Source organism: Flagellimonas pacifica (assembly GCF_900215465.1).
Lineage (GTDB): Bacteria > Bacteroidota > Bacteroidia > Flavobacteriales > Flavobacteriaceae > Flagellimonas > Flagellimonas pacifica.
In genome coordinates this window covers 106,844-203,091 of sequence record NZ_OBEH01000007.1, presented here as the reverse complement: position 1 = coordinate 203,091, position 96,248 = coordinate 106,844, and the positions used below count along the sequence as shown (strand labels likewise).

The following is a 96,248-nucleotide window of genomic DNA, read 5'->3' as shown; positions in this document are numbered from 1 at the left end:
GACAATTTTGTTTTGGAACTGTTGGGGGTCATGGAAGGACAGCATTAATGAAATGTCGTCATGCAATATCAAAAGCTGCTATCGGAATTTGAAGGCCAATTGGATGCATTGGAGAACGGCAGCGGTGATGTCCTTTTCAAGGCTGAAAAAGGGATTGTGCTGGTGGAAAAGAACATTAGGAAACTGCAAAGGCAAATAGCAAGGAAGACATTTACAACCCAAACCGATGAAATCTATTTCTTCAAACATGTAAAGCCCCAGATCTTTAGTAAGCTTATTTATTATGTCAAACTGTTCAATATCGAGAGCAAACGTCCCAGAGGGAACAATGCTGCCCAGATCAAATACCTCAAGCACCAAATCGATAAACTTCAGACCTTCTTTAACGACAATCTGGAATTTTACAATTATTACCGTCGCGGTGCCATGTCTTTGGACGACCAGTACTTTGTCCGGGGCAACCGTGATTTGAGATTGCCTCTGGAATCGTTCCACTTTTTGATCGACGACCAATTTTCCACCTGTCAGGATGGGACAGTAGCCACCATCATGGCCTACGATATGTTGATCGTGTATTTGAGGAAGGAAGTGGATAATCTTAACAATACTATGGAACCCCCAAAAAACAATACTATGGAAAAACCTTCAAAATTATTCTGGACTGGAAGCAAGACCGATCTGATCGAATTGTTATATGCCCTTCATGCCACTAGTTCCATCAACAGCGGAACGGTGGATATCAAGGAACTGGCCTCTCATTTCGAACATTTTTACAACATTGACCTTGGTAATTATTACCATACCTTTATCGATATACGGTCAAGGAAGACCAGTAAGACCCGCTTCTTGGACAAGTTGATCGAAATGCTCAACCGACGCATGGAATCCTTGGATGAATGAATTTTGATCTTTGCCCAAGTAGGTACCCACTTGGGAATTTTTGGACATTGGGGTACTGAGGGCCTATTTCCCACTTTATCTAGGGGTTTTTGTAAGTCTCGATATGTCATAATGCCCCAATCGAAATCAAAATATATGGCCAAAAAAAATCACCCACCTAAGTACCAACTGTGGAATTTGTTCCGGTTTCCTTTTTGAGTTTTGTGGCACGAAAGTCAAATTACGACAAAGCCGCCCCTAAAAAAACAAACCATGGCGGCTTTGTTTTTAAAGCAAAGAAAATGGGTGCAACAATTATCACAACGGAAGATTTGAGGGAGTTCAAGATGGAACTGCTCGACGATATCAAACAATTGCTACAGGACCAAAATGGGCAGGCCAATAAAAAATGGCTCAAATCCAATGAGGTGAGGGCACTCTTGGGCATTTCCCCAGGAACGCTCCAGAACCTACGGATTAATGGCACACTTCCCTATACCAAAGTGGGCGGGGTGCTTTACTATGAATACCATGAGATCATGCAGGTATTGGAAAAGAACAAGATTCACAACAGACTTTAGGGCATTTTGGAAAACACCAATTATATTAAACATCTCAATGGAGTGTTCGAACAGTTTTCAAAGGATAACCGTTTGAACCCCACCCATATCAGTCTGTATGTGGCCCTGTTCCAGTTGTGGAACAACAATTTCTTTAAGGAAGAATTTTATATCAATCGCGAAGAAGTGATGGCCTTTTCCAAAATAGGTTCCAAATCTACCTATCATCGCTGTGTCAAGGAGCTTGACCATTGGAAATATATTTTGTACATACCTTCCCATAATCCATTCAAGGGGAGCCGTATCAAGATGTTCGATTTTGGGACAAGCTCTGGACAAGTACTGTACCCAAGCTGTCCCAAAAATGGGACAAGCGATGGACAAGCAATGGTACCTATAATAAAACATATACAAACTAGGGAAAACCCTAAAAACAATAACAAACTGCAAAATTTTGAAAATTTGGGTTTTCAGGATTTGGAAAACGGAAACAAACAAAGTTCAAGAATCCCATATCGGGACAACCTGAAAACAACCAAAGAGAAAGATTATAGTGAGCCTTTATGAAGTATGGGGCACCACATATCATTGATGAAGGGGCCGTCCAGTACCAATTGGGAGTGTTAAAGGGCAACCAAGTTCTGTACGATTTTGGAAAGATGCTGACCTATTTGGATGCCAAGGGTAAACTATTATTCGGCAAAAAATTCAAGATTTATAGAGAGGACAGGGAAATCATCTACAAGCTGTGCCTTTATTTTATCTGTGATAGGGAACGTTGCTCCCAACATGGTATCGACATAGACAAAGGGATTCTGCTTTCCGGTCCAGTAGGTTGCGGTAAGACCAGTTTGATGAAACTCATGAAACATTTGGTTCCGCATCAACGACCTTATGAAGTTGTTCCCTGTAGGAACATTGTGTTTTCTTTTAATCATATCGGTTATAAGACCATCGAAGACTATGGAAACACCCAATTCTTTTGTTTTGATGATCTGGGCGTGGAACCTACTGGGAGACATTTTGGAAAGGATTGCAATGTGATGGGAGAAATTTTGTTATCCAGATATGATTTGTTTATGAATCACAAACGAAAAACCCATGTCTCTACTAATCTCAATGCTCAAGAATTGGAAGAACGGTATGGCGAACGTGTCCGTTCTCGTATGCGGCAATTGTTTAATTTGGTGGCTTTTGACAAGGGGAGTAGGGATAAGAGGAAGTGAATATATTATCAAATGTTCGACTTCATTTGCCAACCATGGATTTTCCATAGTTCCTAGATTCCAAGCCATTCAGAAATCCATGGAAGCCTTTTCATTATTTACGTTTATTATACTTATTTTTGTTAATGACTGGGCTAAAATATGTGCCCTGTCTAAAGTCCCCTCTTGAGCTTATAGTATAAGACTAACCCCAAACCCTTTTTGGTTTTATGATTTCTGTTTTTAAAATGTCCGTTCGCTACAAAGAAGTGTTTGTGTCAATATTTCTTATGGGATGTACCCTTACATTGAAAGGACAAACTAGCGCGGCTTCCCCAACAAAGACTCAACTTATCGCGAATGCCAAGTTAGGCGATGTGGAGGCCTTGGAGTACCTACTGCGTGACCATAAAATTGGTGATTTCGACACAACTGAGGATAAAGCTTTTATGTCCAACATGCTTCTTTTAAAACTAAGGAGCCATTATGTGATTTATGGACAATATTTTGATTTGTTGAATGGGGAATGGGGAGGTCAAAATCCAGGAAGGGTAGAGAAAGTACGAGAGGTCGCTCTATGTAAAAAGAAGTTCGATTTGCTGGCTGCCATACCCTATAATTTTACGTCATATGCGAGTCCGGTCCTTGTAGATTACTTGGTGCTTGAACAAGAATATGCAAAAAAGATGCAGGGTTTGCGCAAAACTGCAGTAGAGGCCTTGCCCAATACGATAGCCGGTTACGTTTCTACTCCAGATTGGATTGATTTAAACCGTACCGAGTCAGACGAAGAATACCAACGCGCAAGTAAAAATAATGAGATCGTTCAAGAAAAACGCCTTAGCGTCCTTGGGCATTTTTCCAACCTAGTGGGCAATGCCTTGGTAGCTCAAGAACTCAATGCATATTACGATACGGCCCAACAACAATTTTTGGCAGATCTTAAAAAAAAATTTCCGGCGCAGTTGGCGAAGGTATATACCCAAGAATACCAACGGCACTGTAATAAGCTGTATGCCACAAAACAATACGATACTTGGTTCGAAAAGGAATATTTGAGCATTAGCGACCCCTATTTCAGCAGTTATAGGTTCGCCGAATATTTTGACAACAATAGACCGATGGACGGCTACCGCCTATGGATAGACTCAGAGTACAAAGACCGAGGCAATATGATGTCACAGATTATTTATTCCGGTCGACTTTATGCGCTTAAATTGGCACTAAAAAGAGGTGTTTCACCAGATGTTTTAAATTCAAAGGGGCAAAGTGCCCGTCAAGTTTTACAAAGGCAGGGATATGGTTATATTCAAACCCAAATGAAAAAGCTGGTTGCCGAATACGATAAAGACCCCGAGGCCTTTGTAATGGAAATGCCCGAGCGTACGGTATACCAAACCTTTGAAAAGAAGGAAGGAGCGCCAAATTTTGATGACCCTAATATACCTGTTGTGGGATATAAAATTGTTAAGTTGACTGATGGGCCAAGTGTCACCAAAGACTCTGTAACCCATATTAGGGCCAATGGCAGGGTCTTTCTGGGTACATTTGCCGGAAATGCAACAGTCTTTGGCATTGACGGCCTTGAAAACTACAGTGTAGACCGTAGGTTTAAACACGGGGCACTGCTGTACCGAATAGGAAACGACGATAGTTGGAAGCCCTTGGGTTCTGGACTTTCACTTATACCTCAAAAGTCAGGAACCCTTCAGTTCACCGTGAACGATCGAGACCTTAAAAACAATTCAAGGGGATTTAATGTTGAGGTTTTGGGACGCAAGCGAGACAAAGGGCCAGTTCTGTTAAAGGATAGGCCCGAACACCTCCGTAGCGAAAAAGAGGTTCTTAAGGATGCAAAAAAGAGGGCGGATTACTTACGTTCCTTAAGCAAAAAATACAACTATAAACCACCCGAAGCCCCAAAAACTGAATCACATAAGACCAGTGATAAAGCTTGGAATATTTTTTCAGATGGGTTCGTGACCGAAGTGAAGATAAAAAAAGGACAAGACGTACATATGAAGTGTCAGGGTTCCTTATCGTTAGGGGAAAAAGAAGGACGTACGGCCTCACATGGAATCCCTGGGCACGAAACCCAAAGGGTCCTTAAAGACGTTAGGCTTGGCGCCTTATGCGTTCGTATAAAACCAGACGGAAAATGGAGAACATTCTCTGACAGAAATAGTTTGTATTTTATATCAGAGGCAACAGGTGTTTTAGAGTTTATCATCAACGATAAAAATGGCGCTGACAATGAAGGATATTATAGCGTTTATGTAAAAAGCATTAACCGATTTACCCATGTTGACTAGGAAAGACCTATTCAGTTTTCTTTTTATTTAAATATAGGAGCGACAACTTCGAAAGATTTTTTTATCAAAACCTCCTTTTAAACTGAGTTGGATTAACGGGAAAAGGTTTGCATGTCGAAAATGAGGCAATTGTTCGTTGTCCGGTCGAGCGTAGTTACGACCTATCAGGAATTTTGCTGTTTAACAAAGGAATTTCCGCCACGGTGCCACCGGGGGATGGTCACCACGATTTTTTCTCGGCCACCGGTTACCTCCAAACAGGCGAACCTGTCCCGGTCCCAGACAAGACAGTATTGGCCAAGGCACATTTTAGGTGATAGATCAAGGTGGCTAAGGAAATGCGCCTGCAATATGGTATAATCCTTTCTCGACAGGCCCGAGGCCACATAGCGTTCATTAATCTCCCGTTCAATTCAGTACTCATGACAATTTTAATCACAAGATATCACATTATCATGTTCATAGGCAATGACCACGACTTTTTCTGACCAAAAATCAAACATATTTTCAGTAGTAAAATCACAAAACTGACGTTTTTGAGCATCGAGAGATTCAAAAGTTTTAGGGTTATCAACATAGGAGCTTCAATTTTTCATACAAATTGATGTCAATTCACATCATTGAAAATCAATTAGATATAAATAATGTTTTATTCACAAAACACTGATTATTAGTATTTTGATATTCAATATAGTGTATTTTTCAAACAACAAAATCCAACAAATTTTAAATCAATTTCGACATGAAAAAATCACTGTTCCTGACCGCTTTTCTACTCCTTATTTCTAATACCATCTTTGCACAGATTGGAGGTATTGAAGATTCTGTTAATGATGTTTCCGATACCATAAGAGCCATCTTCCCCATTATTTTGGGAGTAATTTTCCTGATAGGTTTTCTCTTCAATGCGGGACACTTTTTTGGTGAGAATGCAGACCTCAAAAAAGGAATTACCCGTGTATTGGTCTTTGTACTAATTGCGGGTGCAGTCGTGGGCATATTTACCTATCTCATAGGCATCGTAGTATAACGTGAAACGCTACGAAATCTATAAGGATATCCGAAAGCGAGCCGTGATTATGGGATTACCCATTTCATTGTTCGCTTTGATGATGACATCGGTCATCGGGTCATTGCTGCTGATCATCTTTTCGTTCAGCTTTTTGGTCATCATATCGGTGTTCCTTTTCAATGGAGGCCTCTATGTGGTATTGACACAGCTTACCAGACACCCAGCCTTATTGCATTTTAAAAAAGTATTCCCAACCACCATCAGTAACAAACGAGAAAGTCAACTCCAATATGAAGAAAATTAACCTGTCTGCATATCACCCTATCCTGAGCATAGAAAAGCATATCGTTTTTGCCAGTAATGGCAATGTGGTATTGTGTTATAAAACAGACCTACCAGAAATCTATTCCCTATCCTCAACCGATTTTGAAGACATACACGGCTCTTGGTTTCAGGCCTTCAAATCCTTGCCAACAAGTACTGTCATCCATAAACAGGATGTATACCAAAAAACTGCTTTTGAAGCTAGTTATATTCCAAATAGAAGTTTTTTGGAACAGGCGACCTATCGACATTTTAAAGGGCGGGAGTGCCTAACCCATCAATCATATTTGTATTTCACCTTGCCATTTGATAAGGCTTTGAACGTCTCCAAGTTTACCAACCCTTTTCGAAAGGTTGAAAAGGGTATTTATAAACAATTGGACCATAATGTCCAGGAGTTTATTGCTTCGGTAAATGACGCGGTTTCCTTTATCAATAACAGCCGTAAAGTGTCTTTGAAACCACTGAGCCAAGATGAAATTTTTGAACTAACCAATGCCTATTTCAATGGGTTTAATGAAGGTTTTGACACGGATATTCAACTGGAAAAGTCAGCAATTGAAATTGGAGAGAACCATTTTGATGTACTGGCTGTAAATAGCGAACTCTGTTTTGGGGATTCGGTACAGTGCAGTAAGTCCAATGATAAATTCACTTCAGATGATTTTGTATTTCACCAAGGCTTTATTGACGGATTGGGGTTGAATCTAAATGAAAACCATATTATCAACCAAATCATTTACCTAGATGACAAACACAAATGGAGAAAACTTCTGGATAAGAAAATTGAAGAGCTCTGCAAGAGTTCCAACTTTGGAACACAGAACAGAGTCATTCAGAAGAAAATTGAAGCCATTGTTGCTAAAATTAATGAAGACGACAGTTCAAGAATTATACGTGGGCATCTCAACATTGTTTTCTGGTGTCCGGAAGCCGGACGGCTGAAAAATATTGCTTCCAAGATTAAGACCGAATTCAAGGAAATGGACGTTGTACCCTATTATCCAAAAGGCGAAGAAAGAAAGCATTACTTCCTTAACTCCCATTGTTGTTTTAGTTCCAACTTTTCCAATGAGGATTTGTATGTTACTGATTTAAAACATGCACTGTGCCTGTATATCAACAATAGCAATTATAAATCGGATGAACAGGGTATCATTTTCAATGATAGACAATGCAATATTCCAGTTTTAAAGGATGTATGGGACGAGCAAAAGAAACGTATCAAGGCCAGAAACTTTGCCATTTTCGCTCCAACGGGAGAAGGTAAATCCTTTTTAGCCAATAATATACTTCGACAGTATTTTGAGCAACAAGTTCGGCTGGTCATTATCGATTTGGGAGGTTCTTATTCCAAGTTTGCCAAGCTCTATCCCAATGACCATATCATTCTGCGATATGAGCAGGGAAAGAATTTAGGAATCAATCCCTTTTACATTTCCAATGAAGCGGACTTGACCCCTGAACGATTGGAAGACCTCGCCATTTTCCTTTTGGAACTATTGGCTGAAGGTAACCAGGTTTCAAAAGCTAAAGAAGTAGCCATTAAAAAGGTGCTACTCCACTATTACAAATACGTCCGATTAAATCATTCACTGGCTTCTTTGTATCAGTTTATAGATGATGAAAAAGATAGCCTCACAGAGGCTCTTAATATAAGAGAAGAACATTTCAGTGTCTACAACTTCCTGCATATCCTTTCGGAATATGTGGATGATGGGCTGTATAGCTTTCTTTTCAATGTGAGCGAAGACCAGACCTATAAGATTGAGGATAAGCGAATGATTGTCTTTGAACTGGATGAAGTGAAGGACAATAAGGAAATCCTTTCCGTAATGTTGAAGCTTATCAAATCGGCTATCCAACGAACCATTTGGCGTTATCGTTCAGAAAGAGGAATTATCCTTTTTGATGAGTTTGCCAAACAGCTCAAATTCGATAATGTTTTGGAAAGTGTGGAATTCTATTATCAGGCTATCCGAAAGCAAAATGGGGCTATTGGTATCATTCTACAATCTATCAATCAATTGCCGAACAATTCCACATCGGCCAGTATTCTGGAGAATACACAGGTCATTTATAGCCTTCGGAATGAAAAAGGCTACGACGAGCTACAAAAGCGATTGAACCTATCGAGCCACGATATGAACCAATTAAAGTCCATTCGCAACAATCTTACGGGAGATAGAAAGTACACGGAAATGTTCATCAAGATTGGAAAAGAGAGCAACATTTTTCGCCTCGAAGTGCCCAAAGAAGTTTATGCCGCTTACCTCACGGATGGTAAGGAAAGTGAGTCCATAATAGCCATTTATAATGACACTAATAATATGGAAGAAGCCATAAAAACATTCATTAAACAATTATAAATCTAAAAACGAAAACCATGAAATCAAAAATTAAACTTTTAGGAATAGCCCTAACCTTAGCCCTTTTAATGCCAGCAGGCGCTGCCTGCCAGGGGATGCCTGTTTATGACAATACCAACTTTATCAGCTTTACCAAATCCCTGATAGAATCAGCAAAACAGACCTCGCAATTGTTGAAAACGGTACAGTTTCTAAAATCCCAAAAGGAGAACATCGAGAAGGTCAACAATGTCATTCGACAGTTAAAGGCAGTTCGAGAAATGGCAAGGAACAACCAACGCTTGTTCAACATCGTTCAGAATGATTTAAGGGAGATTCTCAATTCCCCCTATATCAAATCCGATGAAGTCAATAAGGTGTCAGAATCCTTCAATTCTATTATTGAAAACTCTCTGCATGGATTGGAATATATTGACCAGATATTGTCCAGCAACACCCTTAAAATGACCGATGCTGAACGTGCCGAAGTCCTTAAAGACATGGAACTAAAATCCAAAGAAATGGTGGTTGAGATTGAGGCCAAGACCAAACGCTATCGTGAGATTATCGCTTTTCGTGAAATGCAGGACAAAATCAGCAACAGGGAAACCAATTACTAATGGCGGGTGTCTTTTTGGGCATAGGACTGGAATATGTTGATGCGGTGTTTACCACCATCAAAAACAGTGACTTTTCCCAGTACACCATTACTGGAATGAAAACACTGGCCATCCTGTTCTTTCTCATCAATATCCTCAAAAAGTACAATGAAGGCGTTGCCAACAATGAGGGCTATACCTGGGGACTGACCCCTGCAGAACTGGCAAAGAATTTTGCAGTGGTCATTCTGGTCATTTTCTCAACACAGGTATTGGATGCTTTTGATACGATCCTGGTGGCCATCGAAACTCAGTACCGGGACACGGCTCCTGCGCTCCTCCCGTTACAGATACAGGACATCGATTTGGAACAGGATGTGGGCGCATTGGAAGCCGCCAAAAAAGCAATGGCCATGTTGTACGAAGCTTTGGTAACACCTTTATACGGGTTGAAGATGCTGGCTTTTATCATTGGGATATTTCTTTGGTTGTTGGATTTGTTCATCTACCCCTTATTCCTTGCAGAACGTTTCTTTCTATTAGGTATCATGCAGGCCTTTTTCCCTTTGGTGATTAGTCTTGCTGTATTTGAAAAGTTCCGTTCATTGGCGTACAACTTCTTTAAGCTCTATGCAGGAGTTTATATGTTGGTGCCTGCATTTTTTCTGGTCAATGTTTTTGTGAATAATCTGTACACAGAAATCAATACCAACTTTTGGAACAGCCTTTTTGGAACGGATTGGGGTAGCAACTTCTTTGCACCATTGATACAGTTTGCTTCTATAGGATTTATCGTATTGCTGAAATTCAAACTCTATCGTAGGGCAACATCATTTGTCTTTAAACTTTTTTCCTCCTAATCACATGAAAACACCTTATCAAAATATTTACAAAGTCCTTCGCCTAAACCGGTTCATTGTTCTATCTGTAGTAATTGGGGCGGTTTTGACATGTATTGTTTCTATTCTAATGGTTATCAAACTCCATAAAGAATCGGTCAACAATGCCTTTGTGGTCAATTCGGATGGAAGCGTCATTCCACTTAAAATGGTACAACAGCAAGAAAACTTTGAGGTAGAAGCATTATCTCATTTGGAACTGTTCCATACCTATTTCTACCACATCGATGCGAGCAATTATGAAAAGAACCTTGAGAAAGCTTTGTGGCTGGGGAATAGTTCAGTGGATGCTTTGTACCGACAGAAAAAAGCAGATGGGGTTTACAATCGATTATTACAATATTCTTTAACACAAAGAGTGTTGAAAATTGAATCCAAAATTAATGTCCAACAAGAACCTTATCGCTTTGAGACTGTAATCATCTTTGAAATCAATCGAGGGTCGATAATCGACATTTACGAGCTGACCACATCAGGAAACATTATACATGTGGACAGGAACTTTCCCAACAATACCCACGGGTTATTGATAACCAACTTTTTTGAAAACAAACTAAGAAAACTTGAAAACTATGAAGATAGAGAAGAATAAAATCGTGTTCGCTTCGGTAATCTTGTGCGTGGTTCTGTTCATTGGAACTTATGCTATAATCGTATTGGGAGATGAAGAAGAACCCACCATTGAAAATAAACAGATTCCAGTTCCAGAATTGGAAGATGGACAAGAGGAATATAATTCCAAACTGGAAGCTCTGGAAGACTTGAAAGAAGAAAGGGGAACAACCGCCCCATCTGTTTATCCAGAACATATGATCGACGATAAGGGCTATTTCAATCCGGATTATATGGAATATGAAAAACAGCGCATTATTGATAGTATCTTTAATCAGGGTAATATTGATTTCAAATCGGCGACCTATCGCAGGCCCATTGGAAATATTGAGCGAGGGACATCTGAAATTCCGGAAGAGCCCCAAACTGTGTTGGAAACAACCATCGAACCTGAAACCAATGACATGGAGCTGGGATTGGAGCACCAACTGTTTTTTGCTTCCAATCCGTCGGGAAGTGAAAATCTAACAGTTCAAGATACTGATGCTTTCATTTATGTGAGAGCGGATGGTACACAAACGGTTCGGAACAATCATCGCCTGCAAATGCGTTTGGCCAAAGATGCACTCATCAATGGTATTACTGTCCGAAGAAATACACCCATTTATGGTTTCGTGAGTTTCAGACCCAATCGTACCATCATAGAAATTGAAAGTATTGATCACAAACCAGTTAAGTTAAATGCTTATGACCTTCAAGATGGAAACGAAGGTATTTACATTGAAAATGGTTTTAGAGCCGAAGCCAGACAAGAAGTGGTCGGAGATATTGTGGATGACATCAATATCATAGGTGTTCCGCAAGTGAGTGGTATCAAAAGGATATTCCAACGGAACAACCGCACCGTAAAAGTTACTGTAACCGATAATTACCAACTCATATTAAAACCAGTAAAATGAAAAATTTAATCCTAATTACTGTAATTCTATCCACAAGTCATCTATTTGCCCAAAAAGCATTAGATACTATCTATGCTAACGATAAAAAGAATGTGGCCCTGTTTTTTCCAGAGCCGATACGACAAGGAATAACAGGGGCATCCAATTTTGTGTTTACCTATAATAGAGAGAAAGAACAATATTTTGGGTTGTTACAGGCCACCCCGGGAACCGAAAGTAACCTATTGACCTTGACCGAAAATGGTAGGGTATATTCCTATATTTTGATATACAAGGAACAGTTACCAAAGCTCAACTATTTTATTTCCGAAAATGAGAGCATTGGGAATGAGCGATCTGTGGTTGTAAAACAAAAACCAATTGTCAAGCCAATGGACAAAACTGCCTATTTCAAGAAATTTTGTGCTTATTTATTGAAATCAAAATATGGATCCATTGCTACCAAACGAAAAAGAGGTATCAAATTACAGCTGCAAGAAATGGTTTATAATGCTTCCGAGGTTTATCTGGTTTTGGAAATCAAGAATAAAACTGAAATCGATTTTGAGGTAGATTACGTAAATGTCTCCAGAGTGAACGGCAATAAAAAGCGTAAAGCCTCCTATCAAAAATTATTGATGCAAGCCGAATATAAGCACGAAATGCCCAACACCATCAAAGTAGGGCAATCACACAGGTTTGTTTATGTGTTGCCTAAGTTTGTATCGGGGGATGATGAAAAGTTGATGCTTGAGTTAAGAGAAAAGAAGGGGAGTAGAAAAGTCGTTTTATCAACCAGATTATAGGTTGTTGGCCAACTTTTCTTTCAAAACAGCCATATCCTCACTTACTTTTTTATTGATAATTTGGGCATAGTGCTGCGTAGTCCTTAGATTTTTATGCCCCAGCATTTTTCCAACCGTTTCAATGGGCACACCATTAGTCAATGTTACCGTGGTTGCAAATGTATGTCGCGCTAAATGAGTGGTCAGATTCTTTTTAATATCACAAAGATCCGCAATCTCCTTAAGATAGGCATTGGCCTTTTGATTGCTCAGCACGGGAAGTACGCATTCACCATTTATCACCTTGGGGTGGTCTTTATACTTTTCAAGAATAGCAAGAGCAGTAGGGAGTAAGGGTATACTAAATTTGGCATCAGTTTTAGTTCGTTTGGCTTCAATCCATAATTCTCCGTCAATATTTCGAACAAGGTTGTCCTGATTTAATTTCTTTACATCTATATAGGCCAGACCTGTATAGCAGCAGAAAACAAACATATCCCGGACCATATCGATGCGCGTCCATCTAATTTCAAGATCTACCAATCGCTGCAATTCCTCAGTAGATAGAAACTCACGGTCGACCCATTTAAATTTCACTTTATAATTGTAAAAAGGGTCTCGGGAAATCCATCCATTGGCCACTGCCAAACGAATAATCTTTTTGAAATTATTGATGTACTTCAATGCACTGTTGTGGTTACAATCCTTGATCGACTTCATGAAATATTCAAATCGGGTAATAAACTTTAAATCGACGTCTTCAACTGGTATATCTTCCCTCTTGTATTCATGTTGTACAAATTCTGAGATATGGTTTCTAGTGGTGAAATAACGTTTCCAGGTACCAAGCGCAAATTCCTTATCTACTAGTTTTTTCATTTGGCGGTTATGTTCATCAAAAACAACCAGTAACATTTTTACCTCTTTGTCCTTGCCTAAATAAATATTTTTGACATCAATAGCCGTAAATGGTTTTCCTTCTTCGACCAATTGAAACTGAATCTTATTTACCTTGGCCCGAATCATATCGAGGTATTGGTTCAATTGAACAGCTTCTGTTCCAGCACCGCGCATCCTACCCCTCTTCGCGTTCCATTTTTCAGGATCAACCTTACGGGAAATGCTTAACTCACTTCGTTGGCCATTTACCGTCAAACGCAAGTATATCGGTACTTTCACATGTTTTTCAAAGTGTTTGCCTTTTAGGTAAAATAGTTGTGAGAAAGAGGATTTCATTTTTCGTTCTTATTTGGACGTGAACCAAGGTACAAAAAATAAAAACAAATTATTTTGTAATTAACATAAAATCAATAAATTGCATGAAAATCGGTGAGTTGATTTACTCACTTTGTTACTCACCGAATAGGTATCATAAAGCATAGTATTATTTAACATTAAACGATACCAATTAAAATGAAAAAATCCTGTAAATCAACGATTTACAGGATTTTACTTAAATTTGACACTCTAAAAGTGGAGCCGGAGGGATTCGAACCCTCGTCCAAACAAGCAATCGCATTGCTTTCTACATGCTTAGTCTCTGTTCAATTTTCGATGCACAACCGACCAAAGACCGCCTATTGTACACTTAGCTTCTTAAGATTTTGGTGATACCATCAAAGCCATGGTACCCTTATGTTGACTTTTTTGGTGCTCCAAAACGGATCGCCGTCAACAAGGGCTATCCAGGAACATCTCGCTTCCCTACCTAGTAGGGACGAGGCTAATCTTACTATAATTCAGATTAAGCGGCAAGAGCGTAATTATTATCGCCAATTAAAAGTTTGGAAAATGATATTAACGAGCTATATCCCAGCGCTCGGCATGCTTACAATCCAATTGGTCTCGCTGTCAAAACCAGTCGGCCCCATAATGAGATAGCGAATCTTTGATTCGCGTAATCGAATTATGCCCTGAACTTGCCCGCACTGAGCGCAGTCGAAGTGTCGAAGGGCCTCATAATCCATATCCCATTTTTTTATCAAAGAACAATGTTATTTTTGTGGGCGTTTGCTCCTTCACCGGTCTTTTTCACCAAATGGTTTCAAAGACCTTGGGTTTCGGAGCACCGGGCTATCGGCTATACACGCTTGCCCTGCCAAAGCAGAGCAAAAGCTGGGTATTTGCCTCTATCCCTAACGCGGCCTACCTACAATTATTTTCGGTAGGCAAGCTTGCAAAGGTATTCCAAAAACTATTCCAAAAAAAAGTTTTGAAGACCAAACCTTAAAAGTTATGTTTGTAACAATAACTAACCAAAAAGTTATATAATTAATGAAATTCGGAATCATAAGAGAACGAAAGAACCCACCAGATCGCAGGGTGGTACTGTCCCCAACAGAGTGTCAAAATGTCCTTTCCAACTTTCCAGAGGCACAAATAGTCGTAGAATCATCACCTATTAGGGTATTCACAGACCAAGAATATGGGGATATGGGAATTCCCGTGGCACAAAATGTAGAAGACTGCGATGTTATGTTGGGTGTTAAAGAGGTACCTATTGATGCTCTGATTCCAAACAAAAAATACTTTTTCTTTTCCCATACCATAAAAAAACAACCCTATAACCGTAAACTACTCAAGGCTATTCTGGAGAAGAATATTGAGCTGTACGATCATGAGGTCATTACCAATACCAAGGGGCAACGTTTGGTGGCCTTCGGGCGTTATGCCGGAATTGTTGGGGCTTATAATGGTGTTCGAGCATACGGGTTAAAATTTGATCTTTTCAATCTTCCCAAGGCTGAAACACTCAGAGATCAACAAGAACTGATTTCAGAACTGCGAAAAGTAAAATTGCCCAATATTAAAATCTTGCTTACCGGTAGGGGAAGGGTAGGTAATGGTTCCAGAGAAATGTTGGATGCCATGGACCTCAAAAAAGTAACTGTGGCCGAATTTCTGAATGAATCGTTCAACGAACCGGTGTATTGTCAGATTGATGCATCGGAGTATAACAAACGAAAAGACGGAGTCCGTGGCAATAAAGCAGACTTCTTTGCAAATCCAGAAGAGTATAGATCCAATTTCTTCCGTTTTGCCCAAGTAACGGATTTCTACATTGCCGGACATTTTTATGGAGATGGAGCACCCTTTTTGTACACCCGTGAAGATGCAAAACATCCTGATTTCAATATAAAAGTTGTGGCTGATGTTAGTTGTGATATTGATGGCCCTGTGGCCACAACCATTAAACCTAGCACTATTGCCGACCCCATTTACGGGTATGATCCAGTAACCGAAAAAGAGGTAGATTTCAAAAACCCAGATGCTGTTGCGGTAATGGCAGTTGATAATTTACCTTGTGAATTGCCAAGAGATGCCAGTAATGGCTTTGGAGGAGCGTTTTCAAAATATGTGATTCCCGCATTTTTCAATAACGATGCGGATGGTATTTTGGAACGCGCCCGAATGACGCATAACGGGAAACTCACAGAGCGATACAACTACCTTCAAGATTATGTGGATGGACTAGAATAATGGTCCTTGGTCGGATTGGAAGAGCCAAATTTGTCGGCTGAGCATTATTTTTTTTGCTATATTGGATGCCCTTACTGCTAATAATTTGACATTCAATTGGATAATATCTGACGATGACAATCCTTCCTTAAAGAAGGTTCGTATCGATTTAGAATATCGACTAAGGCCACGAATCACCAAATTTCTGCTGTCCCAGTTCGATGGAGACCACCCCATTGACTTTTCCAGTTTTTATTTCGATGTTGATATCAAAAATCAGTGGATCTGGATTTCTGAAAATACACCTTATGACATTATTGAAAAGATTAAGGGCGATTTTGATAGGGAAATCAACGGATCACACCTCTTTTCTGTTGCTTAGGAGAAAAATCTTGTATAATTAAACCTGTCAATTCCAGTTTTTCCCTGTCAGATTGAGCGCAGTCGAAATCAAAGGAAAAAGTATCGAGAATCATGGATTTCGTCAATATTTTTTCAGTTTGCAAACTGAAAAAATCACTCAAACTGACAAATTTTGGGCAAAATAAACAATAGGTTTATTATTCCACCACAGCAATTTTTCTGCTCAATACTGCATGCTCTTTTGGGGCAATGTAAGTCCGAATTGCGCTTAATTTCAATTCAATCTTATCCAATCGTTCCAAGGTTTTTATTTGCAGGGTTTTGGTGCCTTTTGCTGGCACTGTAAAAACCGCTGGATTCGAATAAAACGTATAGGGCATTAAATTTTCGAACAACAGATCTGTACTTGATACATTTTCAAGAGTAACCCTCAAAACTGAAGTTTTACCAATATACTTTGCTTCATTTACCTTAATGCAGGCATTCAATAGAGGTGAAAGATTCTCTTGCCTTCCTACCATCAAGTCATCAAAAACGGCAACGGTTCTACCTGCAAAAAGAGCTTCTTTCAAACTTTCTTTAGTTCGTTCTTTAGCAAAAACCAAGGTAATGGGCCTGGAATGTCCTTTTTCCTTAAAATGCCAATCAATAAGCCCGTGAATGTCACTGGTTCCCATAATGGTCAAGTTTTGTTCCAAGGCCAGTGCAAGTGATTCCTCTGCATAATCCCCATCATTAATGACTTCAATTCCGTGCAGTTCCCCATTTTTTATCCGTGACTTCTGAAAATTGCTCAAATTCGGATTTCCAGTTGGGTTTTGTGGATGCCAGGCTGGGTGGTTCCAAAAAACAAAGGCATTTTGTTTTTTTGCTGCAGCAAAGGCATCTTCGGCTTTATCTTCCAACAGTTCATTGGCATCAGTGATAAAAATGGCATTGCTATGTCCAACAGGTGCGCCTCTTGTTATTTCTGAGCCAGCAATGACCAAAAGATCATGATTTTTTGCTTCGTTCATGGCAATTTCATAGGCTCGGTTTCGGTCTGGGTGTGGAATATCTTTAGAGTGTGGTTGATATTCCAAATGCTCCGTTAGCGAAACGGCATCCAAATTATCACGTAAAGCTTCCATTATTCTAATATTCGGCCAAACACTGCCATCGGAAAAAACGGTATGCTGGTGAAAGTCGGTTTTCAAGGTTTTATAGCCCGGCACATCTGGAAATGAAAGGGCTTTGGTGCTAGAATGGGTATGCTCTTGAGCATAAATACTGATTGTAAAAAGAAGAGTGAAAAGGATGGTTTGGATTTTCATGATTGTGATTTTATCAAAAGTATAAAACTGTTGGGTTCATACAAGCCGCTGAAGATTTTCTTTTGGTTAAAAGTGAATTTTCTTTTGTGATTTCCAATCCGGATTTTATGTCATGTCGAGCGCAGTCGAGACATTTTTCTTTGAAATCTGACCGTAAAGACTTCTCGACTACGCTCGAAGTGACAATGGCATTATTTGATATGAAACTTCATACTTAATGGACTACTGCCCACCTGACCAATCAATCCTTCGTGAAGTGAACATAATAATGCTTAAAATAATGAACAATCCGATGCTGCCCACCAATAACGCATAATCTTCCAATTGAATAATTACAAAAATGAAAGTGTACAAACTGAACATGGATCCCAGAATTAAAAGAGTGAACTTTGGATTTTTTAAAATGGAACGTGAATAGATCGTAATCAAGGTAACTACGGAGATTCCTGATATTAAGTATGCAATCAAATAGTTTTGGTGTTCAGAAATGGAAATCAACAATGTGTAGAACATTACCAAGGCCAAGCCTATCATAAGATATTGGAAAGGATGGATCGCAATTTTACTGCTTATTTGAATCAATAGGAATACCAAAAGGGTAAGCCCAATGATCATTAAACCATATTTGCTGGTACGCTCAGTTTTTTGATAATCATCAATGGGAACCATAAATTCAGTTCCAAAGGAAAAACCTGATAGATCAGGGAGGTTGTCAAAAAAGTACTGGCCAAACCTTCTATTGGTTTCCAGCACCTTCCATTTGGCCTCAAAACCTTTATCGGAAATCTTTTTGCCCTCTGTGTCTGGTAGAAAATTGCCATTAAAACTTGGAGAATGCCAGTTGGACTTCATGGCAACATTGGTTTCCTTCCCAATGGGGATAAATTGTAACGTACTGCTTCCATTTATGGCAATTTTGGATTCAAATGCCAGGGGATGTTCCTGAATTGTATGTAAATCTGTGAGATACCCAGATTCAAGGGTGTTCATATAGGTATTGTCAAATTTGGGTTTGAGCGAATATTCCTGTTCTCCCAATGCAACTTTTACAGTATTTCGTATCCCTTTCAAGTTGCTGGTTTTGAACAACAGGGTAGCTTTGTTCCAAAGAATGTTTTTATCCTCGATTTCTTTTGTGGAGAAGTCGAGCTGATCAAAAATTCCCCTGATTTGATTCTCGGAAGAAAAGACCACGGATTCATAAATGCCACGCTCCAAGGGTTTGGTCTGTACTTGGGAGCTTATGTCAAGTTCCCATGGGAAGAAGTATGCATAATGTCTTTCTGGTTTTTGAGAGGTTAAAAAAGTCTTTGTTTTTTCATCAAAAACCTTTTCTTCAACATAAACATTGTAGGGAACTTTAAGAATTGGGCCATTGAGCACTACTTGGTTTCCCCATTTGGTGTTTATTTCCTCAATGACCTCAGTTTGCCTAAAACCTCTTTCCCTGATCAGGTCTTTTACAAATCCAAGAGGGATGAGCAGAATGAGTATCAAGAATCCCACGGTGAGCATTTTTGCGGAGATTGAATTTCTAAACCAGTTTCCGATTTTTTGTTTTTGTGATGTCATATAATATAATTTAAAGTACTTTGTATTTCAAAGTGAATTGATAAAAAAATTTATGTTTGATTTTTAATGATGTGTTCCAATGCCTCTATGTGTTTTTTAAAGGATAATTTTCCCAATTTGGTAGCTGAGTATCTGGTATTGGGTTTTTTTCCAATGAATGATTTTTCAATCTTTATATATTCGGCCTTTTCAAGGGTTTTGGTATGGCTGGCCAAATTACCATCAGTAACGTTGAGCAGTTCCTTCAATCTATTGAAGTCCACCTCTTCATTTACCATAAGAATGGACATTATCCCCAACCGAATGCGATGGTCAAATAGTTTGTTGATGTTGTCTATGAGCCCCATGTTACCCTTTTTGCTCCTTAAAGTACATCAGACTACCGTAGATAATATGTAATAAACCAAAGCCTAAGATCCAAAACCAGAAACCATAGCCAGGGAAAGCTGCGCAAATCAATCCAATGATAATCTCAGCATAACCCAAATATTTGATATTTCCGATGGTATATTTTGATGCGTTGACGAGTGCTAAGCCATAAAAAATGAGCATTAATGAACCGGTAAGCCCGTAATGTTGGCTATTTAGTTTGATAAGGATATAGATTCCCCCGGTGACCAGAGGAATCAAGAAATTGATGAGCAGTCGTTTGGTGGTATCGTCCCAAATTTTTTCATTGTTCTTTTTGGCTTTTCGTGAGGTTAGTAAATAGGCAGTGACAAAGCTGAGAATAGCAACCGCAATCAAGATTGCAACGATCATTCTAAAGTTCCAGCTGTGCAAGATGACATCACTATTGATATCCGGTAACAAGAAGATATAGGCAATAACAGCTCCGGTGATGGCGTAAATGCCCGCAAGAATCCCGGAAAGTCCGCTTAAAGATATAAAACGAGACGAACGACTCATCATATCTTTGATTTGTATGATATCGTTCAAGTATTTTTTTGATTCCATTTTAAAGTACTTTGAATTTCAAAGTTAATATTATTTTCTTATGACATACCATTTTTACATAAAATTATGAATTGACCGATTATTTTTGAATCATGAACCCAGCTGAAGAATATATCCTTTCCCAAAAAGAACCCTTTAAAAGTATATTATTACAGTTACAGGTAATTATTGAGGCAACTATACCTGATCTTGAACTAAAGTTCAAATACCGTATTCCTTTTTATTATTTGGATGGAAAACCTTTCTGTTATTTAAATGTCCCCAAAAAGAAACCTTATGTGGATGTAGGCTTTTGGAGCTCTGTCCATTTAACCGTTCATTCGGATAAAATGGTAACTGAAGGACGTAAGATAATGAAATCTTTAAGGCACCATACATTAGGAGATATTGACGGTAATGTATTGGTAGAAGTACTGCAAGACGCCTACAAGGTAAATCACAAAGGATTTTGGAAATGATTAATCCTACTGTTTTTAGTATTTAGACAGTACTCTTTCAAACTTGGAAATTACAGGTTTGACTGAATCGGGAATCTGGGTTTCATCCAAAGGATGTTTCTCAAGAATATCATTTTCCAAATTGTAATATTCACCATTTTCATACAACTTCCATTTTTTGTTTTGCACATATCTTTTTGGAGTAAAGTTTCCCCAGTTAGGGTCATAATGGCAAAAAATCCATTCTCGTGCTGAATCATTGTTTCCAAAAAATTGAGGATAAAAACTGACACCGTCAGTCAAAGAAGGTTCAAGTTTTTTTTGAGTGGCGGCTTCAATCATGGTTGGTAAAAAATCTGTAAAATCAATCAGGTTCTCATTAATGCTCCCTTTTTGGATTTTCCCGTTCCAATAAGCAATTAGTGGCACATGAGTCCCAGCACTTGTTGTAAAACCTTTATGTCCTTTCAAAGCTGTCCCATCTACCATTGAAGTAATATCGCGGTCGGTTCCGTTATCGCCTACAAAAAGTATCAAGGTATTATTTTGAATTTTTAGTTCTTCTGTTTTTTTTACAATCTGCCCGACAAGCCTATCCATATAGCTCACCATTTCACCAAAATATAAGGTGTCGTTAACTTTTGATTTAGTATCGAAATCCTTGAAATTGGAATTGGAGGGCGTGGGAACAAATGGGTCATGAGTTAATACCATGGGATAGTATATGAACATTGGAGCGTCCTTGTTTTGGTCCATAAATGACTCAATACGTTCTACAAAAATGTCCGATCCAAAACGATTTGGGTATTCCTTGGAACCCTTTTTGTCCGTTAAAAGAGGGCTTTTGTATCGCGAACCTTTTTCATCAATTTGCCAAAGGCAGTAATCATCAAAACCTGCTTTTTCCGGAGTTGTACCTTTTCTGCCTCCAGCCAATTGTTGTTGGTGTTTGTTGCCAAGAAGCTGCCATTTTCCAGTAATAAAAGTAGAATAGCCCGCCTCTTTCATATAATGGGCAAAGGTTTTTTCAGAAGAATCCAATAGCCCAAAACCAATATAATTTCTAGAATTATATTTTCCGGTCATAATCTGTACACGGGAAGGTGTACAAAGTGGAGTGGAATAACAATGCTTAAAGAGCATTCCATTTTTGGCAAGTTGGTTTAAGTGCGGTGTTTTATAGCTGGCACCTCCATATGCTTCTATGGTTTCATATCCCAAATCATCGGCCATTATTAGGATGATGTTGGGTTTTTGGTTATCAATCTTTATAGTTTTTATGGGTTGCTTGCATGAAAAAAAACATAAAAATGGGAGTATGAAAAAAAGTCGCATCCAATACATTACTCAATATTTAAAGCCATTAATTTAGCCATTTAAACATTGGAGAATCAATATTCTAAAAGAAAAGAGACCTAGTTCAAGCTATTCAGTGTTTTTCGAATGGCCGTCAAATTGGTAAGTAACTTTTCCAATAAACTCAAATCAAGCATATTGGCTCCATCGCTTTTTGCATTTTTTGGGTCAAAATGGGTTTCCGTGGGTAGAATATTTTATTTTTTCTCTATTTTAATAATCGAGTTTTTCTCAATATTCACGGCAATTTGAAAAAACTTCTTTAAATAGGGATAAGATTCCGAATCAAAATGGGAATGATTAATATTTAAAAAGTATCGGGAAGTCACAAATTTACCTTGTGCAGCGCAAGAAAATTTTATTGAGCCGGTCCCATTTGGTAAAGTAATGATTTTTTTTTCTGGTAGTGATTGCACTTCATAGTCGTTCGGTATGGAGTATGTAATATTATATTCGTATTTCCTTGGATAACCAAAATCAACCGGGAAATAACGTACATCTTTTAAAAAAGGGTTCCGTTCAAAGAATCTCACAAGAAAGGGATTAAAATAAATAACATCATTTTTATTAATGCCCTCGGTAGTGAATTCATAAATTTCCGTTGTCAATTTTTCATTGCTCTTATCCGTTTGAAAGGTATAATCATCAATATAAAAATCAAGGGATGATTTTTCCTCTATTCCCTTTAGATAGTCTTCTTTTGAGTTGGAATTGATTTGGTTGTACTTTAAAATGGCATTGTAGCCTTGATTAGTTTCCCTCAATTTTCCTTTGATAGTGCCTTCTTGAAGATTAAAGGTAGCAGTGCCCATAATTCGAACCCTGTTTGTCTTTTCCGGTTCAATATAGAACCAGTAGCTTTCTTTATCAAAATCCATTACCCTGCCATAAAGATTTAGGCATCGATACGGAAGCATTCCAAAAGGATTGAGTTTGGAGGTTGCGTCCAAAAGATAATCCTTGCCATTGATATTGGTTTTGGCAACAACATAGTTAAAATCGGTGATTACCGGATATATCTTTTTTGGAAGTCCATTATCTCTTGTGGAGAGTAGCATAAGATCGGTATCTATTCCGCCAGCATTAAGTAAATTAATCAATGAAATATTAATCTCAGCTATATTTCCCAATTTGTTTTGATAGGCTTCTTTGACTCTTACATCCCTATAGATTCCATATTTTTCATTCCAAGTAAAGTGATTTTTGACAAAGTCATAGATTTTTTTTGCGCGTAGAAAAGAATCCTTTTCCATAAAAATTTCCGAAGGAACATTTTTCTCAAAAAAATCCTTCTTTCTGAGCTGTCTCCCTATATCACGATCTGATTTAAATTCACGGTCAACATCTTTCCAAGTTTTTGAAAACCTTTTTTTAGAGCCATCCAACCTCTGCATTTCAGAGAGTTCAAACTCAATACGGGAAGTATAATTTGATTCTGCAAGCATGAATTGTTCGTCTTTTTCTATAGCTGGGATATCTTTCATTGCATAGGTAATGACTTCACAGGCAGCAGCTTGGGAATAACCTGGTACATGAAAACAATTCTTTTCCACTTCAGCTTCTTCCAATGTAAGTTTTAAAGAACCATGTAGAGAGCGATTGTATACATAATTCCCGGGAATCTTGGCCTTGAATTCACTGAATATCTTTGGTATGTCTGATTGAAATGTCCATCCGTCAAGGTTGAATAGAAAAGGAGAAACTAGTTTGTATTTATATTCAATTATGGAACATTCTTTGACATTCGAAAATGTAAAACGCTTTTCTGACCACCGTTCGTTAACATCCACATCGTACATCTTTCCCTTTGGTATTACAGTTTTGACATGACCATTATGATTTATGGCGTCAATTTTTTGGATATATTCTTTTGACTTTTCATTTCGATAATAGGGAATGGAAATATTGGCTTTATCCATTCCTTTTTCATTTAGAATTTTGATGCGAACATGGTATTCTTTTACCAATTGAATCTTCTTTTGGATTACATCAAAATAATAGTTTCCCTTTTCAAAAAGAACAACGGCATTGGCTGTGGTATCTTTTTCGTAAGTTTTTAATTCAAAATCTGATTGTCTTATTCTTCCAAATTCAACCTGGGCCGTTGCATAGAAAGAACTCACAATCAGCCAAAGGCAGATATAATGTTTCATTCAAATGAATTTTGACGATTATAGTTGGGTAATAACCTTTCTGATGGCCGTCAAATTGGTAAGTAACTTTTCCAATAAACTCAAATCAAGCATATTGGCTCCATCGCTTTTTGCATTTTTTGGATCAAAATGGGTTTCCATAAAAAGCCCATCCACACCCGCCGCTATTCCAGCGCGTGCCATGGTTTCTATCAAGGCCGGTCTTCCACCAGTAACTCCAGAGGATTGATTGGGCTGTTGCAAGGAATGCGTCACATCCAAAACCACAGGGGCATATTGCTTCATGGTGGGAATCCCACGAAAATCAACAATCATATCTTGATAACCAAACATGGTACCGCGATCCGTGATCCAGGCCTGATCATTGCTGGATTCTTTTACTTTTTTTACCGCATGTTGCATACTTTCCGGACTCATAAATTGCCCTTTTTTCAGATTTACGACTTTGCCTGTTTTGGCAGCAGCCACTACCAAATCGGTCTGGCGAACCAAAAAAGCAGGTATTTGCAACACATCAACATATTCCGCGGCTTTTTCTGCATCAGAAACTTCATGAATATCGGTTACTGTTGGAACTTCAAAAGTTTCTGAAACCTTTCTTAGTATTTTTAGGGCTTTTTCATCTCCAATTCCAGTGAACGAATCAATCCTGCTCCGATTGGCCTTTTTAAAACTTCCTTTGAATACGAAAGGAATCTGAAGCTGAGTTGTAATGGAAACTATCCTTTCGGCTATTTTGAGTGCCATGTCCTCTCCTTCAATGGCACATGGTCCTGCCAATAGAAAGAAATTGTCACTGTTGAGATGTTTTATTTGAGGAATATAAGAAAGATCCATTTTGGTAAAAGTTTTTGCAAAGATACTCTATCTACCAAACTTTAAAATGGTGCAAATGAAGCGATGTTGGAATGATTTTTGGCTTGATAATTGTGAAAGCTGTCCATCTAAACCAAACATCAATATCTATGTCAAAAGTACTAATGATTTCCGCTTTTCTGATTTTATCACTTCAAAGTTCAATTGCACAAAATTCCTCAAATGTTGAAAAGCAACAATTTACCCTTAATTTTTTGCTTCCAGGGGCGATTTATGAACAAGGAATTTCGGCCAATTCAACTTTAACTGCAGAAGCAACTATGGGTTTTGCATTCCGTGGATGTACGGGTTGTGAGACTGCTTTTGGCGTTTATCCCATTGGAAGGTTACAATACCGCTACTACTATAATATGCAACGTAGGTTGGAAAAAGGAAAACATATTTCGGGAAATACGGGTAACTATATTGCGCCTATGATTGCAGCACAAAGTGGAAAAGCAATTATTGGGGATTTGGACTATGCATCTGACTTCTTTGCAGGTGCTGGAGTTGTATATGGGATACAGCGTACAGGGCATAAAGGACTAAGTTTTAGGTTTGAGGCAGGTCCCGCTTATTTTTTTGATGAATTTGATGATAATGTTGGGCTATTTCTTGCCCTAAAGTTGGGCTGGGTTTTACGTAAAAATCCATAATGTTAGAACTCTCTCAAAATCAGTAAGATAAAAATAACCTTTGATTGTGTTGACAAGTAGAAAATAGCAGTATCTTTGCGGCCTTAAAAAATAGGTTATGTCCAAAATTAAGAATATTGCCATCATTGCCCACGTTGATCACGGTAAGACTACTTTGGTTGATAAGATTATGTTTCACTGCCAATTGTTCCGCGACAATGAAAACAAGGGTGATCTTATTTTGGACAATAACGATTTGGAACGTGAACGTGGAATAACCATTGTTTCCAAAAATGTTTCTGTTGTTTATAAAGACACTAAAATAAATATTATTGATACCCCTGGTCACGCCGATTTTGGTGGCGAAGTGGAACGTGTTCTTAATATGGCCGATGGTGTTTTGTTGTTGGTGGATGCTTTTGAAGGACCAATGCCCCAGACCCGTTTTGTATTGCAAAAAGCTATTGACTTAGGATTGAAGCCTTGCGTGGTCATTAACAAAGTTGATAAAGAAAATTGTACCCCAGAAGAAGTGCATGAGAAAGTGTTCGATTTGATGTTCGAACTTGGGGCAGAAGAATGGCAACTTGATTTTCCAACCGTTTATGGATCTGCCAAACACAATTGGATGAGTGAGGATTGGCAAAACCAAACAGAAAATATAGAACCTTTGTTGGATATGGTCATTGATCATGTTCCTGAGTTCAAACCAGAAGAAGGCTCTACACAAATGCTGATTACTTCCTTGGATTTTTCGTCCTTTACCGGCCGTATTGCTATTGGTAGATTGCAACGTGGCACTTTAAGGGAAGGACAACAGATTTCTTTGGTGAAAAGAGATGGTTCAATTGTAAAGACCAGGGTTAAAGAGCTTTTTACCTTTGAAGGATTAGGACGCAAGAAAGTAGAAGAAGTAGAAGCAGGAGATATTTGTGCCATAGTTGGAGTAGAAGGTTTTGAAATTGGCGATACCGTTGCTGATTTTGAAAATCCAGAAAAATTAAAAACCATTGCCATTGATGAACCTACAATGAGCATGCTCTTTACCATCAACGATAGTCCATTTTTTGGCAAGGATGGAAAATTTGTTACCTCTAGGCACATCAAAGAGCGTTTGGAAAAAGAATTGGAGAAGAATTTGGCCCTTCGCGTTGAAGAAACAGATAGTGCCGATAAGTTTATGGTGTTCGGTCGGGGAGTTTTGCACCTTTCAGTATTGATTGAGACTATGCGCAGGGAAGGTTACGAGCTTCAGATTGGGCAGCCACAGGTTATTATCAAAGAAATTGAAGGTGTAAAATGTGAACCTGTTGAGCATTTGACCATCGATTTACCAGAAGAGGTTTCAGGAAAAGCTGTGGAAATGGTATCCATCCGAAAAGGAGAGATGACCAGTATGGAAGCCAAAGGTTCTAGAATGTTATGTGAATTTGTGATTCCATCCAGGGGAATTATCGGCTTGCGAAACCAATTATTGACGGCTACCGCCGGTGAGGCCATTATGGCGCATCGATTTTTGGAATACCAACCCTTAAAAGGAGACATTGCACAACGTATAAATGGTTCATTGGTTTCCATGGAGAATGGAACTGCAATTCCTTATTCTATTGACAAGCTGCAAGAAAGAGGAAAGTTTTTTATTGATCCAGGAGAAGATATTTATGAAGGACAGGTTATTGGTGAAAATTCACGCGGGGATGATATGACCATCAACGTGACCAAGACCAAAAAACTGTCCAATGTAAGATCTGCTGGTGCTGATGATAAGGCAAAAATTGTACCTGCCATCAAATTTTCATTGGAAGAAGCTTTGGAATACATCCAAAAGGATGAATACGTTGAGGTAACTCCAAATCATCTTCGTCTTCGTAAAATCTTCCTAAAGGAAGTGGATAGAAAACGAAACAAAATAGCTTAACGCTTCTGGGTCAAATGTCCGTGATGTTGTTCGCGTAAACAGGCCACGGCGGGGCCTATTATTCCTGCATTGTTCATTAATTCTGCTTTTACGACCTCTGTTTCAATGGTGATTAAATGACTGAATTCCTTCCATTTTTTTGAGGTGCCTCCACCAACAATGATGAGGTCGGGGGAGATGATTAGCTCAACGTACTTTAGAAATTTGTTAAAGCGTTTGCCCCATTTTTCATAAGAAAGATTCTCTCGTTCCTTAGCTGAAGCTGCTGCCCATTGTTCAATTTTATCGAATTTCTTATAGGGAATTTGACCAAGTTCAAAGTTGGGCAATAATATACCGTTGTAGAATGCACCGCTTCCTAATCCGGTGCCTATAGTAATCATAATGACTAATCCTGACTTTCCTTTTCCAATGCCGTAGTTCATGGAAGCGTAGCCAGCCGCATCGGCATCGTTCAATACAGTAAATTCATGACCAGTGGCAGCCGTAAAAAGTTCATCGATATTTACATTGACCCAACTAGGGTGAAGATTTCCTGCTGATTGGCAAACCCCATTTTTTACTATAGTGGGGAAACCGCAACCTACTGGTCCCTCATAATTAAAATGGTCAACAATCTGTTTCACCACTTCCGCCATATCATTGGGCTTTCTAGAATTTGGTGTGGGAATACGATGTCTCTTGGTCAACATCTCTCCGGTTTCGGCGTTTACCAAGGCACCTTTTATGCCTGACCCACCGATATCAATACCGAGAATTTCCATAAATGGATGGTTATTTATTTTGACAAATAAACGAAAAACTTTTGGTGGTCAAAAAATAGGCTGCACTACGATATCCAATAGTTTTCAACGAGTTTTGAGAGTAGGCTCTATAAAATAGTCTATGGAATTAAGGGTATGATCGGGGTCAATGGTATCCAGAACTTTGTCAATTGCCTTTCCAAAAGGGGTTAATGTGCCCAACTGCTTATTTTTCCCCAAGGCACTTGAAATGGTCTCGTCTCTATTTCCAAATTCATATCCATCCTTAGTAATCCACAATGCATTAAAAAGGTGACGCATAATTACATTTCCCAATTGATCTATGGAAACTGCAATTTTAAGGGCGAATTCCCCAATACCTTTAAAACCCTTAGTGAAAAGTTGATGAAAAAACCCGAAAACCAGACCTATTGGGCCGGTAAGTATCATTAAAACAATAGAAATAAGAAAGAGTAAAATGCCAATAATTGGGTTGGATTTCTTTTTCTTTCCGCAATCTTGTTTTTTGAGTATCATGGTTACATGGCTTTTTGTATGACTTCAAAGACTTTGCTGCCATCACATTTTAAGGTCTTGTGAGGATATTTCAATATTAGGGCATAGTCGTGTGTGGCCATAATGATTGTACGTCCATTTTGATTGATGTCCTGAAGCACTTTCATAACCTCTACGCTGGTTTGTGGGTCTAAATTTCCAGTGGGCTCATCAGCAAGAATTAATTCAGGGTCATTTAACAGGGCACGGGCAATGGCAATGCGCTGTTGCTCCCCTCCTGAAAGTTCATGTGGAAATTTAAAACCTTTGGTTTTCATGCCAACTTTATCCAATACTTCTTCAATCTTGCTGTCCATTTTGGAAGCATCCGTCCACCCTGTGGCTTTTAACACAAACTTGAGGTTGTTGTTCACATTTCTATCTGGAAGTAGCTTAAAATCTTGGAATACAATGCCCAATTTTCTTCGCAAAAAAGGAATGTCTTTTTCTTGAAGTTTTTTTAGATCAAAATCGACCACACTGCCAGTCCCTTGTTTTAGTGGGATATCCGCATACAAGGTTTTCATAAAACTACTTTTCCCACTTCCAGTTTTTCCAATCACATAGACAAACTCTCCTTTTTTTACTTCTAGGGTAATGTCCTTTAAAATGAGATTCTCATTTTGGAAAACAGCTACATCTTGTAATTTTAATATGGTTTCTGGCATATTTTTGTATTGAAAAACTAAAGGTACTAAGTTCTAAAATTATAGCAGGTTAAGCATTTGCAAATTCTGCTTCTTAACTTTTAAATATACTTTGGCCTAAATTTTGACGTTATGGTAACAGTCAATCGAGAACAGCGTAGAACACTATGAATCGAAGTAACCTCATTTTAACCCTAATTTGTTTAGGGTCGTTTTTTATTCTTTCCGCACAGAAAACTGAAATTTATTCCCACGAAAAAAAGGCGTATCAAGATGCCCTTGCTTTGTACAATAATCAGCAATACCAAGCAGCTCAGGCAATTTTTGATAAAATAAAAACCAACACCAAAGATTACGAAACGGAGGCCAACAGTGCTTACTACTCGGCAAATGCTGCCATACGGTTGAATCAGCGTGGTGCCGATAAATTGATGGAGGATTTTGTGGACAGATATCCCACTTCTACCAAACGGAATTCTGCTTTTTTGGATGTAGCTGATTATTATTTTGAAACTGGAAAATACCCGTATTCCCTTAAATGGTATAAAAAAGTGGATCAATCCGCTATGTCCAATAACGATAAAGAACGTTTCAACTTCAATAACGGCTATGCACTTTATGCTTCAAAAAGACCAAAACAGGCAGAACGCTATTTGAGTAAGGTGAGCAATTCTCCAAAATATGGGTCGCAGGCCAAATATTATTTAGGGTATATAGCTTATGAGCAGGATGATTATGATGAGGCCAGTGCCCGGTTTGACCAAATAACAGACCCTGAATTGCTCAATGAAAAATTATCTTATTATCAAGCCGACCTGAATTTTAAACTGGGCAATTTTGAAGAGGCCATTGCCATGGCAAAAAAGCAATTGCCAAAATCTGACCGCAAGGAAATTTCCGAACTGAACAAGATCATTGGGGAGAGTTACTTCAACCTAAAACAATACGATGAAGCCATACCTTATCTAAAAAAATATAGAGGTAGACGGGGAAAATTGAGCAATACGGATTATTATCTAACTGGATATAGCCATTACAAGCAGGGAGACTATGAAGGAGCCATTCAACAATTCAATAAAATAATTGGAGGAACCAACAGTGTTTCACAAAATGCATATTACCATTTGGCCGAATGCTATTTAAAACTGGACAAAAAACCGGAAGCGTTGAATGCGTTCAGAAATGCTTCCCAGATGGATTTTAGTGCAGAAATCCAAAAAGATGCTTTGTTGAACTATGCGCGTTTGAGCTACGAGATTGGAAATGCATACGAACCTGTTCCGCAAGTAATGGCAACTTACTTGGAAAAATACCCGAAGGATGAACACCAACAAGAGATTCAGGAGTTGTTGGTAGATTCCTATATTACTTCCAAGAATTTTGAGGGTGCCATGGAGCTTTTGGAGAAAAACAAGGGTTATGCCAGCAAGGAGACCTATCAAAAAGTGGCATTTTACAGAGGAGTGGAATTGTTTATTGACGGAGATTATGAACCAGCGTTGGAGCGATTTTCCAAATCTTTAAAAAGCGCAGGGAATAAAGATTTTGAAGCTCGGGCGTTGTACTGGAAAGCCGAATCAGCATATAGATTGAATAGATTTGATGAGGCGCTTACTGATTTTTCAGAATTTAAAAGGCTTCCTGCTTCCAATAAATTACCGGAGTATGCCAATTTAGACTACAATTTGGGGTATTGCCATTTTAAACTAAAGGAGTATGGCAACGCCATTTCCTATTTTAAAAATGTGACCAACTCTGGAACTGAGGAAAATGAACGATTGGCCGATAGCTATTTGCGATTGGGAGATAGCTATTTTGTGACAAGCAAATACAAATCTGCGCAATCCGCTTACAATGAATCTTCCAAAATGAATGGACCTGAACGCGATTATGCAGCGTTCCAAAAGGCATTATGTAGTGGGTTTTTGGGAAACAGTTCGGCAAAGATTGATGGATTGAACCAATTTCTTACACGATACCCTAAATCTTCACTTCGTGATGATGCATTCTTTGAACTTGGTAATTCCTACATAAAGGGAGGCAATGAAAATATGGGACTCCAAACCTATGATCGTTTGATTGAAGAATATGGAAGGAGCAAATTTGCTCCTCGGGCCATGTTAAGGCAAGGATTGGTGCATTACAATGCCAATAGGAATGATCAAGCGCTAACAAAACTAAAAGGTGTGGTCCAAAAATACCCTAACACCCAAGAAGCCAAACAGGCCGTGGCAACCGCCAAATTGGTATATGTTGATGAAGGAAGAGTAAGCGAGTATGCGGCTTGGGCCAGAAACTTGGATTTTGTTGAAGTTACCGATGCTGAATTAGATAACGCTAGTTTTGAAGCAGCCGATAGAAAACGGGCAGAAGGAAAATCAGAAGCAGCCATTAAGGGTTATGAGGATTATTTAAAGGAGTTTCCAAATGGGCTCCATGCATTGCAGGTCAATTTTAATTTGGCACAACTATACTTTTACAAAGGAAACAAAGAAGCTGCATTACCTAAATACAAAACGGTAGCGGATAGTGGTAGTGGCGAATATACAGAGCAGGCCCTTACCAGGGTATGTGAGGTTTATGTTGGAAAACAAGATTATCAGAGTGCCATTCCATATTTACAGCAATTGGAAAATACGGCGGAGATTTCTCAAAACAGGACTTTTGCTCAGTCCAACTTAATGAAAGGGTACTACGGGCAAGAAAATTATGCGCAGACCATTGCCTATGCCGAAAAAGTATTGAAAGCACCAAAAATTGATAACCGGATTAAAAGTGATGCACAAATTATGATTGCACGCTCTGCCATTGCAACCAATGATGAACGCTTGGCGGAAACTGCATACCAAGAGGTAAAGAAGATTGCCACAGGTGAATTAGCTGCGGAGGCCTGGTACTATGATGGTTATTTTAAGAACAAAAACCAGAATTTTGAAGCTTCCAATACATCGGTTCAAAAATTGGCTAAGGATTATTCCGCATATAAAGAATGGGGAGGAAAGGGATTGATAATAATGGCCAAGAATTTTTACGCACTGGGCGATGCTTTTCAGGCCACCTATATATTGGAGAGCGTGATTACCAATTTTGCAGAATACAATGATATAGTTGCTGAGGCCAAAGGAGAGTTATCCATTATAAAATCAAGGGAAGCGCAGAGCAATTCTTCAGTTGATCCTAACGGCAATTAAAAAACGAGACACATCATGCAAAAGAACATCCATATATTTTCAGTACTATTTTTGGGCCTTTGGGGAGCTGTTTCAGCTCAGGAAACCGATGATATTGGCACTGAAACGGTTACTGTTGTAAAACCGTATTCCCCCACCGTTTCAGATGCCTTTAAAGTGAAATCCGTTCCCAATCTTAACGATTCCATCGTGCTACAGAAAAAGGAAATCAACTACAGTATTTTTTCGGTACCGGTCGCATCTACCTTTACCCCTGCAAAAGGAAAGGCATCTCGAGTAAAAAAGACACCTCCTCCAACCTTGTATAATTCCTATGCATCAGTTGGTTTGGGAAATTTCAACAACGCATTAGTAGATTTATATACCAGCAGAGAATTTAATAGGGGAGAGGATTTGTTGGATTTTGGGTTGAGCCATCATTCCTCTCGGGGAGATATTGAAAGCACACCTCTTGAAACAGATTTTTACAATACCAAGTTTGATGCTTCCTACGCCAAAAAGGATAGGGATATGGATTGGGGGGCCAGTATTGGACTTCAACACCAATCATATAATTGGTACGGGATTGAAAACAATGCATTTGATGAGGTCACCGTTGCTTCAATTGATGAAAAGCAGAATTATTTTAATGTGCAGGGCAAGGCTCACTTAAATTTGGAAGATTCTTTCTTTAAGAAAGGAAATGTATTGGTGCGAAGGTTTTGGGATACTTCCGAATCCGGAGAGAACCGCGTTGTCATTAATCCGACCATTGAGTTACCTATCACCGAGGAGTTGGTGACCATAAATACAAAACTGGATTATGTAAACGGGAATTTTAAAAATGCATCATTGAACAGTACCACCAATACTGGTGAAATCAACTATAGCCAGTTTCAGGCCAGTTTAAATCCAAGTTTGCTTGTGCTTAGGGATGACCTTACCCTAAATTTAGGCGCTAATATTGTTTACGGAATGGATACCGAAAACGATGATATTGATTTTTATATTTATCCAGCGGTAACTGCATCCTATCGTTTGTTGGATGAATCTGTAATTGCCTATGGTGGAGTTGAGGGAGAGCTCAAGCAAAACTCCTATTATGATTTTGTTTCAGAAAACCCATACGTTTCTCCTACTTTGGATGTTAGGCCTACGGATAAACAATATGAGGGTTATATTGGACTGAAAGGACAGTTGTTATCCAATGTTGGCTACAATATTAAAGGATCTTACACTGCAGAAAATAGAAAGCCATTGTTCTTTTTAAATCCTCAGAATCTTTTTAGAACTGATGAAAAGGGGTATTTCTACGGAAATTCGTTCCAGGTGTTTTATGATGACGTAAAAACTCTAGGGATTTTTGGAGAGTTAAATGTTGACGTGAATCGGAATTTCACATTAGGAATCAATGCGGAGTTTTATGATTATGATACCGAAACGGATAATCCGGCATGGAACTTACCTTCTATAAAGGGATCATTGTTTATGGATTATCAAGTTAACAAACAGTGGTATTTTGGTGCCAACCTGTTTTATATTGGGGAGCGGGATGATTTAGTGTCTCAGGCTGTTCAGAATGTAGTGCCTTCAGAATTTCCAGCGACCATTGTTACTTTAGACGGATTTTTTGATGCCAATGCACACGTAGGATATCGCTTTAACGAACAGCTTTCGGTCTTTCTAAAAGCTTCCAATATTGCTAACAATGATTATCAAAGATGGGCCAACTTTAGAGTTCAAGGTTTTCAGGCATTAGCTGGAGTATCCTATAAGTTTGACTTCTAGTTTGTAGGTAAATACACAATAAATAACTAAGAAAATCGTTATGATTTGAATCCCATCCCATCTATTTAATATGGAATGGGTGCTCCATTTGAATTGGAAGTCATGCGATTACGATTCATCAACATACCGACCTACACCGTTTTACTCTTGACTTTACAGTCAGGGATAGCTCAAAATTTTGTCCGCAATGGCGGATTTGAAGATTTTGTGGAATGTCCTGTTAAAATGAGCAATCTAAATCGAGATACTGAATTTTGGAATGCTCCAACTTTGGGTACTACGGATTATTTTAATGAGTGCAGCAAGACTAAGTTGGGTATCCCAATGAATTTTAAGGGAAAACAGGAGGCATATGAAGGGAATGGTTACGCCGGATTATACCTTTTTGCTCCTAAAGATTATAGGGAATACATACAGGTAGAGTTATCCGAAACCCTGAAGAAAGGACATCGATACAGATTGAGTCTTTCTTTGAGTCTTTCTGAAAAATCAGATGGTGCCGTTATGGATATCGGTGCAGTTTTCTCCGAAAAGCCATTATCCATACATACCAAACGTCAGCTATCTAATGCCGTTTTATCATCAGAATCAATCAAAACTACCCATGCAAAGCAATTTTCTGCAACGGGTTTTTATGATGATAAGAAGGAATGGATGCAGGTGAGTTTGGATATAGTTGCAAAAGGATTTGAAAACAATCTTGTTCTTGGAAACTTCAAAAGCAATGGAGGAACCTTGTATTTAGATTTTAAAAACAATCCTGCCAAAACGGAGGGATACTCCTACTACTATTTGGACGACGTTTCCCTGATATACCTTGGACCTGACTATAAAACTAACCAGAGCTATGTGCTTAATCATGTTAATTTTGATTTTGACCGTTTTGAGTTGGAACCCAAGGCTAAGCAAAGCTTAAAAGATGTCTTCGAATACCTTCAAAAGAACCCCAACTTAAAAGTTTCAATTAGTGGACACACAGATGATTTGGGCTCAGAAGAGTACAACGAGGTGTTGTCTGACCAAAGGGCGAAAACCGTTGCTAGGTATTTAATACGCTTGGGATTAGAAAAAGGTCGTATTACTTCTACAGGTTACGGAGATAAGATTCCCTTAGATAGCACATTAACGGATAAAGCAAGACGGAAAAACCGAAGAGTGGAATTTGTTATGACCGAGTTTGTTGATGAATGACAACTAACCCCAAAAAAGGGATTAATTAAAAAACACTGACTAAAAGGCCTTCCGATTTTGGAAACAAGATTTCATTGTTCCACGAGTCCCAGTAAAACTTTTGATATAGGCCTGAACTGCCATCCAATAACTTATTGATATCTACATCATATTTTAATATGATGTTACCTGTATTGCCACCATTCAAAACAAAAAACGATTCAGGTTTATAACCTTTGGATTTGATATTAATTTTCCAATGAAAATCTTTTTCACTGATCAGTGTAAAGGATCCGTCGTAGTCCGTATAAGTGATACTGTCCGTTGCATTTATTTCAACCGAAGCTCTATAAACGGGAAATCCCAGTTCATCAACTATTTTACCACTAATCTTGTTTTGGCAAAGTCCAAAGTAGGGAACAAAAGATAAAACCAGCATATAGGTCACTATCCGCATTGAAATAAGATTTGGACTATAAGTAACGTATTTTATTGAAAGTTAGTATGATAAGAATAATGAAATTTCATGCCTCAAAAACCTAGAGTTAAACAATATGAACGAGAAAACCACGTTTGTATAGGCACTACGAGAACCCAAATCAACACAACTATGCTTTATAAGGTTACTCGTATTTTTTTATTCTTCAGTTTTTGTTTTTTAGTGAGGACCCCACTTTTTGGGCAAAATTTGATTCTAAACCCTGGCTTTGAAAATTATAAATCCTGTCCGTTGAACATCACCAGTTTTGATGCTCTTCTTGAGGATGTTTCATTGCCATCCTCAAGTTCAGGAGACTATTTCAATGAATGTGGGTCAAATGATTTTAGTGTACCTGCCAATTTTAAAGGTTCACAAGAAGCAATTGATGGCACAGGTTATGCAGGGCTTTACTTCTATGCATTGAACGACTATCGTGAATATGTGCAACTAAATACCAGCAAAACGCTCAGAGAAAAGCATCCCTACAAAATATCATTGCAATTAAGTCTTGCCGAGACTTCTAGTCTTGCCTTAAAGGATATGTCAATTATACTGATCAATAAAAAAGTAAAATTTCCCAATGGTTCTGCTTTGACCAGTTCCCGTCTGGATTTACAAGAGGGCGTGTTGTTTCATGAAGTAAGACTGAAACCGAACAAATCGTTGGCAAGTACGGACGATTGGGTTACATTGACAGCTGAATTTGAAGCTAAAGGTTTTGAAAATCATATCATTGTGGGGAATTTTAAAAACAATACAAATACAGTATTGTTGCAGCAAGAAAGCCCCATAGTATCAAGTGACTACTCGTATTATTATGTTGATAATTTAGTATTGGAAGAATTACCAAGGGTAAATTACGAAAAAGACAAGATATATGTTTTGGAACGCAACCCATTTGAGCCCAAAGGGTACGAATTGGATAATGAGGCAATAGCAAGCGTCAAAAAGATATTCAAATACCTCAAAGAAAATACAGAGGTACAGATGAAGATTACCGGTCATTCGGATAATGTTGGACAGCCCGGGTACAACAAGTTTATATCTTCATTAAGAGCTAGGGCAGTTGCTATTTATCTCAAAAAACTCGGTGTTGATGATGATCGTATTGTATGGGAAGGTGTTGGGGACACAAGGCCACTAGGAAACGGAAGAATCAAAGAAGATCATCTTTCCAATCGTAGGGTTGAGTTTGTGATGACGGATTTTAATGATAATTAGCACAACTCCATAGCGTTACATTTTCTATTTTTGAGGAAATCCTCAAAACATGAAAAAAATTCTTTTCAGCTTTTCCATTCTTCTCCTTTTTGCCGCCTGCAATTCTAAAGAAGAAGTGGATTTAATTGTACTCAATGCAAATATCTATACGGTTGATGCTGAATTTTCCATAGCCAATGGTATAGCAATCAAAGATGGAAAGTTTGCGGCGGTGGGAGACAAAGAACAGCTACTGCAAAATTACCATGCGAAAAAAGAACTGGATGTTCAAGGAAAAACCATTGTTCCGGGATTGATTGATGCCCATTGCCATTTTTATGGATTGGGGCTGAATCAACTAGTTGTGGACTTGGTAGGAACGACCAGTTTTGAGGAAATACTGGAAAAAGTGGTCGCATTCCAAAAAAGTAACCCTTCCAACTTTGTGAGAGGAAGGGGATGGGACCAAAATGACTGGGAGGTCAAGGAATTCCCGACAAAGGAAAAATTGGATGAACTCTTTCCAGATATCCCTGTTGCTTTACGACGTGTAGATGGACATGCCTATTTGGTCAACCAAAAAGCTTTGGATTTAGCTGGAATAACTATGGAAACGGAAGTTGAAGGAGGGGCTATAGTAAAGAAAGATGGAAAACTGACTGGAGTTTTAGTGGACAATCCCATGGGGATGATAAACGCGATAATACCCAAACCTAGCAGAAAAATGCAAGTTCAAGCTCTTAGAGATGCTGAAAAACTGTGCTTGGATTACGGACTAACCACCGTAAACGATGCAGGACTGAACAAAAGCACCATCGAACTTATAGATAGCCTTCAAAAAGCAGATGATCTATCCATTAGAGTATATGCCATGATCAGCAACAATCCGGATAACCTGGATTACTATTTGGATAAAGGAATTATCAAAACGGATGGGCTTCATGTGCGTTCTGTAAAAGTTTACGGTGATGGAGCTTTGGGTTCTAGGGGAGCGGCTCTGAAAAAACCATATTCGGATCAAGATGGGCATTTTGGAGCTATGGTAACCCCAGTGGATCAAATTGAAGGTTTGGCAGAGCGTATTGCAGCTTCGGAATACCAAATGAATACCCATGCCATTGGAGATTCCGCTAATGTTGTGGTGCTAAGGGCCTATCAAAAAGCACTTGAAGGAAAACAAGATAGACGTTGGAAAGTGGAACATGCGCAAGTAGTTTCTGAGCAAGATTTTGATTACTTTGAGAACGGAATTATTCCCTCCATTCAACCCACCCATGCCACTAGTGATATGTATTGGGCCGAAGACCGCTTAGGTCCCGAACGTGTAAAAGGAGCCTACGCGTATAAAAAACTATTGGATAAAGCAGGATTGATTGCTTTAGGAACTGATTTTCCTGTAGAACGTGTGAGTCCGTTTTTAACATTTTATGCAGCGGTAGCTCGACAAGATTTGGAAAAGTACCCAGAAGAAGGCTTTCAAATGAAAGATGCGCTGTCACGCGAAGAGACTTTAAGGGGAATGACCATTTGGGCGGCATATTCCAATTTTGAAGAGAGTGAAAAAGGAAGCATTGAAGTAGGCAAATTGGCAGACTTTGTGGTCTTGAGCAATGATATTATGGATATGCCAGTGGATGACATACCCAACCTGAAAGCTGAACAGGTTTTTATCAGTGGAAAACAGATGAAATAAAAAAGCGGGCCATCTGGCCCGCTTTTTCAACTTTAAAATTGTTGTTTTATTGGCTTATGGCTAAAGAAGCACGTGTGGTTCCCCACCCCATGACCAAATCGCCATCGTCAGTAAAAGCAATTGAGAATGCCTCCAAAGACTCCCCATCGGTACTGGCTTTGGCCGTAACTCTTACCACATCGGCAGCACTGTCATAAGAATATGCTCCCCATTGGTTCAAATTACTGTTCAATATTACCGTCCATTCGTCATCACCTGGAATGGTGAACAAAGAATAGGTTCCCGCTTTTACGGATTTTCCACCTACGGTGGCATCCTTGTAAAAAGTGATTTCTGCGGCTTCATTGGCTCCGGTTCTCCAAACCTTACCGGCAGGAGCAAGTTCAGAAAGGCTTCGTCCCTTTAACTGGGGTCTACTATAAATCACCCGAACCGCTTTATCAGAAACTCTGTAGCTAGTAGGGTAAGAAGCAATATCAGCAGGGCTTTTGTCCAATCCGCTAAACTTTTGAGCGGTTGCTTCAGTAGAAAAAACCAAGGCTAAGGTTAAAAAAGTAAGTAAGAATACATTTTTCATGATTATGATTTTAGTTGTCTTCAAAACTAGGATGTAATTAAATGATGTTTTTATAAAGAGACGTTAAAATTTAACAGACCTTTCAAAGTGTTCGATAAACTGCTGTTTTCGATATTAATCATATCACTTTATTCATATTTTGACCAATAAAGTTTCATATTGTAGTTTAATATGATAAAACTATTTATTAATTGAAATATTAAAATAATATTTGCAGTATAAATTGTTATAAAGATAAAGATATGTGCGGAATAGTATGTGCATTTGATATAAAGGAAAGTGCGGAAAAATTAAGACCTCAACTTTTGGAGATGTCCAAAAAAGTAAGGCATAGAGGTCCAGATTGGAGCGGGATATATTCAGATGAAAAAGCCATTTTGGCTCATGAGCGATTAGCTATTGTTGACCCGGCTTCTGGGAAACAACCTTTACTCAGCGAGGATGGTAAATTGATATTGGCCGCCAATGGTGAAATTTACAACCATAGAGAGCTTAGAAAGCAATTTGAGGGTAAATATGAATTTAAGACACAATCCGATTGTGAAGTTATTTTGGCACTATACCAAGAAAAAGGAGTTGATTTTGTTGACGACTTGAACGGTATTTTTGGTTTTGCCATTTATGATAGTGAAAAGGATGAGTATTTTATTGCAAGAGATCATATGGGAATTATTCCATTATATATAGGATGGGATAAAAACGGAACCTTTTATGTGGCTTCTGAACTTAAAGCTTTGGAAGGAACATGCTCAAAAATAGAATTGTTTCCTCCGGGACACTATTTACATAGTTCTGATGGAGAATTCAAAAAATGGTACAAAAGGGATTGGATGGATTATGAGGCAGTTAAAGAGAACGAGACCAGTATCCAAGAAATAAAAGATGCCTTGGAGGCTGCGGTGCACCGCCAATTGATGTCTGATGTGCCCTATGGAGTACTGCTATCTGGGGGATTGGATTCTTCGGTAACTTCGGCCGTAGCCAAGAAATATTCCCAAATGCGAATTGAATCTGGGGACACCAAAGAAGCTTGGTGGCCACAATTGCATTCATTTTCGGTTGGACTTGAAGGCTCGCCCGATTTGGCTGCCGCTCAAAAAGTGGCCGATCATATCGGTACCATTCACCATGAGATAAAATTTACCATCCAAGAGGGACTTGATGCCATCAAAGATGTCATTTACAACTTGGAAACCTATGATATTACCACCATTAGGGCTTCCACACCCATGTATTTAATGGCTAGGGTTATCAAATCAATGGGGATAAAGATGGTGCTCTCTGGCGAAGGAGCCGATGAGTTGTTCGGAGGATACCTTTACTTCCATAAAGCCCCAAGTCCAAAAGATTTTCATGAAGAAACCGTAAGAAAACTGGACAAATTACACATGTATGATTGTCTTAGGGCGAATAAATCATTGGCCGCCTGGGGAATTGAAGGCCGTGTTCCGTTTTTGGATAAAGAATTTATGGATGTCGCTATGCGAATCAACCCAAAAGATAAAATGATCAACGGGGAACGCATGGAAAAATGGGTGGTGCGTAAGGCATTTGAAGATTATTTGCCAGAGAGTGTGGCCTGGAGGCAAAAAGAGCAGTTCTCAGATGGAGTTGGTTATAGTTGGATAGATACCTTAAAACAAATCGTGGAAGAAGAAGTTAGTGATAAGCAATTGGCCAATGCCCATTTCAAATTCCCTATTCAAACACCGACCACCAAAGAAGAATATTACTATCGTTCCATTTTTGAAGGACATTTTCCTTCAGATGCGGCTGCTTTATGTGTTCCACAAGAACCTTCGGTTGCCTGTAGTACCAAAATTGCACTGGAATGGGATGAAGCGTTTAAAAATATGAATGACCCTTCGGGTAGGGCCGTGGCCAATGTCCATGAGGATGCCTATACAAAGTAATTAACCGTAAATAAAACGTGAAGTAGGAAGATGTAGTTTTGTTTTATTTGAATTAGTCAGAAAAGCCCCTTAACCAAGGGGCTTTTTGATTTTTATAAACCCTGGTTGAGCACAAAAAACAGTCATATTTTTCCACATTTGTTTGTTGATAACTTAGACGCTCTAAAGTGCTTCAATAACCTAATTTCACTGGGTATTCTTTATATTTGTAAGATTTGAAATTTTCAAGGTAACTAAAGAAAATATATGAGCGAAGAGGCTAAAAAAAATCAATATTCGGCGGATAGCATCCAAGCCCTTGAGGGCATGGAGCACGTACGTATGAGACCTTCCATGTATATTGGAGATGTTGGAGTAAGGGGATTGCACCATTTGGTATATGAAGTAGTGGACAATTCCATAGATGAAGCCATGGGCGGTCACTGTGACACCATTGATGTTATTATAAACGAAGACAACTCCATAACCACAAAAGATAATGGTAGGGGTATTCCAGTAGGCCTTCACAAAAAAGAAGGAGTTTCTGCTTTGGAAGTTGTAATGACCAAGATTGGAGCGGGAGGTAAGTTTGATAAAGATTCCTATAAAGTTTCAGGTGGTCTGCATGGTGTTGGGGTTTCTTGTGTAAATGCATTGTCAAGCCATTTAAAAGCAACGGTTCACCGAGAAGGTAAAATTTGGGAACAAGAATACGAGAGAGGTAAATCATTATATCCTGTTAAAAGTACTGGTGAGAGCAAGGAAACGGGAACGGTAGTGACTTTTATGCCCGATGAAACCATTTTTACCCAAACCATTGAGTATAGTTATGAGACTTTGTCAAATAGAATGCGTGAACTCTCCTATCTGAATAAAGGAATTACCATAACCCTCACTGATAAACGAAATAAAGATGAAAAGGGGGAGTATATCACAGAAACTTTTCATTCTAAAGAAGGATTAAAGGAATTTATTAAGTTCTTGGATGGAACTCGTGAGCCATTGATCCAAAGTGTGATTTCTATGGAAGGCGAGAAAAATGGAATTCCTGTAGAAGTTGCCATGATCTATAACAATGGATACACAGAAAACCTCCATTCTTATGTAAATAACATTAATACCCACGAAGGAGGCACACATTTATCCGGTTTTAGAAGAGGATTGACCTCTACATTGAAGAAATATGCAGATGGTTCGGGAATGTTGGACAAACTAAAGTTTGAAATTTCTGGAGATGATTTTCGTGAAGGACTTACTGCCATTGTTTCTGTTAAAGTTGCAGAACCACAATTTGAAGGACAGACCAAGACCAAATTGGGTAACCGAGAGGTAACCAGTGCGGTGAGTCAGGCAGTTTCTGAAATGTTGGCCAATTATTTGGAAGAGCATCCGGAAGATGCCAAGCAAATAGTTGAAAAAGTAAAGCTAGCGGCCCAAGCCAGACATGCAGCTGCCAAGGCCCGTGAAATGGTTCAGCGTAAGAATCCAATGAGTGTTGGCGGATTACCTGGGAAATTGTCCGATTGCTCAGAACAAGATCCAACAAAATGTGAAGTGTTCTTGGTGGAAGGGGATTCTGCAGGTGGAACTGCAAAACAAGGTCGTGATAGAAATTTTCAGGCTATTTTACCACTTCGTGGAAAGATTTTGAATGTGGAGAAAGCCATGCAGCACAAGGTTTTTGAAAACGAAGAAATCAAAAATATCTATACTGCCCTTGGTGTTACCATTGGTACCGAGGAAGATAGTAAAGCTTTGAACCTTGAAAAATTGCGTTACCATAAAGTTGTCATCATGTGTGATGCTGATGTGGATGGTAGCCACATTGAAACCTTGATTCTTACTTTCTTTTTCCGATACATGCGAGAACTTATTGAAGGAGGACATGTTTATATTGCCACTCCACCATTGTACTTGGTTAAAAAAGGGACCAAGCGCAGGTATGCATGGGATGATAAGGAACGGGATGAGATAGTGGAATCCATGAACGGAGGAGCTGGAATCCAGCGATATAAAGGTCTTGGTGAAATGAACGCAGAACAATTATGGGACACAACAATGAACCCTGAGTTTAGAACACTACGCCAAGTAAGTATAGATAATGCAACAGAATCTGATCGTATTTTCTCTATGCTAATGGGAGATGAAGTGCCACCAAGAAGAGAATTCATTGAGAAAAATGCCGTTTACGCCAATATTGATGCTTAACGGATTAGAAACATGAACAAAAAAATCCCAAGTTTTCTTGGGATTTTTTTATGGGTTATTGTAAGATGGACTATCGCCACTGAAAATCTCCATTTTCAATGGACCAATCATTGCCAAAAAAACCGGCACACTTAACGGCGTCAGATCCGTATTCCATAATATCATCACCAAAGAGTAGCAAATCTGGGTAGGATGTGCCATTTAACAAATAGTGGTTGCTGTAAATCGCTTTCATGCCATTGATTCCGGTTGCACTTACCACACCTACACTGGCTGTATCACTATCAGGTCGCGGAGCAATAAAGTATAATCCCCATTGGTTTCCTTTAATAACTTTCTGATCCAATGTAACAAGATTGTTTTCTACTTGTACAGGAAAGTCTTTTAAAAGCTTTTTCCAGGCAGAATTGTTGCTTTTGTTTCCATATAGGACAACGTTCCTGTCGGCATATTTCTTAAGGTCAAAATCTGTATCAGGAACTAATTCCACGGAGCCATTGGCTCTGTAATAAAAAGTCTCGGCATCCAAACGAGCTTTGTTAAAATACCATTTGTTTTCCATTGTGTTTCCTTTGGTGGCGTACACAAAAACCATTTGGTTGTTAAAAGCATCTTTAAAACCACCATTTCGGTGTGGTCCCTTTTCTTTTAGAGAAGGTTTTGAGGTGAGTTGCCATCCCTCAGTTGTCTTTTTGTAAAAAGCTTTGTTCTTTGAAGGTACTTTAAGGAGTACATTATCTATGGTAATGCTATCTGATTTTAATTTCATCGATTCCAGGTCCATACCAAGGATTAATACATTATTGGTTGTGACAGCTGGACCATTTTCCTTGGAAAAATCAACTGAACTGATTTCGAAGGGCTTTTGTTGTTGGTATATGGTAATAAAATGCGATTTAGCAGAAACCCCTGGGGAGGCGGTATAAAATTCCATTTTGTTGATCAGCGAATCGGACTTTATCGTTCTGTTTTTGAACAATTCAAAAATAGGAGGCCAATCCATACTGTGATCTCCATACCAATGGGTTCCTTCCGGATACTCGTAATACGTGAAATCTGGATGGAATTTTCCCAGTTCTTCCCGCATTTCCCTTGCAATAAAAGTAGGTACAACATTGTCTTTTTCGCCATGCAGAATATAAACTCCTTGTTGTAGATAGTTCCGTTTTAGCTTTAAGGTACGGCTAGGGTTACCAGCACGAAGAATCATGTGGTCCATATCTGTAAGTTGGGGTTTTTTCTGCATCTGTTTTAACCGTTCAGAAGTAATGCCCCATCGTTTACGCTCAGCCTCGGTAGCTTTTAGTGCACGTTTAACAAAACTGTCCCTATACCCTAAAAGGTCAGGGTAACCTGCACAAGGGGCAATGGCAGCAAATTTATCGGGATATGTAGCGCCCAAATACCAAGTTCCATGTCCGCCCATAGAATGTCCGGTAAGGTAAATTTTTTGAGGGTCAGGCCGGTAAATCTTTTTTCCTTCAGCCAAAACCTCTAATGCATCCAATCTGCCCCAATCTTCCCATGCAAAACCAAAAGGTCTTCGGTTGGTTGGTGCTACAACATGCCCCCAATCCTTTTGTTTGTAAGCATTGGCTTGATTCACTGCTTCAACAGAAGCTCCATGAACAGATAAAAACAAAGCCCCATCTTTTAACTCTTCTGTAGATGAGGGAGCAACACTGAAATATTGAACGCTGTTATCAATCTGACTCATAAAAGTACGTTTGTGCTTTCCGTACTTTGATTTTATTTGAATATCCACATCTTGACTGTCCAGTTCGGAACCCGAATTACTAAGTAACTTTAATTCTAGTTTGGACCTTGAGGGCTCCGAATTTTTGTTCACTGGAGGAATATCAAAAGATACTTTTCTAGTACTCATTGGAGGAATTGATGAAATAGATGATAAGGACTCTTTTCCTAAATGTTTTACCTTAATTTGAAAATTTTTGGCCCAGCTTTCAGATGTATTGATGACCCGAATTGCCCCTTTGTAGTCCATACTTTCTTCCGCCAACAGGTCTGGCAGTGTCATGTCTCGAGTTGTTAGGATAATAGGAGCTTTTGGTTGGATCAAACGAGCGCGCATCCTAGAAAATCGCCCTGCTTTTAATACAAACACATTAATTCCCTTTTTTAGTTGGATTGGAATTAAACTATAACCAAAATCATAATAGTCCCCTTCGTGCGGATAGCCATTGATAATAGCTTGTGTATGTCCGGAAGCTTCAAAAAGTACGGTTTTGGCTGCTGGGGAACGATAACTAAGGTATAGATATGCCCCTCGAAGTGCTGGATCATTGAATGTGTTGGTTTCATCTACCTCGATTTTGGTCCAAGAGTGGGATGTTCCGGTATCATCAATAGTTGCAATTTCTCCTTCGGAAACAGTTTTGTCGCTCATTAAAAAATCCTTAAATATCATATCCGGAGGAAAAGAAATTGAATTTAAAGCGCTTCTTTTAGTAGTTAGGTAGAGGGCATCTTTAAACACATGGGCTATTTTTCCTTCCTTGACATCATTTACTTTTTCTTTTCCAAAATATTCAACAATGTTGCCTTGACGTTTTTGAGCTGATATGGTAAAAGTTGAAATAAGTGCAAATAAGATGATTAACGACTGATGAATAGGGTATTTTTTCATAATGAACGATTTGAAATGAAAAGTAGATAATTGGTTTTATAAGGACAAAAAGAATAGCTGACCCATAACCTTGGGTCGACAGACAACTGGGCTATACCAATAAAATGTCATCAGAAAGCTTTTTTACAGCGGGTTTTTAAGGGAATACGTTAAAAATTGCCAACACCAAGTAAACATTAAATGCATAGATAATGGTGTTTCACAACAAAAAATCGCTCCTGCTAGGTGAGTTTTATAGTTTTAGGAAAAATTTTACAAGATGAAAAGAATAGTTCTTTTGCTCGCTTTGTGTAGTTTTTCCTTTGGAATGGCACAATCTAACCTCAATGACCTCTTAGCGGCGGGTCTTAATGATGCCGAACGTTTTACTACAAGTTGGCTGGCTCCTGTTACGGAAGCAGGGATTTATAGTATTTCAAATGGATGGTACAATACGGCCGACGCCAAACCTTTAGCTGGATTTGAAATCTCAATTGTTGGTAACATTACAGGTTTCAAGAATAAATCAAATAAAAAATCCTTTACCCTAAATACAGCTGACTACGAAAATGTACAATTTGTAGACGGTAGTAGTTCTAAAGAAGTGGCAACGGCCCTTGGAGATATTGAAGGGGTGGATGTTGCCATTAATGCAACCATTGAAGGACAGCAAGTAAGTGCTCAATTTGAACTCCCTTCAGGTTTATCTTCAGAAGATCTGAATTTTGTTCCTTCTGGATATATTCAGGCAAGTGTTGGCCTAATCAAAGGCACGGAGGTTAAAGCAAGGTTTTTACCTAAAATAAATACGGATGATGTTTCCATTGGACTTTATGGGTTTGGAATACAACATGATTTTACCAAACATCTTCCAGCAGATAAATTGTTGCCAGTTGCAATCTCAGCCGTGATAGGATATACCAACCTAAGTGGAGAATACGATTTTACGGATACCGGAGCAGTTTCTGGAGAAAACCAACGCATTGATACCAAGTTTAGCTCATGGAATTTTGCTGCAGTTGTATCAACCCGTTTACCGGTAATTAACTTCTATGGAGGACTGAATTACATCACTGGAAAATCCGATACCAATATATTGGGTAGATATGAAGTGGAGACTGCAGGGCCTGACATAGTTTATAACGACCCATTTATGATAAATAACAAGGTAAGCGGTGTTTCAGGTAATATTGGAACCAAATTGAAACTTGGTTTTTTTCGTCTTAACGCAGATTATAACATTGCTGAATTCAGTACTTTGACCTTTGGAGTTAATTTTGGGTTTAGGTAGGATTAGTCAACCCTAGGTCTAATATCCATAAAAACAACATAATTATATTCAGAATGGGTGTAGTGTCTAGCTGCACCCTTTCCGTTTAAAATGTGGTTGACGGCTCCTGACATTTCCCAAGCATTTAATTCTTTTCCTAGCCATTGTTTTACTGTGAGTTTATCACATGCATTTTCTATCCCGTACTGTTTTACCTTTTTATAGTTTTCAGCGTGTTTAGGGTCAATATCGGCATCTTCCCAGCTCCAGTGCCAAACACTTTTTTCTGCATCAAAATGCCCCACATGGATAAAATCGATTTCCAATACAACAATCCCATTTTTTTTATTGCTGATTTTTAAGACACTGTTTTTAAAGTCATAGTGTCTGGCGTAATCGCCTTCATCGCCTTTAAGGTATTTTTCCATGAAACTGTTCTGGTCAGCAACCATTTCATCCATTGCAGTCTTGTAAAATGCTTCGCAGTCTAAAATACTTATAGAATATTGGTACGGAATAACACTTTGATTTATAGTGATTAGATTAAGGAAGAATAAGCCCCCAAGGTATATGAAAGTTTTCATAGATATAGATAGTTATATGTGAAGGGGAGCCACTTAAATATATGAAATAGTGTCAAATATTTAGTGTGAAACTTCAAAAATGCAAAAAAAAGCCCCTGAGAGCAGGAGCTTTTTATTTTCATATGGTGTGCCTTCTTTGGTTATTCCCTAGTGGCGAAGACAGAACCATTCTCCAGGGCTAAAACTTCAGGGTCGTTGGTTTCTTCCAAGTTAACCGTTACATCATTAACTTCTGCATCGGCATAAATAATGTTATAAGCTCCATTCTCTTCAGACCATTTAAAATCAGTATAAAATGTCAATTTGGAATTAGAGTAACGTTGGTATCTACCTAGGTATACATCGTTGAAAATCCACTCTTCCCGAGTGGTGTTTCCATTTTTGTTATCAATTGAAGAAGAACTTTTGGCCCAGATACCCAAAATGGGGTCATTATTTTCTGGAATACTGGTACAGTTGCTAATAGCAATAATGCACACAATTGATAGCAATGAAAAGATTTTTTTCATAGGCAAAGTAGGTTAATTGTGATTTGGGACTATTAGAACGGTGTTAAAGGAAGAACTATTGTAGTAAATTCGATGTATGGTAGAGTTTGACCATGTTTCTTCGTTGAACTACTCATTCTGTTAACATTACGTTTATTTTACCTACAAGGTCTTAAGAAAAACGATGGAGTCTAAAATGGACAAATGTCAGTTTTTTTCTGACCTAAATGCCTTATTTTTGAGCGATTAAAATTTAAACCTAAAAAAATGAAAGTTACCGTAGTTGGAGCAGGTGCAGTGGGAGCTAGCTGTGCCGAGTATATTGCAATGAAAAACTTTGCATCTGAAGTTGTTTTATTGGACATTAAAGAAGGATATGCCGAAGGAAAGGCAATGGATTTGATGCAAACTGCCTCCTTGAATGGTTTTGATACCAAAATAACCGGGAGTACAAGCGATTATTCAAAAACTGCTGGTAGCGATATTGCGGTAATTACTTCTGGAATTCCTCGTAAACCTGGAATGACTCGTGAGGAATTGATCGGAATCAATGCTGGAATTGTAAAAACAGTATCTGCTAGTCTTTTGGAGCACTCGCCAAACGTTATTTTAATTGTGGTAAGTAATCCAATGGATACTATGACCTATTTGGTACATAAAACTACTGGCCTGCCAAAACATAGGATTATTGGTATGGGTGGTGCTTTGGACAGCGCCCGTTTCAAATACAGATTGGCCGAGGCATTGGAAGCTCCAATTTCGGATATAGATGGAATGGTAATTGGTGGCCACAGTGATAAAGGCATGGTACCATTAATTGGTCATGCCACTAGAAACAGTGTAAAAGTTTCTGAATTTATTTCAGAAGAAAAAATGCAATGGGTGGTTGAGGAAACCAAAGTAGGAGGAGCAACGTTGACTAAATTATTGGGTACGAGTGCTTGGTATGCTCCTGGGGCTGCGGTTTCTGGTTTGGTGCAGGCCATTGCTTGTGATCAGAAGAAAATGTTCCCCTGTTCCACACTTTTGGAAGGAGAATATGGACTTAATGATATTTGCATCGGTGTACCTGTATTATTGGGGAGAAATGGTATTGAAAAAGTAGTTGAGATAGAACTGAGCGATGCCGAAAAAGCCAAAATGCAAGAAAGCGCGGCAGGCGTTAAAAAAACCAATGGATTGCTGGAACTATAATCCAAAAGACAAATAGCGAATTAAAATAAATGGGCAGAATCCTCTGCCCATTTGCAATTCCCGCAAATTCTATTGGCAAATCTTATGGGAAATGATATATTTGCACGCTGTTTAAGAAAACATCTAAAAATTTAATAATCAATGCAAAATAAAGGACTTATAAAGCTTTTCGCACTGCTTTTTGGTTTGGTAAGTATTTATCAGCTATCCTATACTTTCATAACAAGTAAGTTGGAAAAGGATGCTGAAACCTACGCCATTAGCCAAATTACGGAAGCTGAGGAAGATTATGTGGCAAAGCGTGAGGCTTTAGAAGCATCATATTTGGATTCCATTGGTGCCAACCCTGTTTTGGGCTATACCAGCTATGATGACGCGAAGAAAAAAGAATTAAACAAAGGATTGGACCTTAAGGGAGGGATAAATGTTACCCTTCAGATTTCGGTAAAGGATATCTTAAAAGGTTTGGCCAACAACACCAAAAATCCAATTTTCAATAAGGCTTTAGCAGATGCAGATAATGCTTCTAAAAATAGCCCTGATACTTATTTGGAGTTGTTTTTTGATGCCTTTGATAATGTAAAAGGTGATACCAAACTGGCATCCCCTGATATTTTTGCCAACAAGGGTCTAAGTGATGTAGTCAATTTTCAAATGACCGATGATGAGGTAAAACCTATCATCAGAACAAAGATTGATGAATCCATTGTTTCTGCTTTTGAAGTACTTCGTGAACGTATTGATGGTTTTGGAGTAACACAACCAAATATTCAGCGAGAAGGAAATTCAGGACGTATTTTGGTTGAATTACCTGGAGCCAGGGATATTGCAAGGGCTCAAGAATTGTTGTCAAGTACGGCACAATTGGAATTCTGGGAAACCTACCCACAGAGTAACCAAAGCTTGGGTACCTTCTTTGTAAATGCCAATGAAAAACTAAAGGATATTCTCGAACCTGTTGAATCCGAAGAAGAAACCACTAAGCCGGAATCGGAAATAGATTCCCTTTTATCTGATGTTGCGCAAGACTCTTTGGATTTAACCAATCAGGTTAATCCATTATTGAGCAAGTTGATACCTGCTAACCCTGGTAGTCACGCCATTGCAAGGGTTTTGGTTGTGGATACTGCTGAAATAGGGGGATACCTTAGAATGCGTGAAATCAAGCGACTTTTGCCAAACGATATACAGTTTACCAAATTCTTATGGGAAAGGTCAGCTAAAGATTCAGAGATTGCTGAACTATATGCATTAAAATCTAATAGGGATAACACACCTAGAATAAGTGGTGATGTTGTTTCTGATGCCCAAGACACTTTTGATCAGTTCAACAAGCCTGCGGTAAGTATGACCATGAATACGCGTGGTGCTAAGGAATGGGAGAAGTTGACAGGCGATGCCTTCAATAACCAAACTGGTATTGCTATTGTATTGGATAACAAAGTCTACACGGCTCCTGGGGTTTCTAGTGGACCAATTTCTGGAGGACGTTCTGAGATTACCGGAACTTTTACCGTTAACGAAACAAAGGATATTGCAAATGTATTGAGAGCGGGTAAATTACCCGCTTCAGCAGAAATCATTCAATCGGAAGTTGTTGGTCCATCTTTGGGTCAGGAAGCTATTGATAGCGGTTTTATGTCGTTCTTGATTGCAATGGCATTTGTATTGGTATGGATGGTGTTCTACTACGGAAAAGCCGGAATCTTTGCCGATATCGCCTTAGTATTGAACATCCTTTTGATTTTTGGAGTGTTGACAAGTCTTGGAGCGGTATTGACCCTTCCAGGTATTGCTGGTATCGTATTGACTATTGGTATGTCGGTGGATGCTAACGTATTGATATTTGAGCGTGTCAAAGAAGAATTGGCCCGTGGAAAAGGAAAAGCGCAGGCCGTTGCAGATGGTTTCAGTAATGCATTGTCATCCATTTTAGATGCAAACATAACAACCGGTCTTACAGCGATTATCCTTTTCATTTTTGGCTCAGGTCCAATTAAAGGATTTGCCACGACTTTATTGATTGGTATTGTTACCTCTCTGTTTACCGCAATCTTTATCACCCGTTTATTGGTAGACTGGTATGTTTCCAAAAAAGGAAGAAGCTTGGATTTCTCAACGGGATTGACCAAGAACCTGTTCAAGAATATGAATATCAACTTCTTGGGTAAACGTAAGATAGCATATGTAGTTTCCTTTATTTTGGTTGGTGTTGGAATATTTTCCTTATTCACCACCGGATTACAGCAGGGTGTTGATTTTGTTGGGGGACGTTCCTACCAAATTCGTTTTGAAAAAGCGGTTAACCCTTCGGAAATTGCATCTGAATTAAATACGGTCTTTGGAAGTGGAACCAATGTTAAAACTTTTGGAGAAGCCAATCAGATAAAAGTGACCACTCCGTATAAAGTAGATGTAGAGGGTATTGAAGTTGATAATGAAATTCAGGACAAACTATACACTTCGCTTCAAAAATACTTACCAGATGGTACTTCTTTTGAGGACTTTACCGTTGGCGCATCTGAAAAATCTTTAGGAATCTTACAATCTGTTAAAGTTGGTCCTACCATTGCTGATGATATTAAGAACAATGCTTTCTTGGCCATTATTGGTTCTTTGGCGGTGGTGTTCCTATATATCTTGCTGAGATTTAGAAAATGGCAATTCTCATTGGGAGCTGTTGTTGCGGTATTCCATGATGTCATGATTGTATTGGGCATATTCTCATTAACAGGAAGCATTATGCCATTTAACATGGAGATTGACCAAGCCTTTATTGCGGCAATTCTAACAGTAATTGGTTACTCTTTGAATGATACTGTGGTTGTTTTTGACCGTATTAGAGAGATTGTAAACCTAAAAGGTTGGAATAATGGAAAAAACATTAATCAAGCATTGAATAGCACATTAAGCCGTACGTTGAATACTTCTTTAACTACTTTGATAGTGCTTTTGGCCATCTTTGTTTTTGGCGGTGAGAGCTTGCAAGGATTTATGTTCGCTATGATCGTAGGTGTTATTGTGGGTACATATTCTTCTGTGTTTATTGCTACTCCAATAATGTTTGATGCATTGAAGAAGAAAATAGCGGGAGCTAACGAATAATCCATTTTAGGATGATAAATTAAAAAAGCCACTCTAAAGAGTGGCTTTTTTAATTGTTTTCAAACTGAGTTTGTCCAAGTTTTTAACCTTTTTCAAGGTCTGATACTATTTCCAATTCAATTTTGTACACCAGTTTCTTCCTTTCACGTTTCAATAGATTATAAAACCCCATGAAAATACTATTTGGGAGGTAAGGACATTACATGTTCGTATCCCTTTTGAAGATATTTGCCAAGAGTTTCTTGATCAGCCAATAAAGATTCAGGAATTAGCACATACTCTCGCATGGTGGCTCCGTGCGATTTAAATGGTTTTGCACCAAAAACTTTGTCAAACTCAATGGTAGCCTCTTTTGAAAGTCGAATACCCAATTCACCTTCTTTATTGATCAATGAGAACATATATCCGTTGGCAGAGGTGTAAGGAACGGTTTTTCCTTTGCGTTCAAAATTTAGGTTAATCGCTACTACTTCATCATAGATTTTTAAAACTTTTTCGTCCATAATACATTTTTATCTTAGGTTTTTTGCCATCGCTTGAAACTTAAAATGTTCCTGTCCAATCTGAAAATTATGGTCGCCGATGGTCTCAAACCCATTCTTTTTATAAAACTGAATAGCGCGCTCATTACTTTTTAAAACAGAGAGCCAAATTTTCTGAGCTGGACTGCTGACTGCTCTTTCAAGTATTTTGGTTTGAAGAGCCAGACCAACTTTCTTGGATAAAAAATCTTTTAACACATATATCTTTTGAAGTTGACATACATTTTTATCCGTAATGAAATGGGAGGGAGAGTTTAGTTTTAACTTGCCATACCCTACTGGTAAATCATCAATATAAGCAAGCCAAAATATATTGTTGGGTTTGGTAAGGCTATTTCTAAGCTTTTTTACATTAAAAGTTTGTTGCAGATAATTTTCTAAATCGGTTTTATCCTTAAAATAGTGTCCAAATGTTTCCGTAAAAGTAAATCTTGCCAAAAGCGCAATGTAGGTAGCTTCCCTTACTGATGCTTCAACTATTTGCATGGGTTATCTTTTTTCCGGCAGAACCAGAACTTTTCATCTCTAAAATGTAATCAAATTGAGGGTCTAATCCAATTTCTTTTCTGTGTGATACAAAAATGATGGCTGTTTCACTCTCTTGGGCAATTTTATTGACCAATGAAACAAAAAGGGCGGCGTTTTCATCATCTAACCCTGCAGTGGGTTCGTCCAGAATGAGTAGGGGAGGATGCTTGATCATGGCCCTTGCAGTCATTACAAGTCTTTTTTCGCCCGAAGTAAGTTCATGAAATTGTTTCTTTCGTTTGTCCTGCAATTGCAACAACTTAACCCAAGAACCCGCAAGACGTTTGGCTTGATCCGATGCTTTTTTGTAAAGTCCTATAGAATCATAAATTCCGGAAATTACCATATTTTCCAATGTATGATATCCATTGAACTTATCGGTCATGGCAGGAGTGAAGTATCCGATTTTTTCTTTGAGGTCCCAAACGCTCTCGCCACTTCCTTTTTTTTGTCCAAAAAGAGTAAGATTTTGTCCGTAACCTTTGTGACTATCTCCCGTAATCATGGAGAGTAAGGTGGTCTTGCCACTACCATTGGGGCCTATAAGTTGCCAAAATTCCCCTTTCTTCACGGTCCAATTAATGTTGTTCAATACTTGACGCTCATCAAAACTTACTGAAACGTTTTTAAAATTGACCAATTCATCATCCTTTACAACAATGGGTTCTATTGGTGGAGGAATGACTTCTGTAAATTCAATGCTTTTTTTTGCATTCTCCTTCCAAAATATATTGGCGTTTGAATATGAAAGTAACTCACCTTCATCAAGTTTAAAAAAATCTGTGGTATCTGGAAGAATATCATCCAATCTACTTACTATTTGAACTAGGGAAATAGATTTTGCAATGGAAACTAGTTGCTCCTGTAGATAGCTCTGCGTTACAATATCAAGATTGTCATACGGATTGACCAACACTAGAAAACCTGGTTCTTGTGTTAATTGATGGGCAAGCAACGCTTTTTTTTGCTCACCACTGCTCATGGATTTTAAGGACTGAGAAGATTTTTTCGTGATTATCTTTGTGCCATGGCGCTCTTCTTCGTCCATAAAGCGTTCAACTTCCGATCGGGAAAACAACAATCCGCTTTGCTTGTCCAAGGCTGGAAAATCATTTTTTAGTATGCCTTTCAATAAATCAGAAACCAAAACTTTGGTTTGGGACTTATTGTCAATTAATATCGCGTAGTTTTTGGGTTGGTTCATCTGGTAAATCCAATATGTTTCAAAATAAAGATTATCCTTGGTTTACCCTAAAAATGTGTACAGGATTGTCCTTGTAAGTAGTGGTTTTATCCAAATGCATTCCATTTTTTAAAGCAACTTTTTGAGAAGGGATATTATCTATATGGATAATTGAAATTATAGAAGGAACAAAATCATTGGCAAAGGCAAATTCCTTGCACTTTTGAGCGGCCTCTATGCCGAAACCCTGTTGCCAGTATTGCGGCAGAACTGAATAGCCAATCTCCAATTCCTCAATTTCATCTACAATTTGAATTAAAAGACCACAGATTCCTATTAGTTGCCCTGTTTCTTTTAAAATTAGGGCGTTCATTCCACCGGTGCCCTCTTCGTAGCGTTCAAAAATACGATCAAATTGAATTTTGCATGCTTCAACAGGGTCAGAAGGAAGTCCATCCCAATATTGAGTAGACTTTGGTTCATGGTAAAATGGAAGCCAAGCATCAAAATCCGAAGGAAGTATTTTGCGAAAAAGCAGCCGCTCCGTAGCTTGGTTTTCTAATAGATAATCAGGCATTATAGTTTGTTATAGGAAACACTATCACCAACTATTAAGCCCAACTGGTCGGAAAGTCCTGCATTGATTTCCAATACATACTTTATTGGAACTCCAGAAGATAGACCGGTTTCATCAAAAGGTTTGGCATTTTTTTGAAAACTGGCAATTTTTAAATTTTCATCTATATAGATAATATCCAGTGGAATTTGGGTGTTCTTCATGTAGAAAGAGTGCATGGCCACATCATCAAAAATAAACAACATCCCTTGGGTGTCTTTCATAGATTCCCGGTACATTAATCCCGTTTCCGTTTCGTAAGAAGATTGGGCAATTTCAATATCGAAATTAGCAATGATAGAATCGTTTTCTGGTTTTGTAATAGTTAACTCACCCTCTTTGGTGAAACTTATATTTTCCGTTTTGATTTCCTTTTTGGATTCTGACTTGCAACAGACAATTGCAAAAGCACTAAAAATTATCAAGACAAAGAAACGAGTATGTTTTGAAGGCAGTAATTGATAATTGGTCATCGTAAATTGTTTATTGTGCACTGGGTGATGGTCTGAACATAAAGTAGAGGCCAACTAAAATCATAGGAATGCTCAACCATTGGCCGGTGGAAAGAAGGCCCAAAGATTCTTCAAAACCTCCCTGGCTCTTTTTAAAATATTCAATTAAAAAACGTGTGGTCCATAACCCAACCATAAAGAGGCCAAACAGATACCCTACTTTATCTTTTTTATTGGTTTTCCAATAAAACCTATACAATAAGAGAAAAAGCAGAAGGTAACAGATAGATTCATAGAGTTGTGCGGGATGGCGAAATGGAATGGATTCCAAAACTCCGGAAAATTCTGGATTATGTTCAATGGCCTTATAGGCCGCACTTGCAGTTTTTTCCTTGGTCAGGGCTATGGCCTTATACGCAGGCATATCATCAGAATCACGAATAAAACGTACAGCCATGGCATAGGACTTATCCACTACCTTACCATTGATCTCAGAGTTAAAAAAGTTGCCCAACCTTACAAAGCAAGCTCCTATGGCAGATGGAACAACCATTCTGTCCAACAGCCAAAGCATATTAATGTCCTTCCATTTTCTGCAATACAACCAAACCCCAATTATAGCGGCAATGGTGGCACCGTGGCTGGCCAATCCTGTGAAGCCGGTAAATTCATACCCATTTATAAAACCAAAAAGGGACTCATTGGCACTTTCACGAATTGGTAACAAAATTTCTGCCAAGTGATTTTTGTAATAGGGCCAATCATAAAAAATGACATGCCCTAAACGAGCACCCAGCATTATGGAGACAAGTCCATACATAAAAAGTGAATCCACCTGTTGCATGGACTTCTTCTCGTTCAAAAAGATTTTTTTGATGATGTACCACCCAGCTACAAAAGCAGCTATCCAGAGTAGGTTGTAATATTTGATTTGGATGAAACCTAATTTAAATAGGGTGCCATCTGGATTCCAATTAAAGCCAAGGAAGTACATGTAAAAAATTTTGGACTAATATACTTAAAGATGTTAGATCACTTTGCTTTTAGAAGTTAGATTTTAGATTAAATTATGAGATGTTGACATTATAGTTGGGATGCAAACAAACTTCAATCCATATTTTGATTTGGGAACATGGTTTAAGGTACAGGATCATAACCTTTTCCGCCCCATGGATGACAACTGAAAATTCTTTTTAAAGAAAGCCAGCCGCCCTTAAAAAGACCATGTTTTTTGAGAGCCTCCAATGTGTATGCAGAGCATGTTGGAGAATAACGGCAAGTGGCCGGAGTTAGTGGTGAAATTAAAAGTTGGTAAAGTCTAACCAAAAGAACAAAAGGGGCAATGAGTATTTTTTTGAATGTCATTCCTTTATGTTCTTCACGGCTTATTCACCATTAATTTACGCTAAAAGTAGTTCCTTCTTTTCCATCTTTAAGCTGAATGCCCAAAGCGGTGAGTTCATCCCTAATCTTGTCTGATGTTGCAAAGTCTTTATTGGCTCGTGCCTCATTACGTAACTGTATTAACAACTCCATTACACCACTTAGGGCACTAGTGTCGTTTTTTATAGCTTTTTGATTTTCTATACCTAAAATATCGTATACAAAATTATGCAAGGTTGTTTGGAGCAAGGTTTTATCTTCTTGAGAAATACTTTCATTTCCTTCTTTGATTAGATTGATATGCTTCACGGCATCAAAAATGTGGGCGATGAGGATGGGTGTGTTAAAATCATCGTTCATGGCATCATAGCATTTTTGTTGCCATGTTTTGTAATCAAAGTCAGATTTCAACTCTGTTTTTAAGTCTTCAAAGCATTCCATGGCATCCATTAGGCGGTTATAGCCTTTTTCTGAAGCCTGCAATGCATCATCACTTAGGTCTAAAATACTGGTATAATGAGCCTGCATCATAAAAAAACGTACCACGGCAGGTGCATATGCCTTGCTCATAATATTGTTTTCACCGCTGAACATTTCTGATGGATAAATATTATTGCCTGTTGATTTCGACATTTTTTTGCCGTTCAATGTCAACATATTGGCATGAAGCCAGTATTTAACTGGGGATTTTCCTGTGCTTGCTTCGGATTGTGCAATTTCACATTCATGATGTGGAAATTTTAGGTCCATTCCGCCACCATGTATGTCAAAGGTTTCTCCTAAATACTTTGTGCTCATTGCAGTACACTCCAGATGCCAGCCTGGGAAACCATCTCCCCATGGAGAAGGCCAGCGCATTATGTGCTGTGGTTCTGCTTTTTTCCATAGCGCAAAATCCTGCGGACTTCTTTTTTCACTTTGTGCTGTGAGTTCTCTCGTATTCGCAATCATGTCCTCTAGCTTTCTGCCACTTAGTTTGCCATATTCATGACTCTCATTGAACTTGGGGACATCAAAGTAAACTGAACCATTTACTTCGTATGCAAAGCCTTTTTCCAGGATTTCTTTTATGATTTCAATTTGTTCAATAATATGTCCTGTGGCGGTTGGCTCAATACTTGGAGGCAAAAAGTTGAACTTTTGCAATGTTTCATGAAAGTCAACTGTATAGCGTTGTACCACTTCCATAGGTTCAATCTGCTCCAATTTTGCCTTTTTGGCAATTTTGTCCTCACCTTCATCCGCATCGTTTTCCAAATGCCCGGCATCTGTAATATTTCTTACGTAGCGCACTTTATAACCTAAATGTTTGAAATAACGGAAAATCATATCAAAGGACATGAACGTACGGCAATTTCCCAAGTGTACGTTACTGTAAACGGTTGGTCCACAAACATACATGCCAATGTGCCCTTCATTTATAGGCTGAAAAGCCTCTTTTTGTCCCGAAAGTGAATTGTGTACTCTTAGGTTCTGATTCTTATAAAGCTGCATTGAAAAACTTAGGATTAAAAGTCGGTATCTAGGTTAATGTAGTCCAAAAACTCCCTGCGTATGGCTTCATCTTTGAATTTTCCACCATACTCGGCAGTAACCGTGCTACTTTCAATATCACGGATTCCCCTTGAATTGACACAAAGGTGTTTTGCATCGATAACACAGGCCACATCTTCTGTTCCCAGTACGTTTTGAAGCTCTTTTACAATTTGGATGTTCAATCTTTCTTGTACCTGTGGACGTTTGGCAAAATAGTCCACTACGCGATTCATTTTGGAAAGACCTACCACGGTTCCATTAGAGATGTAGGCAATATGAGCTCTACCTATGATTGGTAGTAGGTGATGTTCGCATGTAGAATATAGAACAATGTTCTTTTCAACCAACATTTCTCCATACTTGTATTTGTTCTTAAAGGTTGAAGATTTTGGTTTTCTTTTGGGGTGTAAACCTCCAAAAACCTCTTGAACGTACATTTTGGCTACCCTTTTTGGGGTGCCGTTAAGACTATCGTCATCCAAGTCTAGGCCAAGGGTCAACATAATTTCACGAACACTTTTTTGTATTCGTTCAATCTTTTCCTCATCACTCAATATAAAAGCATCTTCCCTAATTGGTGTTTCTGATGCAGAACCTATATGGTCATTGCCCCTTTCTTCGTATTGTTCTTCCAATGCTTGCTCTAATTTCATTTCCTTTTTCTTCAAGAAAGCAAAGATATACATTAAAACCCTATTTAACATCTGCTATGCTTGGTTTGACAACATAAATTATTGTTAAGAGGAAAGGCACTTTACTTTTATAACACCCAAACTTACAACCCTTTATGGTGAGACGAGTATTGAAGGTTTTAGTGGTTGTTTTATTCTGCCAATCGGCCTATGCGCAAGTTACTTCTGACTGCGGTAGTGCTGTTCCCATATGCAATAATACCCCTATTAATGGAGGGGCAAACGGTTTTGGGAGTGATGACTTCAATGGAGCGAACTCTAGTGGATGTTTGGAACGGTCACTTTCTGGGGTTATTGAATCCAATTCTGGTTGGTACAGGTTTAGAACCATGGCAGCTGGTCAATTAGGGTTTAACATTGGCCACGATAGTTCTGAAGACTGGGATTTTGCATTGTACAGAGCAAGTGATTGTAACAATTTGGGAGATCCAGTAAGATGCAATTTCTTTGATAACAGCGAAAATAAATCATTTATTGGTGTTGGGGAAGACCCTACTGGTGATGAAAATTCGGTGCACTATGAAGATTGGCTTGATGTAAATGCAGGAGAGGATTATTTTTTGTTGATCAACAATTTCAGCAACGTAAATTCTGGTTTTTCCATTCAATTTACAGGAAATGTTTTTAGTACAAATCCAACTGATGCGTTGGATTGCTCTATAGTGAACAATCTATTGGGTTCTCCAATTGCGGCTTGCGAAGGAGATGCCATTACATTGGATGCTACCATGATAGGAGCAACCAGTTATACATGGTATAGCGATGCCGGAAGTGGATTTCAAGTAATTGCTGGAGAAGTTAACCCTACATTGAATGTTATTGGTTCTGCAATATATAGAGTGCTCGTAACTACTGCTACAGGCTCAATTATAAGTGATGTGCAGGTGGCTTTTAACCCAGTGCCGACAACTGGAATGCTAATTGACGAAACTTTATGTCATGTCTCTGGGATGATCATTGACTTAACAACTAAGGATACAGAGGCGATAGGTGCCCAAAACCCCAATGATTTTCTTGTGAGCTATCATAATTCTCAAACAGATGCAAATTCTGGAACCAATCCTTTACTAAAACAATATCCAAAAAGTTCAGGGCAAGAAGTTATCTATGTAAGAACTGCTTCTTTGTCCAATCCAAATTGCTATGACGCCTCACAAAGTTTTACCATTGATGCAATTGAAACACCAGAGTTGACCTTTTCTGAGAATGAAACGGTATGTGACGGAGCCACTATCACTATTGGAGAGACTATTCCCAATCCATCATATACCTATCAGTGGAGTACCGGGGAGTTAACGCCAAGTTTGGTAGTGTCACAAGAAGGAGCGTATGAGCTAACGGTCACACATTCTTCGGGTGGGGTGAATTGTTCAGCTAGTAGAACGGTTAACGTGTCCATCTCTGAAGTTCCTGTAATATCGGTAGATGTGGATTTTAGAGACCTAAGTCCAAGCAATACGGTTACAATTACAAATGAAGCGGAAGGAGATTTTGAATACAGTTTGAACGGAGGTCCTTATCAAACCAGTTCGGTTTTTAACGAGGTGCCAGGTGGTACGCATACCATAAGTGCTAGAGATGCCTTTGGATGTGGGGTGGTAACAGAGAGTTTTGTTGTTGTAGGATTTCCGCCGATTTTTTCTCCCAACGGAGATGTGCTTAATGAGAGTTGGCAAATAGAAGGACTTTCAGTATTGAACACGCCCATAGTAACTATATATGATCGTTATGGTAAGTTGATAAAACAATTGACCGAGTTTAATTCAGGATGGGATGGTAGTTTTAACGGGAAACCACTTCCGTCGACTGATTATTGGTTTAAATTATCCTATTTGGACAATGACGGAAACCGTGTCAATGCCAAACACCTTAAGAACCATTTTTCATTGAGAAGATAGCTAAAAGTGCATTTTATCGATTAAGTGTATAATTTTTCGGTTAAAAAATACTAAAACCAGGTTTTAGGGAGTTATACAGGTTAGATTCTAGAATAACCTTTAGCCCCAAATTCTATGAGAGCTCTATTTTGCGCTATCTGTTGTTTTTTTCTTTTCTCTATTGGCATAAATGCCCAAAATTCTCCAGATTGTAGAACAGCTATTCCTGTTTGTGCGGATGCACCAATTACATCCGTGCTTGATGGCGGTGGTGATATTGATGATTTTGATCCAGATGTTATAACACAATCGGGTTGCTTGGAAAAAGGAAGTGTTGATTCTGCTAATTTGGAGAACAGCTCAGCTTGGTATGTTTTTAGAGCAGGTACAGATGGGCAAATTGGGTTTGATATTCAAGCGCTTCCTGTGACTCCTGGAAGTGTAGTTACTTCTGAGTTGGATTTTGCGTTATATGGTCCTTTTGATCAGACTGCCAATCAAAACTTCTGTACTTTAGTAGGTGGCGGAGCGGAACCCATACGATGCAATTATGAAACCAATGATACCAATTACACGGGTGTAGGTGTAAACTTTGCAGATGGTAGGGTAGGTGCACCTTTTGTTAAACAAAGCCAGAATACTTATGATGAATGGTTGGATGTGAGGGCAGGTGAAATATACTACTTGTTCATCAACAATTATCGCACCAATTTTAATGGTGATCCGGAGCCATTTGAATTGATTTTTAGAGGAAGTTCTGTAGAAGCTGACCAAAATACTGCCCTGGACTGTACTTTGCGCGATGAGTTCTTGGGATTGGACATTATTGCCTGCGAGGGCGATCCCGATATTGTATTGAGTGCTTTGAATTCTCCGGCAGGCCCAAATATTGCCAATATTACTTGGGAACTGGATGCTGATGACGATGGCACTTATGAAACAACCTTGGCAACAGGTGCGGGACAAACGGAATGGACCGTGACCAGTCCAAATTCCGGACGATATAGGGTGACCATAGAAACTACTTTTGCGACAATAATCCAAGACGATATTCTTATCACCTTTTTTGCAACCCCAACACCGGCTGATATTGATATTGTTGTTTTGGATGATTTTGTTCATAGTGAGCAAACTGATCCTTATAATGTTGAGTTTGTTCCGGTAGGAAACGGGAACTATGAATATTCACTCAATGGGGGAGAATTTCAAACCGATCAGATATTTTCAAATGTGCCTCCGGGGCTGAATTCTGTTGTTGTTAACGATGTAAACGGTTGTGGCACCTCTGAACCCATAGAGTTTTTAGTGGTTGGTTATCCAAAATTCTTTACTCCCAATGGGGATAGTAGGCATGATACATGGAATGTATTGGGGATTGAAGAGTTGACAAATCCTGTTGTTTTTATCTTTGATCGTTACGGAAAATTGTTAAAACAGTTAGGTGTTGGTAGTGCTTGGGATGGCACCTTTAATGGTAGGGCATTGCCTTCTTCTGATTATTGGTTCCGGTTGGATTATGATGATTCGGGTGTAGTGTTGGCGCGCTCTGTTAGAAGACATTTTTCCCTGGTTAGATAAACAAAAAAGGCCAGATACTTCCGGCCTTTGATTGTTGCATTTTTTTGAATCTAGAATTTTAAGGTATATCCCAAGGTAATATTGGTATTTATCCTGTTGATCATGGCAGAACTATTGATTCCCGATTCAAACAATAATGTATTTATATCCTGCTCAGACCTACTAAAAGCAAGGTCTAATCTGCTTCCTCCAAAATTATACCCAATACCTCCAGAGAAACCTGTCAGATCACCAACAATATCACCATTTTCATAAGGGCTTTCTTCATATTTATAGCCTGCTCGTAAACTAACTTCTTCAATTCGGAATTCACCACCGAGTCTATAGGTGTTCGTTGGACCCAACTGATTGGAAATAAATTCATTTTCTGAGGCAAAACTTGGGTCAGTGGTTGGGCGGAGTTCGGCCTGTGACATATCTTGATAACCATAATCAAAACTCAAAAGGCCATCTTTGCCAAAAACAACGGCAACACTTCCTGTAAGTTTGGCCGGTGTCTTTATTCTGTATTCTTCAAAAAGATTTACAATGCTAAAATCTATAGAACCAATGTCTGGTTCTGCCAAGGTGGAATTGATGCGTTGCGATGTATCATCCGTTAGCTCATACCAAGTAGGGGACTGGTAACTGCCTCCAACTCTTATGTTTTCATTTAGTTTCGCTATACCACCTAAACTGAATGAGAAACCATAGCCTTCGGAATGAAGGAAATTGTCGAAAGCTGTAAACTGAACAGGGGAATCAGCATTATAGCCATTTTCATCCAAGCGGGTAAATTTATCATAAACCATGGAGTGAAAATTCAAAGACGCTCCCAAGTACAGATTCTCTTGATATTGCCCTGCAAAATTCAAAGTGAATTTGCTATTATATCCGCTTACACTTTGCAAATATTCTTGATTTACATTGGTGTACTGAGCATTAGAGAAATAAGAAGTGTTGGGATTGACATCTTCTGTGGGCTCAATCAATCCAGCTTGAAAGCCAAGAAAAGCTTGTTGTGTTGCAAAACCGAGATTTGTTCCTATATCTAAATAAGCTTCCTCTATGCGTTCACCTTGCTGCACCCTTAAATTACCAAGGGTTTGCCCTTGCGCAAAGTTCAGGAAATAATTGTCTATTCCCTGGGATGTATTCCCTGCAACAAAAAATTCATTGTCAAAATTTTGAACCATGTCATAATTGAAGGCCAAAGCAAGTTTTTTCCAGGGACTGTCTGTTGATTTGAAGACAAAAACCCCACCAACTTGGTTAAGGTCTACTGAATTTATATCGGTATTTCGAGTGTTATTTCCAAAAAGGGCATCATTACTTACATTGTAATTGGAACCAGAAATGGTAAACTGACTGTAGTTAAAAACCGCAGAACCTGCAGGGTTAACGTTCAAGGAAGACAAATCCCCTCCTAAGGCGCCAAAAGCACCTCCCATGGCCTGGAATCTAGCGGTTCCTAGAATATTTTCTGTGCTATAGCGTAAAACATCATTTATATTTTGAGCACTTGCATAGGCGCATGCCAATACCATTATGAAAGTTGAGATTCTTTTCATTTCCAATGATTTAGTTTATACAATAAAAATTTTGAAGGATTTAATGTCTTCTACTACTTCTACCAGATGAAGATGATGATCTTGCAGATCCAGACGATCTGCTGGAGCCGCTAGAACTTCTGTAGCTGCCAGAACTTCTAGAGCTGCTTCCTGAGCTCCTATAGCTTCCGCTACTTCTAGAACTTCTGCTTGGACTGCTACTTCTATAACTTCCTGAGCTTCTAGAGCTACTGGAAGGTCTTCTATAGTTGCTACTTCTTGGCGCTGTTCTTCCTGAAGACTGATAGCTTCTTGAGTTTCCGCCAGATGTTCTATAGCCTGAAGAACTTCTGTTGACTGTGCCACTTCTTCTATAGGTACCGCTACTTCTTGTTGATGGTGAGGTACCATAAGAACGATAGGTTCTGGAACTTCTATTGTAGTTAGGTGCGGTGCGGGTGCTTCTGCTACTTCTATAGCTTCTATTTCTTGAAATGGCATCTGTGCCCACAGACCTTCTTGCTACTGTTCCACTACTTCGATATGTCCTGGAACTTCTGCCCGCAGATGCTGTTCTGCTAGCATTAGATCGCCCAGTGCTGGTTCTATATCTAGAAGCATAACCACTTCTTCTCGATGTTAGGTTGGATCTTCCACGTAGTGATGTTCCTGGAATAACGTTATTGGAGTATCCCCTTCTGCTGCGGTTATACGCATAACCTCTATTTCCATAATACCCTCTGTAAGGTCTACCATATCCGTAATTATAATATCCACCCCATCCATACCTATATCTGGAATGGCCCCAATAAGGGTAATTCCAGCCATAATATCCAGCATAACCCCAACGGTTCCATCTCCAGGGATTGTTCCATCCATAGTAACCTCCCCAGCCCCATCCATTCCACAACCAAGGGTCATTCCAACCCCAACCATAGCCTCCCCAGGCCCAGCTGTTGTCATATACATTTATAGATATGCTGGTAGGGTTGTCTCCCCATCCTGGGTTTCCGCGATACGTATTGTTGTTTGCAAAATAACTGGTCTGCTCTCCCAATGGAATGCTGTCATTTTGAATATCACTGCTATAGCTATCTACATCGGTGAAAATCTCATCTTCTAAAATCTCATTGTATTCATTTGCCTTCTGTCCAAAATAATCACCGTAAATATCACTCTCTTGTTTCTCGATTCTAACAGCTTCCGCCGATTTTTTTTCAACACCAACCACTCTATTGCCATTAGAATAGATGCCGTCATCGTCATAATAAGATGCTTGTTGGTATGAGCCACAGGAGGTAAGTAGAATGGCCATGACAACTGTTGTGACAAGAATTTGAAATCTGGGGCGGGGTATAGACTTTTTCATTATACAATTTTTATTGTTGAACATACTAAAAATAGTTAGTTTTGCCCAACTATTTCTAAGATAAAGTCACAAGTTTTGTGCCAAACTACAGTAGATGGGTAAAAAATTAACGAGTAGAAGCGAGGATTATTCCAAATGGTATAATGAACTTGTTGTTAAGGCTGATTTAGCTGAAAATTCAGGAGTTAGAGGATGTATGGTGATTAAACCTTATGGTTTTGCCATATGGGAAAAGATGCAAGCTCAATTGGATAAAATGTTCAAGGAAACTGGGCACGAGAACGCTTATTTCCCACTTTTTATACCAAAATCTTACTTAAGTAAGGAGGCAAGCCATGTAGAGGGTTTTGCTAAGGAATGTGCAGTTGTAACCCATTATCGCCTTAAAAATGCAGAAGATGGAAGCGGTATAATAGTAGATGAGGATGCGAAGTTAGAGGAAGAACTTATTGTGCGACCTACATCTGAAACCATTATCTGGGATACGTATAGAAAGTGGATACAGTCCTATAGAGATTTACCTTTACTTGTAAACCAATGGGCCAATGTTGTACGCTGGGAAATGAGGACACGCCTGTTTTTACGCACGGCCGAATTTTTGTGGCAAGAAGGGCATACAGCCCATACGACCAAGGAAGAGGCTTTGGAAGAAGCAGAACAGATGATGCATGTTTATGCGGAGTTTGTTGAAGAATATATGGGTGTGCCCGTAATTAAGGGGACCAAAACGGAAAGCGAACGCTTTGCAGGTGCTGAAGAGACCTATTGTATTGAGGCTTTAATGCAAGATGGAAAAGCATTACAGGCAGGAACTTCACACTTTTTGGGGCAGAATTTTGCGAAAGCGTTTGATGTAAAGTTTGCCAATAGAGAAGGGAAACAAGAATATGTTTGGGCCACATCATGGGGAGTCTCTACAAGACTTATGGGGGCTTTGGTTATGACGCATAGTGATGATAATGGATTGGTGCTTCCACCTAAATTAGCACCTATTCAAGTGGTGATTGTCCCTATTTATAAAGGATTGGAACAATTGGATGCCATTTCTGAAAAGGTAGATCCTTTGGTAAAAGAGCTTCGCTCTAAAGGAATTTCGGTTAAATACGATAAAAGGGATACGCACAAACCTGGATTTAAGTTCAATGAGTACGAGCTTAAGGGAGTTCCTGTGCGTTTGGCAATTGGACAGCGTGATCTGGAAAATGGAACCTATGAAGTTGCCAGAAGGGATACACTTCAAAAGGAATCGGTACAAGCGGAGGATATTATAGGTAAAATAGAATTGTTGTTAAAAGAGATTCAAGAGAACATATATCAAAAAGCTCTTGATTATAGAGCGGCCCATATTACCCAGGTAGATACTTACGATGAGTTCAAGAGGGTAATTGCTGAAAAGGGAGGATTTGTTTCTGCCCATTGGGATGGAAGCATAGAAACTGAGGATAAGATTAAAGAAGAAACCAAAGCAACAATAAGATGTATTCCTTGGAAAGCGGAGGAACAGCAGGGAGTATGCATGGTAACAGGAAAACCGTCAACCCAAAGAGTGTTGTTTGCAAAGGCTTATTAAAGCCGTTAAAAAATATAATTTACTGTTGCAAGACTTAAAAATAGTTGTATTTTTGCATCCGCAAATTATGCGACCTTATGGCCCGTTCGTCTAGGGGTTAGGACGCCAGGTTTTCATCCTGGTAACAGGGGTTCGATTCCCCTACGGGCTACGAAGTTCAATGAAAGATTGAAAATAGTATTGTTTAAACAATGTTGTTTTGAATTAAAATGGCCCGTTCGTCTAGGGGTTAGGACGCCAGGTTTTCATCCTGGTAACAGGGGTTCGATTCCCCTACGGGCTACTAAAAGGATATTAGAAAGTATAAATTAAGAGAATGGCAAATCATAAGTCAGCATTAAAAAGAATTAGAAGAAACGAAGCTGTACGTTTACGTAATAGATATCAGCACAAAACAGTGCGTAATGCTATTAAAAAATTGCGTGGCGAGGAAGATAAGAAAGCTGCTGAAGCATTATTGCCTACCGTAGTGGGTATGATCGATAAGCTTGCCAAGCGAAACATTATCCATAATAATAAAGCGGCCAACTTGAAGAGTAAGTTGATGAGTAAAGTTGCAGCAATGTAATTTTTTGTGCCGAACAACATAAAAAAAGCGCCTTAAAAAAGGCGCTTTTTTGTTTTAAATATTTGTGTGGGTTTAATCCTTAAGTTGTGATTCGTTTCGATAACCTGTTGAATCCTTATACCAATCTTCGTAAGTGTTTCCACCGGAAGTGGCCCATTGATTGAAAAAGTTGTACGCCTGGTTTATAGGAACACTTTCCTTTGGAGGTTTAAAATTATGAACAATGTTAATGGCCCATGGGAGACCAGAATCAGTTTGATAATTTCCGTCTACATCTCTATTTACGCCCTCCACAGATGTATCATTTACACCTAAAGTTGTTCTAAACCTGTTGGGCAGGTGAATTTCTCTGCTTCTATCTTTCGCAACGATCAAGAATGGGTTAAATGGAGCTATACCTAACTGGGCCGTTGTAATGGGAGTTGTGAATTTTACAGATACAGTTGTTGGTACATGCAGCATAGTCTCATTATTGTCAAACAATATGACAACAGCTCTATTTTGTCCCTGCTCCAGTCCGTTTGCTGCAACATTAATGTATCCTTCGGTTAATACCGTACCAGTTACCGATTCTACCAAACTTGGCGGAATACTTTCAAATTCAATACCAAAAGCATTGATTAATGCGGCTCCGTCTGAACTTACTTCAAAATGTATGTTTAACTCAACAACCATATTATCTGAATTTAATACAGCCACAAATCTGTAATTCACAGCGGTGTCGTTAAAATCATAATCTCCCAAGAATGGCCATAGGTCTTCAAATGCTACGGTTCCCCACCCATATTTACTGGGTGTGAATTGCTCAAACGCCTTATCTGGATCGTCAGGGTATTCATCATTACTGTCGGTAATGCCATCTCCATCAGTATCTGGATCAATTGTTACTTCATCAAAAATTCTGAATGTGGTAAGGTCATTTATAGTTCTGTCAAATGATACACCAGATGTGGAATTAGGGCCATAACGGTATTCCCACCCTCCGGTTTGGGTATCCATTACTATAAGGTTGCTACTGCTGCCATTATTGGCCAGCCATAATTCTTGATTTGAATCAAAAGTCATGGAAGTAGGTGAAAAAGGCAAATCTTCACCGCTGATACGCGTGGCGTCATACTCTCCGCTAGAATTTAGCTCTAGTTCATACAAACCTGAAAAGGAACATAGGAAAATGGTTCCATCTTCTGCAAAGGCCAAATCTCCACCATTTTTTTTGTGTAGACCATTTATTGCCCAGTTAGATAGGATGTTGGCGTTTTGAGGATCTATGGAGTAGAGTTTGTTTCCTGTTGAGAAGTACAACAGACCATCATTTGCATTATAATCCAATCGTGGACCTCCAATGCCTAAATCACCGATCGTTGTCCATGAATCGTTAACGATGTCATACTTCATTAATGGATAAGGTTTGGATCGGCCAATTGAGTACAAAATTTTGTTTTCTTGATCTATAGCTGCTGTCCAGCTACCCATGGGCATATCACTTATAAAAGTATAATCGCCTGTAAGCGGGTCAACTTGGAACATTTCACCAGCTCCGTTAACACAATACAGGTAATCTTCTACCATAGGTTTAGCGGATGAAGCTCCTTTTCCAGATGGGGATGAATAGGTATAAGTAACTTCTTCAGAGGTTATGTTTACGACCTCTGAGGTATAAGTGAAACCTTCTTTTCTTCTAATGTATAGTTTCTCATAATAGATTGGAACAACAAAAGTGTGTTCAATTTTTCCACCAGAGGGCATACCACTAAATATGATATGATTTAGGTTGTCCACAGATATTTCCACACCAGTTTCTTCCTCATTTTCTTCGTTCAAATAGGTTATTTGTTCACCAGTGGAGATATCGTCGTTATAAGCATATACATCATACTTTGCACCTGGAGTGTTGTCGTTGATTGTAAGTCTTACTTCTTTTTCTGTTTTGAACTCGAATCCGGTTGGAATTTTTAGTTCTGTGATTTCCAGCTCACCAACGGGAACTTCTGGTTCTTCGGTTTCACCTTCCGTTTCCGGTTCTACATTGACATCTAAACTATCTTTAACGCATGAGGTAAAGGTAAGTGTCATTACTAAGCATAATGTAGATAAAACAATTTGGGACGTTTTCATCTCTTAAGTATTTGCTTGGACCAGATGTCCAAATTCTTGATTAAAACTATATATTACTGTATTTTCAATGACCCAATTTCAGGTGGGTTGCATTGATGTGTCGATAAACGGTATTTTTTCTTCGATTAAAAAATTATATAAATTTCAACATCAAATTGAACGAAAAATACTACAAAATCATATGTTTATTCGATGAACGGTTTGGTAAAGTTGTGAAAACCGTTAAAATTGTTGTGGTTGAATGATTTTACCTGAAGGCTTTTCTTTGCCCTATTAAAAAACCAACAATAAATAGCGCATACATGACGGCAATGAGTATCAACAAAAATTGATGAAGATTGTATTCATAATAAATGTCAGGCGCATCAAAGGCGGCAATAAAGATGAATGGGAAAAAGATATAAAAAACAAGGAGTCCCAAACTTGTCCAGAAAAGCAGGTTACGTGTTAATGAAAAGGCGCTTTCCTCTATCTTTTTCTCTTTAAAATATAGAACAACTGCCATTACTAAAGTGATTGATGCTACTAGATCTGCATAGTATAGACTGTTGTGAAAAGGGTTTTGAAAGAATACGCTGATAACGTAGCTTGTTAAGCTGATAATCATACCATATTTAAGGCATTTCTTATGAACTTCTTTTTTTAGAACCTTCCAGTATACATAATAGAAAAAGGAGAAGGTAACAATTGAGTATATATTGTAGATGATTACGTTGTGCCATGAATATCTTTCATCAGAAAAGAATTGAAACTCATCTGAATGTTTAACAAAGTAACCCAAGAGCTCCGTAAAAAATGTATAGATAATAAATATTGGAAAATACTTTAGCGCAGTATCAAAGTAGCTTCTGTAACGTACAACCGCAACTATCCATGTTATCAAATACAGAGGGATATAATAATTTTCTTTAAAAAGGTCTATGAGCTCTTGGGTCATAATATTTTAGTAATCTGTGTGGGGAGGTGGGCCACTGCTACCTTTGTCCATAGCTAAACTTTGCCTGCCATAAACAGCAGTAGGTGCTGAGCTGATAGGAATTAAGCTTGCGTATGATTTATTGCTTTTTTCAGAGCTATGGCCAATTCCATTTGCACCAACAGCATCTTTTATAAGCTTTGCTTTTCCATCTTCCCCAATATAAAACCCATAATCTTCTCCATCAACATTCATGGTAGGTACAACAAAAACGGAATTCTGTCTTGGATGAACTACTTTTCTTCCATCCGGAAATTTCTCTTTATTTGGGTAATTGGCAAAATAAAATCGTAGTGAAGTAACATCCACATTGGCTGCCTTAGCTTCTTGTTCTACAAAGGCTATATATTGTTTGACCGTTTTAAAATCAAAGGAACTAAACCTTGCTACATTAAAACTATCATCTTCATGCTGTTCTTTCTCAAATTGCTGAATTAAATCTACACGGTTGCGGGTATAGTTATCGTATAAGGACTTCGATTCTTCCAAAGAGATGATTTGTTCGGGTGGTTTTACTTTTTCTCTGGGCTCTTCATGAGGTTCGTCTTTTTTAGGTTTTGGTTGGCATGCTCCTAAAATTAGAAACATAACTACCAAAAAAGAGGTGGTTACTTTTTTTGTGTTTTTCATACGTAAGTGTTTTAGTTTATAGGGTTTTGAGGAAACTGATTAAAGATATGTTTTTTCTTTAAAATGAATTCATAAAAAAACCCTTTGAAATTAATCAAAGGGTTTAAAAATTGTGAAATTTAAGAACTTTTTATGTAAGAAAACTACTCATTCATAGTTAACAGGAACTCCTCGTTGTTTTTGGTTTGCTTAATGCGTTGTTCCATAAACTCCATAGCTTCTACGGGGTTCATATCTGCTAAATACTTACGCATTATCCACATACGTTGAATAGTGGTTTCATCCAATAACAAATCATCCCTTCTGGTGGAGGAAGAAATAAGATCAATGGCTGGGAAAATCCTACGGTTAGAAATTCTTCTATCCAGTTGTAGTTCCATATTACCTGTTCCCTTGAATTCTTCAAAAATAACTTCGTCCATTTTAGAACCTGTTTCAGTTAAGGCAGTCGCTATGATAGAAAGAGATCCTCCATTTTCAATATTTCTTGCCGCACCAAAGAAACGCTTTGGTTTGTGTAATGCATTAGCATCTACACCTCCGCTCAATACTTTACCGGAAGCCGGTTGTACTGTATTATAGGCTCTTGCCAAACGTGTAATGGAATCTAAAAGAATAACAACATCATGGCCGCATTCTACCAATCGCTTGGCTTTTTCCAGAACAATATTCGCAACGCGCACGTGCTCTGTAGCCTCTTTATCAAAAGTGGAGGCAACCACTTCGCCACGCACATTACGTTGCATATCGGTAACTTCCTCCGGGCGTTCATCAATCAAAAGAATAATTTGATATACTTCTGGGTGATTAGCGGCAATGGCATTTGCAATATCCTTAAGTAACATGGTCTTACCTGTCTTAGGTTGCGAAACGATCATTCCACGCTGCCCTTTGCCAATTGGGGAAAACAAGTCCATTATTCTTGTAGATAATGTACTTTGCCTCTCTGCCAACTTAAACTTTTCTTTCGGAAATAATGGGGTAAGGTGTTCAAATGAAACCCTGTCACGAACAACCTGGGGGTCCAAACCGTTTATTTTGCTAACCTTAATTAAAGGGAAATATTTTTCACCTTCTTTAGGAGGTCTAACATTTCCAAGAACAGTGTCCCCGGTTTTTAGGCCAAACAACCTGATTTGTGATTGAGAAACGTATATATCGTCAGGAGAAGAAAGGTAATTGTAGTCAGAGGAGCGTAGAAAACCGTAGCCGTCCTGCATAATATCCAGTACGCCTTCACTTTCAATGATACTGTCAAACTCAAATTCAGGTTCCTTGTACCTGTTTTTTAAGTCCTTATCAAAATTACTGCTCTTTTTCTCATGTCCACCGCTTCTTTGGTGTTGACTGCTTCTTCTGTTGTTATTTTGGGTTTTTTGATGCCCATTTTGTTTGTGGTGCTCCCTTTTTTGAGGTTGAGATTTTGGGTCTTCCTTTGTCTCTTTGGTTGTATCAGATTCTACCTTTTTTTCAGTAGTTTCAATAACCGTTTCCTTTTTTTCTTTTTTAGGGAGAGGTGCTCTTGCTCTCTTGGGCTTTGGAGCAGTTTTTTCTTGAGGTGCAGCAGGACTTTCCTTTATTGCTTTTGGATTGGAAGCCTGTACGTCCAGTATCTGGTAGACCAAATCCAGTTTTTTTAGGGTCTTAAATTTGGGAACATTTAGTCCTTTTGCAATTTCCTGTAATTCAGGAAGCTTTTTAGCTTTTAGATCTGAAATCTCGAACATTAAATATGAATAAATTAAACTTGTCTTATCGAAATAAATTGAAGTAAAAAGTTATTGGGGTACTACGATAGGAAAGATTTCCTTGGGTAAGTGCTTCGCTAATAACGACACAAGTATACAAATTATTTTCAACAATAAGCTTTCATTTACCGAAAAGACGCTTATTTTTGCCTTCCGAAAGCAATTTGAACAATGATTCAACGAATTCAGACATTTTTTCTTGTAATGGTGGCCTTGTTTGCTGGGATTCTACCATTTATACTGAATTTATGGGTTGATGGAGAAGGAGCTGAATTTTTTGCCAAAAACGAGCTATGGATGAGTATCGTTTTTTATGGTTCGGCGGCATTGGCTTTGATTTCAATTTTTATGTACAAAAACAGACAAAATCAATTTGTTATGAACAGATTGAATATGATATTGAACCTTTTTTTACTAGGATTTTTCGTTTATCGATCACTAAGCTTATCCGGAGAAAACACCATTTCTGAGAAGGGTATTGGGATGCTGATTCCTGTATTTTCTATCGTTTTTCTGGTTCTGGCCAACAGAGCCATCAAAAAGGATGAAGATCTTGTAAAATCTGTTGATCGCTTACGTTAAACCTAACATCTTAGTAGTATTAGTGCGAAAAACCCCGGCAATGCCGGGGTTTTTAATTTTATTGGATCAACTTATTTATTAAATCAGTGTTTCCTCGTTAAGCCTATTTCCCAGTTTTATCTTTATCATGACCTCAAAGTGCAAACTTTTGTCGAAACTTAGCAACCTTATGACCTTGTATCAGAACCGAGCTGAATTCAGAGCTTTTTGGCTTCAAAAGGGGATTAGTGTGATTGAAATGAATGAAATGGACCTTAGCCTTTTCTTCATCGGAAAGCTCATCAAAAAGTTTCATACTTTCAATAACAAAGGGATGGGGTATTTCGGAAACATTCCTATTGTTGATTTCCTTTTCGTCAAAAAATGAAGCATCTAAAAACGCAAAATCCACCTTTTTGATTTCTTCAACAATGTTCTTTTTCCATTTGTGCCATTTATCTATGTCGGGAATAAAAAGAACAGACTTGTTCGGACCCATAATTTTATACCCTACCGTTTCAGAATATTCATCTCGATGAGGTACCGAAAAAGGCACAACCGTAATATTGGAGGTCAGTTGCAATGGTGTTTCATCTTGAATTTGTTGAAGATTAATATTATTTAAGGTTACCAATTGATTCCAAGGGCCATTGGTTTCCAGAAACGATTTCATTTTGGGCATTGCATATACTGGAACCTGGTTTGCTCCTTTGGCTTCGCGCCCCAGGTACATTAATCCGGTATAATGGCCAATATGTGCATGGGTCAAGAAAATCCCATCAGGAATATCGTTTTCATTACCCGAAAAGTCCCTTAATAACCGTAATTGAGTAGGTATATCTGGAGTAGCCTCGAACAGGAACGATTTCCCATTTTCATGATCTACCAAACCCAATGCAACTACTTTACGATCAGGGTCAGGATTTTTGAACAAAACAGAACAACACTCTTTTTGACAGTCAATATGCGGACTGCCTGCATCCTGAACAGTGCCCAATACATATAGAGCAACACTGGCATCAGGTTCAGAAAATGCCTCTTTTTCCTGCTTAACCTTGTTATTACAGGCTATGCTAAATAGTAAGATGATTAAAAGGCAATGTTTCATTTAGTTTTTTCCTATTTCAATGACCTCTAAATCCGAAATCTTTTCCCCATCAATAACAAAACGGAGCATGGTCCTAATATGGTGGAAGCCGTGTTTTCCACAGGCACCGGGATTCATATGAAGCAAATTCAACTTTTTATCGTTCATGACTTTTAAAATATGGGAGTGCCCACAGATAAACAATTTTGGGGGATTTCGTTTGATTTCGTCCCTAACCCTAACATTATATTTATTGGGGTAGCCTCCAATATGGGTAATCCAGACATCAACACCTTCGCAGAAAAAACGGTTATGTTCGGGAAACTCCATTTGAATAACATGATCATCAATATTGCCATAAACCGCTCGAAGTGGCTTCAATGCTTTCAATTTGTCGGTCACTGCAATAGTTCCAATATCTCCCGCATGCCAGATTTCATCAGCTTGTGCAGCATATTTTAAAATGGACTCATCCATATGTCCATGGGTGTCGGAAAGCAACAAAATTTTGGTCATAACGCTAAAAATATGCTAAAAAAATATAGTAAGATTTCTATTGAGGGGGATTCAAGTATCTTTAACAACTTAAAAGTAAGGGAATCCATTGAGATATTTCATCCAATTTTCTTATTTCGGGAAAGCCTACCACGGCTGGCAAAACCAACCCAACGCAATAACCGTTCAGGAGGTACTGGAGAAAGCCCTGTCTACGCTGCTACGCAAAAAAATTGATGTTGTTGGGGCCGGGCGCACAGATGCTGGTGTGCACGCTAAAGAAATGTTTGCGCATTTTGATTTTGATACAATCGAAGATTCAAAAGAACTCACATTCAAATTGAATGCCTTTCTCCCTGAAGATATTGCAGTGCAAAACATTCAAAGTGTTCAAGTTGAGGCCCATGCCCGATTTGATGCAGAGGAACGCACCTATGAGTATTGGGTGGTTAAAGAAAAGAATCCGTTTTATGCCGATTTTGCACATTTTGTAAAACTTCCACTCGATATTGATGCGATGAACAAATCAGCTCAATTTTTATTGGAACACAAAGATTTTGAATGTTTTTCTAAATCCAATACCGATGTTAGGACGTTTAATTGTGATGTAAAGCATGCCATGTGGGAACAGAAAGAAGATCGCTTGGTGTTTACCATTGCAGCAGACCGATTTTTACGCAATATGGTTAGGGCTGTTGTGGGAACATTGCTGAATGTTGGTACAGGAAAGATGCAACCTGAAGAAATCAACATAATTATTGAGAGTAAGGATAGGGGCAAAGCAGGAGTTTCTGTCCCTGCAAAAGGATTATATTTGACAAAGGTCTCTTACCCAAAAAAGATATTTAATGAGCAAAAATGATGAAGTAGGAAAAGCATTTGACTTTGGTTTGTTCAAACGAGTGTTTGCGCATACTAAACCCTATAGGATTACCTTTTGGGTGGTGGCAGGTGTAGCTATTTTATCGGCCGGTTTTGCGGTTTTGACACCCGTTCTGGTCAGGAACATTATTAATGATGCACTTTCCAATAAAGACAGCGCGCAATTGGCGGCCATTGTATTGGCCATGTTAGGCGTATTGTTTGGACAGGTACTTTGTCAGCTCTCCTTCAATTATTATGCAAACTTGTTGGGCGAGTCGGTCATCAAGGATATTCGGGTTCGGCTTTTTCAAAAGATGATGGGTTTTAAAATGACCTATTTTGACAATTCATCCATAGGAGTTTTGGTAACCCGAGCAGTTGCAGATATGCAACGTATTGGTGAAATATTCAGTCAGGGATTTTTTGTGATTGTGGCCGATTTGTTGAAAATGCTTTCCGGTGCTGCGGTAATGCTCTACATCAATTGGAAATTGGCCTTGATCGTATTTGCCATTCTACCGATAATTCTAGTTGCGACAAGGGTATTTCAACAAGCTATGAAAATTGCCTTTATTGAGGTAAGGGCACAAGTAGCCAATTTGAATTCCTTTGTGCAAGAGCGTATTGCGGGAATGAAGATCGTTCAACTCTTCAACCGTGAAGAAATTGAAAAGGAAAAATTCCGAAAAATCAATGAAAAACATCAAAATGCTTGGTTAAAAACGGTTTGGTACAACTCCATCTTTTTTCCCATTGCCGAAATCTCATATTCCATTGGTATTGGGCTAGTGGTATATTTTGGGGTAATCCAAAACATTGAAAATGTAGCGCTCAACAATACAGGTTCCATTTTTGCTTTTTTCTTTTTGATGGATTTGTTGTTCCGTCCACTTCGTCAGATTGCGGATAAGTTCAATACCCTGCAAATGGGAATGGTGGCTGCAAACCGGGTGTTCAAGATTTTGGATACCGATAGTCAAATTGCCGATAAGGGAACCTTGGAAAAAGCTGATGTAAAAGGAAACATTCAATTCTCTGATGTTCGATTCGGGTACTTGGAAAATGAAGAAGTGTTACATGGAATTTCTTTTGATGTGAAGGCTGGAGAGACAGTGGCCATTGTGGGAGCTACCGGGGCAGGAAAATCTACTATCATCAACTTGTTGAATCGTTTTTACGAGATTAAGTCTGGGGATATTCTGATTGATGAACACAACATTCAGGACTACTCTTTAAGGTCATTGCGTTCCCATATTGCCATTGTGTTGCAAGACGTTTTCCTTTTTGCGGATTCCATTGCCAACAACATATCACTTCGTGATGAATCTGTTGCGCTGTCAGATATTGAGGCAGCCGCCAAACAGATTGGGGTGCACGAGTTTATTTCGAGCTTACCTGGCGGATATCAATACAATGTAAAGGAACGCGGAAGTATGCTCTCCAGTGGACAAAGGCAATTGATTGCATTTTTGAGGGCCTATGTCAGCAACCCTAGCATATTGATTCTGGATGAAGCTACCTCTTCTGTAGATACCTATTCCGAACAGTTGATCCAGCAGGCTACGGACAAAATCACCGAAGGAAGGACATCTATTATTATTGCACACCGCTTGGCGACGATTAAAAAAGCGGACAAAATTATTGTAATGGATGCTGGTCAGATCGTTGAAATGGGTACCCACAAAGAATTACTTAAAAAAGGCGGGTATTACAACGATTTGTACGAAGCTCAATTCTTGGCCGAGGAGGTTGCCTAAACATAAAAGTATTAGTGAATACTTGAGTCTTTAAACTGCCATAGTACATTTACAATTTGCCATTTCCCATTTAGTTTAATAATGTGCATATAATCGACCCAATCATCGGCGACTAATTTTACCGAGGCGGTTTTATCGTAAATGTCAAGTATAACCACTTCTTTCTTCGGATTCACGGGAAATTTGTCCCCATCCTTATTATAGGTCTCGGCCAATAAGATCATAGCATCCGTAAAAGTTTCCCGTAAATATTCTTTTTGGGTGCTTTTGTCGGTCCAGAAGGTTCTTTTTACCATTCTGGGGTGGGCAGCACGTTCAAACTGCTCCGGTTTTACATGGTGTTGGGATTCAATATAATCCAATGCCACTTGTCTGATTTCCATGCTGTCTTTTTGGGTCTGTGCTTGGGCATATAAAGCGGTAAATAATATGAAGCAAAGGGGTAAGTTGATGGTTTTTCTCATTTTTTGTTGATTTTGATGCCAAATGTATGACAAGACAAAAGCAAAAAAATGTTAATTAAGATTTCCTTTGGAACAAGAAAGTAAAACAAGAGTTTTGTCCACGCTTGAAAAACTAAAGCGATTATTTTGGAGCAAAATCTTCCAATGAAACCTGCCCAGTCATTAAGGTAATGATTACTGCAACAATACCTATTCCCATCATCAGAACCATCAAAAAGAACAAATAGACAAAAGCCCGCCAAAGAGTGCCCCAAAGTTTGGTCTGGTGCATTCTTCCCAAAACAATAAACTGATAGGCCACTATCACCAGTAAAAAGACAAAGTTGAAAATATCGAATTTAACAGGGAAAAGGCCAAGTACCAATATGTAAAGTACAACCTGTGCATAAGATGTTTGCCCTATTATGTAAGCATTGGCAACAAGATGCTCCGTGTAGTTAAATTTTCTTTTTCCTCTAAATAACATCCAAGAAAGTAGGGCATATAAAGGCATGATCATATAGGCCATCAACCCTTGGTAGTCAAACATAAAACTCATGTCCTTGGGGTCGGCATCAGAAAAACTACTCTGGGTAAGGCTTATGTCATAAACGTTTCTAAGTACAAAATACATTAGGCCGGAGAGAGTCACGGCAATGGCAAAAAAACCAAAGGGATTCATATACTTTTTTCGAGTGCCCGAAATGAATTCCAAAATAACCGTTTCTGGTTTGGAAAATAGATGGCGCAAAGTTTTTAAAAAGGTGTTGTCCCAATTAAATACCTGAAAACTGAGGTCTTGAAAGACATTTTTTAATGCCAGTCGGTTGTGGATGACCTTGGCACCACAGGAGGGGCAATATCCAAAGTCTGATCGTAAGCTTGCTTCACAGTTTTTACAGTTCATGGATGCCGAAAATTTGATTAAAAATCTAACAAATCTTTGATATCAACTTCCATTGCATCGGCTAACGCTTTAATAGTGCAGATTGTAGTGTTGATGTCTCCTTTTTCGATGGAATTAATTTGACTTCGAGAGACGTTTGATTCGTAAGACAAATCGTAGGTGGAGATGTTTTTTTGAATTCTAACCTCCTTGACTTTTTTACCCAAGGATTTAAGGAATTTGTCATCTCTGATTTTTGTCATGGAGCCAAAGTCCCAATTTTTGATTACATTTATAGACCTATATATCGTACTGTCGTATGCTTAATAAAAAAGAAGAAACTTATTTGTCGGAATTGATAAAGGACAGGTATGGGTCAAAAGAAGCTCTGGCCGAGATTTTGGATTTGGGAATAGAGATGCTCTTTTATGTAGAAGAAAATTCGTTTAACCGGAAAGAAATCCAAAGTGTTGTTTCGGCTTTGAGGGATATGGTGGTTGTTTTGAGAGAATCGAAATAAATTAAGCTTTCAAGGTAACCTCCTATGAATTGTGTTTGTTTATTAATTCTGTCATTTCAAGTTTAAATGTATCAGCAGTCAATTTTGTTTTGACACTATATAAATCCTTCCTCATTTCAATAATGAGCGAATTGTATTCTTCTTCTCCTTGCTTTTCGAGCAATTTCTTCATTTTTGATATTACCATATCAGAAGCATATAAAGACATATTTACCCATTCTGCGGTAAGTTCATTCAGCAATTCTTCCTTTGAAGTAATATTTGGTCGGTTTATAATAAGAGTAGTGTGTTCTCTTTCGTAGTTGACAAATGCATAGCATAAAAGCAAAATCGCTTTATATCTTTTTTCTTTAAGCTCTTGTTTTGAATCAGATTTCTTCTTTCTTGATGCGATAAAATATGAAACAATAGCTGGGATAACACTTCCAATCCCAATTAACCCTAAGGCAGCTAATATTTGTTCAATTGTCATATTTTACTTTTTATCCATCTTTAGTCAGTAGCGATCACTCCAAATCCTTCTTTAAAAGATTGGTCAATTCTTCCATTCCCTTATAGGGAACAAACTCACCGTTTTTTATATAGGTAATAGATCCGGTTTCTTCACTTACCACTAAACAAATGGCATCGGTCTTTTCGGTAATGCCCACAGCGGCACGGTGGCGCAGTCCAAAACGTAAAGGAATGTTCCGGTCGTTGGAAACGGGCAGGATTACCCGAGTTGCCGTAATGTAGTTGTCTTGTATTATCGCCGCTCCATCATGTAGTGGGCTATTTTTAAAAAAAATACTCTCCAAAATAGGTTGGGTAATCTCAATGTTCATGCTATCCCCGGTTATCTTAACAAAGTCAAGGGAGTTGGTGCGCTCCATGACAATAATGGCTCCTGTCTTGGTAGAACCCATTTTTTCACAGGCATTCACAACTGCTTCAATATTGGTATTGGTGGGCATGGCCTCTTGCCTTAAAAATTTAAAATGCCGGATAAAACTCCGCTTGGATGCAAAGTTGGTAGAGCCAATCATCAACAGGAACTTTCGTATTTCTTGTTGGAACACAATGATCAATGCAATAAGACCAATGTTCATAAAACCACCCACCATGCTACTGATCATTTTCATTTGAATCAGCTCGGTCAATTTCCACAGGGCCCAAACAATCACAATTCCAATAAAAATATTGATGGCAACCGTACCTTTTACAAGTTTGTAAATGTAGTAGAGTAGAGCGGCCACAAGCACAATGTCGATGACATCTGTGATTTTAAATTCAAGAAAATTCAGAAAATCCAACCGCGGTGTTTTTGTAAAATTAGCAAAAATAGCCTAACCAAAAATTAGAGTGCGTTGGCTTTTAATGCTTCTACGAGCATTACACACTCCTTTGCTTCTTTAACGTCGTGAACCCTTAAAATATTGGCGCCCTTCAACAATGTTATGGTATGGAGTGCCGTTGAACCATTCAAAGCTTCTTTTGGGGATGATTTTAGCACCTTGTAGATCATGGATTTTCGACTTAAACCAATCAGCAACGGAACTTTAAAAGTTCTGAAAAGGTCCAGATGGTTCAGCAAGGTGTAATTCTGTTCCGTGGTCTTTGCAAAACCAAAGCCAGGATCTATAATTACATCATTGATTTTATGTGCTGTGGTTTCACTCATCTTTTCTGAGAAATAATATCGAAGATCTTTGATCAGATCATCGTAAACGGCCTTTTTCTGCATGGATTGCGGAGTACCTTTCAAGTGCATCATAATATAGGGTACTTGGTATTGGGCAATGGTGGCAAACATATTTGAATCCAGATTCCCGGCAGAAATATCATTGATCAGTGCCGCTCCCCTTTGCAAACTTTCCGAAGCTACCTTGCTTCTAAAGGTATCTATGGAAATCAAAGTTTCAGGGAAGTTGTCGAGAATCAACTCCAATATGGGAAGCATTCGCTGTAACTCTTGATCTTCTGAAACATGTTCAGCTCCTGGCCTTGAACTGTAGGCGCCCATATCAATAAAAGTGGCTCCATCCGCAAGCATCTGCTCAACCTGTCTCAAAATAATGGACTCATCCTTGTACTTTCCTCCATCATAAAAAGAATCCGGAGTAAGGTTCAAAATACCCATTATTTTAGGTTCACTGAGGTCAATAAGGTCTCCTTTGCAGTTTATGGTCATAAGAAATAGCTGCTTTGTTGGGTTTGATTATCTTTGGCAAGGTGTTTTTATAGCACCTTAGTTTGGACGAAATTTACGCAAATTAGCCAGAATACATGCAGCACACCTCCCAACAATATGATGCAGTGATCAATACCTGCCGGGAACTATTTTTAAAGAAAGCCAAAGACTACGGCACGGCCTGGAGGATACTTCGGCTTCCGTCGTTGACTGATCAAATATTTATCAAGGCCCAACGCATTAGAAGTTTGCAGGAAAATGAAGTACGCAAAGTGGATGAAGGAGAGCGTTCTGAGTTTATCGGAATCATCAACTATTCCATAATGGCACTGATTCAATTGAAAAAAGGAGTTGTGGAACAACCTGATCTTTCCGCAGAAGAAGCTGTTGCTCTGTATGATAAGGAAGTAGCCATAACCAAAGAGCTGATGGAAAATAAGAATCATGATTATGGTGAAGCGTGGCGTGATATGCGGGTTAGCTCATTGACCGATTTGATATTGCAAAAATTACTAAGAGTAAAACAGATAGAAGATAACCAAGGTGCTACTTTGGTAAGTGAAGGCATTGACGCCAATTACCAGGATATGGTTAATTATGCGGTTTTTGCACTGATTCACATGAGTGAAAGTCTCAAATAAAAAAATCCAAATCCCAAATCTTAAAAATGTCAAAGATTTATGATTTAGAAGAAAGGACATTTAAATTTGCATGTAATTGTAGAGTTTTGGTGAAGTCTCTCAAAGCCTCGATTGCTAATATTGAAGATGGAAAACAATTGGTCAGGTCATCCGGTTCTGTCGGTGCAAATTATATTGAAGCTAACGAAAAATTGGGCGAGAAAGACTTTGCTTTTCGATTAAAAATTGCTCGAAAAGAAGCAAAAGAATCTAAATATTGGTTACGCTTGTTAAAAGAAAACAACTCTAACGCAAACGAATTTGATGGTTTGATCCAAGAATCAGAGGAGCTTAGAAAAATATTATCCTCTATTTTGAACAAGGTTAAATGATTGGTATTTGGAATTTGCTTGTTGGAATTTTTTATGAAATATGAAATATTTGGTATGGATTTCTAGGATTTTTGTCGGGGTCTTATTTATAATAAGTGGACTCATAAAGTTGAACGACCCAGTTGGATTCTCCTTCAAACTGGAAGAATATTTTAGCCAAGGGGTGCTGGATCTTCCATTTTTAATGCCTTTGGCTTTGTCAATTTCCATTTTTGTGGTCATTGTTGAGGTAATTCTAGGAGTACTGTTGCTAATAGGGTTTAAGCCAAAGTTTACGATTTGGAGCCTCTTGTTGATGATTGTCTTTTTTACTTTCCTAACGTTTTATTCAGCATATTTTAACAAAGTAACAGATTGTGGCTGTTTTGGCGATGCCGTAAAACTTACACCCTGGGAATCCTTCACCAAGGATATTATATTGCTGGTTTTCATTTTGATTTTATTCTTCGGCAGAAAATACATTACACCCTTGTTCAATGCTAAGACCAATTGGATCTTGGCTGGAGTTTCATTGGTGGCCTGTGCTTTGTTTGCCAACCATGTACTCAATCACCTGCCTTCAGTAGATTTTAGACCTTATAAGATTGGAGCCAATATTCAAGAAGGGATGAGCGTACCAGAAAATGCTCCAAAGCCTTTATACGAATATGCATGGCAATTTAAAGTGAACGGGGAGGAAAAAATTGTGATCACCAATGGAGAATATCCGAAAGTTGATGGGGAATTTATTGGGGTGGAAACCACAGAAATTCAAAAGGGTTACGAACCTCCTATCCACGATTTCACCATTGAACAAAATGGTGAAGATATGGCCTCCTTAATTTTGGAAGAGGATAAAATGGTGATGGTCATCGCCTATGATTTAGCAAAGAGTAATTATGAAGCCTTTGCTGACGTTGCTTTGGTAACTTTAAAAGCTAAGGAAAAGGGATATGCTATTGTGGGGATGTCCGCCTCAAGCAATGATTGGGCCAACAAGATTAAAAAAGAATACGGTTTGGACTTCGATTTTTATTTTACTGATGAAACTACCCTAAAGACCATAGTACGGTCTAATCCGGCCATTTTGGTTCTGGAACGAGGTACAATTCAACAGAAAGTCCATTATAATGACCTTGATAAACTAAAATTTTAAACATAAATAACTAAGAAACCAATATCATGAGAACCCAAATAGTAGCAGGAAACTGGAAAATGAACAAGAATCTTGAAGAAACAGAAGCTTTGTTGTCTGAGCTTTCGGCCAAACTTCCAGATACCCATGCTGAGGTTATTGTGGCACCAACCTTTATTAACTTGGCCCAATCTCAAAGAAGTTTACAATCATCAACAATAAAAGTGGCTGCTCAAAACATGCACTTTGCTGAAAATGGTGCCTACACAGGTGAAATTTCAGCGGATATGTTGTTGAATATTCATGTGGATACTGTGATTCTTGGACACTCTGAGCGACGCTCCCTTTTTGGAGAAACGGATGACTTATTGGCCAAAAAGGTAAAAACAGCTTTAGAAAAGGAAATGACGATTATTTTCTGCTTTGGAGAAGAATTGGAAGATCGAAAGTCTGAAAACCATTTTTCTGTTGTGGAAAGCCAATTGAAAAACGCCCTTTTTAATTTGGATGCAAGGGCTTGGAAAAGTATTGTATTGGCGTACGAGCCAGTATGGGCCATTGGAACCGGTGAAACTGCAAGCCCCGAACAAGCTCAGGAAATGCACTCCTTTATCAGAAAAACGATTGCAGAGGCTTATAATGAATCTGTTGCAGAAAGTGTTTCTATTTTATACGGAGGAAGTGTAAAACCGGCCAATGCTTCGGATATTTTCTCAAAACCAGATGTAGATGGTGGTCTTATTGGCGGAGCTTCTTTGAAAGCCGATGATTTTATTGCTATCATCAAGGCAATTTAATTCTGGGCAAAGCGTGACTTACATTGAATATAATTTTAAGATTACACCTTTACAACCTGCAACCGATATTTTGATTGCGGAGTTGGGGGAGGCGGGTTTTGAAAGTTTTGTGGAACATGATTCCGGATTCTTGGCCTATGTCCTTAAATCCGAATGGGAGGAAACCATTTTAAATAACCTTCAAATTGTACAAAACCCTGATTTTGATATTTCTTGGTCTAACAAAGAAATTAAGCAACAAAATTGGAATGCGGAGTGGGAGAAAAACTTCCACCCCATTACCGTTGATGATCAATGCATGGTCCGAGCCCCTTTTCACGACCCGAAAGATGTGGAATATGACATTATAATAGAGCCCAAAATGAGTTTTGGCACTGGACATCACGAAACTACTCACATGATGCTGGAACATATTCTGAACGAAGATTTCGATGACAAATCGGTATTGGATATGGGATGCGGTACCGGAGTTTTGGCCATTTTGGCTGAAATGAGAGGAGCAAAAAAGCTAGAAGCTATAGATATTGACGAATGGTGCTTCTTAAATTCTGAGGAAAACGTAGAAAGAAATAATTGCAATAACATTGAAGTCAGTCAAGGAGATAGTAGCTTGCTGGTGGATAAGAAATACGATATTATCCTAGCTAATATCAACAGAAACATCTTGTTAGAGGATATCCCTGTTTACTCCAAATGCCTGAATAAAGGCGGAGCACTCTTTTTAAGTGGCTTTTATACTCAAGATTTGAATATTATTTCCTTAAAATGTGAAGATAGTGGGTTAAAGTTTGCAAAAAAACTGGAAAAGAACAATTGGGTTTCAGCAAAATATGTAAATTAGAATTGATTAATTCGTGAATCATGGGTACTAAGGAAAAAGTATCAGAAGAACTACTTTTAGAAGAAGAGACAGTAAAACAGAATGAAATTGTCCTCTTCAATGATGATGTAAATACATTTGATCACGTTATTGAAACCCTAATGGATGTTTGTGACCATACCCCAGAACAAGCCGAACAATGTTCACTGATTGTTCATTATAATGGTAAATGCACAGTTAAAACCGGTGAATACTCTTACCTAAAACCTAGATGTTCTAAATTATTGCAGGCAGGATTAAGTGCTGAAATTATTTAATACTTGAATTCTTTTCCTATATTTAAAAAGCTGGATTATTTTCAAAATATAGGAGTTTGAGATTCTTTCTTTTTTTATTACTATCTATTTTTCTAATTGACTCCGTTTGTTCCCAAGCGTCTCACCCCATTCAAAATTTCTCTCCAACAGATTATGTTTCAGAAAGTCAAAATTGGGCTATATCGCAAGCCTCTAATAAGATTGTTTATGTTGCCAATAATGGTGGACTATTAGAATTTAATGGAGAAAGATGGAGACTATATTCCTCTCCCAATGAATCTATAATAAGATCTGTAAAGGTCGTGGATGATAGGATTTATACGGGATGTTACATGGAATTTGGTTATTGGGAGAAAGATGATTTGGGAATGCTCAAGTATACAAGTTTGTCACATTCCTTGAAGAAGGATCTATTAAAAGACGAAGAATTTTGGGGTATTTTAAAATTGGAGAAATGGATTGTATTCCAATCCCATAGCCGAATTTATATATATGACCTTGAAGATGATTCAGTAAACGTTATTGATTCCAATACTTTTTTGCCTAAGATATTCAAGGTTGACCACACCATATATTTTCAAAAAATAGGGCAAGGAATTTTTAGAATTGAGAATGGGAAGGCCGTTTTGGTCTATAATTCAGACTTTTTAAAACACGATGAGATAATCAATATTTTTCAAAAAGAAGGAGGTGTACTTGTTCTTACCAAGTACAATGGTTTTTATGAGCTAAAAGATGATTCTTTTGAAAAATGGGAAACTGGAGTGGATCAACTTTTATCAGAAAGGAGTTTGTACAGTGGCATACAGCTTAAAAACGGGGGGTTTGCTTTAGGAACAATCTCACATGGTTTAATACTAATGGGTCGTGATGGAACTGTCCAAGATCACATTGACCAAGTTAAGGGACTTCAGAATAACACCGTACTATCCTTATATGAAGATGTTGACCAGAATATATGGTCGGGATTAGATGTAGGCATAAGTTATGTAAACAGTAATTCACCATTTCGTATATATCCAGATAGTAAAGGATTGGTAGGGAGTGTTTATGCTTCTGCAATTGAAGATGGCAATTTATATTTGGGCACCAATCAAGGGCTTTTTTATAAAGAAATTGATAGCCAATCAGATTTTGAGTTTATTGAAAATACCCATGGGCAGGTTTGGTCTTTAGATGTTATTGATGGAAAACTCTTTTGTGGACATCATACAGGAACATATATAATAGAAGGGGATACGGCAAAAAAGATTTCAGATGTGCAAGGGACTTGGAAGACCGGTAGTATAGAAAACAGAGCGGACCTTCTAATACAAGGAAATTATGATGGGTTGCATGTGCTGGAAAATTTGAATGGTACATGGCGTTTAAGAAATAAGATTGAAGGATTTGATCATTCAGCTAGATATTTTGAAGTCTTTGATGACAACATCTTTGTCAACCATGAATATAAGGGAGTTTTTAAGTTAGAGGTAACAAAAGATTTTTCCAAGGTAAACAAAACAGAAATTGATACTTTGATAAAAGGCTCCAATTCTGGAATTGTGAAATACAAGGGAGATCTGTTGTATGCTTATAAAAAAGGAGTATTTAAATACGATTGGAGCAAAAATGGATTTGTGAAGGATACTGTCTTGAGCAAGCTCTATACCCAGAATGAATATGTTTCCGGAAAGATGGTAGTGGACAGAAATGATGGTTATCTATGGGCGTTTTCAAACTCCAGTATTGGTTTTGTATCGGAAGGAGGGTTGGCAAGTACGCCTAGCATAAAACAAGTGCCACTGACTGAAAATATGCGAAATGGTATAATAGGTTATGAAAGTGCCACAGCTTTAGATGAAGATGGGAGGTATCTATTTGGTGCTCGATCGGGCTATTTTACAATAGCCATAAATGATTTTGAGGAGAGAGAGTTTTGGGTTAATATGGGAGCGGTCAGAAAAGCAGGAAAGAATAAGAGTTCTACCCAAAAAAGCCTGCTTAATCCCAATATAGATGGCAGTTTTCGTAACAAGGAAAATAGTCTGAAATTTTCATATTATGTACCTAATTATAATAAATACCTTAAACCGCAATATCAATACAGATTAGAAGGTATTTATCCCAATTGGAGCGATTGGACTGGAGAATCATCGGTGTCTTTTGAAAATTTACCCGCAGGCAAATATAGTTTTAATGTTAGGGCACGGATAGGGAGCAAAATATCTAACAATTTTGCTACGTATTCCTTTGTGATAGCCCGTCCATGGTATCTAACTAATTTAATGTTGGTCTTATATATTTTGACTGCAATCTTGGGGTCGTTTATCATCCATATTGCATATAGACGCCATTATCATAAGCGTCAACAGAAACTTATAGAGCGTAACAAGCGTGAAATGGAGTTGGCAAAAGCCCAAAACGAAAAGGAGATTATTAAAATTAAGAACGATCAACTCAAAGAAGATTTTAGAAGCAAGAGCAATGAGTTGGCAGCTTCAACCATGAGCATTATCAAAAAGAATGAATTATTGTCAAAAGTCAAAGAACAACTTATGGCAAGTGTTGAGGACAGAGATGTTGTAAAACCAATTATCAATGTTATTGACAAAAGCTTAAAACAAAATGATGATTGGGAATTGTTCAAAGAAGCCTTTGATAATGCTGATAGAAAATTCTTGAAAAAGCTAAAAAAGTCGCACCCCAATTTATCCCCAAATGATATAAGATTGTGTGCCTATCTCCGTTTGAATTTATCTTCTAAGGAAATTGCCCCAATGTTCAATATCTCACCTCGAAGTGTTGAAATTAAAAGGTACAGATTGCGTAAAAAGATGAATTTGTCCCATGATGACAATTTGGTGGACTACATCCTTAAGCTCTAAACTACACCACCACACGACTTTTACCTTAACATTACCTATACAACACCAAAATTTAAGCAAAAAGGATAAATGCTGTTTTTCTTCTTAGGCCTTTTAAAACAAGGGTTTTGAGGATATCTCAAAAAAAACACAAGTTTATTGTTGTGTATGTTTTTTGTTGAGGTGTTTCTTATGGACTTCCTATTTTTTTAAGATATGTTTAGCCATCTGCAAAATGGATGTGAAGTGCCCTTAGCGGTATAAAGATTTATAGTGGAAGAATGAAAGGCTTTCCGAAAGCCAAAAATTGATCAACTATATCAGCTTGACGCTAGAAACTTTCAAATTCAATTCAGATCAACTTAAAACTAAACTTTACTATGAAAAACTATCTATTCAGAGTATTATTTTTCTTGATTGCAATTGGTGCATATGCCCAGGCGGATAAAGTATCTGTTGTAAACAATGAAGAAGGAATGAAATTGGTCGTCAATGGCGAGGATTTCATGATCAACGGTATGAATTGGGATTACATCCCTATTGGAACAAATACCGTGAACGCAAATTTCTGGAAGAAGTCCGATGATGTCATTAAGGCAGGACTAGACCATGAGATGTCACTCCTTAAAAACATGGGGGTAAATGTTATTCGGCAATATACCGGTGTTCCTGCAAAGTGGATTCGGTATATCTACGAAAACTATGGAATCTATACCATGCTTAATCATTCATTTGGAAGGTATGGACTAACCTTGGATGGTGTTTGGACTCCAGTAACCATTTATGATGACCCAAAAACTGCAGAATTCTTACTATCCGAAATGGAAGAGTTGGTAAAGGGGTATAAAGATACGCCGGGACTTCTGTTGTATCTATTGGGGAATGAGAACAACTATGGTCTTTTCTGGGCCGGAGCGGAAACTGAAGATTTTCCAGATGACGAAGGAAGAATACAATTTATAGGTGAAAGTCGTGGAAGACCAATGTACAGATTAATGAATGAGGCTGCAAAAAGAATGAAGACCATGGATGCTTCGCACCCTGTTGCTATATGTAATGGTGATGTATTGTTCATTGATATTGTGGCGGAAGAATGTAAAGATGTGGATATCTATGGAACCAACACCTACCGTGGAGTTTCTTTCGGAGATATGTTTCAGGTAGTACAGGACAAACTCCAAAAACCAGTGATGTTCACTGAGTTTGGAGCAGATGCTTTCAGTGCTAAGGAAAACAAGGAAGACCAATATTCCCAGGCCTATTATATGGTAGGAAACTGGAAAGAAATATATGAAAATGCGGCTGGAGTAGGTAAAGTTGGAAACTCTATAGGAGGTTTCACTTTCCAATTCAGTGATGGATGGTGGAAGTTTGGTTTTGATGATAGGAAAAATGCTGATTTACACGATACCAACGCATCCTGGTCCAATGGTGGATATGCAAGGGATTTGCCTGCCAAAGGAGAAAACAATATGAACGAGGAGTGGTTTGGTATCTGTGCAAAGGGACCAACAAGTGAAAGAGGTCTATATGAACTTTATCCAAGGGCGGCTTACTATGCCCTGAAAGAAGCGCACAAATTGAATCCATATACCGATGGAACAAATACTGATTTCATTGATAACTATTTCAATGGAATTGAAATTACTGATGCAGTGCTTAGAGCTCGTGGAGACAAAGCAGCTTTTGAGGCCACTCAAGGAGGAAAAATTAAGGTTAGCCAGCTAAGAGCAGAATTTACCACCTTCAACACTGGCGGCAAACTGATTACAACGCCTGGTATTGCAGACCCAGACGAAAATACGTTTCCAGATCAAACAGGTTTTGATCATATGCAATCGTATTATGTCGGAGTCGAAGGGCAGCCATCATCTAATATGCGCGCCAACATAAACTTCAATATTCTGGGGAATATAGCCAGTAATCCAATCAATGAAATTTTCTATGAGAATGTCGGGCGACCTGTGGCTGTTGAATCAAATAATGGCGAAGTAATATTTACGGACAATAATAGGGTAAGGGTATACAATGCAGAATTTGATTGGCAGACAAAACATGCTGATGTAAGAGGTTTTTACAGAACCGGACATTACCATTGGGGGTACGAAGGAGATTTCTTTGGCCTTTACCCTGAAGCCAATTATGGTCCTAACCTAGACTTGTATAATGGTGAAATACTGGGAATGGAAGTAGATGGAAAGAAAACCTTTAAAGGTTTTAAAGCTGCTTTTGGTGATCAATTATGGTGGGGTGCCAATCCAGCGGTATTGTTTAAATACAGCACTAAATGGGCCCATTTCGATATCACTGGTGTCTATCATGAAGACCTTGGACAAAGACGTGGTGCCGAAACATCTGGTGCAATTCCACTACCAAAGACACGTAGAGCAACCCTACATGTAGAAAGAGAATTTGGCAACTTGGGTCTTGAAGTCGGTGGTATTTGGGGAGGACAACCACTAAATGGAAGAGAATTTCAGTTTGTTGAAGGTGGCCCAGGTAACTACGTCGTCTATACAGATGAAATAAACACCGATGATAATTGGGGGGCAAAAGCAAAGATCACATACTCTAAAGGTAAGTTTAACTGGTATGCTCTAGGTGCAAGCACAGGCTTGGTGGCAAACGGAGGAGTTGATCAGACAAGAACCTTTACCGGTTGGAAATTAAAGGATAATGGAAGTGGAAACCAAAATAGTTTCTTATCTGGGTTTACCTATACCTTCGGAAATGTTCAAATAGCACCAAACTTTTTGTGGCAAGAACCTTTGGTCGGACCAGTGCCAGGAGATGTAGGAGGTCCCGCTAGGCTTAGAAATGTACAAGACGACCCTTTCGCTGTTAGAGGAAACAGGAAAACAACCGCTGGTGAGCTATTGTTGACCTACGATCCAACACCGGGCTCTTGGTTTTACGAATGGGACAATGACCGTAGTGAGGATGCTAAGTTGGCCTTCAATCTAGGTTTTGTTTTCCGTCATCAGCCAACTACCATGGATGCCGCAATTGGTTTTAACGCTCAGCGTACTCCGTTTGCATTTCCTAATTCAGTTCCTGCAAAAGATTTATGGGAAATCAGTTCAAGAATTGTGTCAAAAGTGAATCCAGATTTGGCACTGATAGCCAACCTGTATGGTGGAAATGCACAAGCAAATGGAAGCGATTCTAGATCAATTGAAAGATTTGGAGGAGATGTTCGGGTAATCTACAAAAAATGGAAACTAGAACATGCATTTAAAGTAAACGATTGGGGTCCATACGATTACCATCGTGATTTTAACCTGACCTACCCAGTACAATTGATGCTGGATATCTCAACCTCTTTAGGTAAACCGGATTGGTTTATTCTGCCAGATACCAAGATTGGAATTAGGGGCATTTGGCGTTCGCTTGATGAGTTTTCACCAAGATATTCACCAACCGCAGTTCCACCTAACACATTTCCTCCAGTACCTGTCCTGAGCCCAGTTGGCTTTGATGAAGGTCAGGAATGGCAGATTAGCACATACGTTCACATCAATATAGGAAAATAAAAAAATGGATATGAAAAATAGAAAACAACTAAATGTAAAAACCATTCTTTTAGCGTTGGTTTTTATGGCCATGCTTGGATGTGAGAGAGAGCTCTCGGATGAAGCCGAGTTCGCCACATTCTCCACTACTGGAGAGATCTTTACAGATTTGCCTGTTGGTCTTGGTAGCGACTTTTACTTTCCATTTTTAGGGTCAAAGGCTACAGCTTTTTCAGTAGACGAAAGTGAATCATACAAAGGTTCTGCATCAATACGAATAGATGTTCCCAATGCAAATGACCCTGATGGAAATTTTGCAGGAGCCATTTTTAGGGTAGACGGCTCAGGGCGTAATTTAACCAATTTTGATGCTCTGACTTTTTGGGCCAGAGCCTCACAAGGAATAACTATTGGAGAAATTGGATTTGGTCAGGATTTTGGAGAGAATAAATTCCAAGCAACTAGGACAAATGTCACCTTTGGCACTCAATGGGCAAAATATATTGTTCCCATTCCAGATGCTTCAAAATTAGTCGAAGAAAGGGGTATGCTATGGTATTCTGCAGGCACTAACAATACTGGCGGATTTGGATATACCTTTTGGTTGGATGAAGTAAAGTTTGAAAAGCTAGGCACTATTGCCCAAGCTCAACCCTCCATTTTAAATGGAGCGAGCATTGAGCAAGATGCCTTCGTTGATGTCCCAATAGAACTGACAGGTCTTACCCAAACTTTCAATGCGGGTTCAGGTGAAAACATTACGGTAATAGCTAAACCTTCCTATTTTGATTTTAAATCAACGGATGTTGATGTGGCAAGAACTAATGAATTAGGAATTGTATCAGTGGTTGGCACAGGAGAGGCAACAATAACTGCAACTTTAGCAAATGTTGCAGCAGCTGGTTCATTGGCACTTAATGTTACGGGCACATTTGATTTTGCTCCAACTCCTCCAGAAAGAAATTCAGCCAATGTAATTTCCGTATTCAGTGACGCATACAACAATGTAGGAGTTGACTATTTCAATGGTTTCTTTAATCCAGATGGGCAAACTACCGAAGGAGGCGCGCCACCCTTAAATGTGAATGGGGATGCAGTAATAAAATATACCAAATTGAACTTTGTGGGCATAGGGACATTCCAAGATGTGGCCCCACTTAACACTACCGATATGACGCATCTTCATGTGGACATTAAGGTAAATGAATCTATTGATGCAAGCGACTTTATAAGATTACAACTATTGAATTCTGTAGGAAACAATGAGACCTCTGGTTCTTTTACAATCGATGCAAATACTCTTGTTGCAAATCAATGGGTTAGTTTGGATATACCACTTTCAGATTTTACTGACTTGGGGGATCGTTCCCAGATTGGATTGTTGTTCTTCATATCGGATTCTACAATATCTGAAATTTTCGTGGACAACATTTATTACTACAAGTAGTCAGACTAATCACAAAACAAAGAATAAGATGAATAATTCATATATACATAAAAAAACAAAGGCTTTACAGTTTCCCTCATTACTATTTGTAATGCTGCTGCTTATTTCTAGCTGCGAAACTGATGATGCACAAACCGTTGCAACGTTTACAGATCTTGTGATAGCCGATGAGTTCGATACTGAGGGAGCACCAAACTCTTCTATTTGGACTTATGATATTGGCAGGGGACCTAACGGAGATGGATGGGGAAACCAAGAACTGCAATATTATACAGATCGTACGGAGAATGTAAAAGTAGAAAATGGATTCCTGCTAATTACAGCTAAAGAAGAGTCTTTTGAAGGTGCAACATATACCTCTGCCAGACTTAAAACCCAGGGATTGTTCGAACAGAAATACGGTCGTTTTGAAGCAAGAATCAGATTGCCGTATGGTAAAGGTCTGTGGCCGGCTTTTTGGCTTTTGGGTAACGATTGTGACCAAAACATATGGCCTCAATGTGGCGAAATTGACGTAATGGAATATCTGGGAGATTCACCAACTAAAGTATTTGGTAGTGTGCATGGGCCCGGATACTCGGCAGGAGAAGCAGAGACCAAGGAATATTCCCTGCCAAATGATCGCTTTGATACTGGGTTTCATGTTTTTGGTATTGAATGGGGACCTGAATACATCAATTATTATGTAGATGGAAACTTGTATAACCAAATAACTCCAGATGACGTTTCCGGAGAATGGGTTTTTGACCACCCTTTCTACATTATTATGAACGTAGCAGTGGGCGGAAGCTTCCCAGGATCACCTAATGAAGAAACCACTTTTCCACAGACCATGTTGGTGGATTATGTGAGGGTATATAAAAATAACAGACTAAACTAACACTCAGAATTATGAAACTATTATTGAACAAAGCTAAGATCATTTTCATATGGGTTTTGGCGATATCCTTTTTTGGATGTGAAGAAGACGATGAAGGAAACCGACTCCCAGAAGTATTGGCGGGTTTTACACAATTGGTAATTGAAGATACAGGTACTGTATCTTTTATAAACACTTCGGAGAATGCCGAAAAGTATGAGTGGGATTTTGGAGATGGGACTGAGTCTACTGAAATTGATCCTATTAAAACCTATGCAACAGGTACCTATACAGTTACTTTAACTGCTTCCAACAGTGCTGGTGGTAAAGATACCTTTGAAGATGAATTGGTTATTGTGGTTCCAGAACCAGTGACGTTGCCAATTACCTTCGATGGAGCTAATGTTGACTACGATGTAACTACTTTTGGAGGAGCTACTTTTGAGATTGTGGATAACCCAGCTCCAGGAGGTACTAATGATACAGCTTCTAAAGTTGGTGCCATTACAAATGGCGGAGCAGAATTTGAAGGATTCTATTTTGACTTGGGGTCACCAATTGATTTGACAACAGACAAGACCATCCAAATGAATTTCTGGGCAGATGCAGCTGTTGATGTTTTAATAAAACTTGAGCAAGGAACTGGAGCAAATGTCGAGGTGTCTGCAAATCATGGAGGAACCGGTTGGGAAATGATATCATTTGATTTTACTTCCGCTGACAGTTTTTCAAGGTTAACAATGTTTGTAGATGGTCCGGGTACAACTGAAGGTACATTCTATATAGATGATGTAAAGCAGTTGGAAACAACAACTGGCGGAGGCAGTGCGCCCACAACCTCTGCTCCAGTGCCCCCTTCAAGGGATGCTGGCGATGTGATCTCGATCTATGGTGGTGCCTATACCAACATCACGGGTATCAACTATAACCCAGATTGGGGACAGTCCGGTCTTGCATTTGTGAACACGGATTTTGATCCGGGAGACGGGAACTTGGCCCTGGCCTATCCCACCTTCAGCTATCAGGG

Annotated in this window: 86 protein-coding genes, 2 tRNA genes, 1 other RNA gene and 1 pseudogene; 49 read left to right on the top strand and 41 right to left on the bottom strand. The window is 38.7% G+C overall.

Features of this window, described 5'->3' with window-relative positions:
- Positions 1-60: 60 nt before the first annotated feature.
- The 13 genes from CRO15_RS18395 to CRO15_RS18330 all read left to right on the top strand — a co-directional run bounded on the left by CRO15_RS18395 (position 61) and on the right by CRO15_RS18330 (position 12,434).
- Positions 61-900 (top strand): RteC domain-containing protein, encoded by an 840-nt coding sequence (locus tag CRO15_RS18395; RefSeq protein WP_097047320.1) that lies wholly within the window; start codon positions 61-63, stop codon positions 898-900.
- 281 nt (positions 901-1,181) lie between these two features.
- Complete coding sequence (locus CRO15_RS18390; RefSeq protein WP_097047331.1) at positions 1,182-1,460, top strand: helix-turn-helix domain-containing protein; 279 nt, start codon at positions 1,182-1,184, stop codon at positions 1,458-1,460.
- Positions 1,461-1,466: 6 nt separating this feature from the next.
- The gene (locus CRO15_RS18385; RefSeq protein ID WP_097047319.1) at positions 1,467-2,006 is read left to right on the top strand and encodes a hypothetical protein; all 540 of its coding nucleotides are present in this window, start codon (positions 1,467-1,469) and stop codon (positions 2,004-2,006) included.
- Positions 2,003-2,665: a P-loop NTPase family protein gene (locus tag CRO15_RS18380; protein ID WP_097047318.1), complete on the top strand. Its 663-nt coding sequence runs from the start codon at positions 2,003-2,005 to the stop codon at positions 2,663-2,665. The genes CRO15_RS18385 and CRO15_RS18380 overlap by 4 nt, the downstream gene beginning before the upstream one ends.
- A gap of 209 nt (positions 2,666-2,874) precedes the next feature.
- A complete protein-coding gene (locus CRO15_RS18375) occupies positions 2,875-4,956 on the top strand; it encodes a hypothetical protein (RefSeq protein WP_097047317.1) in 2,082 nt (693 codons plus the stop codon).
- A gap of 742 nt (positions 4,957-5,698) precedes the next feature.
- Entirely contained in the window at positions 5,699-5,986 is a 288-nt protein-coding gene (locus CRO15_RS18365) for a hypothetical protein (RefSeq protein ID WP_097047315.1), read from the top strand.
- 1 nt (position 5,987) lies between these two features.
- A complete protein-coding gene (locus CRO15_RS18360; protein WP_097047314.1) occupies positions 5,988-6,272 on the top strand; it encodes a hypothetical protein in 285 nt (94 codons plus the stop codon).
- Positions 6,259-8,661 (top strand): TraG family conjugative transposon ATPase, encoded by a 2,403-nt coding sequence (locus CRO15_RS18355; RefSeq protein WP_097047313.1) that lies wholly within the window; start codon positions 6,259-6,261, stop codon positions 8,659-8,661. The genes CRO15_RS18360 and CRO15_RS18355 overlap by 14 nt, the downstream gene beginning before the upstream one ends.
- 17 nt (positions 8,662-8,678) lie before the next feature.
- Positions 8,679-9,260, top strand: a complete 582-nt coding sequence (locus tag CRO15_RS18350) for a TrbJ/VirB5 family protein (RefSeq protein WP_097047312.1) — start codon at positions 8,679-8,681, stop codon at positions 9,258-9,260.
- Complete coding sequence (locus tag CRO15_RS18345) at positions 9,260-10,099, top strand: hypothetical protein (RefSeq protein WP_097047311.1); 840 nt, start codon at positions 9,260-9,262, stop codon at positions 10,097-10,099. The genes CRO15_RS18350 and CRO15_RS18345 overlap by 1 nt, the downstream gene beginning before the upstream one ends.
- A 4-nt stretch (positions 10,100-10,103) precedes the next feature.
- Positions 10,104-10,730: a conjugal transfer protein TraK gene (locus CRO15_RS18340; protein ID WP_097047310.1), complete on the top strand. Its 627-nt coding sequence runs from the start codon at positions 10,104-10,106 to the stop codon at positions 10,728-10,730.
- Positions 10,711-11,649: a conjugative transposon protein TraM gene (gene traM, locus CRO15_RS18335; RefSeq protein ID WP_097047309.1), complete on the top strand. Its 939-nt coding sequence runs from the start codon at positions 10,711-10,713 to the stop codon at positions 11,647-11,649. The genes CRO15_RS18340 and traM overlap by 20 nt, the downstream gene beginning before the upstream one ends.
- Complete coding sequence (locus CRO15_RS18330) at positions 11,646-12,434, top strand: DUF4138 domain-containing protein (protein ID WP_097047308.1); 789 nt, start codon at positions 11,646-11,648, stop codon at positions 12,432-12,434. The genes traM and CRO15_RS18330 overlap by 4 nt, the downstream gene beginning before the upstream one ends.
- Here the strand turns inward: CRO15_RS18330 and CRO15_RS18325 are convergent.
- Together CRO15_RS18325 and ssrA are read right to left on the bottom strand one after the other, a co-directional pair.
- Positions 12,429-13,649: a site-specific integrase gene (locus CRO15_RS18325; protein WP_097047307.1), complete on the bottom strand. Its 1,221-nt coding sequence runs from the start codon at positions 13,647-13,649 to the stop codon at positions 12,429-12,431. The two genes, CRO15_RS18330 and CRO15_RS18325, sit on opposite strands and share 6 nt — an antisense overlap.
- Before the next feature lie 235 nt (positions 13,650-13,884).
- Positions 13,885-14,282: a transfer-messenger RNA gene (gene ssrA / locus CRO15_RS18320) on the bottom strand.
- Positions 14,283-14,687: 405 nt separating this feature from the next.
- Between ssrA and CRO15_RS18310 the strand changes: the two genes are divergently transcribed.
- The gene (locus CRO15_RS18310; RefSeq protein WP_097047305.1) at positions 14,688-15,893 is read left to right on the top strand and encodes an NAD(P)-dependent oxidoreductase; all 1,206 of its coding nucleotides are present in this window, start codon (positions 14,688-14,690) and stop codon (positions 15,891-15,893) included.
- A gap of 85 nt (positions 15,894-15,978) precedes the next feature.
- Positions 15,979-16,254 (top strand): hypothetical protein, encoded by a 276-nt coding sequence (locus CRO15_RS18305; RefSeq protein ID WP_133067291.1) that lies wholly within the window; start codon positions 15,979-15,981, stop codon positions 16,252-16,254.
- Positions 16,255-16,432: 178 nt separating this feature from the next.
- Here the strand turns inward: CRO15_RS18305 and CRO15_RS18300 are convergent, their stop codons facing one another.
- The 4 genes from CRO15_RS18300 to CRO15_RS18285 all read right to left on the bottom strand — a co-directional run bounded on the left by CRO15_RS18300 (position 16,433) and on the right by CRO15_RS18285 (position 20,077).
- Positions 16,433-17,548 carry an Sb-PDE family phosphodiesterase gene (locus CRO15_RS18300; protein ID WP_097047303.1) on the bottom strand — a complete coding sequence of 372 codons (1,116 nt, stop codon included), beginning with the start codon at positions 17,546-17,548 and terminating at the stop codon, positions 16,433-16,435.
- A 222-nt stretch (positions 17,549-17,770) separates the two neighbouring features.
- Positions 17,771-19,120 carry a cell envelope integrity protein CreD gene (gene creD, locus CRO15_RS18295; RefSeq protein WP_097047302.1) on the bottom strand — a complete coding sequence of 450 codons (1,350 nt, stop codon included), beginning with the start codon at positions 19,118-19,120 and terminating at the stop codon, positions 17,771-17,773.
- A gap of 50 nt (positions 19,121-19,170) precedes the next feature.
- Positions 19,171-19,467, bottom strand: a complete 297-nt coding sequence (locus CRO15_RS18290) for a winged helix-turn-helix domain-containing protein (RefSeq protein ID WP_097047301.1) — start codon at positions 19,465-19,467, stop codon at positions 19,171-19,173.
- A 1-nt stretch (position 19,468) separates the two neighbouring features.
- The gene (locus CRO15_RS18285) at positions 19,469-20,077 is read right to left on the bottom strand and encodes a hypothetical protein (RefSeq protein ID WP_097047300.1); all 609 of its coding nucleotides are present in this window, start codon (positions 20,075-20,077) and stop codon (positions 19,469-19,471) included.
- A 92-nt stretch (positions 20,078-20,169) separates the two neighbouring features.
- On the opposite strand from CRO15_RS18285, the gene CRO15_RS18280 reads away from it, so the two are divergent.
- Entirely contained in the window at positions 20,170-20,535 is a 366-nt protein-coding gene (locus tag CRO15_RS18280; protein ID WP_097047299.1) for a DUF1801 domain-containing protein, read from the top strand.
- 15 nt (positions 20,536-20,550) lie between these two features.
- On the opposite strand, the gene CRO15_RS18275 is transcribed toward CRO15_RS18280, so the two are convergent.
- The 4 genes and pseudogenes from CRO15_RS18275 to kdsA all read right to left on the bottom strand — a co-directional run bounded on the left by CRO15_RS18275 (position 20,551) and on the right by kdsA (position 24,860).
- Positions 20,551-21,849 (bottom strand): sulfatase family protein, encoded by a 1,299-nt coding sequence (locus CRO15_RS18275; protein ID WP_097047298.1) that lies wholly within the window; start codon positions 21,847-21,849, stop codon positions 20,551-20,553.
- A gap of 80 nt (positions 21,850-21,929) precedes the next feature.
- Positions 21,930-22,052 (bottom strand): annotated as a pseudogene (locus CRO15_RS19990) (3-deoxy-8-phosphooctulonate synthase); the annotation flags it as partial.
- Positions 22,053-22,067: 15 nt separating this feature from the next.
- A complete protein-coding gene (locus CRO15_RS18265; protein WP_097047297.1) occupies positions 22,068-24,023 on the bottom strand; it encodes a transglutaminase family protein in 1,956 nt (651 codons plus the stop codon).
- Positions 24,024-24,041: 18 nt separating this feature from the next.
- Positions 24,042-24,860, bottom strand: a complete 819-nt coding sequence (kdsA, locus tag CRO15_RS18260) for a 3-deoxy-8-phosphooctulonate synthase (RefSeq protein WP_097047296.1) — start codon at positions 24,858-24,860, stop codon at positions 24,042-24,044.
- A gap of 128 nt (positions 24,861-24,988) precedes the next feature.
- On the opposite strand from kdsA, the gene CRO15_RS18255 reads away from it, so the two are divergent.
- Positions 24,989-25,534, top strand: a complete 546-nt coding sequence (locus CRO15_RS18255) for a hypothetical protein (protein WP_243397018.1) — start codon at positions 24,989-24,991, stop codon at positions 25,532-25,534.
- Between the two features lie 97 nt (positions 25,535-25,631).
- Positions 25,632-27,431, top strand: coding sequence for a translational GTPase TypA (gene typA / locus CRO15_RS18250; RefSeq protein ID WP_097047295.1), 1,800 nt, complete (start codon positions 25,632-25,634; stop codon positions 27,429-27,431).
- Here typA and ppgK read toward each other — a convergent pair.
- The 3 genes from ppgK to CRO15_RS18235 form a co-directional block, all read right to left on the bottom strand.
- A complete protein-coding gene (gene ppgK / locus CRO15_RS18245; protein WP_097047294.1) occupies positions 27,428-28,195 on the bottom strand; it encodes a polyphosphate--glucose phosphotransferase in 768 nt (255 codons plus the stop codon). The genes typA and ppgK overlap by 4 nt on opposite strands.
- An 84-nt stretch (positions 28,196-28,279) precedes the next feature.
- Positions 28,280-28,711: a hypothetical protein gene (locus CRO15_RS18240; protein WP_097047293.1), complete on the bottom strand. Its 432-nt coding sequence runs from the start codon at positions 28,709-28,711 to the stop codon at positions 28,280-28,282.
- Positions 28,712-28,713: 2 nt separating this feature from the next.
- On the bottom strand, positions 28,714-29,397 hold the full coding sequence (locus CRO15_RS18235; protein ID WP_097047292.1) for a cell division ATP-binding protein FtsE: 684 nt from the start codon (positions 29,395-29,397) through the stop codon (positions 28,714-28,716).
- Positions 29,398-29,543: 146 nt separating this feature from the next.
- Here CRO15_RS18235 and CRO15_RS18230 point away from each other — a divergent pair, with 146 nt between their 5' ends.
- The 3 genes from CRO15_RS18230 (at position 29,544) to CRO15_RS18220 (ending at position 35,525) form a co-directional block, all read left to right on the top strand.
- Complete coding sequence (locus tag CRO15_RS18230; protein WP_097047291.1) at positions 29,544-32,567, top strand: tetratricopeptide repeat protein; 3,024 nt, start codon at positions 29,544-29,546, stop codon at positions 32,565-32,567.
- A 15-nt stretch (positions 32,568-32,582) separates the two neighbouring features.
- A complete protein-coding gene (locus CRO15_RS18225) occupies positions 32,583-34,334 on the top strand; it encodes a TonB-dependent receptor (RefSeq protein ID WP_097047290.1) in 1,752 nt (583 codons plus the stop codon).
- A 75-nt stretch (positions 34,335-34,409) separates the two neighbouring features.
- A complete protein-coding gene (locus CRO15_RS18220; RefSeq protein ID WP_097047289.1) occupies positions 34,410-35,525 on the top strand; it encodes an OmpA family protein in 1,116 nt (371 codons plus the stop codon).
- 25 nt (positions 35,526-35,550) lie between these two features.
- Here the strand turns inward: CRO15_RS18220 and CRO15_RS18215 are convergent, their stop codons facing one another.
- A complete protein-coding gene (locus tag CRO15_RS18215) occupies positions 35,551-35,961 on the bottom strand; it encodes a carboxypeptidase-like regulatory domain-containing protein (protein WP_133067290.1) in 411 nt (136 codons plus the stop codon).
- Between the two features lie 231 nt (positions 35,962-36,192).
- Between CRO15_RS18215 and CRO15_RS18210 the strand changes: the two genes are divergently transcribed.
- Together CRO15_RS18210 and CRO15_RS18205 are read left to right on the top strand one after the other, a co-directional pair.
- A complete protein-coding gene (locus tag CRO15_RS18210) occupies positions 36,193-37,206 on the top strand; it encodes an OmpA family protein (RefSeq protein ID WP_165770002.1) in 1,014 nt (337 codons plus the stop codon).
- A gap of 49 nt (positions 37,207-37,255) precedes the next feature.
- Positions 37,256-38,878, top strand: coding sequence for an amidohydrolase (locus tag CRO15_RS18205; protein ID WP_097047286.1), 1,623 nt, complete (start codon positions 37,256-37,258; stop codon positions 38,876-38,878).
- Between the two features lie 46 nt (positions 38,879-38,924).
- On the opposite strand, the gene CRO15_RS18200 is transcribed toward CRO15_RS18205, so the two are convergent.
- Positions 38,925-39,455: a DUF2911 domain-containing protein gene (locus CRO15_RS18200; protein WP_097047285.1), complete on the bottom strand. Its 531-nt coding sequence runs from the start codon at positions 39,453-39,455 to the stop codon at positions 38,925-38,927.
- 242 nt (positions 39,456-39,697) lie between these two features.
- On the opposite strand from CRO15_RS18200, the gene asnB reads away from it, so the two are divergent.
- Together asnB and gyrB are read left to right on the top strand one after the other, a co-directional pair.
- Positions 39,698-41,368 carry an asparagine synthase B gene (asnB, locus tag CRO15_RS18195; RefSeq protein ID WP_097047284.1) on the top strand — a complete coding sequence of 557 codons (1,671 nt, stop codon included), beginning with the start codon at positions 39,698-39,700 and terminating at the stop codon, positions 41,366-41,368.
- 246 nt (positions 41,369-41,614) lie between these two features.
- On the top strand, positions 41,615-43,555 hold the full coding sequence (gyrB, locus tag CRO15_RS18190) for a DNA topoisomerase (ATP-hydrolyzing) subunit B (RefSeq protein ID WP_097047283.1): 1,941 nt from the start codon (positions 41,615-41,617) through the stop codon (positions 43,553-43,555).
- Positions 43,556-43,625: 70 nt separating this feature from the next.
- Here the strand turns inward: gyrB and CRO15_RS18185 are convergent, their stop codons facing one another.
- Positions 43,626-46,202, bottom strand: coding sequence for a carboxylesterase family protein (locus tag CRO15_RS18185; RefSeq protein ID WP_097047282.1), 2,577 nt, complete (start codon positions 46,200-46,202; stop codon positions 43,626-43,628).
- A gap of 259 nt (positions 46,203-46,461) precedes the next feature.
- Here CRO15_RS18185 and CRO15_RS18180 point away from each other — a divergent pair, with 259 nt between their 5' ends.
- Positions 46,462-47,472 (top strand): DUF6588 family protein, encoded by a 1,011-nt coding sequence (locus CRO15_RS18180; RefSeq protein ID WP_097047281.1) that lies wholly within the window; start codon positions 46,462-46,464, stop codon positions 47,470-47,472.
- Between the two features lie 2 nt (positions 47,473-47,474).
- On the opposite strand, the gene CRO15_RS18175 is transcribed toward CRO15_RS18180, so the two are convergent.
- Together CRO15_RS18175 and CRO15_RS18170 are read right to left on the bottom strand one after the other, a co-directional pair.
- Entirely contained in the window at positions 47,475-48,035 is a 561-nt protein-coding gene (locus tag CRO15_RS18175; protein WP_133067289.1) for a DUF6882 domain-containing protein, read from the bottom strand.
- 140 nt (positions 48,036-48,175) lie between these two features.
- Positions 48,176-48,544: a hypothetical protein gene (locus CRO15_RS18170; protein ID WP_097047279.1), complete on the bottom strand. Its 369-nt coding sequence runs from the start codon at positions 48,542-48,544 to the stop codon at positions 48,176-48,178.
- A gap of 246 nt (positions 48,545-48,790) precedes the next feature.
- On the opposite strand from CRO15_RS18170, the gene mdh reads away from it, so the two are divergent.
- Together mdh and secDF are read left to right on the top strand one after the other, a co-directional pair.
- Positions 48,791-49,717: a malate dehydrogenase gene (gene mdh, locus CRO15_RS18165; RefSeq protein ID WP_097047278.1), complete on the top strand. Its 927-nt coding sequence runs from the start codon at positions 48,791-48,793 to the stop codon at positions 49,715-49,717.
- A gap of 141 nt (positions 49,718-49,858) precedes the next feature.
- A complete protein-coding gene (gene secDF / locus CRO15_RS18160) occupies positions 49,859-52,822 on the top strand; it encodes a protein translocase subunit SecDF (RefSeq protein WP_097047277.1) in 2,964 nt (987 codons plus the stop codon).
- 179 nt (positions 52,823-53,001) lie between these two features.
- Here secDF and CRO15_RS18155 read toward each other — a convergent pair whose 3' ends face one another.
- The 9 genes from CRO15_RS18155 to folE form a co-directional block, all read right to left on the bottom strand.
- The gene (locus CRO15_RS18155; RefSeq protein WP_097047276.1) at positions 53,002-53,325 is read right to left on the bottom strand and encodes a hypothetical protein; all 324 of its coding nucleotides are present in this window, start codon (positions 53,323-53,325) and stop codon (positions 53,002-53,004) included.
- Between the two features lie 9 nt (positions 53,326-53,334).
- Positions 53,335-53,850 carry a GNAT family N-acetyltransferase gene (locus CRO15_RS18150; protein ID WP_097047275.1) on the bottom strand — a complete coding sequence of 172 codons (516 nt, stop codon included), beginning with the start codon at positions 53,848-53,850 and terminating at the stop codon, positions 53,335-53,337.
- Positions 53,837-55,096: an ATP-binding cassette domain-containing protein gene (locus CRO15_RS18145; RefSeq protein WP_097047274.1), complete on the bottom strand. Its 1,260-nt coding sequence runs from the start codon at positions 55,094-55,096 to the stop codon at positions 53,837-53,839. The genes CRO15_RS18150 and CRO15_RS18145 overlap by 14 nt, the downstream gene beginning before the upstream one ends.
- 31 nt (positions 55,097-55,127) lie before the next feature.
- Positions 55,128-55,652 (bottom strand): GNAT family N-acetyltransferase, encoded by a 525-nt coding sequence (locus CRO15_RS18140; RefSeq protein ID WP_097047273.1) that lies wholly within the window; start codon positions 55,650-55,652, stop codon positions 55,128-55,130.
- A complete protein-coding gene (locus CRO15_RS18135; protein WP_097047272.1) occupies positions 55,652-56,164 on the bottom strand; it encodes a DUF192 domain-containing protein in 513 nt (170 codons plus the stop codon). Before CRO15_RS18135 ends, CRO15_RS18140 begins: the two co-directional genes overlap by 1 nt.
- A 10-nt stretch (positions 56,165-56,174) precedes the next feature.
- Positions 56,175-57,137 carry a prolipoprotein diacylglyceryl transferase gene (gene lgt / locus CRO15_RS18130; protein ID WP_097047271.1) on the bottom strand — a complete coding sequence of 321 codons (963 nt, stop codon included), beginning with the start codon at positions 57,135-57,137 and terminating at the stop codon, positions 56,175-56,177.
- Positions 57,138-57,280: 143 nt separating this feature from the next.
- Entirely contained in the window at positions 57,281-57,508 is a 228-nt protein-coding gene (gene yidD / locus CRO15_RS18125) for a membrane protein insertion efficiency factor YidD (RefSeq protein ID WP_097047270.1), read from the bottom strand.
- A gap of 30 nt (positions 57,509-57,538) precedes the next feature.
- The gene (gene cysS / locus CRO15_RS18120; RefSeq protein WP_097047269.1) at positions 57,539-59,020 is read right to left on the bottom strand and encodes a cysteine--tRNA ligase; all 1,482 of its coding nucleotides are present in this window, start codon (positions 59,018-59,020) and stop codon (positions 57,539-57,541) included.
- A gap of 14 nt (positions 59,021-59,034) precedes the next feature.
- A complete protein-coding gene (gene folE / locus CRO15_RS18115; protein WP_097047329.1) occupies positions 59,035-59,715 on the bottom strand; it encodes a GTP cyclohydrolase I FolE in 681 nt (226 codons plus the stop codon).
- A gap of 134 nt (positions 59,716-59,849) precedes the next feature.
- On the opposite strand from folE, the gene CRO15_RS18110 reads away from it, so the two are divergent.
- Positions 59,850-61,652: a T9SS type B sorting domain-containing protein gene (locus tag CRO15_RS18110; RefSeq protein ID WP_097047268.1), complete on the top strand. Its 1,803-nt coding sequence runs from the start codon at positions 59,850-59,852 to the stop codon at positions 61,650-61,652.
- 114 nt (positions 61,653-61,766) lie between these two features.
- Positions 61,767-63,209, top strand: coding sequence for a T9SS type B sorting domain-containing protein (locus tag CRO15_RS18105; RefSeq protein ID WP_097047267.1), 1,443 nt, complete (start codon positions 61,767-61,769; stop codon positions 63,207-63,209).
- A gap of 50 nt (positions 63,210-63,259) precedes the next feature.
- On the opposite strand, the gene CRO15_RS18100 is transcribed toward CRO15_RS18105, so the two are convergent.
- Both CRO15_RS18100 and CRO15_RS19665 read right to left on the bottom strand, forming a co-directional pair.
- Positions 63,260-64,759 carry an OmpP1/FadL family transporter gene (locus tag CRO15_RS18100; protein ID WP_097047266.1) on the bottom strand — a complete coding sequence of 500 codons (1,500 nt, stop codon included), beginning with the start codon at positions 64,757-64,759 and terminating at the stop codon, positions 63,260-63,262.
- Between the two features lie 40 nt (positions 64,760-64,799).
- The gene (locus CRO15_RS19665; RefSeq protein WP_133067288.1) at positions 64,800-66,107 is read right to left on the bottom strand and encodes a hypothetical protein; all 1,308 of its coding nucleotides are present in this window, start codon (positions 66,105-66,107) and stop codon (positions 64,800-64,802) included.
- Positions 66,108-66,201: 94 nt separating this feature from the next.
- Here CRO15_RS19665 and proS point away from each other — a divergent pair, with 94 nt between their 5' ends.
- From proS to rpsT, 4 genes are all read left to right on the top strand, one after another.
- Positions 66,202-67,677 carry a proline--tRNA ligase gene (gene proS / locus CRO15_RS18085; RefSeq protein WP_097047263.1) on the top strand — a complete coding sequence of 492 codons (1,476 nt, stop codon included), beginning with the start codon at positions 66,202-66,204 and terminating at the stop codon, positions 67,675-67,677.
- A 79-nt stretch (positions 67,678-67,756) separates the two neighbouring features.
- A tRNA-Glu gene (locus CRO15_RS18080) sits at positions 67,757-67,828 on the top strand.
- Positions 67,829-67,888: 60 nt separating this feature from the next.
- Positions 67,889-67,960 (top strand) — tRNA-Glu (locus CRO15_RS18075).
- A gap of 33 nt (positions 67,961-67,993) precedes the next feature.
- Entirely contained in the window at positions 67,994-68,245 is a 252-nt protein-coding gene (gene rpsT, locus CRO15_RS18070) for a 30S ribosomal protein S20 (RefSeq protein WP_097047262.1), read from the top strand.
- Between the two features lie 72 nt (positions 68,246-68,317).
- On the opposite strand, the gene CRO15_RS18065 is transcribed toward rpsT, so the two are convergent.
- The 4 genes from CRO15_RS18065 to rho all read right to left on the bottom strand — a co-directional run bounded on the left by CRO15_RS18065 (position 68,318) and on the right by rho (position 73,693).
- Positions 68,318-70,360: an LruC domain-containing protein gene (locus tag CRO15_RS18065; protein WP_097047261.1), complete on the bottom strand. Its 2,043-nt coding sequence runs from the start codon at positions 70,358-70,360 to the stop codon at positions 68,318-68,320.
- A gap of 247 nt (positions 70,361-70,607) precedes the next feature.
- Positions 70,608-71,297, bottom strand: a complete 690-nt coding sequence (locus CRO15_RS18060; protein ID WP_097047260.1) for a hypothetical protein — start codon at positions 71,295-71,297, stop codon at positions 70,608-70,610.
- 6 nt (positions 71,298-71,303) lie between these two features.
- Positions 71,304-71,966, bottom strand: coding sequence for a hypothetical protein (locus CRO15_RS18055; RefSeq protein WP_097047259.1), 663 nt, complete (start codon positions 71,964-71,966; stop codon positions 71,304-71,306).
- A 143-nt stretch (positions 71,967-72,109) separates the two neighbouring features.
- On the bottom strand, positions 72,110-73,693 hold the full coding sequence (rho, locus tag CRO15_RS18050; protein WP_097047258.1) for a transcription termination factor Rho: 1,584 nt from the start codon (positions 73,691-73,693) through the stop codon (positions 72,110-72,112).
- 192 nt (positions 73,694-73,885) lie between these two features.
- Here rho and CRO15_RS18045 point away from each other — a divergent pair, with 192 nt between their 5' ends.
- Positions 73,886-74,296, top strand: a complete 411-nt coding sequence (locus CRO15_RS18045; protein ID WP_097047257.1) for a DUF4293 domain-containing protein — start codon at positions 73,886-73,888, stop codon at positions 74,294-74,296.
- Positions 74,297-74,429: 133 nt separating this feature from the next.
- Here the strand turns inward: CRO15_RS18045 and CRO15_RS18040 are convergent, their stop codons facing one another.
- Both CRO15_RS18040 and CRO15_RS18035 read right to left on the bottom strand, forming a co-directional pair.
- A complete protein-coding gene (locus CRO15_RS18040) occupies positions 74,430-75,383 on the bottom strand; it encodes an MBL fold metallo-hydrolase (RefSeq protein WP_097047256.1) in 954 nt (317 codons plus the stop codon).
- Complete coding sequence (locus CRO15_RS18035) at positions 75,384-75,878, bottom strand: metallophosphoesterase family protein (RefSeq protein WP_097047255.1); 495 nt, start codon at positions 75,876-75,878, stop codon at positions 75,384-75,386.
- A gap of 88 nt (positions 75,879-75,966) precedes the next feature.
- Here CRO15_RS18035 and truA point away from each other — a divergent pair, with 88 nt between their 5' ends.
- Together truA and CRO15_RS18025 are read left to right on the top strand one after the other, a co-directional pair.
- Positions 75,967-76,719, top strand: a complete 753-nt coding sequence (truA, locus tag CRO15_RS18030; protein WP_097047254.1) for a tRNA pseudouridine(38-40) synthase TruA — start codon at positions 75,967-75,969, stop codon at positions 76,717-76,719.
- Complete coding sequence (locus CRO15_RS18025; protein WP_097047253.1) at positions 76,706-78,478, top strand: ABC transporter ATP-binding protein; 1,773 nt, start codon at positions 76,706-76,708, stop codon at positions 78,476-78,478. The genes truA and CRO15_RS18025 overlap by 14 nt, the downstream gene beginning before the upstream one ends.
- Before the next feature lie 11 nt (positions 78,479-78,489).
- Here CRO15_RS18025 and CRO15_RS18020 read toward each other — a convergent pair whose 3' ends face one another.
- The 3 genes from CRO15_RS18020 to CRO15_RS18010 all read right to left on the bottom strand — a co-directional run bounded on the left by CRO15_RS18020 (position 78,490) and on the right by CRO15_RS18010 (position 80,070).
- Positions 78,490-78,942, bottom strand: coding sequence for a nuclear transport factor 2 family protein (locus CRO15_RS18020; protein WP_097047252.1), 453 nt, complete (start codon positions 78,940-78,942; stop codon positions 78,490-78,492).
- A gap of 121 nt (positions 78,943-79,063) precedes the next feature.
- Complete coding sequence (locus CRO15_RS18015; RefSeq protein ID WP_097047251.1) at positions 79,064-79,828, bottom strand: DUF3667 domain-containing protein; 765 nt, start codon at positions 79,826-79,828, stop codon at positions 79,064-79,066.
- A gap of 17 nt (positions 79,829-79,845) precedes the next feature.
- Positions 79,846-80,070 (bottom strand): helix-turn-helix domain-containing protein, encoded by a 225-nt coding sequence (locus CRO15_RS18010; RefSeq protein WP_097047250.1) that lies wholly within the window; start codon positions 80,068-80,070, stop codon positions 79,846-79,848.
- 56 nt (positions 80,071-80,126) lie between these two features.
- Between CRO15_RS18010 and CRO15_RS18005 the strand changes: the two genes are divergently transcribed.
- Positions 80,127-80,327, top strand: a complete 201-nt coding sequence (locus CRO15_RS18005) for a hypothetical protein (protein WP_097047249.1) — start codon at positions 80,127-80,129, stop codon at positions 80,325-80,327.
- Between the two features lie 22 nt (positions 80,328-80,349).
- Here CRO15_RS18005 and CRO15_RS18000 read toward each other — a convergent pair whose 3' ends face one another.
- From CRO15_RS18000 to folP, 3 genes are read right to left on the bottom strand one after another with little or no spacing between them, the layout of a single operon-like run.
- Positions 80,350-80,799: a hypothetical protein gene (locus CRO15_RS18000; RefSeq protein WP_097047248.1), complete on the bottom strand. Its 450-nt coding sequence runs from the start codon at positions 80,797-80,799 to the stop codon at positions 80,350-80,352.
- A 34-nt stretch (positions 80,800-80,833) separates the two neighbouring features.
- A complete protein-coding gene (cdaA, locus tag CRO15_RS17995) occupies positions 80,834-81,619 on the bottom strand; it encodes a diadenylate cyclase CdaA (protein WP_097047247.1) in 786 nt (261 codons plus the stop codon).
- A 44-nt stretch (positions 81,620-81,663) separates the two neighbouring features.
- Positions 81,664-82,497 carry a dihydropteroate synthase gene (gene folP / locus CRO15_RS17990; protein WP_097047246.1) on the bottom strand — a complete coding sequence of 278 codons (834 nt, stop codon included), beginning with the start codon at positions 82,495-82,497 and terminating at the stop codon, positions 81,664-81,666.
- Positions 82,498-82,592: 95 nt separating this feature from the next.
- On the opposite strand from folP, the gene CRO15_RS17985 reads away from it, so the two are divergent.
- From CRO15_RS17985 to CRO15_RS17935, 11 genes are all read left to right on the top strand, one after another.
- Positions 82,593-83,138, top strand: a complete 546-nt coding sequence (locus CRO15_RS17985) for a DUF1599 domain-containing protein (RefSeq protein WP_097047245.1) — start codon at positions 82,593-82,595, stop codon at positions 83,136-83,138.
- A 26-nt stretch (positions 83,139-83,164) separates the two neighbouring features.
- Positions 83,165-83,509, top strand: coding sequence for a four helix bundle protein (locus CRO15_RS17980; protein ID WP_097047244.1), 345 nt, complete (start codon positions 83,165-83,167; stop codon positions 83,507-83,509).
- 40 nt (positions 83,510-83,549) lie between these two features.
- The gene (locus CRO15_RS17975; RefSeq protein WP_097047243.1) at positions 83,550-84,644 is read left to right on the top strand and encodes a BT_3928 family protein; all 1,095 of its coding nucleotides are present in this window, start codon (positions 83,550-83,552) and stop codon (positions 84,642-84,644) included.
- 26 nt (positions 84,645-84,670) lie between these two features.
- Positions 84,671-85,420 carry a triose-phosphate isomerase gene (gene tpiA, locus CRO15_RS17970; protein ID WP_097047242.1) on the top strand — a complete coding sequence of 250 codons (750 nt, stop codon included), beginning with the start codon at positions 84,671-84,673 and terminating at the stop codon, positions 85,418-85,420.
- Positions 85,389-86,261 carry a 50S ribosomal protein L11 methyltransferase gene (gene prmA / locus CRO15_RS17965; RefSeq protein ID WP_097047241.1) on the top strand — a complete coding sequence of 291 codons (873 nt, stop codon included), beginning with the start codon at positions 85,389-85,391 and terminating at the stop codon, positions 86,259-86,261. Before tpiA ends, prmA begins: the two co-directional genes overlap by 32 nt.
- 20 nt (positions 86,262-86,281) lie before the next feature.
- A complete protein-coding gene (locus CRO15_RS17960) occupies positions 86,282-86,557 on the top strand; it encodes an ATP-dependent Clp protease adaptor ClpS (RefSeq protein WP_097047240.1) in 276 nt (91 codons plus the stop codon).
- A gap of 56 nt (positions 86,558-86,613) precedes the next feature.
- Complete coding sequence (locus tag CRO15_RS17955) at positions 86,614-89,424, top strand: triple tyrosine motif-containing protein (protein WP_097047239.1); 2,811 nt, start codon at positions 86,614-86,616, stop codon at positions 89,422-89,424.
- Between the two features lie 359 nt (positions 89,425-89,783).
- Complete coding sequence (locus tag CRO15_RS17950; RefSeq protein ID WP_097047238.1) at positions 89,784-92,936, top strand: glycoside hydrolase family 2 TIM barrel-domain containing protein; 3,153 nt, start codon at positions 89,784-89,786, stop codon at positions 92,934-92,936.
- 10 nt (positions 92,937-92,946) lie between these two features.
- Positions 92,947-94,362 (top strand): carbohydrate-binding protein, encoded by a 1,416-nt coding sequence (locus CRO15_RS19985; protein WP_243397017.1) that lies wholly within the window; start codon positions 92,947-92,949, stop codon positions 94,360-94,362.
- Between the two features lie 28 nt (positions 94,363-94,390).
- Positions 94,391-95,242 (top strand): glycoside hydrolase family 16 protein, encoded by an 852-nt coding sequence (locus tag CRO15_RS17940; RefSeq protein WP_097047237.1) that lies wholly within the window; start codon positions 94,391-94,393, stop codon positions 95,240-95,242.
- 11 nt (positions 95,243-95,253) lie between these two features.
- Positions 95,254-96,248 (top strand): PKD domain-containing protein (locus CRO15_RS17935; RefSeq protein ID WP_116458922.1); only part of this gene is annotated, 995 nt, incomplete at its 3' end.

Coding starts and splice junctions, on each gene's coding strand:
- asnB (WP_097047284.1), top strand. CDS start 39,698: ATGTGCGGAATAGTATGTGCATTTGATATAAAGGAAAGTGCGGAAAAA.
- CRO15_RS17960 (WP_097047240.1), top strand. CDS start 86,282: ATGGGTACTAAGGAAAAAGTATCAGAAGAACTACTTTTAGAAGAAGAG.
- CRO15_RS18100 (WP_097047266.1), bottom strand. CDS start 64,759: ATGAAAAGAATCTCAACTTTCATAATGGTATTGGCATGCGCCTATGCA.
- mdh (WP_097047278.1), top strand. CDS start 48,791: ATGAAAGTTACCGTAGTTGGAGCAGGTGCAGTGGGAGCTAGCTGTGCC.
- CRO15_RS18350 (WP_097047312.1), top strand. CDS start 8,679: ATGAAATCAAAAATTAAACTTTTAGGAATAGCCCTAACCTTAGCCCTT.
- CRO15_RS17980 (WP_097047244.1), top strand. CDS start 83,165: ATGTCAAAGATTTATGATTTAGAAGAAAGGACATTTAAATTTGCATGT.
- kdsA (WP_097047296.1), bottom strand. CDS start 24,860: ATGGATCTTTCTTATATTCCTCAAATAAAACATCTCAACAGTGACAAT.
- CRO15_RS18330 (WP_097047308.1), top strand. CDS start 11,646: ATGAAAAATTTAATCCTAATTACTGTAATTCTATCCACAAGTCATCTA.
- CRO15_RS18310 (WP_097047305.1), top strand. CDS start 14,688: ATGAAATTCGGAATCATAAGAGAACGAAAGAACCCACCAGATCGCAGG.
- CRO15_RS18170 (WP_097047279.1), bottom strand. CDS start 48,544: ATGAAAAAAATCTTTTCATTGCTATCAATTGTGTGCATTATTGCTATT.
- CRO15_RS18110 (WP_097047268.1), top strand. CDS start 59,850: ATGGTGAGACGAGTATTGAAGGTTTTAGTGGTTGTTTTATTCTGCCAA.
- CRO15_RS18005 (WP_097047249.1), top strand. CDS start 80,127: ATGCTTAATAAAAAAGAAGAAACTTATTTGTCGGAATTGATAAAGGAC.
- proS (WP_097047263.1), top strand. CDS start 66,202: ATGGGTAAAAAATTAACGAGTAGAAGCGAGGATTATTCCAAATGGTAT.
- CRO15_RS17985 (WP_097047245.1), top strand. CDS start 82,593: ATGCAGCACACCTCCCAACAATATGATGCAGTGATCAATACCTGCCGG.
- CRO15_RS18290 (WP_097047301.1), bottom strand. CDS start 19,467: ATGGGGCTCATAGACAACATCAACAAACTATTTGACCATCGCATTCGG.
- traM (WP_097047309.1), top strand. CDS start 10,711: ATGAAGATAGAGAAGAATAAAATCGTGTTCGCTTCGGTAATCTTGTGC.
- yidD (WP_097047270.1), bottom strand. CDS start 57,508: ATGACATTCAAAAAAATACTCATTGCCCCTTTTGTTCTTTTGGTTAGA.
- CRO15_RS18000 (WP_097047248.1), bottom strand. CDS start 80,799: ATGACAATTGAACAAATATTAGCTGCCTTAGGGTTAATTGGGATTGGA.
- CRO15_RS18240 (WP_097047293.1), bottom strand. CDS start 28,711: ATGATACTCAAAAAACAAGATTGCGGAAAGAAAAAGAAATCCAACCCA.
- CRO15_RS18235 (WP_097047292.1), bottom strand. CDS start 29,397: ATGCCAGAAACCATATTAAAATTACAAGATGTAGCTGTTTTCCAAAAT.
- CRO15_RS18285 (WP_097047300.1), bottom strand. CDS start 20,077: ATGGAATCAAAAAAATACTTGAACGATATCATACAAATCAAAGATATG.
- CRO15_RS19665 (WP_133067288.1), bottom strand. CDS start 66,107: ATGAAAAAGTCTATACCCCGCCCCAGATTTCAAATTCTTGTCACAACA.
- gyrB (WP_097047283.1), top strand. CDS start 41,615: ATGAGCGAAGAGGCTAAAAAAAATCAATATTCGGCGGATAGCATCCAA.
- CRO15_RS18275 (WP_097047298.1), bottom strand. CDS start 21,849: ATGCGACTTTTTTTCATACTCCCATTTTTATGTTTTTTTTCATGCAAG.
- CRO15_RS18215 (WP_133067290.1), bottom strand. CDS start 35,961: ATGCGGATAGTGACCTATATGCTGGTTTTATCTTTTGTTCCCTACTTT.
- CRO15_RS18045 (WP_097047257.1), top strand. CDS start 73,886: ATGATTCAACGAATTCAGACATTTTTTCTTGTAATGGTGGCCTTGTTT.
- CRO15_RS17950 (WP_097047238.1), top strand. CDS start 89,784: ATGAAAAACTATCTATTCAGAGTATTATTTTTCTTGATTGCAATTGGT.
- CRO15_RS18040 (WP_097047256.1), bottom strand. CDS start 75,383: ATGAAACATTGCCTTTTAATCATCTTACTATTTAGCATAGCCTGTAAT.
- typA (WP_097047295.1), top strand. CDS start 25,632: ATGTCCAAAATTAAGAATATTGCCATCATTGCCCACGTTGATCACGGT.
- CRO15_RS18300 (WP_097047303.1), bottom strand. CDS start 17,548: ATGAAAATCCAAACCATCCTTTTCACTCTTCTTTTTACAATCAGTATT.
- CRO15_RS18145 (WP_097047274.1), bottom strand. CDS start 55,096: ATGAACCAACCCAAAAACTACGCGATATTAATTGACAATAAGTCCCAA.
- CRO15_RS18345 (WP_097047311.1), top strand. CDS start 9,260: ATGGCGGGTGTCTTTTTGGGCATAGGACTGGAATATGTTGATGCGGTG.
- folP (WP_097047246.1), bottom strand. CDS start 82,497: ATGACCATAAACTGCAAAGGAGACCTTATTGACCTCAGTGAACCTAAA.
- ppgK (WP_097047294.1), bottom strand. CDS start 28,195: ATGGAAATTCTCGGTATTGATATCGGTGGGTCAGGCATAAAAGGTGCC.
- CRO15_RS18025 (WP_097047253.1), top strand. CDS start 76,706: ATGAGCAAAAATGATGAAGTAGGAAAAGCATTTGACTTTGGTTTGTTC.
- CRO15_RS18035 (WP_097047255.1), bottom strand. CDS start 75,878: ATGACCAAAATTTTGTTGCTTTCCGACACCCATGGACATATGGATGAG.
- CRO15_RS19985 (WP_243397017.1), top strand. CDS start 92,947: ATGAAAAATAGAAAACAACTAAATGTAAAAACCATTCTTTTAGCGTTG.
- CRO15_RS18225 (WP_097047290.1), top strand. CDS start 32,583: ATGCAAAAGAACATCCATATATTTTCAGTACTATTTTTGGGCCTTTGG.
- rpsT (WP_097047262.1), top strand. CDS start 67,994: ATGGCAAATCATAAGTCAGCATTAAAAAGAATTAGAAGAAACGAAGCT.
- CRO15_RS18280 (WP_097047299.1), top strand. CDS start 20,170: ATGAACCCAGCTGAAGAATATATCCTTTCCCAAAAAGAACCCTTTAAA.
- CRO15_RS17940 (WP_097047237.1), top strand. CDS start 94,391: ATGAATAATTCATATATACATAAAAAAACAAAGGCTTTACAGTTTCCC.
- CRO15_RS18175 (WP_133067289.1), bottom strand. CDS start 48,035: ATGAAAACTTTCATATACCTTGGGGGCTTATTCTTCCTTAATCTAATC.
- tpiA (WP_097047242.1), top strand. CDS start 84,671: ATGAGAACCCAAATAGTAGCAGGAAACTGGAAAATGAACAAGAATCTT.
- CRO15_RS18265 (WP_097047297.1), bottom strand. CDS start 24,023: ATGAAACATTATATCTGCCTTTGGCTGATTGTGAGTTCTTTCTATGCA.
- CRO15_RS18180 (WP_097047281.1), top strand. CDS start 46,462: ATGAAAAGAATAGTTCTTTTGCTCGCTTTGTGTAGTTTTTCCTTTGGA.
- CRO15_RS18055 (WP_097047259.1), bottom strand. CDS start 71,966: ATGAAAAACACAAAAAAAGTAACCACCTCTTTTTTGGTAGTTATGTTT.
- CRO15_RS18010 (WP_097047250.1), bottom strand. CDS start 80,070: ATGACAAAAATCAGAGATGACAAATTCCTTAAATCCTTGGGTAAAAAA.
- CRO15_RS18065 (WP_097047261.1), bottom strand. CDS start 70,360: ATGAAAACGTCCCAAATTGTTTTATCTACATTATGCTTAGTAATGACA.
- CRO15_RS18020 (WP_097047252.1), bottom strand. CDS start 78,942: ATGAGAAAAACCATCAACTTACCCCTTTGCTTCATATTATTTACCGCT.
- CRO15_RS18105 (WP_097047267.1), top strand. CDS start 61,767: ATGAGAGCTCTATTTTGCGCTATCTGTTGTTTTTTTCTTTTCTCTATT.
- folE (WP_097047329.1), bottom strand. CDS start 59,715: ATGAAATTAGAGCAAGCATTGGAAGAACAATACGAAGAAAGGGGCAAT.
- secDF (WP_097047277.1), top strand. CDS start 49,859: ATGCAAAATAAAGGACTTATAAAGCTTTTCGCACTGCTTTTTGGTTTG.
- CRO15_RS18135 (WP_097047272.1), bottom strand. CDS start 56,164: ATGACCAATTATCAATTACTGCCTTCAAAACATACTCGTTTCTTTGTC.
- lgt (WP_097047271.1), bottom strand. CDS start 57,137: ATGTACTTCCTTGGCTTTAATTGGAATCCAGATGGCACCCTATTTAAA.
- CRO15_RS18015 (WP_097047251.1), bottom strand. CDS start 79,828: ATGAACTGTAAAAACTGTGAAGCAAGCTTACGATCAGACTTTGGATAT.
- CRO15_RS18380 (WP_097047318.1), top strand. CDS start 2,003: ATGAAGTATGGGGCACCACATATCATTGATGAAGGGGCCGTCCAGTAC.
- CRO15_RS18390 (WP_097047331.1), top strand. CDS start 1,182: ATGGGTGCAACAATTATCACAACGGAAGATTTGAGGGAGTTCAAGATG.
- CRO15_RS18340 (WP_097047310.1), top strand. CDS start 10,104: ATGAAAACACCTTATCAAAATATTTACAAAGTCCTTCGCCTAAACCGG.
- CRO15_RS18060 (WP_097047260.1), bottom strand. CDS start 71,297: ATGACCCAAGAGCTCATAGACCTTTTTAAAGAAAATTATTATATCCCT.
- CRO15_RS18230 (WP_097047291.1), top strand. CDS start 29,544: ATGAATCGAAGTAACCTCATTTTAACCCTAATTTGTTTAGGGTCGTTT.
- cysS (WP_097047269.1), bottom strand. CDS start 59,020: ATGCAGCTTTATAAGAATCAGAACCTAAGAGTACACAATTCACTTTCG.
- CRO15_RS18255 (WP_243397018.1), top strand. CDS start 24,989: ATGTCAAAAGTACTAATGATTTCCGCTTTTCTGATTTTATCACTTCAA.
- CRO15_RS18205 (WP_097047286.1), top strand. CDS start 37,256: ATGAAAAAAATTCTTTTCAGCTTTTCCATTCTTCTCCTTTTTGCCGCC.
- CRO15_RS18375 (WP_097047317.1), top strand. CDS start 2,875: ATGATTTCTGTTTTTAAAATGTCCGTTCGCTACAAAGAAGTGTTTGTG.
- CRO15_RS18155 (WP_097047276.1), bottom strand. CDS start 53,325: ATGGACGAAAAAGTTTTAAAAATCTATGATGAAGTAGTAGCGATTAAC.
- CRO15_RS18185 (WP_097047282.1), bottom strand. CDS start 46,202: ATGAAAAAATACCCTATTCATCAGTCGTTAATCATCTTATTTGCACTT.
- CRO15_RS18365 (WP_097047315.1), top strand. CDS start 5,699: ATGAAAAAATCACTGTTCCTGACCGCTTTTCTACTCCTTATTTCTAAT.
- CRO15_RS18325 (WP_097047307.1), bottom strand. CDS start 13,649: ATGAAATCCTCTTTCTCACAACTATTTTACCTAAAAGGCAAACACTTT.
- CRO15_RS18150 (WP_097047275.1), bottom strand. CDS start 53,850: ATGCAAATAGTTGAAGCATCAGTAAGGGAAGCTACCTACATTGCGCTT.
- CRO15_RS18355 (WP_097047313.1), top strand. CDS start 6,259: ATGAAGAAAATTAACCTGTCTGCATATCACCCTATCCTGAGCATAGAA.
- creD (WP_097047302.1), bottom strand. CDS start 19,120: ATGACATCACAAAAACAAAAAATCGGAAACTGGTTTAGAAATTCAATC.
- CRO15_RS17975 (WP_097047243.1), top strand. CDS start 83,550: ATGAAATATTTGGTATGGATTTCTAGGATTTTTGTCGGGGTCTTATTT.
- CRO15_RS18220 (WP_097047289.1), top strand. CDS start 34,410: ATGGGTGCTCCATTTGAATTGGAAGTCATGCGATTACGATTCATCAAC.
- CRO15_RS18140 (WP_097047273.1), bottom strand. CDS start 55,652: ATGCCTGATTATCTATTAGAAAACCAAGCTACGGAGCGGCTGCTTTTT.
- prmA (WP_097047241.1), top strand. CDS start 85,389: ATGATTTTATTGCTATCATCAAGGCAATTTAATTCTGGGCAAAGCGTG.
- CRO15_RS18395 (WP_097047320.1), top strand. CDS start 61: ATGCAATATCAAAAGCTGCTATCGGAATTTGAAGGCCAATTGGATGCA.
- rho (WP_097047258.1), bottom strand. CDS start 73,693: ATGTTCGAGATTTCAGATCTAAAAGCTAAAAAGCTTCCTGAATTACAG.
- CRO15_RS18200 (WP_097047285.1), bottom strand. CDS start 39,455: ATGAAAAATGTATTCTTACTTACTTTTTTAACCTTAGCCTTGGTTTTT.